Source organism: Limisphaera sp. 4302-co, from assembly GCF_049537155.1.
GTDB lineage: Bacteria > Verrucomicrobiota > Verrucomicrobiia > Limisphaerales > Limisphaeraceae > Limisphaera.
Map to the genome: position 1 here is coordinate 1 of NZ_JBMVQZ010000005.1, position 115343 is coordinate 115343.

Sequence of the window (115343 nt, forward strand, 5' to 3'; positions counted from 1 at the left end):
CTGCAAAAATCAGCCGCGAAATGCACCCTCTGGGTGCACGCCGAAAGGCCATGCCAACCGGGGTCCCTACCTGGGCGGCTTCCAACCGGTTGCACTGCAACGTGTTGGCCCCCCGGCGGTCGGGACCCGACTAAACGCCGAAAGGCAATGGTGACCGGATCCCGCGCCGCGCATACATCCGCGCGGCGGGTGGTCGGGACCCGACTAAACGCCGAAAGGCAATGGTGACGTTGTTGGAGGTCTGTTTTCTTTCATAGCGCGGCCACTAGTCGGGACCCGACTAAACGCCGAAAGGCAATGGTGACGCCCCATTCTGGGGCGAGCGTTGCAGTCGGCTTGGCGCAGTCGGGACCCGACTAAACGCCGAAAGGCAATGGTGACGCGAGGATGCGCGATTTTGTATCACAAGGCCATGACGTCGGGACCCGACTAAACGCCGAAAGGCAATGGTGACGGCTTCCGATAATTCTTTTGGCCGTAGGCGATGATATCGTCGGGACCCGACTAAACGCCGAAAGGCAATGGTGACCTTGCCCCGCCTCGCTGCGGGTTCAGCATCAACCACGTGTAGTCGGGACCCGACTAAACGCCGAAAGGCAATGGTGACGCGACGTCGCCACTGATGGGTTTGCGGAACACGACCACGGTCGGGACCCGACTAAACGCCGAAAGGCAATGGTGACCGGGGTGCCGGCGCGCGGCCCTCGCTCCGCTGGCGCGCAGTCGGGACCCGACTAAACGCCGAAAGGCAATGGTGACCCATAGATGTCCTGGAGGTTGTTCGCCGGAGCCCAGGCCTGTCGGGACCCGACTAAACGCCGAAAGGCAATGGTGACTGGCGAGTTTGTCTGCAAGGACTGTGCACTCTGCTGGAGGTCGGGACCCGACTAAACGCCGAAAGGCAATGGTGACCCCGGTGATCAGCAGCTTGTTCTCGTTAATCATCTTGTCGGGACCCGACTAAACGCCGAAAGGCAATGGTGACGCACGGCATCGAATGTGAGCATGCACACACGCCAGGACGGTCGGGACCCGACTAAACGCCGAAAGGCAATGGTGACCGCCCAGGGCGGGGCGCTTGCCAGTAATGGGGGGGGTGTCGGGACCCGACTAAACGCCGAAAGGCAATGGTGACATGCGCCCCGCTGTCACGGGGCGCTTGCCTGGTGAGGGGTTAGTCGGGACCCGACTAAACGCCGAAAGGCAATGGTGACTTTGGCGGCGCGGTCCTGCTTTATTGCTTCTTCCCTGGTCGGGACCCGACTAAACGCCGAAAGGCAATGGTGACACGCAGAAGTACCAGCAGTTTAACATGAGGTAGTGTGTCGGGACCCGACTAAACGCCGAAAGGCAATGGTGACGAGTGAACGATGCGTGGCCCCTTTGATCATCCGATCAGTCGGGACCCGACTAAACGCCGAAAGGCAATGGTGACCTGTCAAGAGTCTGCGCAGCCAGGCAACGACACTGGCGTCGGGACCCGACTAAACGCCGAAAGGCAATGGTGACCCCACACCGCTTCCTCACCTTGTGGGTAGATGGGCGCTAGTCGGGACCCGACTAAACGCCGAAAGGCAATGGTGACTATGGTCCGATGGGCATGGACGCCAGGGAGGAACTCCGCAAGTCGGGACCCGACTAAACGCCGAAAGGCAATGGTGACGCCGGGCAACCCCACTCGCCCCGGCTCCTTGGGCCGGGTCGGGACCCGACTAAACGCCGAAAGGCAATGGTGACGTGGAGGTGGGGGTGCGCGGGCCTTGCGCCCCGCCCCGGTCGGGACCCGACTAAACGCCGAAAGGCAATGGTGACCAGTGATCTGCCGCCGCGATCATTCGCAAACGATCCGTGGGGTCGGGACCCGACTAAACGCCGAAAGGCAATGGTGACGCCCGGCGCGCCCGACGTCATGTCGAGCGCCTCGCCGGGTCGGGACCCGACTAAACGCCGAAAGGCAATGGTGACAGCGGGCATGCCCTGCACCGTGATCGAGCGGCACCCCGCGTCGGGACCCGACTAAACGCCGAAAGGCAATGGTGACACCACCCGGCCCGCACCGCGTGGAGGTGGGGGGGCTGGTCGGGACCCGACTAAACGCCGAAAGGCAATGGTGACTGCAGGGCATAATATCTGCGGGCCTCTCACCCGCCGACCCGGAGTCGGGACCCGACTAAACGCCGAAAGGCAATGGTGACGGGCCCCGCTCCTTCACGGCCGAACGAGCGGCCAATCCTCTGTCGGGACCCGACTAAACGCCGAAAGGCAATGGTGACGGAACGCTGGACTTCCCTTCTTCCAAGGATAGATTCGCGTCGGGACCCGACTAAACGCCGAAAGGCAATGGTGACGGTGCGGCAGGGAGCCATGGCGCAACATCTTTTGCATGCAGTCGGGACCCGACTAAACGCCGAAAGGCAATGGTGACCAGCGCCTTTGCCAGCTCGTCCGGATCCGGAACCTGGTCGGGACCCGACTAAACGCCGAAAGGCAATGGTGACGTTAATATCGCGCCACTTCAGCCGCACCGCCTCACCCCACGTCGGGACCCGACTAAACGCCGAAAGGCAATGGTGACCAACCGCGTTGAGGACATAATCACGCAGCCACAGATGTCGGGACCCGACTAAACGCCGAAAGGCAATGGTGACGGAACGCTGGACTTCCCTTCTTCCAAGGATAGATTCGCGTCGGGACCCGACTAAACGCCGAAAGGCAATGGTGACGGTGCGGCAGGGAGCCATGGCGCAACATCTTTTGCATGCAGTCGGGACCCGACTAAACGCCGAAAGGCAATGGTGACGACACCCGATAGTAGGTATACCGGGTTCCACCTTGTCGGGACCCGACTAAACGCCGAAAGGCAATGGTGACAATGCGGTCGTGCGACCGCCATACCTCGACAGCGTGGTCGTCGGGACCCGACTAAACGCCGAAAGGCAATGGTGACTGCCCACCCGGCCGCGTAACGGACACCCGCAGGGTAGTGGTCGGGACCCGACTAAACGCCGAAAGGCAATGGTGACTCGACATACTCGGGGGGACACTTGATAGGCGTCCCCCGTCGGGACCCGACTAAACGCCGAAAGGCAATGGTGACTGGTGGTGTAAGTGGTGGTGGGTCAGTACAGCTCGGGTCGGGACCCGACTAAACGCCGAAAGGCAATGGTGACAAGAGCCCCGGCGACATCAACACGATCGCACTGGGCGAGTCGTCGGGACCCGACTAAACGCCGAAAGGCAATGGTGACCAGCGCCGGATCATCTCTATGTTCTTGGTTGGTGCACCCGGTCGGGACCCGACTAAACGCCGAAAGGCAATGGTGACGCCAGGCAGCCACCACATACCGCATCACCGACCCAGAGGTCGGGACCCGACTAAACGCCGAAAGGCAATGGTGACTCAAGGGCTGCGCGTTGTGTCCGGGCCAGTTGGCGGCGTAGTCGGGACCCGACTAAACGCCGAAAGGCAATGGTGACACATCTTCCAGATTGGTGGCCGCCAAGTCTAAAACCTGTCGGGACCCGACTAAACGCCGAAAGGCAATGGTGACTCAAGGGCTGCGCGTTGTGTCCGGGCCAGTTGGCGGCGTAGTCGGGACCCGACTAAACGCCGAAAGGCAATGGTGACCTCAATCCGCTGTTTAAGATGTTGCCGTCTGCACAAACAAGAGTACTTCCACGATGAAAAGAGACACTGACATCAACCCTACTCCAGAAACGCAACAGCACGAGCGACAGTTACCGGAGCGGCTGTTCGATCCTTTGCCCGTGCGGATCCCTGAGGAAGGTGGGGAGCTACCCGGGCCCATACCCGTGCTCCCTGCCGTGGTGCCTTGGGAATTACTTGCTGCTCTGGTCACCGCGCCCCCGGGAGTTGTGGAATACATTGACCGGATCGCCACCGCCCATCTCCAAGAACTGCTGCGTCGCGATCCCTCTTTTGCGGAGATGCTGGATGATCTGCTGTTGCAGACCTGGTCGGTGGTGCTTCCGCCGCCCGTTCTGCCGCGACCTCCACAGGAAAGCGACACTACGCCGACACAAAATAACCCTCCCACCCCGGACAAATCCTGACCGGAGTGGGAGGGTGATGGATTTATTGTTGACGCACGACAGCAACCCGCAAGGTGCGCCGCCCGAACTGGCGCGCGCGGTCATGGTCTGTCATGTAGACGTCCCTTCGCCCGCCATATCTACGGGCGGTTCTGTCTGGTACAATACGCCAGCCCAAGCCTTCTATGTGAACATAAGACCCGACTGCCACACCACGGTCGGAGCCCGACTGAACGCCGGAAGGCAATGGTGACAGGATCGGTGTTACACGAACTACGCCTTCGACACGCCATACTTGCAGCTTTCACAGGGCTGCCCTCGCTCACACCAGCGGTGCACCCTGCCCCCACACCCTGCGAGAAGTCTCCCGTGCACCCGGCTCCCAACAAACGCCGGTTCACCCACCTCCCTGACGCCCCTGGCTCTGCACTTGTCCGTCACCACTCCACCGCAAACACCATGGACCCAACTGCAGACACACAAGGACCACGTGGACACAACTGCGATGAGATAGCATCTCCGTGCATTCTCTGTGTCCTCTGCGCTATGACGCAACCAAAGCCACCGAGAAGAGCCTGTAATAAACCACAGAGACACAGAGGTCACGGAGAAGAAAAAAGGGACATCACATTCTCCGTGGCAATCTCTGTGTGCCCGGTGCCCCAGGTTGAAAGGGACGTTTTTCGGCGTCTCTGTGGTTTCCAAGGACGGGCGGGGAGGCCGGGACTCCAGACGGTCATCGCCGGCCAAGCCGGCCCGCGGGAGAGGCACCGCTACCACCGGCCCGACTTTACAGGCGGGCTCTGTGCCCTACCTGCCTCCAACACCACAAAACACCACGAAAGACTGCTACATAACCACGGACACACGGAGTTCGCAGGGAAAGAAATGAGAAAGACTCCGTGATTCCTCTGTGTCCTCCGTGTCTCAGTGGTGTGAAGGCACAAAAAGACGGAGAAGAGGGTACAATGAACCACAGAGACACAGAGGTCACGGAGGGAACAAAAGGCAAATCAGAGAACGTCACTGTCGTGTCTTCAGGTCCTTGGTTGCTCCGTGGTGAAAGGCGAAAACGCGGCCTGTGTTTGTTGTTCTCTGGGGGTCCGTGGTGGAAATGCTGTAACCCTCCCTCTGCCCGCTGGACAATGCAGGAGTCACTGGTCCATGGAATTGCCACCGGCGCTCCGTTGTTCGCTCACCTCCGTGGTTCTATGGCAGCAACCGGGCGCGATAGAATTTCCCCGGCACAGCCGTGGCGTTGGTATCGAGTACGGTGAACCGGCCGAGGGCGTTGGTAATCAAGGTGAGCAGTTCCCAGGATTGAAGATCCCCCGAGGATTCGACCACGATCGGTTGGCCCGGTGTACCCACGATCTCAAAGCGAAATCCGGCCGGAGCGGATTCGGTGGTGGGTGCCTGCAACATGGGACGGCGGCTGAACCGGGCGCGGACGGTTTTCTGCGTGTCCAGGGTGAGCACGAGGGTGGGATTGTTGCCGGCGGTGTCGCCGGACCAGCCCTCGAAGGTGGCGCCCGGAGCGGGCAGTGCGCGCAGAGTCACCCGGGTACCCGTGGGGTGGACGTTACCGCCGGGATCACGCTGGACCTCTCCCTCCCCTTCCACGATGACCGTGAGGGAGACCTCATTGGTGTTCAGCGGATCAAACCTTGCGATGATCGAGGGATCGGCACGGTCCGGCACAAGTCGTGCGGGGTTGGCGGTTCCGGAGAGGTTGCCGCCCCACAGGGAGAATCGATGGCCGGGAGCGGGGACGGCGGTGAGTCGCACCGGTACACCGTAGGGATACGGCGGAAGGGGCGGGTCGATCACCACCGTGCCCTGGCCGACCAGGTTGACCTGGATGTGTGTGCCGAAAACGGCGCGGACCGTGCGTGGTCGGTCCATTCGGAGCCGCACCTCCGGGGAGGTGCCGGCGGCATCGCCGGACCAGTGCAGGAATTGCCAGCCGGGATCGGCCTCGGCACGGAGTGTGACCTCGGTACCGTGCGCATAGAGGGGGCCGGGCGGGTCCACGGTGACCCGGCCGCCGCCGTCGGTGCCGGCCTGCAGGCTCACCCTGGGCAGGATGCGGATGCGCAAGGGCGGCATTTCCCAGTAGGCAAGAAGCTCGGAGCTGTAAACTCCGGCCCGCAGGACCGCGGAACGACCGATCAGAATCGGCACGCTGCCGGCGGGGTTGTAGGGAATGGCATCGAAGTCAGGTGCCCGGCCGTTGGTGGTGTAAAAGACCTGCGCACCGGCGAGGCTGCATTCCAGGAAAATGGCCACCGGCTCGGCAGAGACCATCTCCGCCTGCGTGATCGGCTGCACGGGAAAATACTGCTGGACGTAAGGATCATAGACACCGAGTTGGGGGATCAACCAGCGGGCGTCCAGTTGGATGGGAGCGCTGGTGATACTGCCGAACGCATTGGAGGCCACCACCTGGTACCAGGTGACGATCGGTTCGGGGAACGGGCCGACCGTGAGGATGGCATCGGTGGCCCCGGGCAGGGGTTGCCCCTCACGGTACCACTGATATCGGATGGGGGCGGCACCCACGGCCAGGGCGGTCCATGTAAGAGCCCGACCGGCTTGAACGATGGAATCGCGCGGCAACAGGCCCCATGCCGGTCCGTCCGCGCATTTGCCGGCCTCACCTGCCGCGTGAATGGCGGCGATCTCCTCCGGTGCGAGCGCCCTTTCGTAGATGGAGAGCTCGTCCAGCAGGCCGGCATAGCGGTCTCCCGAGACGCTGAAGCCGAGATACGTGATCACCCGGGTGTCGTAACCGGGCATGCCGGGGATCGTCACCGTGGTGCCGGCCTCGAGCCGGCCGTTCACGTAGAGTCGGAGGACGCGGCTGGCCGGGTCCCACGTCAGGCCAAAGTGTGTCCATTGCTGCGGTTGAATCCGCCCGGGCTCGGTGCTCAGGCGCCTTTCCTCCACGTGGAAGAAGCGGCCCGATTTGACCCGCAGGCCGAGGTTGGCCTCCAGCGCACCGGTCTCAGTGATGGCGAGGTACACACCGGGCCCCGAATCCGCCATGGGCTCGAACGACCAGAGGAACGGTTGGAAGCGGTTCGTGTCGTCGGGCCGGATCCATCCCTCAATGGTGAACCCCGTGACGTTTCCCGCGGCTTCATAGACCCCCTGTGCCCCGAACCGGACCTCGGCTCTGTTGGTGCGGAACACCCAGGCCCATCCCACCTTGCCGGCTGCATAACCCACGTCGCGGACCGTGTCAGGCGTGACCCAGCCGGTGTAATCCGCCGCGTCCCCTTCGGCGCGAAACCAGGTCATCAACCCCAGCGCGGGCGGGATGCAATCCGAAGCCCGTGCCGATGCGGCAACCACCAGGATCGGCAGAAACACCACCGTCCGGAGGGCAGAAAACACGGGGAACCTGCGGGACGAGATCGCGCAGCTCATGGTACCTCTCCTTCTCGACAGCCGTGGCCCGGAAGGCACACACGGACGGGCGGCCGGTGGTCGCCCCCCGGTCCAGTCCATCGTAGCGCCGGACCGTTTGAGTCACAAGTCACGTTTTTTCGGGCCGGGCCCCGCCCGCCGGGTACAGCTCCTGCCGGTTGCAGACCGGTCGGTCTGCGGGGAGCCGGCACCGGGCGCCGCTCGTGAACCCGAACCGTGGGGTCAGCCCATGGTGCCGGGCACCCGGGTCTCTCTACTGGGGCGACCCTGCTTGAAAGGAGCTGCAACCCGTTCCCGAGCGCCGCGCCAGGTCACTGCCCCACGGACTGATTCGCTAATCGCCACCGGGGTGAACAACAACCGACCCCGGCGATCGACTCGTCCCGCGGTAGAACTTGCCGGAGCCGTCTGGCGAGAGGCTGATCCGTGCCTCATTGTGGACGGGGCCGGCCGCCCCGCGGGTCACCACCGGCACCGGCGCAAGCCGCCAAGGGCCGTTGAGGGAGTCGGCCTCCTCCAACTGGAGGCCTTCGCCCTCCCATTGCAGGATCAGCTCCCGGCCGTCGCGATGGAAGCCGAGTCGCGCAGGTTCGGCACTGCCCGGCCCGGTTGCTTGCAACGGACCGTTTGCAGGTGAACCCAGGACGGGGATGAGGGCGCGGAGGTCCTCATTGGGACCGCCCGGGGCCGACACCGGCCTTTCGAGGAAACGCGAGTCCAGGATCTGTACGCCGCCGATGTAGACGATCCTGGCCAACTTGCTCCCCTTGGCAATGGCGTCGATGAGCTCGGCCTTGTTCATGCGGAGGTTGAAACCGGCGCATTCGTCGTAGCGCCCCTCATGAATGAGCAGGAGCTGGCCATCCAGGTAGAGTTCGTGCCGGACCGTGCCTGCCGGTCGGTACTCGGCCAGCACCGCGAGCCGGTGGGGCTGACGGGGCCGGATCGCGTTGGTGGCCACCCGGCCGAAGAACCGGATGTGTCCACCGGGCAGGACCATCAGGGCGGTGTCGTCATTGGTCTGCCCGGGGCAGTTGTCATGGCAGCAGTTGCGCAGGAGGTAGAACCCATCCTCCAAAGGCTCCTCGACGCCGAGGTCGATCACAGCCAATCTCTGGACGGTCTCGGTCCGGAAGAGCGCATCCGCATCCTGTGTGGGCTCGGCCAACTGGATCCGCAGGGTCCCGTCGTACCACGGATTGATGCGGAGCAGGAGGGAGTCTGCGCCGCCGTGGAATCCGTCGCAATACGGGGACTCCTCCGGCGGCGGCGGGCAGGGCCACATGGCCGGTACGAAGGCCAGCGTGCCCATCTGCGGCTGCCACAGAAACTCGTCGCTGGGGATGAATAGCATCGGCTCGCCCACGTCCGCGGCCAGCGGATCAACGGCGTTGCGGAAGGTCCAGGAGCCGACCACCCCGCCCTTGACGGCCTTGACCAGGACTACCGCCACCTGGCTGGTCACCGCGCCGCAATTGTTGGAGACGACCACGGTGTACTGCCCCTGGTGACCGTAATTCAGCGGGCCGAGGGTGAGGCTGGAGCCGTTGGCACCCGGCAGCGGTGTGCCGTTCTTGTACCATTGGAAGCTCAGAGGCCAGGTGCCGCCGGCCACCACGGTCAGCACCGCCATGCCACCCCACGGCTGGATCTGCGAAGCCGGCTGCTGCGCGATGAAGGGCGGATGGCAGGTGGGCGGGCACGCGGCAAAGTTGACCCACCACTCGACTCTCAGCTTCGAAGGTGTCTGGAGCACAAGCTGGAGAGGAGGCACGAATACGTTGTGATTCGTGACGACGAAATCAATGACGTTGGTTCCGGGAACAAAGCCCGAGGCTATCTGGAAGGGATGCCACTGGGTAAACGGTGTCGGATCAACGGTGGAGTTCATCGTGATGGCGTTGCCGGTGTCCTGTCCGTTGAGAAGAATCCGTCCCTCGTTGTCCACGGCCCAGCGTCCCGTGATGACACACGAAACGTTGGGCGGCACGCCCAGCAAGTACCGGTAAACGTAAACTCCGGCTGGAACGGGGGTCTCGCCTCCCGACGCAGGCGGCAGAGGTGCGATCCAGGCGGAGTTACCCGGTGTGGGGAAGGCGAGCAGCGGGTTTGCGTATGCCTGGCCTCCCGACAAGACCACCGGGCCTTGTACAAGGCCAAAGTGCGGGTCCACACCTCCGGCGGGCAGGACCTGTCCGGAGGCATCCACACCGGTGGATGGCAACGGGCCGGCGAGCGACGGCAGGGGCGGGCCCTGGACCGTAAACGTCGTCGTGCAGGAGGCACTGTTGCCGGAGGCGTCCGTGACGGTCAGCACGATCTGGTGCGTGCCGGGGCCGACGAGCGTTCCCGGCGGCGGCTGTTGGGTGACCGTGAGCTTGGTGTCACAAAAGTCCCCGGCCTGCACCTGGCTGGTCAGATCGGGAATGGCGGCCTGACAGTTGGTCACGATGTAAGCCGGCGGACACTGTTGGATCCACGGTTTGCCGCCCTCCACCACCTTGACCGTTTTCACGCAGGAGGCGCTGTTGCCGGCGGCGTCGGTGACGGTGATCACCACGGTGTGGGTGCCGGGTGAGAGCTGCGTGCCGGCGGGTGGGTTTTGCGTGACCACGAGCTGGCCCTGAGGCGTGCAATTGTCGCTCATGAAATTGGGCAGGAGCGCCGGCAGGATGGCGGTGCAGTTGGTGCCGGCCTTCAGGGTGAGGATGGCGCTCTTGCAATACACCGCCGGCGGGACGGCATCGGCCAGCAGGACCACCGGCACTGCACAGGAGGCACTGCCACCTTGGGGATCCGTGACAAGGACCGTGACCAGGTTGGTCCCCGGCGGGAACTGTCCGGTGAAGTTCACGGTCGTCTGGGTGGGCGCCGGCCCGGCGGGCACCAGGTTGGTTTGCACGGGGAGATTGTTGCCGAGCCACACGACGGTGAGCGGATCACCCTCGGCGTCGCCCACCGTGACGGAGAGGGCGATCTGCGAGCCGGCGGTGCTCACGCAGGAGACGCTGACGGGTGCCGGGCAGAGTACTGCCGGCGGTGTGTTGCTGCCGCAACCCGTGCACAAACGGGCGACCAAGGCATCGTCCAAGCCGGCGCCCGGCAGCGACGTGCCGGGTGGCAACTGAGCCGGGCCGGTCTGGAACGAGCCCGTGACAAACACGCAGCCCGTCAGGTCGCCCAGGGCCACGTCATTGGCACCGTCATCGCCCGGGCCGCCCGCGCCCCAGGCACCGGTGAACTGACCGGCGGCATCGAGTCGGGCCACGAACGCTTCGGAGCCGGGGCCGGTGACCGTTTGTGAGCCGAAGGTGCCGTTCCAAGTGTGGCCTGCGACGTAACTCTCGCCCAGGGCGGTCACGGCGATGGCCCGGGCGAAATCGAAGTAACCACCGCCGGCCTGGGTGGCCCAGAGGAACTGGCCGTTCGGATCGAGTTTGGTGACGAAGATGCTCTGGTTGCCCGTCACGGTCAGGGTGGTGCTCCCGAACTGGGCGTTGTTGGATCCGGCCGCGGGTTTGAAGTCGCCGGTCACGTAGACGTGGCCGGTGCCGTCCACGGCCACACCCATGCCGACGTCGTCGCCCGGGCCCCCGGCGTTGGTGGCCCAGAGCAGGGAACCATTGGGCGCAAGCCGCGCCACGAAGACATCCTGTCCGCCGTAGGTGGTGAGGTTGCCGCCGCCGAAGTTGACCGCATGGGGTGCACCGACGCCGAAGGGGCCGGTCACACACACGTCTCCTGTGGGCGTAAAGGCCACGTCGTGGGCGGCGTCGGTCCCGGCATCGCCGGCGGTCCAGGCCCACAACGGGTTGCCGGCGGTGTCGAGCGCCACCACCAGGGCGTCCGCGCCGCCCGCCGAGGTCAGCGCGCCGACGCCCGGCAGGGTGAAACTGTCCATGAACCAACCGGCGACGACCAGGGTGTTGTTCCGTGCGCGAATCCGGAACAGATCACCGTAGGTGGGGGCGACGGGCTGGACCCACAACCAGTTGCCGGCGCCATCCAGCTTGGCCACGTAACCGAAATAACCCGTGGCCGGGATGGAACCGAACTGGGCATTGCCCGCCACGTAGCCGCAGACGTAGAGGTTGCCGGAACTGTCGGAGGTAATGCCGCGGCCGTAGTCATCGTTCGGACCGCCGGCCCGTACGGCCCACACCAGGGAACCCGCGGAGGTGAAACGGGCCACGAAAATGTCGCGTCCACCGGAACTGGCAAGGCTGGCGGCCCCCACCTGGGCGACGGCGGAGAAATCACCCACCACCGCCACGTCTCCGTTGGGCAGCCGGGTCACGCCGCGGCCCACATCGACGTTCGTGCTTCCCAGGGAGGCGGCCCAGTCCCAGGGCCCGCTCACGGCCGGCACGACCGCCACCATGACGGTGCAGGTGCTGCAATTGCCGGCGCTGTCACATGCGGTCACCGTGACGGGGTGCACGCCCGGAGGCAGGACCGTGCCCGCCGGCGGCGACTGGTTGACGACCACGTTGGTACCGTCGCAGGCGTCCGAGGCTGTGATGTTCAGCGCGGGCAGGACGGCCGAGCAATCCGCGCCTGCGGCCACCGTGACGTTCGTCGGACAAGCCAGAACGGGCGGGGTCAGATCCTGAATCGTCACGGTGGTCTGGCAGATGACCGTGTGACCGCTGGAGTCGCTGACGGTGATGGTCACCGGGTGGGTGCCGGCTCCCAGCAGCGTCCCGGGGGCCGGGGTTTGCACGATGGTCATCAGCGACAGCGGGGTGCAATCATCCGCGATCTCGACCGACAGTTTCGGCATGGGCACTTGGCAGTTGGCGCCGGCTTCCAGGGTGAGCGGTCCGGGACAGGTCACCTGCGGCGGCGTGGGATCCAGCACCACGTAGGGCACCTGACAGGTGGCCAGGTTGCCCTGCGGATCCTGCGCGTAGACGGTGATCCAGTTGGTCCCCACGGGAACCAAGCTGCCGTAGGCCGGCGTCTGCCAGACGACAATGTCGCCCGGAGGCGCGCAGTTGTCCGAGACGGCAACCTCCACGCGCGGCACCTCGGCGAGGCAATCCTTGTTGACCACGTTGGTCAGCAGGGTCGGACACTGCAGCGCGGGCGGCTGATTGTCCAGTGCCACCGTTACGGGAATCGAGCAGTTGCCCCACACCGCCCCGGCACCCACGACCTGTACCGAGACGGCATGGTTCCCGGGGGACAGCCAGGCGTAGTAGGTCAAGTTGCTGCAGCCCGGTGGCGGCAGCGGGGGTACGGTGTTGGTCTCCACCACCGTGCCGTTGACCGACCAGAAGACATCCACGGGTGCGCCCGCGGTGTTGCAAACGGTCACCGTGATCGGGACGACCTCCAGGGGCAACCTCGCACACGGCACCTCGACGGCCTGGGGACAGGTCAAGGTGACGCTTTGCGCCCGTGCCGCGCCCGAGAGTCCCAGGGTGAAGAAGAGAAAGGTGAGCAACCCAAACCGTGCCCGGCATCCGGGCCCGCACAGAGCAGACTTCCGCGACATGTTACCACACTCCGACGCACCGGCGCCGCGTGTCCTGCGCCGAGCCACAGACCGGTGGGCATTTCGGTGGCGGCCGGTCGTGCGGAGAATTCGGCACGGGCCGGACGACAGCGTCATCCCGTTCGGCGTTGCGGCCGTTGGAACTAAACAACAAGGACTCTGATGAGTGCAAGTAGTTTTTGGAAATCCGGCCGGGATCGGCGGCCGGTGACGGGCGGGGGCATCGCAGTCGGTCGGATTCCGTGAAGGTGGGGACACGGCGATCGGCTTGCCGAGGGGCTCATGGGCGCAACGGGCCTTGCGGGACGGTGCCCCGGGAATCCGTACTCTCGAGGCGCCAGACCCGGGTCCAATCATAGGAGGTGGTCCGTTGCTCGGGCGTGCCGGATTCGACGAGGCCGCTTGTTGGGCGGGATGGGATTCCAACTGTGGGTCTCCACGGCCATTTGCAGGTGCATGGGCAGGTCCCGGTCGGTATCCGGCCGGATCGTGTAGGTCTGCCGGGCTTCGAGGAAGAAGAGGGCTTCACGCGGGTTTTTCCAGCAGGCCGGATGGACGTGGAACCGTTCCCTGTTACGGGTGGGCGTGGGCACGGAGTTCTGGAACTGGGCTTTGGGCACGCGGGTTCAGTCGATCAGGTTCGAGTGGAAGATTCGGTCCCAGTGGCGCGCCCAGCGAGCGGTTTGCTCCGTGGTCCGGCCCACGCATTCCCGGATGTCGAGTTCCAACCGTCGCGCGCTGCCGGGCGGCGTCATCAGCCATAAGGTGGACGACATGACGATGGCGTCGGCCCGCGTGCGGCACTCGAAATGCCAGCCCGGCCGGCCCGGATGGAGGGAACGGACAATGGCGCCCTGATGGGTAGAGAGGCGGCCATTCCGGACCACCGGTTGTTCCAGTCGGCCCACGGTGACCTGCATCATGCCGTTTCGGCTGCGCACGTTGGCGGCTCGAAACAACCCCGCGGTGGGCGCCCCTCCCAGCCCCAGCCGCGGGCGAGGGGTCGGTTTGCCACTTCTGCGCATGCGGACCTGCCCCGTCGAATTCGTCCGAGAGTTCCTTCACCCGGACCCAGGCGGTAGGGGGCGGTTTGGGATCCGCCCCCCTCCTGAAACAACGGCCCATCCCGCTCCCGGCGTGCCAAGAGCCAGATGGATCCCTGTGAGAAACAGAACCACTCGTTTCACGGGCAGCCTCGAACGACGGCGACCCGACCCCGCCCGGGCACGGCGCGTACAGGGGATGAGGTTTGCCGACTCTCGATGTCTTCGGCCGGGCTGGTTCGGCGTTCGATTACAACGGGCTGCGGCGATTCGGCGCGGGCGAGCAAAAGGGCGGAATGCCGGGGCCGGTGTGGGAGGCATCGATCCGGAGCTGTCGGCCAGTTGGGCGTTGCGACCGGGGCAGCCGGTGGTTTAACTGGCGTCCAGGGCGATCGGACGCATGGACGGGTGGAGCGAACAATCGGGCAGTCCTCACGAGAAGGCACTGCGCATCAATCTGGACGCACGCTGGTACGGCACGTTTGCCGAGATCGGCGCGGGCCAGGAGGTGGCCCGTTGGTTTTTTCGGGTGGGTGGTGCATCCGGCACGGTGGCCAAGACGATCTCGGCCTACGACATGGCCGTCAGTGACGCGGTATACGGCCCGGCCCAGCGTTACGTGAGCCGCCAGCGGTTGGAGGCCATGCTCGATCACGAGTTCGCTCTGATCGTGGAGCGGCTGGACCGGATCAAGGGCGCGGAACGCAACTTTTTTGCGTTTGCCGACACGGTGGCCACGCGAAGCTACGCCCGGCGCCAGGAAGGTCATGGGTGGATGGGCCTTCGGTTTCAGCACGCACCGCGGCAGCCGCCCTCCGACCTCATTATTCACGTGCGCCTGCTGGACAAGGAGCCGGTGCGGCAACAGGAGGCGCTCGGGATTCTGGGTGTGAACCTGATCTACGGCACCTTCTACCTGCGGGAGCAACCCGAGCAACTCATCCGCTCGCTGCTGGATCATCTGACGTGGGAACGGATCGAGGTGGACCTCATTGATTTCTCCGGCCCGGCCTTCACCCACGTGGACAACCGGCTCATGGCGCTGCAACTGGTCGAGCAGGATCTGACGGAGGCGGCCATGTTCACCGCCTCGGGCGAGCCGGTGCAATGGGCGGAAGTGCTGTACAAGCGGCCGGTGCTGGTGCAGCGCGGCAGTTTCCGTCCCTACACCAATGCCGCGCTCGACGTGCTGGAGCAGGCCCATGCGAAATTCGTGCAGGAACCGGAACTGCAGGGCGAATCCCCGGTTGTGCTGCTGGAAATGACCCTCCGGCATCTCACCACCGGCGACGCGGTGGATCATCGGGACTTTCTGCAGCGCGCCGACATGTTGCGCGTGCTGGGCAAGCCGATTCTCATCTCCAACTTCCGCCGGTTCCACCGTCTGGCCTCCTACCTGGGCCGCTACACGCCCAGGCCGATCGCACTGGCGCTGGGGGCTTCGAAGTTGTTCGAGATCCTCGACGAAAGCTTTTACAATCCGGAAGAGGGCGGTCTGTTGGGCGGCCTGGGGCAGTTGTTCAAAAATCGCGGGCGATTGTACGTCTACCCGGCCCTGCAAAAGGACACCGGGCGCCTGCTCACCGTGGACGACTTTCCCGTGACGGAATCCCTCCGGCACCTGTACGAACATCTGCGCTCGAACCGGTATCTGGTGCCCTTGACGCCGACGGAGCCGGAGTTTGTGCGCATCCGCCGCGCCGAGGTGCTGGCGATGATCCAACGCGGCGATCCCGAATGGGAGGCGTTCGTGCCGCCCCCGATCGCCGCCGTGATCAAGCGGGACCGCCTGTTCGGGTACCGTCCGGTGGAGGAACCCGCCGACTCATCCGCCCGGCCGGCGGGCACGGACGGCGAGCATTCCCCACCCGGCGGCGCCGGCGTTTCGCCGTCCGGCGCGTGAGAAAACCGTCGCGCCCGTCCTCCCGAACGTCACCATGGAACCCGAGGAGCAACCGCCAGCCGTGAGATCGCCGGGCCCCGGATTGACGCCGCTCCGCAGCGGGGCGGCCCTGTTGATTGCGCTGATCGCCGATGCGGTGCAGATCGGTCTCGGGCCGTTGGGCGTCGCCTGGGTGGACGATTTGCTGGACGTGGTCGTGGCGGTGCTGGAAGTGGCGTTGCTGGGGTTTCATCCATTGCTGCTGCCCACCTTTGTGCTGGAGGTGCTGCCGGTGATCGAGTTTCTGCCCACCTGGACCGGCTGCGTCCTGGCGGTCATTGCGATGCGGCGGCAGACGGCCCGGAGGCATCACCCGAAAGGCCCGCGCCCTGTGCGCAACGGCGGCCAGCCGCAAGGGCCGGTCATCGACATCTGAGGGCCGGGGTTTCCGGTTCCCTACTCTCCCTGGCGTGTCTGCGGCGCAAGCTCGCCCGGAAAGCCGAGCTGCCGGAGGGCCTCGAACAGGACCACGGCCACGCAGTTCGCAAGGTTGAGCGAACGCACACCGGGGTGGAACATGGGCAGCCGGATCCAGCGATCGGGATGATCCTGCAGCAGTCGCGGGGGCAGCCCGGCCGTCTCGCGGCCAAAGACGAGATAATCGTCCGGCGCGTAGCGAACCTCGGTGTACCGCCGGGGACCGTGCGCCTCGACGAACCACAGGCGCGCCCCGGCGGGCAGTGCGGCGAGGAAGGTGACCCAGTCCGGCCACAACCGCCAATCCACATGGTCCCAGTAGTCCACCCCGGCCCTGCGCAGGGCCGGTTCATCGAGCCGGAATCCCAGCGGTTCGATGAGGTGGAGCCGGGTGCGCGTGGCTGCGCAGAGCCGGGCCACGTTGCCGGTGTTGGGCGGGATCTCCGGCTGGAACAACACCACGTTCATTCCTCGTCCGAGGCTTCGGCCGCACCGGCGGTGGCGGCCCCGGCGTGCCGGTTGCGGCCCGGGTAGAACACCTTCCACAGGATCAAACCATGCGCCGGGGCGGTCATGCCGCCCAGGCGCCGGTCCGCGGCGGCCAGCATGCGCGGGATGTCGTCCGGTCGGTACTTGCCCAGGCCCACCTGGACCATTGTTCCCACCAGGCCGCGGCACATTTTGTAAAGGAAACCGTCGGCCTCGATGATGCAGGTCAGCAGCGGGCCGCTCCGGCGCCATTCGCATCGCCGCACTGTGCGCACGGTGGAACCCCGGGGGTGGCCCGGGTTGGCCGAGAAGGCGCGGAAATCGTGGGTTCCGATGAAGTGGGCGGCAGCGGCCCGCATGGCGGCGAGGTCCAGCGGCCGCGGGACATGCCAGGCGGTGAACCGGAGCAAGGGATTCATGACCGGCCGGTTCCAGACCTGGTAGCGGTACTGCTTGCCCAGGGCGCTGAACCGGGCATGAAAGCCGGGCGGGGCCCGGTGCACGGACAGCACACGGACGTCCACCGGCAAATGGGCGTTGATGGCCAGCGGAAGTTGCCGCATGGGAATGCGGCATTCGCTGGCGGGGATGTCGAAATGAGCCACCATCCCGAGCGCGTGCACGCCGGTGTCGGTGCGGCTGGAACTGTGTATGCGCGGCCGGCTGGGAAAGAGTGCGGCCAGGGCGGCTTCCACCTTTTCCTGCACGCCCGTGCCGGTGGTTTGGATCTGCCAGCCGTCGTAGCGGGTGCCGTCGTAGGCGATGACCATCTTCAGCCGCACCATGGGCGCGGCGGCGCGTCCGGAAGGCCGGGAAAGGGACGGCTCGGGCGGGTTCACGGTGCGCGATCCAGATAACTCTGCAGGAGCACGGCAGCGGCCGAGCTGTCGATCCGCGCGCGTTGTTTCCGGGTGTTGCGGCCCGCCTCGTGGAGGAGGCGCTGTGCCTGCACGGTGGTCAACCGCTCGTCCCAGGGGACCAGCGGCACGTCCAGCACCTGCCGGAGCTCCTCCATCCACGCGCGCACCTTTTCCGCCGCCGGACCGTAGGTACCGTCCATGTTGCGCGGCACTCCCACGATGATCCGTTGGACGCCCTGTTCCCGGACCAGGCGTCGCAGTTCCTCCAGGAAGCGCTCGCGCGGCTCGGCCGGCAGGTAACCCAACGGACGGGCGAGCATGCCGAGTTCGTCGCTGACCGCCACGCCAACCCGGCGCGTCCCGTAATCGAGAGCCATGATGCGCATGACCGGGGCAGGATGGGCGGCAACAGCCGGCATCCGTCAAGGACCGCCTGCGGTCCGGTCCGCGGCCGCGGTCCGGGCGGCCAGTTCGGCGGCCGTCCAACCGCGGCGTTTCCAGATGGGGACATCCTCCTTGAGCCGGTCCATGAACCGGGCCAGCAGGTCAAAAGCCTCCCGCCGATGCGCGGCGGCGATCCGCACGATGATGGCCGCCTCCCCCACGGGGATGAGCCCGGTGCGATGCAAGACTTGCACGGCCTGGCAGGGGTGATCGCGTTCGAGTTCCCGGAGGATCCGTTCGATTTCGCTTCGCGCCATCGGCTCGTAGGCCTCGTACTCCAGCGCCGCGATTTCCCGCCCCTGCTCGAGGTTGCGGACCAGGCCGCGAAACTCCACCCACGCACCGGTGGGTCCGGCAGTGAAGGCCGGCACCGGGAGCGTCTCGAGCCGCCCGGCGGTGAGTGTCACCTGTACCTGCATCGGAGGAGGGTCATCCGCCGGAGACGGGCGGGATCAGAGCCACCTCGTCGCCCGGCTCGAATCGCGTCCCGGGCGCGGCGTACTGCGCGTTGCGTGCCAGGCGCACGGTCGGCCGGTAGGGTGCCAGTTGAGGGAATCGTTCCAGGAGGGCGGCCCAGAGCCCGTCGGCGTCCACCCCGGCACAATCCAGTTCGGTCTCGCCACAGCCGGTGAGGTCCTTGAGATGAGCAAAAAAGAGCACGCGCATGTGGGGCGGAGGAAGCCGGTCTACACGGTCATGATTTCCTTTTCCTTGTGTTCGAGGTGCCGGTCAATCCGGGCGATGTATTCGTCCGTCAGCTTTTGCAGTTCCTTTTCCGCCTGTTTTTCCTCGTCCTCGGTGATGCCGCTGTCGTGTTTGTGCTTGCGGAGTTCCTCCAGGGCATCGCGGCGGACGTGCCGGATGGCCACCCGGGCGTCCTCGGCCATCTTGCGCACGATGCGGACGAACTCCTGGCGGCGTTCCTGGCTCAGCTCGGGGAAAAACAATCGGACGGTCTTGCCCTGGATGGAAGGTGTGATCCCCAGGTTGGCCTTCTGGATGGCCTTTTCGATGGCGTGCACGAGCGAGGCGTCCCAAGGCTGGATGATCAACACCCGCGGTTCGGGTGTCGTGATGCCCGCCAGCTCGCGGATCCGCATCTGGCCGCCGTAGGCCTCGACCATGATGTTCTCCACCAGGGCCGCCGAGGCCTTGCCCGTGCGCACCCCGGCGAACTCGCGCAGCACGAACTGCTCGGTCTTGGTCATCTTTTCCTCGGCTTCCAGGAGAATCTCGTCGAGCGTCATAGCGGCTGAAACCCTACCAGAAAGCGCCGGCCGTGTATAGGCAACTTGATCACCGCCAGCCGGTGGGCGCGGCCTTCGCCGGGTCCCGCCGCGGGCGAGCCGTGCCGTACGGCCACCCTCAGGGCAGCACGGGCGGGTTGGTCACGGGCGGTTCGAACCGGATGACCGTTTCACCGGGTCGGGCCAGGCCGAGCCTTTCCCGGGCGAGGCGTTCGACGGCCTTGGGGTTCTCCTGCAGGGCGCGGATGGCGGCGTTCATTTCGCGGGCCAGTTCCTCCTCCCGCTGAATCTCCCGGTCCAGCCGCAGGATCTCGCGTCGCATCCGCTCGTTCTGCCGGATCACGGGCCAGTACCACTGGGCGGCCAGCGTGAGCACGCCCAGCACCACCGCCACCCCAAGCAGGGCGGTGGTCAACCGTATCAACCTTTCCCAGAAACCCAGGCCCGCGCTCACGCCGGCCCATTAAACAGGGTCGGCCTGTCGGCGAGAAGCGGAAAAGCCGGATTCACCGCTCGGATCCGGTTGTGGGGCAGCGCATCCGCGGAAGCGGGCTCCCGAGGATCGGCTGTACGGTCCGGGCGGAGGAAACGGCGTCCGGTCAGGCGGGTCGGCGTGCGTAACGCTCGGTCACGAAGTCCCAGTTCACGACGTTCCACCACGCCTGCAGGTAGTCGGCCCTCCGGTTCTGATATTTCAAATAATAGGCGTGTTCCCACACGTCCACGCCAAGCAGAGGATGGGCGCCCTGGGACAGTGGCGTGTCCTGGTTCGGCGTGCTCACGATCTGCAACCGGCCCTCCTGCCAGACCAGCCAGGCCCAGCCGCTGCCGAACACGCCCAGGGCCGCGGCCGTGAATCGCTGGCGAAAACCGTCCACGCTTCCGAAGGCCGATTCCAGCGCGCGGGCCAGCTCTCCTCGTGGCGTTCCCCCCTTGGGACTCATCATCTGCCAGAACAGCGAGTGATTGAAGTGCCCGCCGCCGTTGTTGCGCACGGTGGTCCGGACCGATTCGGGCACGCTCTGCAGGTTGCGCAGCAGCTCCTCCAGCGAACGCCCCCGAAGCGAAGGCTCGGCGGCGATGGCCTTGTTCAGATTGTCCACGTAGCCGGCGTGGTGCCGGTCGTGGTGAATCTCCATGGTGCGCGCGTCAATGTGAGGTTCGAGCGCGTCCACAGCGTACGGCAACGGAGGCAGCGTGAACGGGGTGGTGGACGCCGGACCGGGCGTCTGTGCCCGGGAACGGACCGTCACGGCGGTGCCGAGCACGGCCAGCGTCGTACGTTTGAGGGCTTCACGTCGTGTCAGCATGGCAAACCCTTAGACCGGATGCGGCTTCGGCGCAAGGGCCCGACCGGAGCGGCTGACCATGGCGCGGGCAGCAGGCAGTGGCCGGGGCCCGAGGACGCCACAAACGTTTCGCGCCGGGCTGGGGCAGCCGACGCGCCTTGCCGCCGCGGAGGCTCCGATTGAATTGTGCATGCGCTTCAGCCATGCTGCTCCCGCGTGAGGCTGACACTGTGGGGATGGTCCATGGCCCTGTTGGCTCTTCTGCCCGGGTGGCTGGGGTGCGGCCGGCAACCGGCGGCCTCCGCGCCCTCGCAGGCGCAGGTGGATCCCGAGTACGGGCACCTGCTGCACGCCCAACCGCCCCTGCCCACCGTCCGGCTCTGGCTGGGTCCGGCCGAGGTGGTGGCGGAGGTGGCGCGGCGTCCGGTCGAGATCGCCACCGGCATGATGTTCCGCGAAAGCCTGCCCGACGGGCACGGGATGTTGTTCGTCTTTCCCGGCCCAGGCCGGCGCAGTTTCTGGATGCGCAACTGCCGCGTGCCCCTGTCGGCGGCCTACATGGATCCGGACGGGGTGATCCTGGAAATCGTGGACCTCGAGCCGATGAACGAAACACCGGTCCCGTCGCAATCGGACCGTGTGCAGTTCGTGCTGGAAGTGCCCCGCAGTTGGTTTGCCCGCCACGGGATCGGCCCCGGCACCCTGGTCCGGACCGACCGCGGGAGTCTGCAGGAGGTGTTTTTCGCCCGCCGCTGAGTCCGGCTGCGGCCCTGCGAACATGAAGTTGGTACTGGCTCAACTCAATCCGACCATAGGCGATTTCGACGGCAACGTCCGGCGCCTGCTCGATGTGTACGAGGAGGCAGCCGCCGCGGGCGCCGACCTGGTGGTTTCCTCCGAACTGTACGTCACCGGTTATCCTCCGCGGGATCTCCTGTACGACCGCGGGTTCCTGGCCGGGAACCGCGCCGCCCTGCACCGCCTGGCGGCGGCCACGGGCCAGACCGCCCTGCTGGTGGGTTTCGTGGACGAAAGTGCCACGCGGCCGGGCCGCGGCCTGGCCAACGCAGCCGCCCTGCTCCAAAACGGGCGCATCACCGCCGTCCGACACAAAACCCTGCTGCCCACGTACGACGTGTTCGACGAGGACCGGTACTTCGATCCCGCGGAGCAGAACACGCCCGTGCCCTTCCGGGGCCGCCGGCTGGGCCTGACCATCTGCGAGGACATCTGGAATGACGAAGACTTCTGGCCGCAACGTCGCTACCGAAGCAATCCCCCGGCCGAACTGGCAGCCGCCGGAGCGGACCTGCTCCTCAACATCTCCGCCTCCCCCTGGTGGCTGGGCAAGACCCGCACGCGCTACGAGATGCTCCAGTCCCTGGCCCGCAAATTGCACCGCCCGGTGGTCTTCTGCAACCAGGTCGGCGGCAACGACGAACTGATCTTCGACGGTCACAGCCTGGTGTTCGACGCGGACGGGAACCTGGTGGCCGAGGGACGCCGATTCGCCGAGGACGTCCTGCATGTGGACCTGAACAACGCTGCGCCGCAGCGATTCGTGGACCCTGCCGAGGAACCGATGGTTTGGGAAGCGCTCGTCCTCGGCACGAGGGATTATTTCCGCAAGTGCGGCTTCCAAAAGGCCGTGCTGGGTCTGAGCGGCGGCATCGACTCCGCCCTGACGGCCTGCATCGCCGCCACCGCCCTCGGGCCCGAAAACGTCCACGGGGTTTCCCTGCCCTCCCGCTACTCCTCACCCGGCAGTCTCTCGGACGCGCGCGCACTGGCCTCCCGGCTTGGGATCCGGTACGACGTCCTGCCCATCGAACCGGTGTTCGAAGCCTGCAGACAACAGTTGGCCCCGTTGTTCCGCGGGCTGCCCGAGGACGTCACCGAGGAAAACCTCCAGGCGCGCATCCGGGGGTTGCTGCTGATGGCCCTCTCCAACAAGTTCGGTTCCCTCCTGTTGACCACCGGCAACAAGAGCGAACTGGCCGTCGGCTATTGCACGCTCTACGGCGACATGAACGGGGGCCTGGCCGTCATCAGCGACGTGCCCAAGACCCTGGTCTACCGCATCGCCCGCTGGATCAACCGCGAGCGCGAGATCATCCCGGCCGCGTGCCTCACCAAACCGCCCTCGGCCGAACTGCGCCCGAATCAGACCGATCAGGACACCCTGCCGCCCTACGAAATCCTGGACGCCATTCTCGAGGCTGCCATCGTCCGCGGCCAGACCTTCGACGAGATCGTGCGCGCCGGCCAGGATCCGGAGACGGTCCGGCGCGTCCTGCAGATGATCCACCGCAGCGAGTACAAGCGCCGGCAGGCACCCCCCGGCCTCAAGGTGACGACCAAGGCCTTCGGAATCGGACGCCGCGTGCCCGTGGCGCATCGCTTCGATCCCTTGGCCTCTGTGCAGGCGCCCGGCCGCACCGCCGGCGTCCCGACCGATCCCCGGCCGTCCATCCCCTGAATGTCCCATGGAATACGAAGCCGTCATCGGACTCGAAACGCATGTGCAGCTCAAGACGCGCTCCAAGATGTGGTGCGCCTGTCCCAACCAGTTTGGTGCCCCACCCAACACGCTGGTCTGCCCCGTCTGCCTCGGGTTGCCCGGCGTGCTCCCCGTGCCCAACGAGGAGGCCATCCGTCTGACCCTCCTCACCGGCATGCTTCTGAACTGCGAACTGCCACCCCTGGCCCGGTTCGATCGCAAGAGCTATTTCTACCCCGACATGCCGAAGAATTATCAGATCACCCAGTACGACCTGCCGTCCACCCGCAACGGATATGTGGAATTCGAGTTCGAGGGCGAGGTGCGCCGCGTCCGGATCGCCCGCGCCCACCTCGAGGAGGACGTCGGCAAGAGTTTCCACTTCGACCAGTACAGCGGGGTGGACTTCAACCGGGCCGGTGTCCCGCTGCTGGAAATCGTCTCCGAGCCGGACATCCGCGGGGCCGACATGGCGTATGCGTATCTGACCGCCCTCAAGGAGATCCTCGTCCAGGGCGGCGTCAGCGATTGCGACATGGAAAAGGGCATGGTGCGTTGTGACGTGAACGTGAGCGTCCGCCCCCGGGGCAGCGACCGCCTCGGCGCCAAGATCGAGATCAAGAACATGAACAGCTTCTCCGGCGTCCGGCGCGCCCTGGAGTACGAAATCGCCCGGCAGATCGCCGTGCTCGAATCCGGCGGGACCCTCGTGCAGTCCACCCGCCGCTGGGACGAACTCACCGGCACCACCGAGGAGATGCGGACCAAGGAGGAGGCACACGATTACCGCTACTTCCCTGATCCGGACCTCCTGCCCGTCGCACCCGAACCGGCCTGGCTGGACGAGCTGCGCGCCCGTTGCATCGAACTGCCCCTGGCCCGCAAACACCGGCTGATGCGCCAGTTCGGCCTGCCGGCCCAGGACGCCGAAGTCTTCAAATCGGATCCGGCGCTGGCCCGCTATTTCGAATCCCTCGCCCCGCGCGTGCGCAACCCGAAGCTGCTGGCCAACTGGATCATCAACAACCTGCGTGCCAAACTGGCCGAGCTGCAGGCCGAACAAACCGCCGCCGCGCGCGCAGAGGATCCCCACGCGCCCGCATCGCCACCACCGGGACCCGAATGCCTGCGCTTCCCGCCCGGGGCACTCGTCGAACTGGTCGAGCTGGTGGAAAACCGCACCCTCAGCAGCACCGCCGCCCAACAGGTCTTTGCCGAAATGTTCGCCACCGGACGGCGCCCGGCCGACATCGTGCAGGAAAAGGGACTTGCCCAGGTCAGCGACGCCGGGCAGTTGGAAAAACTGTGCGACGAGGTCCTGGCCGCCCATCCGGGCCCGGCCGAGGACTATCGCAAGGGCAAAACCGCGGCGCTCAACTTTCTGAAGGGCCAGGTCATGAAACTCAGTCGCGGCAAGGCCAACCCGGTCATCGTGGGCGAGATCCTCGAACGCAAACTCCGCGGCTGAAGCCCTCCCCGGCACGTCCCGGGCACGGGGCCGGCCGGTTCATCCGGGCCGCCGACCCGCAGCCCGCAAACCGGTTCAATCTTCCGTTTTGGATTCCCGGGCCAGCAGGTCCTGCACCGTCCGGCGCACATCCTTTCCCTCGTAGAGCATCGCGTACACCTGATCAATGATGGGCGTCTCCACCCGCAGCCGCCGCGCCAGGGCATGAGCGGCCCGCGCCGTGGGATAACCCTCCGCAACGGCGGTCATGCTGTTGAGGATCTGCTCCGCCGTCTCGCCCCGGCCGAGCCGTTCGCCGAACTGCCGGTTCCGGCTCAGGCGCGAAAAGCAGGTCACGATGAGGTCACCGATGCCGCTGAGCCCCGAGAATGTCTCCGCCCGCGCCCCGCAGGCCACGCCCAACCGGCGCATCTCCGCGATGGCGCGCGTCACCAACGCCGCCTTGGAGTTGTCACCAAACCCCAGGCCGTCGCACACGCCGGCACCGATGGCAAACACGTTCTTGAGCGCGCCCCCGAGTTCCACCCCCAGCAGGTCGCTGCTCGTGTAGACGCGGAAGGTCGGACCGTGAAACAGCGCCTGGACCAGTCGGGTGGCTTCCGGGTCTTCACCCGCCGCCACCACGGCCGTGGGCACGCCCCGCGCCACTTCCATGGCCAGCGACGGGCCGGACAACGCCACCACCCGCGCGTGCGGCGCCGTCTGGCGCAGGACACCGGACATGGTCAGGCCCGTCTCGTACTCGATGCCCTTGGTGACCGTCACCACCACGCCGCGGAACCCGGCCAGGCAGGTCGTCACCGAACGAAACGCGCGCGAAACACTGGCCACGACCACCAGTTCGGCGTCCCGAACGGCCCGGCTGGCGTCCGGTTCCAACCGCAGTTCGCGCGGCAGCTCCACGCCCGGCAGGTACCGTTCGTTCCGCCCCGTCCGCGCAATCCCCTTCAGCGTCTCGGGGAAAAAGTCCCACAACGTCACCGCATGACCGCGCCCGGCCAGCATCCGCGCCAGCGCGGTTCCCCATGCACCCGCACCCAGAACCGTCAGTGTCATGAACCGACCTTCCTCCGCCATCGAAATCTGGGCTCCGTCCCCTGCAACAGCCGGCGCAGATTGTCGCGGTGTCGCGCGATGGCGATCACGCCCACACCGGTGGTCATCCACGCCAGCAGTCCCTGGTCCTGCGTCAACCACACCGTCGCCGGCAACAGGACCGCCGCCGTCACCGATGCCAGCGACACATACCGAAACGCCAGCAGCATGGCCAACCACCCGGCCAGCGCCACCGCCACCGCCACCGGTGCCAGCGCCAGAAACACCCCCGCGCTGGTGGCGATGCCCTTGCCACCCCGGAACCCCAGCCAGCAGGTGTACGTGTGGCCCAGCACCGCCCCAAGGCCGGCCCACACGCGCGCCGCACCGGCATCGAACCCCGCCAGATCCCAACGGGGCCACACGGCTGCCACGGCCGCACAGGCCACCGTGGGCGCCAGGTAACCCTTCAACACGTCCACCACCAGCACCACCAGGCCCGGACCGCGTCCCAGCACACGAAACGCGTTGGTCGCACCAATGTTCCCGCTGCCCAGCCGCCGGAGGTCCATGCCCCGCGCCCGTGCCACCAGGTAACCGGTGGGCAGGGACCCGAGGAGATAACCGGCGCACAGGCAGATCGCCAGACCCAACCACGACATGCGCCGCAGTCTAGAAACGGGCCGCAGACGGTAAAGCGGGATTTGTTCCGGCCGGGCCCGCGGGTCGGTTGCCGCACCGGTGGGCCGGCTCGTGGGAGGCCGTTTCAAGCCCTCCGAGCCGGCCGGGGCGCTGCCTCAGGCGCGGCCCTCGTCGCGATCCTCTCGCCGCGTGCTCCTGCTCCGTTTCCGTCGGGCCGGTGCCTGTTCGACCGCCGTGTCGCTCCCGGGCGGCGGCCCCACCCGTTCGATCCGGAACCGCGTCACCCGGCCGCCCTCGCTCTCCAACACCTGGATCCGCCACACACCGCGCGTCACGGTGTCACCCGGCTTCGGGAATCCGCCCAGTTCATGGGTGATCCAACCGCTGGCCGTGGCCAGTCCGGGCACCTGCAACGGTTCGCCCATCAATTCGCCCAGTTCATGCAACGGCAACGTCCCCGCCGCCTCCCACGTGCGATCGTCCAACCGCGTCAGCACGGGTTTTTCCTGGTCGAACTCGTCCTGGATGGGGCCCACCAGCTCCTCGAGGACGTTTTCGAGTGTCACCAGGCCGACGGTCGTGCCGTACTCGTCCACCACAATCGCCATGTGCAGCCGCCGCTCCAGAAAGAGTCGCAGCAACCGTTCCAAGCTGCCCACCTCCGGCACGTAAAGCAGCGGATGCGCCACCGGCAAAAGCTCCGCCGCCGTCCGGACCTTCAGACGCATCGCGTACAGGTCCTTGATGTGGACCACGCCCAGCGTCCGGTCCAGGTCGCCTTCCTCGCAGATCGGAAACCGGGAGTAGCGCGACTGCTCGGCCACTTCCAGACAGGCCTGGATGCCCGCCGTGGTGTCCAGCGCCACAATCTCGTGCCGCGGCCGCATGACCTCGCGCACGATGCGGTGCCGCAGGTCCAGCGCGTTTTGCACCAACTCCCGGCTGAATCGGGAAGCGCCCCACCGGCGTTGGGACGTGGCCAGAACCAGGCGGAGCTCCTCCTCCGAACGGATGCCCTCCCCATCCACCGCGGGCTCGATCCCCACACAGCGCAACAGCCAGAGGGCGCTCTCGTTCAGCAACCAGATGAACGGGTACATCGCCACGTAAAACCAATGCATGGGATAGGCCACCCAGAGACTCACCGGCACCGCCTTGCGAATGGCCAGCGACTTGGGCGCCATTTCCCCCACAACGATGTGGAGAAAGGTGATCACACTGAATCCGACACCAAAGGCGAGCGATTCCTGTGCCGCAAGGCTCTCCACCGCAAACAGCCGGAAGACCGGCTGCAGCAGAAAGGCAAACACCGGCTCGCCGATCCAGCCCAGCCCCAGGCTGGCCAGCGTGATGCCCAACTGACAGGCGCTCAGGTAGGCGTCCAGGTGCCGCAGCAGATGCAGCGCCATGCGTGCCCGGCGCTGGCCGCGCGCCTGCAACGGCAGCAACTGCGTCTGCCGCACCTTGACCAGGGCAAATTCCGTGGCGACGAAAAAGCCGTTGAGCAGCACCAGCCCGGCCACCGCCAGCAACTTCAACACCACCGCTGTCCAACCCCAGGTCTCGTTCACAGACGCAGATCTCCGAAGATGACTCTCAGAATATCCTCCCGATGCAGCGTGCCCAGCGGTTCGCCCCGGGCATCCTGCACCACCGCCAGGGGCCGACCCGACCCCTGCATCCGCCGCAACAACACTTCCAGCCGGTCGTTCTCGTCAGCCAGCAGGGCCGGTTCCCACCACGCCTCCAGCGGTTGCGCCGGATCCGGTTCACCGGCGAACAGGATCCGGTCCACCGACACCAGCCCCACCACCTCGGGCGTCGCACCCGCCGAGCGGACGACCGCGTGGCTCCAACCGCGGTCCCGCGCCTTTTGCAGCAGCTCGCCCACCGTGGCCGTGGCCGGGATCCAGGGCGACTCGTCCCAGCCCCGGGTGAGCGTGCGGGCCGAGAGTGTCGAAAGCTCCAGCACATGCATGATCATCCGGCGCTCGGCCGTGGTGAGCGCGCGCGCAGAATCCAGCATCAGCGCATGCATCTCCTCGCGGTTGCCAAACAGCCGGCCCGTGAACGCGCGCCCGCCGGTCCAACGCAGCAGGGCACGCGACACGCCCTCCAACAAACCCACCACCGGCCGCAACAGCACGTACACCACCCGGAACAACGGTGCACACGCCAGACACAACCGGTTGGGCCGGCTCCGGAACCACATCTTCGGCAACAGATCGAAAAAGGCGTAAAAGAGGTACATCCCCGCCGCGTACAATCCCACCCCTGCCCATCCCAGACCGCCCGTCCACCGGTAGGCCAGCGCAAACATCCAGCCCAGCACCACCACGTTGGCCAGCGTGTTCCCCACCACCACCGTCCAGAGAAAGCTTTCCGGCCGCTCCAGGTGTTCCAACAGCATGCGCGCCGCGCGCCGGCCCTGCCGCGCCTGCACCCGGATCCGGACCCGGTTCAGCGCAAACAACCCGGCCTCCATCCCCGACAGCAGGAACGACAACGCCAGGGCCGGCATCAAACCCAACCACCACCAGCCGCCCTCCATCACGCCCGCCACCTCCTCCCTGCCTGGCTGCAAAGGTCCGACCCGCTCATCGCTTCACCTGCTCCACCAGCACCTGTCGAATCCGGCGCTCATCCACCTCCAGTGCCGTCAGGCGGACACCGCGGAACTCGACCGACTCGCCCCGTGCCGGCACCACGCCCAGCAACCGCAACATCAAGCCGGCCACCGTCTCCACCTCTTCCACACCCGCAAGGGCCGGGCACTCCCGCTGGAAGTCTTCCAGCCGCACCCCGCCGTCCACCCGCCATCGGCCCTTCTCCAGACGTTCCCACCGCATCCGCCGTACCGAGGGCCGCGCCCGGCCGCCCACCACCTCGCTGAGGATGTCCTCCAGCGTCACCAGTCCCGACACCACGCCGAACTCGTCCAGCACGATGGCCATCCCTCGCCGCTGCCGCTGCAGGCTCTGCAACAGTTGCAACAGATTCATCGACTCGGGCACGAAGGCCGGCACTTCGATCACGTCCGCCAGGTCCGCATGCGGATCCAGCAGAAACGCCCGCACGTTCAGAATCCCCACGATGGTGTCCGCCTCCTCGTCGTAGAGCGGCAGGCGCCGGTAACGCAACCGCCGCGCCTCCTGCACCATCACCTCGACGGGCAGATCATCCCGCAACCAGCTCATCTGGGCACGCGGCACCATCACGTCGCGCACCGTCCGCCGGTCCAGCCCGATGATCTGCAGGAGCAGATCCCGCTGGCCCCGCACCAGGCTGCCCTGCTGAAAGGCCAGCTCCACCAACTCCCGGTACTCCTCATCGGACAAGCCCGCAGGGGCCGGGCCCGGCTCGGTACCCCACCAACGCAGCAGGCGCCCGTTGATCCCGTGCGCCAACCCGTGCAACGGGGCGAAAAACCTGTGAATCCAGACCAACGGCCGCACCACCCGCAACGACCAGACACCCGCCTTGCGCACCGCCAGCGTCTTCGGCAAGACCTCGCACCCCAGCAGGGTCACCAGCAGCACCCCGGCCACCGTCGCCGCCCAGGGCCAGCGCCCCGTCAGGGCCATCCAAAAACCCGCTCCCAGCAACACACCGTTGGCCAGCGTGTTGCCCAACACCATCGTCGCCAGCAAAGCCTCCGGTTGCCGCAGGCACTCGCCCAACAACCGGCCCCGAACCGGATCCGTCACAGCCAGCCGACGTGCCTGCCACTGGCTCAGTGAAAAGACCGCCGTCTCGGCCAGCGCGAAAAAAAAGCTCGCTGCGCCCCCCAAGCCGGCCATCACCAGACACCAGACCACCGCGTCGTCCACGCGCCCATTATGCCCGGGACCGGCACCCTTTCCCAAGCAGGATCGGTCGGCTCGGCGCCGCCGGCAGCCCCGGGCCGTCCGGCTCTCGCCATCCAACCCCGGCCCGTGCCATTGACGCCCTGCACCGAATCTGAAATCGTCCGGGACAACGGTTCTCGGCGCCCGTCCGACAGGGACACAAAACGACCGCATGCCACCCATGCCGTTGCAGGATCTGACACCGGAATTGCGAACGCGACTCAACCGGCTGGAGCGGCTGGCCGGCTGGTTCGTACTGGCTGCGTTGGGCCTGTTGCTGCTCGGCTTCGGTTACTACGCCTACCACACCGCCCAGCGAAAAGGTTGGTTTGTCGTCAAGGCCCGGTACTTCACCCTCCTGGACCGTGCCACCGGCCTGCGCGTGGGCGATCCGGTCAAGCTGATGGGATTCGAAGTCGGCCGGATCACCCGGATCGAGGCCCAGCCGCCGGACGACTTCTACTACAACGTCTACGTCGAATTCGAGGTTCGTGTGCCCTACCAGGGTTACCTCTGGACCACCGGGTCCCGCGTGCGCGTCACCCCGGCCGACCTCTGGGGCAAACGCGAACTGGAGGTCACCAAGGGCACCGGCGGCACCCCCACCTACATCTTCCATCCCCTCCGCGATGTCACCCTCCAGGAAGCCGCCCAGCTGCCCCAGCGCGATCAATGGCAACTGGCCGAGGACATCTATGACCCCGAACTGCCGCAGATCCTCGTGCCGGCCCTCACGCCCCTCACAGCCGAAACACTGGCCAAACTGCGCGACCTGGGCCGGCAACAATTCCGCGTCCTCGACACACGCGAGACCCGCCGCTGGATGACCGGCATCTGGAACGACCGTGACGCCCGCTACGATCCCTACACCCCCCGCTCCAAGCCCTACTGGTTGCGCGCCGAGGAAACCCCTGCCCTCACCGAGCGCATGAATCAACTGGTGCACCAGGTCGAGGACGCCCTGCCGGGCATTCTCACCCTCACCAACCAGGTGCGCCAAACCCTCGAAGACCTCTCCCGACTCAGCCGCGAACTCGAATCCCGCGCCGCCGAACTCCGCCAACCGGTTCAGAACTTCACCCAACTCGGCGACCAACTCACCCGGCTCGCCGCCCGGTTACAGGCAGAGGGCGCCCTGGGAGCCTGGCTCCTCGACCCCGATGGACGCACCAACCTCAACCGTGTCCTCGCCTCGGCCCCCGCCGCGTTGAATCAGACCACCCAGTTGCTCGCACGGGTGGACCAGTCCCTCGAACAGCTCACCCTCCAACTCTCCCAATCCCTGGAAAACCTCGCCGCCATCACCGGCAACCTGCGGCAACAGGTCGAAGCCAACACCAACCTCGTCAGCTCCCTCTCCCAGGCCATCGTGGACCTGGACGATTTCGTCCAAGGCCTCAAACGGCACTGGTTGCTCCGCTCCGCCTTCCGCCGGCACGAATCCCCGGCGGCATCCGAACCTCCCCCCACCCCGGCGCCCCCCCTGCGTGCGCCGAACGACCTGCGGGAACGTTGAGCCTCTCCGCAGGCACCCCTGCCGGGCCAACCGCCGCCGGGGTCGCCCGATCCCGCGCGTGCAAGGTGCGCCGGGCAGCGGCTCAAGACGCCCTCCCCGAACCCCGACTTGTTCACCCCCCTTTCCCCGCCATACTGGGGACAAAAAACCGGGCAACCCGATGGACCAGCTTCATCGTCCCCGCATGCGAGACACGCATCCGATCCCGGGCGACAGATCCACCGGTGCCCTGGCGGCGGCCCGGGCTCTCGGCGTGGCCCTGCTGGTAGCGTGCCTCGGTCGCCCTGGTCACGCCACAGGCGCCGTCTTGTGGAGTTTGTCCGGTCCGGTCCTTGTCCGACCCGACCAAAAGGAGACGGTGCTGCTCACCGGTGGTCTGAGCCGCGACGACACCGCGTCGGACACCCTCTACCTCCGCTTCCGCGTCGCGCCGATGGAGGATGCACCCCTTCCCGATGACGAGATCGGGCTCGAGTTGCGCTACGGATCGTCCCTGCGGCTGGGCGTGGGCAAGGCCCGCGGAGCCGTCGGTTACAGCGCCTACCCCGGGCCGACGACGCGGGCGGAACGCGCCACAGCGTCGTTCCTCGACCTGCGCTCGGCACAGCCGGAACCGGACGCCCTGCCCACGGGCAGCCGATTCGAAATGCCCCGCCGCGGTCGCCACCGCACCCTGGTCGTCAAAATCCAGTACATCCCGGGAACAGAAGACCTGGTCACCATCTGGCTCGACCCGGACCTCGGACCAGGGGCCAACGAGGTCCATCAACCGGAAACCCTGCGCACCGAGTTTTACGTGGACGCGTCCTACGACAGGATCGCGCTCCGCTGCGACGGCACCGGCCCCGGGTGGTGGTTCTGCGGCCTGGCACTGGCCACCACCTTCGCCGACTTCGTCGAACCCAGCAGTGTCCCCTTGGAAACGCAGGTTCGACCCCGCCTACACGTCCCTGCCTTCGAAACGCGCACGTGGCATTTTTCCGACCCCACACGGCCCATCGGTGCCCGCGCACTGGCCTTCACCGCCGAAGGTTACCTGTGGATCGCCGGCAGCGGCGGGTTGCTCCGTTTCGACGGCCAGCGGTTCGAACCCGTCCCGCTCCCCGCCGGCACCGGTCCCGACCTCCGCCACCTCGCCACCGACGGCTCAGGCGCCCTCTGGGCCGTCACCTCACACGGAAAAACCCTCCAACTCGACCCCGACGGATGGGCCGATCGAAGCCCGCCCGGACAACCCTCCGCCCCCCACCCGCGCCCCGTCACCGACGCCCGCGGTCATCTCTGGCTGGCCCGCGCCCGCGAACTGTGGAGCCGGGAGGGTCAGGAGTGGAAGCTTTGCACCCGTCCCCAGGGCGCGCCCTCACCGGCAAGCGCGCAACTGTTGGCCGCCGATCCCGCGCAGGGCGTCTGGATCCTCCGGGACGATCAGCTCCTCGAGCAATGGACGGAGAACGGCGAGCTCCATGCACGGTTCGCCGCCCCGGTCACACCACCCGATGAGGCCGCCGTTTCCCTGCTCGTGCAACCGGACGGTGGGCTGTGGCTGGCCACCACGCATCGCATCTGGAAAACCTCCCTCGGATCTGCCCAACCTGCGTGGGAGCCGGTCTGGAGGGCCAGTTCCCAAGAACGGGTGCTCGCCCTTTTCCGCACCCCTTCCGGCCTCCCCGCCGCCGTGTTGAACACCGGAGAATGGCTGGCCGCAGATCCGGACTCCTCCGAGTTCGCGCGCTTCCGCACCCTGCCACCGTGGGATCAGATCAGTGACCTGCTGGCCGACACCGACGGCACCTTGTGGGTCCTGCAGCCGGACAGGCTCTGGCAGCTCCGGCCCCGATGGCGCCGCACCATCCTGCCGCAAACGGGCTCGAACCACTTACCCGTGACCGGATTGGTGGAAGTGGCGCCGGGCACCCTGTGGATGGCCCAACCCGGTGAAGGCATTCTCCGCTGGGCCGAAGGCCAGCTCGCCCGCCTCACCGTCGCCGGGATGCCCTCCCGCGACTCCGGGATCTCTCTGCTGGCCCGCACCAGCGATGGCAGCTGCTGGCTGGCCACCAGCGCCGGGCTCCTCAGGTTCAAAGACCCGCGCGCCGTGGCCGACGAATGCCAAAACGTCGGTCTGCCGGGCAGGACCGTCCGCGCCCTCGCTGAAACCGGACCCGATACGATCTGGGCCGGCACCGCTGAAGGCGAACTCTGGTGCCTCAGCCGCGGCCAATGGCGACAGATCCCGGGATCTTGGGACGGCGCACCGATCACCACCCTCTGCCCGGTTGGGGATCAACTTTGGATCGGAACCGCCGGAGGCGGTCTTTTTCGACTCGATACGCGCCCGGTCCCGCCAGCCGCGCGCACCGCCGCTCTGCCAGCACGACACGTCTTTACCCTCCGTGCTACCGGCGAGGACCCCGGACTCTGGGCGGCCACCGACACCGGTCTGTGGCACGGTCTTTCGAATCGCTGGACCCGCGTGCATCCCGCATCCGACCAACCGCCCGCACCGGTCTGGGCCGTCGTGGAAGACGACCAGGACCGCCTCTGGTGGGTCGGCCCAAACGGCCTCGCGTGTGCACAGGTGATCCGCGACGCAGACCGGCCCGACACCCTCCCCCGCGTCCGGGTCCTGCGCACATGGCCGGGCGTCGGCGCCTCCCCATCCGGTCCGCCCGATTCTCACCCCCCCCGTCCTTTTGCAACGCGATTCAGAGGGTCAAATCTGGCTGGCACACGGGGGGACATTGGAGGTTTTCGACCCGGCCTACGCGCCCGTTCCAGTCCGGCCCCTGCGCGTGGTGATCCAAGCCGTCCGGGTCAACGATCGCCTGGTGGCGCCCGGGCCGGCTTCCGAGGCCCCTTCACACGTTGTCCCGGCCGCACCGGGCCAGCCCTTGGACCTCGGCGCCGGAGCACGCTCCGTCGAAATCGAGTTCGCCGTCCTGAATGCCGAAACCGATGACGTTCGCGTCACCTGCAAACTCGACGGGCTCGACCAAGAATGGCACACGGTCGGGCCCGTCCGGCGGGTCACCTACGGACATCTCCGGCCCGGACGTTACTGCTTTTTGATCCGCGCCAGCGAAGGATCCCATCCCGACCGCACGGCTGAACACGCCCTCCCACTCCGGGTGAGACCGCACCTCTGGCAACGCCCGTGGTTCACCGGCACGCTGCTCCTGGCCACCGTGCTGGCCGGCAGCGCCCTCGCACAAACCCGCGAACGCCGCCGTGCCCGCCGTCGGTTGGTACAGCTCGAACGCGAACACGCCCTGGAACGCGAGCGCGCCCGCATCGCCCGCGATCTCCACGACGAGATGGGCGGCAAACTCTGCCGGATCTCCTTCCTGACGGAACACCTGCGCCGGCAACCCCCCGCCGCCGATCCGGACCGCTCCACGCTGGTCGCCATCGGCGAGACCGCCCGGGAATTGCTGGGCGCTTTGGATGAAATCGTCTGGGCCGTCAATCCCGCCAACGACACTCTCGAACACCTCGCAGCCTATCTCTCGCAGCATGCCCAGGACTTTTTCCAGGGCACACCCATCGAATGCCGCGTGGAACTGCCGGAAACCCTCCCTGCCATTCCCTTGCCCGGTCACATCCGCCATCATCTTTTCCGAGCCGTCCACGAGGCGTTCGCCAACGCGCTCCGACACAGCGGCGCCACCTGCGTCGAATTGCGCCTGACCTGCACCGACCGCACCATGATCTGGACCGTGTGCGACAACGGACATGGATTCGATCCCGCCGCGCCGGGTGGCGGCTCCGGCGGCTGCGGGTTGCACAACCTGCACAGCCGGATGGCCGAACTGGGTGGTGCCTGCACCATCCTCTCCCACCCCGGCCAGGGCACCGTGGTCCGGCTCGAACTCCCTCTCCAACCGGTCGAATCCCAGCCAGAAAGTCGAACATGGAATCGGTGATCTCCGTCGCCATCGTGGATGATGACCGCGCCCTCTGCGCCGCCATCGCCGCCTTCCTGGACGGCACCCCGGGCTTCCGCTGCCTCGGCGTCTATTTCACCGCCGAGTCCGCCCTCGAAGGCATCCCGGCCCGCCCCCCGCACGTCGTCCTGATGGACATCAACATGCCCGGCCGCGACGGCATCGCCTGTGTGCGCGAATTGAAAGCGCGCCTTCCCGAAACCCAGATTGTCATGCTCACCGTGTACGAGGACACCGACAAGATCTTTGCCGCCCTCTCGGCCGGGGCCACCGGTTACCTCCTGAAACGACTCAGCCCCGAAAAACTTCTCGAGGCTATTCGCGAGGTCCACGAGGGTGGATCACCCATGTCCAGCTCCATCGCCCGCAAGGTCGTCGCATCCTTCCGCCGCGGCGGTCCTCCCCCACGCACCCCTCTGCCGCTCTCACCCCGGGAACAGGCCGTGCTCGAAGCCCTCGCCCGGGGCCTCACCTACAAACAGATCGCCGACCAGCTCGAGATCAGCATCGACACCATCCGCACCTACATTCGCCGCATCTACGAGAAGCTCCATGTACAGTCCCGCACCGAAGCCGTTGCCAAATACCTCCGATCCTGACCAGACCGGCCGCCACGGGCGCCCCTTGCCCTGTCTGCGAGTCCTTGCCGCGTGGCTGACCCTGTTGCTGGGCCTGACGCCCGCCCCGCCGGCCGCCGCAAAGAGCATTCTCGCCTACTACCTCGCCTGGTACGCAGCCCCACCGCTCAGCACCAACTGGGGATGGCACTGGACCATGAACCGCTTCCACCCGGACCGCGTCAACGCCCTCGGCGAACCGGAGATCGCCTCATGGTACCAGCCATGGATCGGCCCCTACGACTCGGGCGACCCGGTCGTCCTGGAGTATCACACCCTGCTCATGCGCCTGGCCGGCGTGGACGCCGTGGTGGTGAACTGGTTCGGCCCGGAAGACGTCTTCGACTACGCCCGAATCGAGGAGAATCTCCACCGCCTGCTCCCGTTTCTCGAACGGGCCGGCCTGCAACTGGCCCTCTGCTACGAGGACCGCGCCCTGCAGGCGCCCCCTCCTGCGGAGGACCCGGCAGCCGCCGACCCGGTCAACCGCGCCATCCGGGTCCTGCGTCACGCCGGGAGAGCGTACTTCCGACACCGCAACTACCTGCGCTGGCAGGACCGGCCCGTGCTGCTGGTCTTCGGCCCGCAGGTCCTCAGGAGCGCTGATGCCTGGCAGCAAATCCTCAACGCCCTCGACCCGCGCCCGGCCCTGTTCACCATCAACACCGCCCTGCCCGGCGCGGCGGGAGCCTTTGCCTGGCCGCCCATGTGGCTCAGTCAGGCACCCGGCACGGGCGGTGTGCTTTCCGAAACCGCACTGAACCGTTACCTGGCCGATTTCGAACAGGCCGCCCGCGCATGGCCCGCCGCCATCAGCACCGCCTTCCCCAGGTTCCACGACATCCACCCCCGGGCCGGTACGCGCGAGTACTGGGGCTACCTGGGCGACCGCTCCGGCCTGACCTTCCGCCAAACCCTCCAGCGCGCCCTCACCAACCAGACCGCCATGGCCATGATCGCCACTTGGAACGACTTCGCCGAAGGCACGCAGATCGAGCCCACGCGCGAATTCGGCCTGCGCGACCTCCTCACACTCCAGCAACTGCGCCGCAAACACGTGGACCCGGACTTTCCCGCCAACCCGCGCGGCTTGGAACTGGTCCAACGCCTGTACCGCCACCGCCGCGCCGCCCCGGCCGATCCCGCCAGGCAAAAGCAACTGGACGAGGCCGCCCGTGCCCTCGCCAACTTCAGATTCGACGCCGCGGAAGCCCTCCTGCCGCCCCTCGAGACCAACCATCCGCCGGCACCGCCCGCGCCCACGGAAGCGGCCGCGCCCGCCGACACCCGTGTACCATGAAAAAAACCGCCGATGCACCGGTCCGGTGCACCGGCGGACACACACACCGACCCGGCCGCAACAGCCCGCTTTACCGCGCCCGGGCGGTCAGCTTTTGGGCGATCTCATAGATCTCGGCGGGATGATACTCCGGCGCGAACTCCGCCGGGATCTCCGCCAGATCCGGCAACCGCCCGCCCGCAGGAGGACCGTCCACCACCTCCAGGTCACCATCACCGGCCGGCGACGGACCGTTCCAGATCTTCCCGATCTCCCGGTAATCCTCGGGACTGAACCGGTACAGTTTCCGGTGCACACCCTGCTGCTCGAACTTCCGCGCCTCGGGAAAGACCGAGTTCTCGATCTTCGGGATCGGCAGCATCTTCTTCACGTCCACACCGGTGAGCGTCTCCAGCGCCTTGGCGTAGGCCAGGGCGTGCACGCCACCGCGCACGAACAAGTAGCCCAGCATCTCGCGCGCCGCGGGGTTCCGCGTCATCTCGTAGACGCGCAGCTTCTGCGTGCGCGCACCACATTCGAGGAAGAAGTTGTGCAACAGGTCGAGAATCAGATTGCCGCTGGCGAACACGTAATCCCCGCGCCAGGGCTGGCCCATGGAATTGCCCACCAGCGTGGTCTGCGCCGTGGCGATGAAGTGGTGCGTGTTGCGCACGTCCTTCGCCGATTCCAGCGGCGCACTCACCGGATCGGCCGCCCTCGTCTCCGAGGTGCGTGGCCCGTTCAACAACATGTTCACCGAGGCCGACACCAGCTCGATGTGGCCCAACTCCTCGGTCGCGATGTTGGCGATCAACTCATAGTAGGGCCGCAGCTTTTCGCGTCCCCGGAAGTTGAACGACTGGTACATGTAGTTCATCAGGGTGGACATTTCGCCGAAACGTCCCCCCAGCAGCTCCTGGACGGCCGCCGCCGCGTTCGGGTCGGCCTCCTTCGGTTGGGGCAGCTCGATCTGCAACCTGTCAATACGCAGGAACATACGCCAATCCTCCGTTGACCGTTTCCCGATTTGCGTCCTGACGGTTCCGGGTGGCGCCGGACACCGGTCTCGTCCGGCGATCCGAAACCAACATGACCGTTGCCTGCGGATTGCCCCGGGGCCAGTAGGACGTTACGATGATCGCCATAGGCAAAACCTATGGAACTGCACCAACTCCGCTACTTCGTGGCCGTGGTGGAAGCCGGCGGTTTCTCGCGCGCGGCCGCCCGTCTCCACGTGGCGCAACCGTCCCTGAGCCAGCAGATCGCCAAGCTCGAGCAGGAGCTCGGTCAACCCCTGCTGGATCGCCTCCCCCGCGGCGTGGTCCCCACCGATGCCGGCCGCCGGTTCTATGAACGCGCCCGACGCGTGCTGGCCGAGGTGGCCGATGCCGCCCGCTGCGTGGCCGATTGCCGCGAAACCCTCGAAGGCCGGCTCGTCATCGGCGCCATCCCCACCATCGCCCCCGGTCTGCTGCCCGGTTTGCTCGCCCGCTTCACCGCCGCACATCCGCGCGTGGAAATCGAGGTCGTCGAGGAGGTCACCGAACGACTGCTCCATCGCATGGACGAGGGCCAGATTGATCTGGCCCTGGTCTCCACGGTGGAAGTGCACACGGCCATCCACAGCGAACCGCTCGGGTCCGAACCGCTGGGCGTGCTCGTGGCCGCCACCCATCCACTGGCCCGGCGCCGCCAGTTGCGCTGGCCGGATCTCGACGGTCGGAAGGCCCTTGTCCTGAGCGAGCTTCACTGCCTGGGCCGGCAGGTGGATGAATTCTGCAAAGCCCGGAACGTTCAATGGCAGGTCTGGTTCCACGCCGCCCACCTCGGCACCATTCTGGAAATGGTCGCCCAAGGCATCGGCCTCTCACTGGTTCCCCGAACCTTCGAAACCCTGGCTGCGGCGCGCGGCTGCCGGTGGGTGCCCCTCCGCGATCCGATCCCCAAACGGGACATCAACCTGCTGCTCCACAACCTCCGCTACCGGACCCGCGCCACCCTCGCCTTCGCCGAACTGGCCCGCCAGACAGCAAAGAACCTCGGCTGGATGAACGGCTCGTCAGATTGACCGGGGCTCCCCCTTCTGCACCGGCAGCCCCCGCCCGGAGCAACCTCGTACCAAGCCCATTCACGGCGCCGTTACCCGGTCCCCAACCTCACGCCCCGGCACCTGTGTCATCGGGTCGGACTGGTTTGTGGTCCCGGACCGAACCGCCTCCCGCAACCGCAACCCCACCAATACCGGTACCGGCCGGGGCGCGCCCTCCGAGGGCCGGTTGCACACCCGCCACCGACCGTCTCCGTCCCGCATCAACAACACGCTGCTCCCCCCGCCATCCAGGTTCACCGCCTCGTGACAGCCCCGCCGCCGCATCCAGGACGCCAGCTCCTGTAATGTCATCCCCTCGCTGTAACCCGGCCGCCGGCCGTCCACCACCACCCACCACATCCGCCGCCCCGTCACATCCAGCCCCACCGCCGTGCGTGGATGCCGCGCCCGGCCGTCCACCGGCACCTCCTGCCCAGCCATCACCAGCGCATCAAAACCCGCCACCGCCCAACGCACCGGCCGCCCTTCTCCCACCTGACCCAACCGCACCCGGCCTCCGGTTTCCTGCCAGAAACTCCAGTACGTGCGTTCCGGCGGACTGGCCTGCCGCCGGCCATCGTGTGCCCAACCCAGAATGTCCACGCGCATCCCTTCGCGCCAATGCACCGGCGCCCGCTCACCAGCCCGCCCGTCCGACCAGGCAAACGCATTCGCATTCACGGCCAGGAAGAGCCCGGCGCGCGCAGCCAGCTCGAGCGGCGACATCAACTGCGCCTCCGCCCCTCCGGGCCCATCCGGATCCGGCGCCACCGACGCCGCCGGTTCCCACACCCGCTGGTCCAGGTCCAGCACCACCTCGTGCACCCGAACCGGCCGCGGCTTTTCCAGGACCACCACCCGGAAGGTGACGCCGGGCCACGGGATGTCACGCGCATCGAATCGCACCGCGGCCCCGTGAAGCACCGGCAGGTGCATCCGCCACCCAATCAGCACACCGAACACCGTCAAAACGGCCGCCACGGCCAGCACCGGGGCCGGGCCCACCCAGCGTCCGGACCGAGTCAGGGCCAACCGACTCCCGCCGCTCCCCCGCGGCCACCGCCTCCCACCTTCGCCCCTGCTCATCGAGGTTCAGCAAACCATCCCCGGCACGCCCGCGCCAGTCCCGAACCCCGGCCGCTCATCCGGCCTTTGCCCCGGCACGGCACGATCACCCTTGCCGATTCGCCGGCCGGGCCACGCACGTGGGCTCGCCTTCCCACGCGCCCCTCGGTACCCTCCGGATCGTCATGAGCCACCAAAGTCCTCGCACCGGTACGAACCTGCGCCGACGCCGCCTCCGGCGCACAGCCCGCACCCGTCCGACACTCTCCACGCTGATCCTGGCCCTGGTCGCCTGGGCCCCCGGCCCGTCGAACGCCGGCACGGCCGAGCCGGACCCTCCACCCCACCGGTCCCGACTCGGCATCAACCTCAGCGGCATCGCCGACTGGGGCACCGAACACCCCTTCTGCGACGCCTTCAAAACCGCGCGCCCCTGGATCAGCCAGCGCAACGGAGCACCGTGGGGACAGGGCCCCGCCCTCGACCTCGACGAATTGGGCTGGGTTCGCCGACTCGAGCCCGGCACCTGGGCCGAGACGCTCCTCTTCACCGCCGGCCATGCACCAAAAGGCACGTACACCTGCCTCTACGACGGCGAAGGCACACTGGAAATCCACGGCGGCGGCCGCATCACCCAACGCGCACCCGGACGTCTCGAATTCGAGCTCCTGCCCGAAAAGGGCGCCCTCTTCCTGCAGCTCCGCGCGACCCATCCGGACCGGCCCGTCCGCAACATCCAGGTCCTCATGCCCGATTGCCACGCGGGGTCGGATCCCGGCCCTTTCCGTCCCGCGTTCCTCGACCGCTGGCGCGGCTTCAACACCATCCGGTTCATGGACTGGATGGAGACCAACAATTCCGAACAACGCACATGGTCGGATCGCCCCCGACCGGAGGACGCCACCTGGAGCAGGCGGGGCGTGCCGGTCGAAATCATGATCGAACTCTGCAACCGTCTCGGTGCAAACCCCTGGTTCTGCATGCCGCATCAGGCCGATGACGACTACGTGCGCTCGTTCGCCCGAACGGTCCGGGAACGCCTGCGCCGCGACCTGGTGGTCTACGTCGAGTACTCCAACGAGGTCTGGAACTCGCTCTTCGCCCAGCATCGCTACGCAGCCGGGCAGGGACGCCGGTTGGGCTTTGCCGACACGGACTGGGAAGCCGCCTGGCGTTTCAACGCCTGGCGCGCACGTCAGATCCATGGCATCTGGGAGGAGGTCTTCGGCGGCCGCAGCCGCATCGTCCGCGTCATCGCCTCCCAGGCGGCCAATCCTTACGTCACCGAGCAAACCCTCCGCTTCCGCGACAGCGCCCGCCATTTCGACGCCCTGGCCATCGCGCCGTACTTTTCCCTGAATGTGGCTCCCCAACGCTCGGGGCACGTTCCTCCGGCCGGGGAGGTGGCCTCATGGTCGGTGGAGCAACTTCTCGACCACGTCCGTCGCCATTCGCTTCCCGAGGCCGTCGAACACATGCGCGCGCAGCGTGCCCTGGCGGAGAAACATGGACTGCGCCTCATCGCCTACGAAGCCGGTCAACACCTCGTGGGCATCCAGGGCGCCGAAAACAACGACGCCCTCACCCGCCTCCTGCAGGCGGCCAACCGTCATCCCGCCATGGGCGGGCTCTACCAGCAGTACCTGGACGCGTGGCTGGAGGTGGCCGGCGGCGACCTCTGCTGTCTCTTTTCCTCCTGCGGCGCCTACTCGAAATGGGGCAGTTGGGGCCTGCTCGAAGGTTCCGACCAGACGACCTCCCCCAAATACGACGCCGTCATACGCTGGAACCGTAGCCACCCCATGCCCGCCACGGCCGAAATCAACGCGATGCGCAACCCGACCGCCGCTCGCGACACCGGTCGGCAGCTGCCACCAACCGCCCGCTAACCCCCTCACAGTCACAGTCGCAACGTACCCGGCGCGCTGCTCGACAGGCCCGCTCCAGCAACACTCCACCATCGGGATCTCGTTCCCACCGGCGAAGCCGGCGCAATTCGCACAGCAAAACCCACGCCGACACCCACCGTTGATCAACGTCTCTCCATGGACCGGGGGCTCCACATCGGCAGCCCGGGCGCACCAAGAGCCTTCGGACTGCGGCCGCACGGGCACAATCCCCGGCCGATGAGATCCCGGGAGGCGGCTCTGCTTCAGGCTCAGGACGGTTCCCGCCGCCGGCCCCACCGAGGCCAGCCGTGGCGCGCCTGCGTCCCGGGCACCCAAGGACCGATCCACCATCGGCTCTTCGGAGGGCCCAAAAAATGGGATTGACAACGCCGTACTAGACGGTATGGTTTGGCCGTGATGCGCACGAATCCGCTCGCAAGCCGGCGGTCCAAGGCCCGGAACATGCGCGCGGCCCTGGCCGCGAGCGCCTTCGCGCTGTTTTCTCAAAGGGGTTTTGACGGTGTCAACCTGGACCAAATCGCCGCCCATGCGGGCGTGACCAAGGGAAGTCTTTACTGGCACTTCAGCTCCAAGCAGGAGCTCATCTACGCGGCGTGCACTCACTATTACCGTGCCTACCAGCGGCGCATCAATGAGGCATTGGTGGGGGTGCGTGATCCCAGGGAGCGCTTGCTGAAAACTCTCCGTGTGGCCGTGCGCACGTGTCTCCTGGATGAAGCCAATCGCGTCTTCACCATGGAGATCTTCACCAAATCCGTTCAAGACGCCGGGCTGCGTCGCAGTTGGCAACAGTTCTACGACACGGTCCGGGAGTTCTACATCGGCCTGTTGCGCGCCGCATCCGAAACCGGCGCCGCACAGGTGGACGATCCGGTCCAGGCGGTCAATCTGATGCTGGCCGCCATGGAAGGCATCAAGTTGCGCGCCATGTTCGAACCGGAAATCTGCCACCCGGCCGAGGAGGCGCGCATTCTTGCCGGTCTTCAGGAAATCCTCGGTATCCGCGACACGCGCCGGACGGAAAGCGCCTGAGCAGGCGCATCTCCGCTGACCTGTTGATCCCCACCCCCAGAGAGGACACTCCGAACCGCGACCATACCTGTCGGTATGGTGTTCCCCTGCAGGCCCTATGACATGCGATCTCTCCCCACCCACGTACCCGCCGCCCTGCGGTCGCGGGTTTACCCTGATCGAGCTGCTGGTTGTCCTGGCCATTGTCGCACTGCTGGCTGCCCTGCTCTTGCCGGCCCTGGCAAAAGCGCGAAGTCGCTCCTACCGTACCTACTGCCTCAACCATGCCCGTCAGATGGGATTGGCCTCCGCCCTTTACGCGAACGATTTCAACGACCATATCCCGCGCGTGCTGAATTGGGGCAAGGCCTTGGGACTGCAGTTCCGAATTGGCGAGAAATGGATGCCAGAATTGTTCGAACCCTATCTGGGGCCGAATACCGTCAAGCCCAGGACCTCGGAACGCCCACGGTACGAGCCCACAGCCGGGCTCTACGCGTGTCCCTCGGGCTTGAAAGGGAAGATCGTCGTGCGTGGGTCCAATGACGACGTGTTCGGCCGGGACTTCTTTTTCGACAACGACGGAGTCAGTTATGTCTGGTCGCACATCTACTTCGATCCCTGGCGCGGGGTTCACGCCACGGACCGTCCGATCAGCGGCCGCAAGGCCAGCAACGTCAAGAACCCCTCGAAAGCGGTCCTGATTTGGGAGATTCCGTACCACCGTGCGCTGAACATGCCGCATGAGCGCGGCATGAACGTGGTATTTGCCGACAACAGTGCCCGCCGCATTGTCGGCAACACGAGAGAAACCGACTGGTGGCTGAATCACAGTTATGAGGGATGGGACATCGACCGGCCACCGCCGGACCCGCCTCTCTGACCTTTGCCCAATTCACACAACACCAACCCCCAACGAACATGAAACCATCCAAGAACGATCGAAACCCAGGACGCTGCCCTCTCTGGAGGCGTCTGTTCGCACTGGCCCTCGCCATCGTCGGACTCCACCCGATGGATCGGGCGGGTGCACAGGAAACCTTCATCGCCTATCAAGTCCCGGCCGGAACGGCGGGGAACCAGGCCTTTGGAGGCGTGTTGGGAATGGACTTTGACGTGGAAAATCCCGTCGTGCTCACGCGTTTGGGCGTTTTCGACGATGGTTCCGACGGCTTGAACGCCACGCTGATCGCCCGGTTGTGGGACCGAACCACGGAGACCGAGGTTGCTTCCCTCATTTTCACTCCGGACGACCCCGGCGAATTGGTTGGGGGAAGCAGGTTCAAATCTCTCGAAACCCCGCTGGAGCTGCCCATTGGTTTCCGAGGAACGATCACCGCCGAAGGGTACGGAGAGGAAGAAAAGCTCCGGAACCGTTTCAACGAGGACACCAACATCGTGTGGACCACGAACGACGGAAACGGTTCGATCCGATTCGTGGGATCCAGTCGTTGGGGACTGGTGCCCGGGAGCTATCCCTCGACGGTGGACGAGGGCCCGGCGGCCCGGTATGCGGCCGGCACCTTTGAATTCCGATCCACCCCCATTGTCATGCCGGGGCGGCCTGATCTAACCCTGCGACCTGGTGATGCCCGCGTGGAGATCTTCTGGAACGAAGTCACAAGCCCCCTGCCTGCGGCGGTTTACCTGGTTTTCCGGAGGTTGGCGGCGGCGGAAACCTTTGAGCTCATTGCCGAGCTGCAAACCACTCATTACTTGGATACCAATGTCGAGAATGGTGCGGAATACTGTTACGTCGTTCGGGCACGTGCCTCCAACGGCCGGGAAGGCCCGGATTCGCCCGTGCGATGTACCTCGCCCTACCGGTTACCGGACAATCACGAAATTGCATACTTCACGCCGGCCGCCACCGGGAACCAGGTCTTCAGTGGTTCGCTGGGACTCGACTTCGACATCCAAAGCCCCATCGTGATCAAGGCGCTGGGTGTTTTCGACGACGGCGCGGACGGGCTCACCCGCCCGCTGGCGGCGCGCATCTTCAACCGCGAGACGCAAGAAATCGTTGCCGAAGTCCTGTTTGCCCCGGGCGAGGGCCGACTCATCGAGGGCATGCGCTTCAAGGATCTCGAAAGCCCTCTCCGCCTCGAAGCCGGATTCAAAGGCGTCATGCAGGCCGACGGGTACGGACCGGGAGAGCGACTCCTCAATTCGGACGGCAACACGAATGCCATCGTGTGGACCCTGCACGACGGGAACGGCTCCATCCTTTTTGTGGGGAGCAGCCGCTACGGTTTTGAGCCCGGAACCTTTCCCGAAATCCTGGACCAAGGCCCGGCCGCGCGATTCGCCGCCGGCACTTTCTTGTACGAGGTACTGCCTCCTGAGCGCCCCGGCATCCCTGTCCTCCATGTGGTCGTCCCCTATGAGGACGCCAAAGTCACCCTCTACTGGGATCCCATTACCCGGCCACTGCCGGCGGTGACCTACCGCGTGTTCCGGGCCACCGATCCTGCCGGCCCCTTCGAACTCGTGGCCGAAACCCCCGACACGTCCTACGAGGACACCGGGCTGACCAACGGGGTGGAGGTCTTTTACCGGATCCGCGCGGTGGCGGCCGAGGGCCGGGAAAGCCTCGACTCGAACGTGGTTCGATCCAGGCCCAATCCGCGCGAGCCCGGTGTGGCGTATCTCGTGGCCTTTGGCCTGGCCGGCTCCGGCACCTACAGCGGCTCATTGGGCATGGATTTCGACGTTGCACGGCCGGTGCGGATCACCGAACTCGGCGTGTTCGACTCTTCCGCCGACGGCTTGTTTCTGACGCTGACCGTTGTGCTTTACGACCGCCAAACCCGCGAGGCACTGGCGTCGCTGGAGTTCACGCCCCAAGACCCCGGCACCCTGCGCGACGGCAGCCGCTTCAAGGCGCTGCCACAGCCCGTAGTGCTTCCTGCCGGTTTTCAAGGCGTGATCGCCTGCTGGGGCTATGGCTCGGAAGAGCCCTATTTCGACAACTCGCTCGACGCAGCCGAGCTCCAGGTCTTTGGTGGAGGTTCGCTCCTCTTTGTCGGATCCGGCCGTTTTGGTGCGGCAGGCCAGTTCCCGGCCACCCCGGACAGAGGGCCGGTCAACCGTTACGGCGCCGGCACGTTCTACTTCGAGCCCCTCCCCGCCCTTCCCCAACTTCAAATCACGCGGATGGGCGGGCGAATCCGTCTGACCTGGACGGGCACCGGAGTTCTCGAAAGTGCAACAAACCTTGAAGGACCTTGGACAACTGTTCCCGATGCCGTTTCTGGCATGGAGCTTCCACCGGAAGGCCGGCAACGGTTTTTCCGGGTAAGACCCTGACCACCAGGCCAAGAGCCCGTGCACCGACCGCGGCGCAAGAGGTCGTGATGAAAATCGGTTTCCATACGGACGCATTTAATTCCGCTTGCTGGTCCTTCGACGACTGCCTCCAGTGGGCCAGGCACCACGACCTGCAGTACATCGAATGTGGTCTGACTGACGGCGTCAGTTGGATCCATGGGCTGGGGTATTTCCCCCATGTCGCACTGTACGAGGATCCCGTTCTGTTGCGGCGCAAAATGGAGCGCTACGGGGTCCGGTTCTCGCAGGTGGACGCGGCATTTCCCCTATCCACAGAGGAAGGACCGCTGCGCGGCGTTCCCTATGTGTTGAAAGCGGTGGCTTGGGCGGCGCAGGCGGGTTGCCCATGCGTGGACACCACGGACGGACTCCATCCCCCGGCCGGCCTGACCGTGAAAGAGACCCTGACCATGATGAAGCGCAGTTATCTCCAGATCCTCAAAGTGGCCGAGGCTCACCGAATCGTGGTCAATATCGAGCCTCATGGCTGGTTCACCACCCAACCGGACCTGCTGCAAGAAATGCTCACCTTCACGGACAGTCCCTACCTTCGCTTCAACATGGACACCGGTAACACCTACATCGCCGGGCAGGACCCGGTCAGCTTTCTTAAGAAGTTCCTTTCACGCGTCGCTCATGTGCACCTCAAGGATGTGTCGTCCTCGTTGGCCGAAAGGATGCGCGGCCGGGCAACCGGCGTGGCCATCAGTCACTGCAGTCTGGGCAAAGGGGTCAACGCCGAAAACATCGTCGGATGCATCTCCCTGCTGCACGAAGCGGGATACCGCGGAGTCCTCAGTATCGAGTGTGAAGCAGCGGGAGGACCGCTTCTTGAGGAATCGCTCCTGTGGTTGAGGGCAACATTGGAACGACTGGGCATTGCGGAGACACGATGAAATCCGCAGCAGTGCCGGGGTGGACAACGGCGAAGGGCGCCGCGGCCATGCCCCGCGGCGGACCGGTGGGCCCCCCGCTCCCGGCTCTGCAAGAGGTTCGCTGATGGACCTGCGGCTCCACAGTTGGGAGACTACTCCTCTCCGTCGTGACCGGCGCTTTCCGAGGCACCGGCCCTCCGGCCCCGAAGGGCGTGGCCGCCGGAAAAGATCCGCTGAGCAAGGTGCTTTTCATTGGCAGGTCGGGTCTGACACAAGGCCCGTTCCGGGGCCGAAAGCTCTCCCGAACTTGCACAGGCGTCCCTGTGCCCAATAAATATTCAGCGCGGGATTTTGCCCCGGGCCTTCTGAAGTCGATGCGACCATGAAAACCAAGCGACCCCCCTACGGAGACCGACCCTCTGATGTCCAAGCCGGTTTCGCCCGTGGCGACACGCCCCGCCATGCCTGGAACCGGCGCCATTTCCTCGCCACGTCGGCGGCGGCCACGGCCGGACTGGCCATGCTCGATCTGGCGCGGGTCGCGCATGCCGCCGGCAGTGACAGGCTGCGCGTCGGGCTCATCGGCTGCGGCGGCCGCAACACCGGCGCCGCCGTCCAGGCCCTGCGCGCCGACCCCGGGGCCGTCCTGGTGGCGATGGCCGACATCTTCCTCGAACGGATCCAGAATGCCCGCCGCGTCATCCAAGCCGAACTGGCCCGAGACGGGCGCGACAATCAGGTGCAGGTGCCCGATGAACACGCTTTCACCGGGTTCGACGCCTACCGGCGCGTCATCGAGCAAAGCGACGTGGTCCTCATCGCCAACGCCGCCAAGTTCCACCCCTGGCACATGCTGGCCGCGGTGGAGGCCGGCAAACACGTGTTCGTCGAAAAACCGCACGCCATCGATCCTCATGGCCTGCGCCTGCTCGAACGCGCGGTGGCAACGGGCCGGCAAAAGGGCCTTTGCATGGTCTCCGGCCTGCAGAGCCGCTACCACACGGGTTACCAGGAAACCATCCGGCGCATCCAGGAGGGCGCCATCGGCCGTGTGATCGCCATCGAGGAAAACTTCCTCCGCGGCCCGTACGGGATCCTGGAACGACCACCGGGCCTGACGGAACTGCAGTGGCAGTGCTACGTCCAGTACCGTTTCCGCTGGCTCTCCGGCGACGACGTGGTCCAGTCGCTCATCCACAACCTCGACCGCGCCAGTTGGGTCCTGGGCAACACCGCGCCCCTCCGATGCCACGGCCTCGGCGGCCGTTCCACCCTCACCGAGGCCCGGTACGGGGACGTGTTCGATCACCACTCGGTGGTCTATGAATGGCCGGACGGCATCAAGGTCTACGCCTTCTGCCGCACCACGCCGGGCTGCTATGACGAGAACTCCAGCCTCGTCCACGGCTCCGAAGGCCGCGCCGACCTGCTCCACTGCCGCATCACCGGGGCACGACCCTGGCGCTGGCAGGGAGCGTGCGACCCCTACCAGGAGGAACACAACGCGCTGTTTGCGGCCATCCGCAGCGGCAAACCCCTCGACAACGGCGATTACATGATTCGCAGCACCCAGATCGCTGTCATGGGCCAGTTGTCGTGCTACACCGGCCGCGAAATCACCTGGGAACAGATCCGGAACTCCGATTTTGCCTACCCGCCCAAGCCCGAGGACTGTCGCGACGGCATGGAGCCGCCCACCCAACCGGGTCCGGACGGCACCTACCCGGTGCCGCGCCCCGGACAGACGCGCTTCGAAGGGCTCTGACCTGCGGGCGGATCCCCGCAGCTCGTGCGCAGAGAACCCACTGCGCAAGAAACGGTGCAGCCGGTTTCCGGGGGCGGACCGGGGCCGGAGGCTGCGCTACGCATCCGGGGCGGTCCGGCCGGCACCGCTGTTCCCGGTCGTCAACCGCAGCCCCTGCGCGATGGGTTCCGGTTCGGGCAGGTCCTTGCCCGGCGCGCCACCACCCAACGCCGCCAGTTTTTCCCCCGCCGGTCGGACCCTTGCCTGGAAACTGCCGACCGCATCGTTGTAGGCGGTCACCGCCCGTTCCAACCCTGCACGCAGCTTCTCCAAGTGCTGCGTGAAGGTCACCACCCGCTCGTACAGGTCACGCGCCGCCTGCGCGATGCGCTGGGCGTTCTCCGTCTGGGCGTGCTGCTGCCAGCTCACCGCCACCGAACGCAGCAAGGCGATCAACGAGGCCGGCGTGGCCAGCAGAATCCGCCGTTGCGCCGCCCAGACGATCAACTCACGGTCACCCTCCAGCGCCGCGCTGAACAGCGATTCGGCCGGCAAAAACAGCACCACGTGATCGAGGGCGTTGGGAAACTGCCGGGGATAATCCCTCTCGGCCAGGTCGGTGATCGTCTGCCGCAGTTTCCGCGCATGAGCCGCCAACGCAGCCGCGCGCCGGGCCGGGTCCGCCTCGTCCAGCGCGGACAAAAAGTCCAGGTCCGGAACCTTGGCATCCACCAGGATCACCCGGTTGCCCGGCAGATGCACGATCAGGTCCGGTTTCCCCTCCGCCCCGCTGACCTGCTCCACGAAATCGCAGTGCGCGCTCATCCCCGCGGCCTCCACCACACGCCGCAGGGTTTCCTCGCCCCAGCGACCCCGTGCCGGGTTCGATCGCAGCACCATCCGGAACTGCTGCGTCTCCTGGGCCAGCATCTGGCTCTGTTGCGAGAGGGTTTCCAACTGCTTGCGCAGCTCGCCCAGCACCACCGACTGCTGGCTCTCGGCCTGCTGGAGACGGCGCTGATACGCTTCCAACTGCTCCTTCAACGGTTGCACCAGCGCGCGAATCGCCTCCTGACGCTGGGCCAGATCCCCCTTGGCCGCCTCCTGCAGCCTGCCCAGCATCTGACCCGCCAATTGCAGGAACGCCGGCGCGCTCTCCTTCAACGCCTCGGCGCTCAGAGCCTTGAACGCCTCGCGCACCTCCGCCAGGGCCTTTTCGCGGGCCTCCTGCCACTCGCGCAACGCACGCTCGTACGACTCCCGCTGCTCCCGCAGGGCACGCTCATGCGATTCCTGCTGCTCCCGCAGGGCGCGCTCGTGCAACTGCTGCTGATCCGCCATCAACCTCCGCGTGGCGTCCCGCTCGGCCTCCGCCGCGGCCTTTCCACGACTGAGCTCGGCCATTTCCGCTCGCAGTCGCACCAGTTCCTCCTCCCGGAGGCGCACCTGATCGCGCAACTCGTTCTCCAGGCGCAGATCGCCCGCCTGGGCACGGTTGCGCGCCCACAGCCAGACCGACACCCCGCCGGCGCACGCGCCCAGCACGAAACCGATCAACCACTCCATAAACCAGGTCTCCCTGCTCCCCGCCCACGGGCCCGGCCCCGGCACACCGTTCGCGACCGGCCACGGCGGGTCGTCCGCCCGCCGGCCCGCCCCGACAGATCCCGGTTCAGGACCCGGCCCCGTGGCCGTAACAGGCGATCACCTCGATCTCCACCCGCGCACCTTTGGGCAACGCCGCCACCTGCACCGTCGAACGGGCCGGATGATCGCGCGTGAAAAACCGCCCGTACACCTCGTTCATCGCGGCAAAATCCTGCAGGTCGGTCAGAAACACCGTCGTCTTGACCACATCGTCGAACGTGAGACCCTGATCCTTCAGCACGATCTCCACGTTCCGCAGCACCCGTTCGGTCTGCGCTCGGACGTCGCCCTCGACCAGTTGCCCCGTCGCGGGGTCCACCGGAATCTGTCCCGCACAAAACAACAGGTCGCCCACCCGCACCGCGTGGTTGTAGGGTCCCACGGCCGGGGCCGCTCCCGCAGGTCGAATCACCAACTTCTTCATATCCTCGTTGCTCCTTCGAATGTCAGGCCCGGTCGCATTGGAACCGAGCCTCTGCGTGCCCGACAAGCCCAAAGGCCCGGCAGTCCACGTCTGCCCGGACCGTTGGCAACGGACGGCCCGGCACCATCGCTGCCGGTCGGCCCAACAGCAAAGGAAGCCGATCCCAGACCCGCGTCTTGAGCTGGACGCCGGCACCCACCACCGACAGCGCCACGGCCACCAGCAGAATCAGGTTGAACACCAGCCGGCCCGGCGTCGCCGCAAACCCCGCCCCGCCGCAACTGCGCCGGTTGTACAGCACCAGAAACGTCACGTAGGCGATGGGCAACATCGCAAACGCGATCGCCGACGCCACCACCGGCATCCACAACGGCGTGGACGTCACCACCCCGAGCAACCCCACCACCGGCACCAGCGTGAACATCCGATACCGCTTCTCCGTGTACTCCAGCCCGAACATCTCGCACACGGTGAACCCGCACACCACCATGTGGGCGCTGATCGCCCCGCAGGTCATGGCAATGAACCCCAGATCGAACACGATCCGCCCCACGTTCGCGCCCATCACCGGCACCAGCGCCTGCGCCGCGTCCACCGGCCGCAGGTCCGTCCGCACGATCCCCGCCCGCGCCGGATCGTACACCGTGTTGGCCATGGCAATGATGATCAGCGAGGTCACCGGTACAAACGGCACGAGCATGGACATCACCAAATCCCACCGCGCCAGCGGCCGGTGCACCGGTCCCCAGCCCTTGGCCAGCAGCGAGTACCCGTACAAGAAGGTCATGTTGATCCCCACCGCGGCGCCGATCGCACCCAACACGGTTTGTACCCCGTTGGCCGTGCGCGGGAGCGTGAAACCGAAAAACCCGCGCACCAACGCCCCCCAGTCCACCCCCGTCCAAACCACCACCGTGGCAAACGAGAGGATCACCAGCAGGATCACACCCCGCAAAAACCACTCGTAAACTCGGATCCCCGCACCGCGCCGGCCGTAACTCCAAACCGTGGCCAGCGACACGCCCAGCAACAAAAAACCGGTCCCGAAACTCACCGCGTAACCCGCGCCCGTCAACCGCCGTGCCCCAGCCGCATCCACGGCGTACACCGGCCAGCCGGCCAGCTCCGCCAGGTCCCGCGCCGCGCCGGCCGCCAGGCCGTACTGCGGAAAATGCCAGATCACCGAGGCCACCACCGTGGCCAACGCCCAGAGAAACGCCAGGGAAGGATGCAGCTCCCGCGCCACCAACCGGTACGGGCGTTCACCCGTCATCAACACCACGTGCCCCAATGCCGCCAGCATGCACACCCCCAGCAGCATGGCCACCGGCTGAACCCACAGAAGGTCGTAGCCGAACGACGCCCCCGCCACCACCGACGCCACCGCACTGCCGGCCCCCAGGGTCATGGCGCTCTGCAACAGACCCGGCCCCGTCCGCTTCAAATACCCCAGCGCCTTCCGTGGCCACGGCAACGCCTCCAACGCGCGCAACTCGGCCACCTCACGTTCCAGAGCCTCCCGATCCACCTGCCCGCTCAGGGGCAGCCCCGCCGGCGCCTTGCTGGTCGTGCTCACGATCCGCATCGTGCCGGAGCCGGGCGCTTCCGTTCAACCCCACGTTTGTCCGATCCCCGCGCCCGCACCTTCCTCGAACCCGGCCGCTGAGGCCCCCGCTGAGCCTCCAAGCCCCGGCCGGACCCATGAACTTTCACACCGCCACCCGCAGCGCCCCCGGCGTAAGCCCGAAAGTAACCGGTGTGCGCCCCGCGCGTTCGCCGTCCACTTCGAACGGCACGGGCGATTCGGACGACAATTCCAACCGCTGCGTCCGGCCCCGCCGGACCCACCGCCCGGGCAGTCGGCGCCGCAACAGCACCGACAGACCGCCACACACGGCGATCCCCAAGGTCAACCGCGGCACCACGCAAACATCCAACCAGCCATCCTCCGCAGATGCGCCCGGGAACAACTCGAACGGCCCGCCGTAGAACCGGCCGTTGCCCACCAACACCCACGGACCGCTCATGCACACCTCGGCCAGTCGGGCCGTCACCAGCGGACAACCGGCCTGCAGCGCTTCCCATCCCGCCCACACGTACGCCCAGGGCCCCAACCACCGTTTCCATCCGGCCCGGACCCGTTCAATCGCCAGGGCATCCCAACCCGCCCCCGCCAACTGCACAAAAAACCGGCGCCCGGCCGCACCGCCTTCCTGCCACTCCGCCCAGGGCAGGTCCACACGTCGTTCCCGCCCTTCCCTCAACCTTTCCCACGCCCGCGCCAGATCCAGGTCCAGTCCCCGCTCCCGCGCCCACACGTTGGCCGTCCCGAGCGGCAACACGCCCAGCCGCACGCGTTCGAATCCACCGGGCACGTCACCGATCCCGTTGAGCACTTCGTTGACCGTCCCGTCGCCGCCCGCGGCCACCAACAGATCGAATCCCTCCCGCACCGCGGCGGCTGCCAGCGCCCGGGCCTCTCCTGCGGCGCTCGTCCACCGGATGGCGGTATCCGGTCCGCAAAGCGTTCGCAACCCCTCGCCCCCCACCCGCCGCATTCCCCGGGCCACCGGATTGGCGATCACACAAGGTCGCATCGCATCCGCGCCCTCATCTCAGATACTTCAAGGCCACGAAGCCGCCGATGCCCAGAGCCAGCAGCGCCCAGGCCAGCCAGTCGAAATACTTTTCGATCCACGACTTGACCTGGGGACCCAACAGGTAAACCGCACCGCCCACCAGAAAGAACCGCGCAGGCCGCCCGATGGCCGAGGCGGCAACCAAGGTCCACAAATCCACCCCGCACACACCGGCCGCGACCGTGAAAACCTTGTACGGAATGGGCGTGAAGGCCGCCGACAAGATCGCCAGAAAGGCATTGTCGTTGTACAAGGTGGCCACCCTGTCGAAGGCCGCCTGCGAGAAGATGTACGGGATGAACCAGCCCCGAACCGCTTCCCATGCGTAATGCCCGATCAGGTAGCCGAACATGCCGCCCAACACCGAGCCCACGGAACAAACCAGCGCAAACCACAGGGCCCGACGCGGGGCACCCACACTCAGCGCCAGCAACAACACGTCGGGCGGCACCGGGAAAAACGAGGATTCCATGAAGGCGATGGCAAACAACGCCCAGGTCCCACCGGGTCGCTCGGCCCAGCGCACGGTCCAATCGTACAGGCGGCGCAGCCAGGCGGTGGGACGCCTCGGTTGGTTCCGGGCCTCGTTGGTCATGCGGCTGGCGAGGGAACGACAAAACCGGCCGCTTCGTCAAGCCGGGCGGTCCGGACAGCCGGATGGTTGCCCTGACGCCCTCCGCCGGCTTGTGCGCGTTCGGTCGGCATCAGGCAGGGGATGAGGAACTCGCCGCGGACCGTCGAAGTTCCTCCAGTTTCCGGGCTGCTCGTCCGTCGTCCACGACCTGCTCGGCCAGCAACCAGCCCTGTTCCACCGATCCCGCCGCGCCCGCCACCCAGAGTGCCACGGCCGCGTTGTAAAGAACGGCCTCACGACGCGGACCGCGGTCGCGGCCCTGGAGCAACGCCTCGAGCATCGCGGCGTTGGTCGCCGCGTCGCCACCCTGCAGATCGCCGGGACCTGTGACCAGGCGGGCACGGGCCGGCCGTGGCCAGATGGCCGCGGCCTCTGCACCGCCCGTGCCGAAGACCACAACCGTGGTGGGTCCGGCCGGAGAAAGCTCATCCACCCAGACGCGCGTCTCGGGCCCGCTGCCGGGCAACTCGCCGCACACCACCGCGCCGCGCCGGATCCCGAGCGACTGCAACACCGCCGCCAGGGGGGCACACAGCTCCGGCCGCGCCACGCCCATCAGTTGCGCATCCGGTCGCGCCGGGTTCAACAGCGGGCCGAGGTAGTTGAACAGGGTCCGCTGACCCCGTTCGGCGCACAGCTTCCGCGCAGGGGCGATATGGCGGAAGGCCGGATGATACAGCGGCGCAAAAAAGAAGGCGAAGCCGTGTCGCCGGAGGTTCTCCACGGCCTGTTCCGGTGTGGTCTGAACCGGGATCCCGAGCGCCTCCAGCACGTCCGCGCTGCCGGCCCGGGAGGTGACCGCCCGGTTGCCATGCTTGGCCACCGCCACGCCGGCCGCGGCGCAGATCAGGGCCACGGTCGTCGAAATGTTGAACGTACCCGCACGATCCCCACCCGTGCCCACCACGTCCAGAATCACGCGTCCGCTGCGCCAACCCGGATCCAGTGGAGGCTCCACCGCGCGGCTGCGCAGTTCGTCCGCAAAGGCCGCGATTTCCTCGGGGGTCTCACCCCGGCGGGCCAGAGCGGCGAGAAAATCGGCTTTGGTCTCCACCGCAACACGCTCGTCCACGAGACACTCGACGGCGCCGCGGACCTCCTCGCGGGTCAACACCCCGCCCTCGTTCACCTGGCGGATCAATCGTTCGAGCACGGACCGGAAACTAGGTCGTTCCACCACGCAGACAAGCGCAAAGGACCGCGGCCGGTCCCACCCGTCCCCGGCGGCGGCCCTCCGCCGGGATGGGCGCTGGCAGAGCGTCCACAGCCCGTCGGATCCCAAACGGCCCGCGGCGCAGGCACGGTTTTGCTTTGGCGGGACGGGGCAGCTTCGTAAAGTGACGGACATGGAAAAGGTGCGTCTGGGGATCGTCGGACTGGGTAACATCGGCCGTTACCACGCCGATTACCTGCTGCAGGGCAGGGTCCGGCGATGCGAGCTGGTGGCGGTTTGCAGTCGCGGGAAGGCTGCCGAGCGTTATCCGGGCCTGAAACGGTTCACCGAGCCGGAGGCATTGTTCCGCTCGGGCGAGGTGGACGCCGTCCTCATCGCCACGCCGCACTATCAACACGTCACGCTGGGCATCGCCGCGCTGGCGGCGGGTCTGCACATTCTGGTCGAAAAACCCATAGCGGCCCACAAGGCGGACGCCGAACGCCTCATCGCTGCGGCGCAACAGAGGCCCCGGCAGGTGTTCGCGGCAATGTTCCAGCTCCGGACCGAGCCGCGTTACCAGAAGCTCCGCCGCCTGATCACCAGTGGCGAGCTGGGCGAGATCGTCCGGGTGAACTGGATCAACACCGATTGGTTCCGGCCGGAGCTCTACTTTGCCACCGGGGGCTGGCGCGCCACCTGGAAGGGCGAGGGCGGTGGTGTGCTCATCAACCAGTGCCTGCACAACCTGGACATGTTGCAGTGGCTCTGCGGCATGCCCGCCAGGGTGCGCGGCTTCTGCCAGTTCGGCCGGTACCACGACATCGAGGTGGAAGACAACGTCACCGCCTACCTGGAATGGTCGAACCGTGCCACCGGCGTGTTCCTCGGTTCCACGGGCGAGGCACCGGGCACCAACCGGCTGGAGATCGCCGGCACACGCGGCAAGGCCGTTTTGGAAGACAACCGGCTCCGGTTCATCCGCAACGAGGCGGACATGATCGAGTTCAGTCGCACCGCCGGGAGTCCGTTTGCCAAACCGGAAGTGTGGAACGTGGAAATCCCCTTCACCGACGCCACACTGCCCCACGCCATCATCGTGCAGAACTTCGTCAATGCCATCCTGGACGGCGAACCGTTGATCGCTCCGGGGCCCGAGGGGATTCACTCGGTGGAACTGGCCAATGCGGTGGTCTTCTCCGCGCTGCTGGACCGGACACTGCAGCTGCCCATGGACGGCGCGGCCTGGGAGGCAAAACTGCAGGAGCTGATCGCCAACTCGAAGGTCCGGAAACAGGTCGTGGAGGTGGAACCAACCGATTTTTCGGCTTCGTTCCGGCGTTGAACCCGCGGCGGGGGCCGGCCCGGCGCCGGTCTCCCTGCCGCCGTTTGTCGAGCAGGAGGAAGAACCATGATGCTGATGGGCATAGGCGACGAAGCGGGCGTGCGCATCGAAAGCCAGATCGCCGCCCTGCGCGAACTGGACTGGCGGCACATCGAGCCGCGCACGGTGGAAGTGGCCGGTCATCCCAAGGGCAACTTCCATGACATCCCGGACGCCGCTTTCGACGTGGCGTTGGCCCAACTTGAGAGCGCGGGCATCCAGGTCTACTGCTTCGGCTCCACCATCATGAACTGGGCCAAGACACCGGACACCCCGTGGGAGGTCACACTGGCCGAAGTCCGCCGCGCCATCCCCAGGATGAAACGCGCCGGCGCCCGGTACATCCGCATCATGAGTTTCAAACCCGGCGACGACGAGTACACCATCCCCAGGAAGGTGTTCGAACGCGTACGCGACGTCACCCGCATGTTCCTGGACGAAGGACTCCAGCCCGTCCACGAAAACTGCATGAACTACGGCGGCATGAGCTGGCAACACGCCCTCGAGCTGCTCGACAAATGCCCGGGGCTCAAGTGGGTCTTCGACACCGCCAACCCCATCCTGAACCCCGACCGTTCCAAACCCAAACCATGGCCCCGGCAGGATCCCTGGGAGTTCTGGGAACACATACGCGATCACGTCGTCCACATCCACGTCAAGGACGCCACCTGGGTGCCCGAACGCAACGATGCCAGCTACCACTGGCCCGGCGAGGGCCAGGGCCGTGTCCGCGACATCCTGCGGGACGCCCTGGCCCGCGGCTACGACGCCGGCATCAGCATCGAACCCCACATGGTGGCCGTCTTCCACGACCCGAAACAGGCCGCCGCCAACGACGAGGCGCTGCGCAAGAACTTCGTCGAATACGGCCGGCGCCTGCAAACCATGCTCGATGAACTGCGCCGGGAACTGGCCGGCGCCGAGGCCGGTCGCGCCTGACCCGCCGTCCATCACGCGAATTCAGGCTCGCAGCCGAAAGCTCCGGGCGGTTTCCCGGGTTTCGGGCTGCCCGGTCAAACTCCGGGCGGTCCCTCCAACAAACGTCGGATTTCCTCCACCAGCCGGTGGAGGCATAGTGCGCCCCAGATGCCGAGGCGTCGCCTCTGTTCGATCCGCCCGCCGTCACCATCATCCGGGCGTGGGCGGGCCCTGGCAGCCACGTTGGCCGCCGGCCTGTTGGCTTGGGCCCTGGCCGGCGCAACGGGCGCTTCCGGCCAGTCCGCCGGTTCCCCAACCCAGAGTTCATGGATCCGGGTCTCCCCCGCCGGGGCGGTTTGGAGTCTTTCCGACACGCGCGGCAATCGGATCCCGGATTTCTCGACCGTGGGCTACGCCGGTGGCGAGCGCGAGCCGCCCCTGGTGCCCGTCCGGCAGGTGGTCGTGCCCGGACCGGGCGACGACACCGCGCGCATTCAACAGGCCCTCGACACCGTGGCCGCTCTGCCCATCGACGCGTCAGGGTTCCGCGGGGCGGTCCTTTTGGCACCAGGCGAGTTTCAAATTTCCAACCAGGTCACCATCCGCGCCAGCGGCGTGGTGCTGCGCGGGTCCGGCCGCGGCACCAACGGCACCCTCCTGCGCGCCACCGGACGCACCCGGCGCACCGTCATCCTCGTGGCGGGCGGCGGCGCGCCTGAAACCGTGCCAAACACCACCCATGACATCACGGACCCGTATGTCCCCGTGGGCGCGCACGCACTGACCGTGGAAAGCACCGATGGCCTGGCGGTGGGCGACCGAATCCTCGTCCGCCGCAACGCCAACGACGCCTGGATCCGTGATCTGGGGATGGACCTGCTGTGTTGTCCGCCGGAGGTGAATCCCTGGAAACCCTCCGGCTACCAGATCGACATGGACCGCCGCATCGTCGGGATGGAAGGCAACACCCTTTTCCTCGATGCGCCCGTCGTCTGCGCCATCGAAACACGGTACGGCGGCGGCACGGTGCGACGCTTCACGTGGGAGGGACGAATCCGCAACGTGGGGCTCGAAGATCTCGAGGGCGTATCGGACTTCACCGCGCCGGACGACGAGGACCATGCCTGGACGTTCATCCACCTTCAGGCAGTGGAAGATGCCTGGGTCCGCCGCGTGACGGCACGTCATTTCGGTTTTGCCGCCGTCAGCCTCGGCCGTGGCGCCCGTCACGTGACCGTCAGCGAGTGCGAAGGGTTGGATCCCGTCTCACAAGTCACCGGCGGCAGGCGATACGCCTTCGTCATGGACGATTGCGAACTCTGCCTGGTCCGCGACTGCCGAACCCGCAACGACCGGCACCAGTTCGTCACCCAATCCCTGACCACCGGCCCAAACGTCTTCGTGGACGGACTGAGCGAGAACGCATGGTCGGATGCCGGACCGCACCACCGGTGGGCCACCGGCGCCCTCTGGGACAACGTGGAGGTGCAGGGGCACGACCTCAACGTGCAAAACCGCGGCAATCTCGGCAGTGGCCACGGTTGGGCAGGGGCCAACTGCGTGGTCTGGAACAGCCGCGCCCGCGGATTCGTCGTTCAAAACCCGCCCGGTGCCAGAAACTGGCTGATCGGTTCGGCCGGGACACTGAAGGAGGGCACTGTCTACGTCGGGCCGCACGACCCGGGCACGGTGGACCAGCACGGCGCGCCCGTCTTTCCCCGCAGCCTCTACCACGCCCAGCTCCAGCACCGGCTCCATCTGCCGGGCCTCCAAATCCGCGAGTACCGGACCGGCCTGCCGGACGCGTTCGACCCGCTCAACCCACCCGACGGAGAAACCTCCTTGGACCCTGCCTGGGCCGAACAGGTACGCGCCCGCGCCGGCACCCAACCGGTAGGCCAGTTGGACGAATTCCAGCCCGGTCAATGGGTGCCGTTCACCATTCTCTGGACGCCGGACCCCGGCCTTCGCGTCGCCGCCGCTGCGCTGCAGATTTGTCTGCGCACGGCCTCTTCCCCCGCCAACCCAACCCGCCTCTACCTCGACACCCTCACCAACGGCATCCCCGTGGACAACCTGCCGCACAGCCCCGCCGAACCGGACGGCTCCGTAGTCTACCTTCTGGATCTGGAGGATCGACTCCCGCAGCTCGCCGACGGCAGGCTCGACGTTGCCGTGCACGGCGACGTGGCCGTGGACTGGGCAATGCTCGAGCTGCGCCTGGTTCCCGCCTCCCCGGAGGTGCAAATCCGGATTCAACCCGCAGCCGATACCTGGGTGCGGGAACCCCCGGGAGACGCCGACAACCATGCCGGCGATGCCTTGTTGGCCGTGGGCCGCGACCCCCAACCCGGCAACGAACGCCGGGCCTTCCTGCTCTGGCGAACCGATCGCCTGCCGTCCAACTGGGTCGCGGCCATCCGCTCCGCCCGTGTGGAACTCGCGCCTGTGGCGGCAGGCTCCACCATGGAACAGGCGCTGGCCTGTGCAGCGGGACCGCCCTGGGCAGAAGCGATGACCTGGCTGGAACAGCCCGGACTACCTCCTCCCCTTGCCTCCTGGATTCCCCAGCCGGGGCGCAAGGTCTCCGCGGCCGTCACGCCCCAGCTACGCGCCGCCCTCGAACAGGGATGGCACCTGGTCGTGGGCCTGACCCCATCGCCACGGTCACCGTGGGCCGGGCACGCCACCTACGCAGCCCGCGAATACCCCGCACTTCAGGCCCGGCCCTGGCTCGCGGTTTCTCTGCAGCCCGGGGCGGTTCCCCGGCCGCGCTTTCGCAGCGTCCGCCTGAACGCTTCAGCCCTCGAAGTCGAAGTGGAACAGCACGTGCCCGGAGCCCGATACCGCGCCCTTTTCCATCCCCGGCCGGTGCCACCATTGACCGGGTGGACCACCCTCCGCGAAGATGTCTTTCCGGAAGATCCCGTGGTTCGACTGACCCTGCCCGTTCCGGACACGCACCGGACCGGGTTCTTTGCTCTCGAGCTTTTCTGAGAATCCCACCGTTCGCCCTCGCGCACCCGACCAAGCCGGACCCGGCCGAACGCGCCCCCCACTCATCGGCCGGAAGCGACCCGCGCAGCAGCACGGCGGGCCCGCCACCACCCGCGTCCCCACCCCACGAGCATCGTCAAAAGGAAGCCGGCGATGGCCACACCGTTGCCCGCCGCGCCCCAGGAACGCCCCGCCGCCCAACCCAGACCATCCGCGGCCAGCCGCAACACCAGGGACACCTGCAACGCCGCCCACCAGAAATATACCGCCGGATGAAACACCACCGGCACGCCCAGTATGGCCGGGAAGATCACCGGGGCATGCCCAAAGATCATGGCAAACACGAATCCCACAAAGAAGGCGTGCAACATGCCGTCGTAAGCCACCCCGGCGGTCTGCGGCCAGCTCAACCCCATCCACACGCCCGAGATCAGCAACCAGCCGTACCCGCTGAGCAGGCTGATCGCCATGTAACGCGGCAACCCCGGCGAACGGATCGTGCGCCAGGCCAGATCGAATCGCAGCAACCACACCGCCGTGCCCGCAAGCGCGGCACCCAGCAGGAGATTCCGACCCGGCAGTTGTGCCGCTTCGAAAACCAGTCCCCCCACCAGCACCGCCAGGCATGCCAGCAGCACCCGGGCCGCCCGGGGATCCGGAGGCGCAAACCGCGTCAGCTCGAGCCGTTCACCCGCGATGATCAGGAGGAGGAAGGCCATCCAGGCCGGCACCACCTGCGCCACGGGCCGATCCAAACACCACGCGACATTGCCCGCCAACCACGACCCCGCACCCAGCATCTGCACAATGTTGGCCAGATTCCGCTGGATCATCAGGATCCGGATCGCCACTGCCAGGAACACCGCACTGCCCGCGCTGATGCACAAGCGCGGTCCCCAACCCAGAACACCCGCCTCCGTCAACACGCCTCCGACACCCGCCAGCAGCGGCGCCCACCACGTCCATCCCGCACGCAGACCCACGGCACGTTCCAACCCGATCAGCGTGCCCAGAAACCCGCACACCATCAGCGGCCCGTGAAAGGTGATCCAGTTGGCGTGATGGACCGGCAACGGCAGGTTCCATCCGATGCGCAACAGCCCACCCCAGATGCCGGTCACCAGACCGCTCATGCCCGACAGCAGCAGGCACGCGCGCAACACTCGTTCCCAGCGACCGACAGGGCGGGTGGCCGATGAGGAAAGACCCTGGCTCATGGTGTGGCAGCAGGGCGGATCAACCGACGGCCGGTGGCCTCTTCGGCCGACGCACCGCCCGCAAGGCCGGACAAGGTGGACCACTCACAGCCGGAGACCAGGCCGCGTCGTTCCTCGCCGCCCTCCGGGGCGCACCCGCCCCTCGAGAACAGCCGGCCGGGAAGAAAAGGTCCCATGGTGGACATTCGGCAGGTCGAATCCCGGAAACTCGTGATTCAGAAAAAAGGATTGTGCGCCTTTTCCTCCGCCACCGTGGTCAGCGGCCCGTGCCCGGGACAGATGAGAGTCTCCGGTGGCAGGGTCAGGATCTGGTCGCGCACGGCCTGCCGGGCCAGTTCCCACGACTGGTTCCCCCGGCCCAGCGAGCCGGCAAAGATGGCGTCGCCCACCACCGCCACCGGCGGCGCACCGTTGGGCCAGCCCCGGATCACATACGTCACACCGTCCGGCGCATGGCCGGGCGTCGGCCGGCACCAGATCCGCAACCGGCCCACCGACAGTCCCTCCTCATCCGGCAGGTCGCGCGGCGCCGGCCTCGGATGCGCCCGCACTTCCAGGCCCTCCACCTCACCCTGCAACCTGCCCACACCCGCCACGTGATCCGGGTGCCCGTGCGTCAAGAAAAGGTACTTCAGCTTCAACCCCTGCGCCTCCACCACCTCCAGAATCTCCGAAACATCCCAACCGGTGTCGAACAACGCAGCCTCCAGCGTTTCGGGATCCCAAATCAGATAGGCGTGCACGCAGTTGTCCCCCTCCTGTGTGGTGAACCGGCGCAGGACCTGCCAGGTCTCCAGCGGAGGCACCTTGGGAAGCCAGCCGCGCACGAGCGACTCCAACTTCTCCGGGTTCAACCCCACCCGCTCCGCCAGGGCCTTCCAATCCACCTGGCGCGGCATGCGCCCGCTCTGTTCGAACTCTTCCCACTCCGCCTCCGTCATTCCCAGGGCACGAGCCGCATCTGAGACACGTACCCCGTTCATGGCCCGCGCCTTTCGGACTATGTCGCCCAAGTGGTCTTCCAAGGTCATGGATCCCACACTAAACGCCGGCAGCCACCGTTCAAGCGCGAACCCGAACCGCTCCCAAAGCTCGGACCTGCCACCTCCGGTTGACGTTTCGCCCCGTGTTATGCTCCGAGCTCCGGGGACCGTCACACACATTGCGCCCGCAAGGGATCTTTCGGGTCGCCGCCCGAGCGCGCCGGGAGGCGGTCGTGCAGGGTCAACCCGGCAGGTCCTTGCCGGTGCTGGTCACGGTCAGCTTGCCGTGCTTGACTCCCCGCGCGGCAATGAGCACGTCCGCGATCCTGCGGATCTCCGGCGCAGGTCCACGCATCAACAGCACTTCCAGACAATGATGCGCGTCCAAATGGACGTGCACGGTGGAAATGATGCGGTCGTGATGCCGATGTTGCAGCTCCGTAAGCGTCTCCTGGACGTGACGCGTGTGATGGTCGTAAACCAGCGTCAGCGCCCCCACGACCTCACCCCGGCCCGTCTTCTCCCGGTGCTCCACCAACTCGTCGCGGATCATGTCGGCCACGGCCGACGACCGGTTGCGGTACCCCTTCTCCGCGGACATCCGGTCCAACTCCTTCAGCAATCCCGCAGGTACAGAAACCGTAAACCGGGCCGCCCTGGGTTTTTCGCGCGCCATGCGCGCATGCTGATCCCTTCCCGTGCCGGGTGTCAAATCCATCGCCCTGCCGCGGCCCCCCGCCGGGTCGATACAGACCGCGCCCGGCAAAGCCGGGACCTCCCTCACCGACCCGCCTTTACCAAAAGGGGCCGCGCGCAGCTCCTGTCAAAATCCATATGAAAAATGGCAGCGCCCGTGCCCGCCTCTCGTTGCCCCCGCGCCCGGTATCCGCTATCGGTGAAGACATGAGGTCGTTGCCCATCCGCCCGCGCACACACCGATCGGGCCGGATTCGCTTGGCGTGGCCATACGGAGGGCGGCTGGCGGTTTCGGGCTGGCTCCTGTGCGCCGCCCTGACCGTCGCCGCACCCGACCGGCTCCGTGTGACCGACCTCCGCTGCGAAGGGCGCACCGACCCGTGCGGGGTGGACGCACCCGCCCCGCGCCTGAGCTGGCGCATCGAATCCGAACGCTTTCACGTCCTCCAAACCGCGTATCAGATCCAGGCAGCATCCGACCCGGCGGCCCTGGATCGGAACCAGCCCGACCTGTGGGACACCGGACGCGTCCCCTCGGATCGTTCCCTCTGGATCCCTTACGCCGGCCGTCCGCTCCACTCCCATCAGCAGGTCTGGTGGCGCGTGCGCGTCTGGGACAACCACGACCGCGTCTCCTCGTGGAGTCCACCCGCCACCTGGACCATCGGGATCCTCGACCCTGCCGGGTGGCGCGCAGGCTGGATCGGCAAACCGGGTCGCGAAACCACCAACCGCCTGGACCAGACCTCCTGGATCTGGCACCCCGACGTGCCGGATCCTCTCCACGCGCCCGCAGGCACCAATTGGTTCCGCCTGGTTCTCACCCTGCCGTCCGATCGCCGGATCGTCCGCGCCATCTTCGAGTACACCGGCGACAACGAATGCCGCGGCTGGCTGAACGGACGCGACCTCGGCGCGCGCCGCAACGACCCGCATCGCGTCAAGTGGAATGACATCACCACGCGACTCGAGCCGGGCCAAACCTGCGTGTTCGGCCTCACCGGCACCAACTTCCGCGATGACAAACCCGCCGGTGTCGTGGGCCGCATCTACATCGAATTCGACTCCGGTCCACCCCTGATCATCCCCACCGACGCCCGCTGGAAGGTCCACCCGCAGGAGGAACCCGGCTGGGACCAACCCGACTTCGACGATCGTCACTGGAAACCGGCCCGCGTGATCGGACCCGCCGGCATGGAACCATGGGGCGAAACCCTCACCGCCGAAGACCGGCGCCTGCCGGCCCGTTGGCTCCGCAAAGAGTTCGTGCTGGACCGGCCGGTGCAACGCGCCCTCGTCCACTGGTCCGGACTCGGACTATCCGAACTCCACATCAACGGCCAACGGGTCAGTGACGCCGTCCTCTCCCCCGCCCTCGGTCATTACGACAAGCGTGTCTTTTATCTCTCCCAAGACGTCACATCGCTGCTCCAACCCGGCACCAACGCCCTCGGCGTCGTTCTCGGCAACGGCCGTTTCCACGCCGACCGCAGCCGCGTCTATGCCGGCACCGTCAGCTTCGGTTTCCCCCAATTGATCCTCCACCTCCGCATCGAACACGCCGACGGCTCCGTCACAGAAATCGTCAGCGACGAGTCCTGGCGGATCACCGACCAGGGCCCCATCCGGAGCAACAGCGAATTCGACGGGGAGGAATACGACGCCCGGCTCGAACTCACCGGTTGGGACCGCCCCGGCTACGACGATTCCACATGGGAACCGGCCCAACGAATGCCCGCCCCCGCCGGCAAACTCGCCGCCCAACCCATCGAACCCATCCGCATCACACAGCAACTGCAGCCCGTGGCCATAACCGAACCGCGCCCCGGTGTCTTCATCTATGACTTCGGCCAAAATCTCGTCGGATGGTGCAGGCTCCGCGTCCGCGGGCCCCGTGGCACCACGGTCCAGCTCCGCCACGCCGAACGTCTCCGCCCCAACGGCCTCCTCGACATGGCCAACCTCCGCGGCGCCCGCCAGACCGACCGCTACACCCTGCGCGGCGAGGGTTGGGAAACCTACCAACCCCGCTTCACCTATCACGGATTCCGTTACGTCGAACTGACCGGATATCCGGGCCGACCCGACCGCTCCGCACTCACCGCCTGCGTGGTTCACGACGACCTCGAAAGCGCCGGCGATTTCGCCTCCTCCCACCCGCTGCTCAACCGCATCTATCAGAACGTCCGCTGGGGATTGCGCGGCAACTACCGCAGCATCCCCACCGACTGCCCGCAGCGCGACGAACGCCAGGGCTGGCTCGGCGATCGCTCCGAGGAATGCGCAGGCGAGGCTCACGTGTTCAACGTCGCCAACTTCTACCGCAAATGGCTGCAGGACATCGTGGATTCCCAGCGCCCATCCGGCAGCCTGCCCGACGTCGCACCACCCTACTGGCCCATCTACTCGGACAACGTCACCTGGCCCAGCACCCTCCTCATCGCTCCCGGCGTCCTGTACCGGCAGTACGGCGACCTCCGCTTCCTCGAAGAAACCTACGACGCCGCCGCGCGATGGATCCGGTACATGTCCGGCTTCGTCACCAACGGCCTCATTGCACGCGACAGCTACGGCGATTGGTGCGTGCCACCGGAGGACCCCCAGCTCATCCACTCACGCGATCCGGCCCGGCGCACCGATCCCACCCTCATCGCCACCGCCTATTTCATCCACGACCTCCGGCTCCTCGCCCACTATGCCCGTCTGCTCGGACGGCCCGAGGCCGAGACCGCCGTGTGGGAAAAACAGGCCGACACCATGGCCCGAGCCTTTCACCAGCGCTTCTACGATCCCCAGCACGGCCGCTACGACAACGGCACCCAAACCTCCTGCGTCCTCCCGCTGGCCTTCGACCTGACTCCGGAAAACGAACGGCCCCGCGTGGCCCAGACCCTCGTCCACAACATCGAGGTCCTCAACCGCGGACACCTGGCCACCGGCCTGATCGGCTGCCAGTATCTCATGCGCACCCTCACCCACATCGGCAGGCCCGACCTGGCCTTCCGCATCGCCACCCAGACCAACTACCCCAGCTGGGGTTACATGGTCCGGCAAGGGGCCACCACCATCTGGGAACTCTGGAACGGCGACACCGCCGAACCGGGGATGAACTCGGGCAACCATGTCATGCTGGTCGGCGACCTGCTCCTCTGGTTATACGAATGCCTGGCCGGCATCGCACCCGACAGCAACACCCCCGGCTACAAGCTCATCCACCTGGCGCCCCAACCCGTGCCCGGCCTGGTCTGGGTCAAGGCCAACCGCCTCACCCCGTACGGCGGGGTTCAGAGCGACTGGCGCCGCACAGACACAGGATTCATCTGGGACATCCGCATCCCGCCGAACACCACGGCGCGGGTCGAGCTGCCCGCCGCCCACCCGGAACGCGTGCAAATCAACGGCGTCCCGCCGGACCGTGCGCCGGGTGTCCTTGAGCACCGTATGGACGGGCCACAACCCGTGCTCCTCCTCGGTAGCGGCCGCTATCACATCGTCTGCCCATGAAAACTCTGACCCCGCCCTTTTGTACCTGCACGCCCCCGGAACGCCCCTCCGGCCCTGACAAGAGCCGGCCCGACATCCCACTCCCCGGGCCCACCGAACCTCCCACCACCCGCACAAGCATGCCGGCCGCCCTTTTGTCCAGGCTGCTCGGATCACTGACTCTGTTCGCCATGACATGCACGGGCTCTGAATCAGCCGAAACACCCGGTCTGATCCGCAGCGAGTTCATTTTCGAGACCGCCCCGTTCCCCTCCTGCCACGCCTCCACCCTCGCAGAAACACCCTCGGGCCTCGTCGCCGCCTGGTTCGGCGGCACCCACGAACGCCATCCGGACGTGGGAATCTGGGTCTCCCGACACGTAAACGGTCGCTGGACCGAACCGGTCGAGGTCGCCAACGGCGTCGTCTCCCCAACGGAACGCCACCCCACTTGGAATCCGGTGCTGTTCAAACCCCGGGAAGGCCCCCTGTTGCTCTTCTACAAGGTTGGCCCCAGCCCCAGCACCTGGTGGGGTATGATGATGACCTCCGACGACGACGGCCGGACATGGTCGGAACCACGCCCTCTGCCCGACGGCATCCTCGGTCCCATCAAGAACAAACCGGTCCAACTCCCCAACGGCGACCTCCTGTGCGGTTCCAGCACCGAAGGCCCCGAAGGCTGGCGCGTACACTTCGAACGCACCTCCGACCTGGGCCGCACCTGGACACGCACCCCGCCGCTGAACGACGGCAAAACCATCGCCGCCATCCAACCCAGCATCCTCGTTCACGATCCAAACCGGCTCCAAGCCCTCGGCCGGACCCGGCAGGGGCGGATTTTCGAGATCTGGTCGGACGACGGTGGCCGCACCTGGGGTCCGATGCGGTTGACCCTCCTGCCCAATCCCAGCTCCGGCACCGACGCCCTCACGCTCAAAGACGGCCGTCACCTGCTCGTCTACAACCACGCCGCTCGACCCCGAATGCGCACGCCGCTCAACGTGGCCCTCTCCCCGGACGGCCGCCAATGGTTCGCCGCCCTGGTGCTGGAACATGACCCAGCCGCACCCGCCGGTTTTTCCTACCCGGCCGTCATCCAGACATCCGACGGCCTGGTCCACATCACCTACACTTGGAAACGCCAACGTATCAAACACGTGGTGCTGGATCCCCAACGGCTCCGGCTCACGCCCATGACTGAGACCATCTACCTATGGCCCGAATGATGCCCCATCTCACTCGACCATCCCTGCACCCTTCCGGCCCCATCTGGCGGAGAAGGGCCTGGCTGGCCCTGCTCCTTGCAGGCGCGTCGGCCTCCGCACAATCGCCCCCCGCCACCGATCCAAAGGCCGGCGAAGAACAGGCCTACCGGGTGGCCGTGGCCGAGCGTTGCCGCCGTATCCTCGCACCGCTTCAACTCGATTCCGGCGCACTTTCCAACCGCGTCCACGCCATCCTCATGGAGCAGTACCAGACCCTCCGGCACATCCATGACCGTCGCGACCGCGCCCTCGACGAGCTCGCCGGCCGGCAATCGTCGACCCCGGAGGAGCGGCAGCAACGCCGCCAACAGATCCTCGACGACGTTCGCAAGGAACTCGATCAGGCGCATCGGGCCTTTCTGGACCGGCTCGGCCGCGAACTCCCACCCGAACAGGTGGACCGGATCAAGGACGGCATGACCTACAACCTGGTGGACGTGACCTACCAGGCTTACCTGCGCCTGCTGCCCGAGCTCTCGGACGAACAAAAGCAGCACATTCGCAACCTCCTCCTGGAAGCCCGCGAGCTGGCCATGGACGAAGGCACCGCGCGCGAAAAGCACATGGTTTTCAACCGTTACAAGGGCAGGATCAACAACTACCTCTCGGCCCAGGGCTACGACCTGAAGGCCGCAGAACGGCGCCTGCGCGAATCCATCAGCGCCCAACGCCGCGCCCAACGTTCCGCTCAACAACATTGAACCGCCCATCCCCCGTCCGCGATGAAACCCACATCCCGCTCTCATCGTCATCCCTGCCGCGCCCACGTGACCACGCACGGCCGCCCGGGCATCCTCCTCGCCCTCCTGTTTCTGCCGGCATCGCTCCCGGCCCAGTACCCGCGCATCTCCGAGGAGATGGCAGCAGAGGCCCGCCGGCGCCAGGCCGAGGAAGCCCGGCTGAGCGACGCCGCCTGGGAGAAGGCCCGGCCCCTCGTCGAGGAGTGGGCCCGGAAGGGCCGCCCTTGGCGACCCGACGCAGACGAGCCCGGCGACCTGATCCGCGCGTCCATTCCCGCCTTTCCCGGTGCATGGGGCGGCGGGATGTACACACCCGGCGGTCGCGGCGGACGCGTCTTCGTCGTCACCAACCTGGCCGACCGCGGGCCCGGCACGTTCCGGGAGGCATGCGAAGCCGGCGGCCCCCGCATCGTGGTCTTCAACGTGGCCGGGATCATCCGACTCGAATCGCCCGTGCACATCCGCGCCCCCTACATCACCATCGCCGGCAACACCGCTCCCGGCGACGGCGTCTGCATCGCCGGCGCCACTGTGGCCATTGACACACACGACGTCATCATCCGGCACCTGCGATTCCGCCGCGGACAGGTTTGGGTGGGCAGCCGTGACGATTCCCTGGGTGGCAACCCCGTGGGGAACATCATCATTGACCACGTCTCGGCCAGTTGGGGACTGGACGAAAACATGTCCCTCTACCGGCACATGTACGATCACGACAACGATCCGCGCACCCCGGCGCTCAAGCTGCCAACCGTCAACATCACCATCCAGTACTCCATCTTCAGCGAGGCCTTGAACACCTACAACCACGCCTTCGGCAGCACCCTCGGCGGTCTCAACAGCACCTTTCACCACAACCTCTGGGCCTGTAACTCGGGCCGCAACCCCAGCGTCGGCATGTACGGCGACTTCACCTTCGTCAACAACGTGGTCTTCAACTGGGTGCACCGCACCGTGGACGGCGGCGATCACCGCAGCTTCTTCAACATCATCAACAACTATTACAAACCGGGCCCCGCCACGCCGCGCGACGAACCCGTCGCCTGGCGCATCCTCAAACCCGAATCGGAACGCAGCCGCACCAACCTCGACAACTACGGCCTGGCCTACGTGTCCGGCAACGTCATCGAGGGCAACACGCGCGTCACCGCCGACAACTGGGACGGCGGCGTCCAACCCGAACCCGTCCGCGATCCCCTGCCTGCCGTCCTGGCCAGGATCCGGACACGCGCCCCCTTCCCGCACGCCCCGCTCCGCATCCAATCAGCCGGGGAGGCCTACGAAGAGGTCCTCCAGAACGTCGGAGCATACCTTCCCCGACGCGACCCCGTGGACGAGCGGATCCTCCGCATGGTCCGAACCGGTCAAAGCCACGGGGCCAAACCGTGGTCCGGATTGGATGAACTCCTCCGCAGCGTGGGTTACAACGACAACGTCATCCAACGCATCCGCAGCCTCGTCCCGCTCGGCATCATCACGCACCCCGACGAGGTCGGCGGCTATCCCGAGTACCGCGGCGAACCTTATCCCGACGCCGACAGCGATGGCATGCCCGACGAGTGGGAACGCCGGCATGGCCTGGATCCCCGGAATCCCGCGGACGCTTCCACCGACCTGGATGGCGACGGCTACACCAACATCGAGGCGTTCCTGTACGGACTGGACCCGCGCGGGCCCGCCCGGGATTGGACCGACCTCCGCAACAACGTGGATCCGCTCCTCGAAGCGCGCCGTTGAACGCCCGGCGCAACGCCACGGCTCCTCGCTGCAATGCGGTTCCCCTGTGCGCAGCACCGTCAGCCCGCAAGGGGTCGAAACCCCGCCCTGGTGGTCCAGCCACCCCGTGGCTTGACGAACACCCGTTCCACCCGCTTAATCGGCTCAAAATCAGCACGGGACTCCCGCGCCGGGTCCCTGCCCGAAACCACGCACGCCCATGTACTACGTCATCGGAGCCGACGGGAAGGAATACGGGCCGGCCTCCGCCGCAGACATCCAGACCTGGATCGCCGAGGGCCGTTGCAACGCACAGACTCTGGTCCGCACCGAAGGGACCACGGAATGGCGCCCGCTGAGTCAGTACCCCGACCTGGCGGCATTCCTGGGCGGCACGCAGCCACCGCCGGTACCACCGCCGACTGCTACCCTGCCGGGCACCCTGCCCCTGGCCCCCAACGTCCAGCAACGGCGGGTCCCACTGGATCCCTTCGAATGTTTCCGGCAGGCGTGGCACCTGATCACCGGCCCGGCCGCCGGCCTGATCTTCGGCAGCTGCGTGATCTGGTTGCTGATCCAGTGGAGCCTGGCCGGCGCCGGACAGGTTCCCTTCATCGGCATGGTGATTGGATTGCTCTCCTGGGTGGTCACCGGCCCCCTGACCGGCGGACTTTACTACCTGGTCCTCCGTTGCATCCGGGGTCAGCCGGGCGACCTGGGCGATCTGTTCGCCGGATTTCGTCATCGGTTCCTTCAACTGTTTCTCGGAGTGCTCGTCACCACCCTGCTCCTGTGCCTGATGGCCGCGCCGGGCGCGGTGACGGCCGTGCTCGGCGTCCTCTGTGTGGCGGGCTCCGAACAAGTGAAGGGGTTGGTGTTCCTGGGTGCTTTCCTCATTCTGCTGGGCGCCTGCCTGGCCCTGATTCCCCTGATCTACTTCGGCGTCTGCTGGTGGTTCGTCCTGCCGCTGATCATGGACAAGGGCCTGGATTTCTGGCAGGCGATCACCCTCAGCCGCAGGGTGGTGCACCGTCACTGGTGGAACGTGTTCCTGCTCGCGTCGCTGGCCACCATCCTCAACTTCCTCGGGCTTCTGGCCTGTTGCATCGGCATGATCTTCACCGTGCCGCTGACCTATACCGCGGGCATGTACGCCTACGAACGGTTGTTCACCTGGACAGGGGACTCGCCGGAGCGCCCGACCCCGGCGCCGTCCACCGTTTGAACCGCCGGGCCCACCCGGCCTCCCGCCGGACAGCAGGCGTGGCCATCGCAGGTTGCAGGCCCCGATGAAGGACCCCACTCATCGCCCGTTGACCGGTCGGCCGTCCCGCAAACCGAAGGCGCCGGCGGAGTTTCGCCTGTTCCGGAAAAAAGGTGCAGCGGCCCGGGCGCTGTTGATCCTCATCTTTTGCCCGGCTCTGCGGGCCGGCATCCCCGCCTTTCCCGGCGCCCAGGGTGCCGCGGGAGAAATCAGCGGTGGACGTGGCGGCATCGTTTATCACGTCACCAAGCTCGACCGTAACCACACCCACAACGAACCCGGCACGCTGCGGTACGGCCTGACCGACGCAAACTTCCCGCCCGGGGCGCCCCGCACCATCGTCTTCGATGTGGCGGGAACATTCTGGCTGGGCCGGTACGGAGCCGAACGCGGTCACGACAACGGCTGGGATACACAATCGCGCCTGAACGTCGGCAGCCACCTCACCCTGGCAGGCGAGACCGCACCCGGACCGGTGTGGATCATGGGCGGCGTGGTCAAGGTGGGCGGAACCAACGTCATCCTGCGCAACATCGGAATCGCGCCGGGTTACGGCCTGCGCAATTTCGCCAAACCGGACGAGGGCATCCCGCCCACCCCGGGCGATTTCCCGGACAGCTATGTCTACGACGCCCTGGACATCAGCGGTCGCAACGTCCTCATTGACCACGTCACAGCCCTTTACGCCACCGACGAAACCATCTCTGCCAACGAACAGGCCCACGCAGTCACCATCCAGTATTGCATCATCGCCCAGGGACAAAACTATCCCCAGTGGGACGCGGAAGGCGGCGGTTACACGGGGCATGCTCTCGGATCCCTGTTCCAAGGCGGTTCGGACGCGCCTTTCAGTGTCCTGTACAACCTTTACGCACATCTGAAGGGCAGGCTGCCGCGAGTGGGCAGCGAGGTCGGAACCGGTCCGGTCCACGACTTCCGCAACAACGTTTTCTACAACTGGTTCGGCACCGCCGGCTCCGGCGGCAGCGGCCAGCCGAGCTTCAACAATTTCATCCACAACTTCTACCTGGTCGGCCCCGGCGGCGAGGACCCCGCCGGCGGAACCTCCACCAACCTGGTCTGGCGCACGGGTGGCACCGGCATTTTCAACGGTTTTTCGAGCCTCACCCGCGTGTACGTCGCCGGGAATGTCCGGGACGGCAACCGCGACGGTGACCCGTTCGATACCTCGCCGGCTGACGGCCTCTACAGCTCCGTGGCCATCCAATCGGCCGCTTTCGACCTGAACCAGGGAGTCACACTGGCGGCCACCGGCGCACTTGCCCATGTCCTCCGCTACTGCGGAGCCCGCTGGTGGGAACGGGACGACGATTTCACCCAACCTCAAACCAACGCCGTGGACCGACCGGATGAAAGAATCATCCGCGAAACCTGGACGGGAACCGGCCGGATCCGGGCCTGGGCCGATGACCCCTTCAACGATGATCCAAACGAGGGCACCGAATGGCGCGCCCTGCTCGCGCTCCGGGCCGACCCCGTCACCGGTGCCGCGCCCTTCCAACACCCGCCCGACTGGGACACCGACCAAGACGGCATGCCGGATGCCTGGGAAATCACCCGGGGCCTGAACCCGGCCGAATTCGACGCCAACGAAGACGATGACCAGGACGGCTACACCAACCTCGAAGAATACCTCCACGAACGCGCCGCATGGCCGGCCCCGGGCGTGATCTTCTTCACCGGCCCCGGCTCCCGTTTCGCCGCCATCACCAACTGGAGCGTGTTCGGCCTACCCCTGACCATCGCCCGCCGCGGCACACAGCCGAGCCGCTCCCACTGGCAACCCTCACGGTTCGACACCGCAGTCATTACCAACGCAACCGTCCTGCTGGATGCGCCCGGCCAAACCGCAGGTACACTGCGCCTCGAACAAAACGCCCGACTCCTCGTCCCCTCGGGTTCACTCGAAATCCATGGCGATCTGGTCGTGGACGGCCAGAGTCGTCTCGAGCTCAGCGCCGGCGCGCGCATCCACGTCCGGGGTCGCCTCCTCAACGAAGGCACCCTCCTCCTGGCGGACCGGGCCCTGCTCGAGGTGGATCAAACCTGGACCAACCGCGGACGGCTCGACATCCTCCGCTGGCAAAGGCCCCTTCCCGGGCACTGGCGATCCGAAGGCATGCTCGTGGATCGTTCCGCCTTTCGCATCGAGGGAGTCGGCAGGGAACCGGACGGCACCTGGTCCCTCCAGGTCCGCGCCCCGGCAGGCCATCGCTACCGACTCCAGTCCGCCCCCTCTCCCGCCGGGCCATGGGCCGACCTCACGGCACCCGTGCCGGGTCCGGACGACCTCTTGACTCTGCGCGACACGGTCTCCCCTGCCACCGGGGCAAGATTTTATCGGGTCGTAGCCGGCCCCTGAGCCCTCCTCGCTCACCATGAAAACACCCGTTCCGTCCCATCCGAAATCGAGTCCTGCCTTCCCCCTCGGAAACTGCGACCGCCGGGCTTTTGTCCGACGTCTGATGTGCGCCGCAGCCGGTTCGGCCCTCCTGTTCGATTCCCCCGTTCGCGCTTCGGCACCAGCCGGCCAGACCCCACGGTACAGGATCGGCGTCTGCGACTGGATGATCCTCCAGCGGCAGAAAATCCGTGCCTTCAGCCTGGCCGCCGAGCTCGGCGCCGATGGTGTCGAAGTGGACATGGGTCCGCTGGGCAGCAGGGAAACCTTCGAGAATGCCCTGACCCAACCCGAGGTCCGGGCCCGGTTCCTCGAAGCAGCCCGACAACACAACGTGGCCATCTGCTCGGTCGCCATGTCCGGATTCTATGCCCAATCCTTCGCCCAACGCCCCACCGTGCCGCGCATGATCGAGGACGCCATCCAAACCGCCGTGGGTCTCGGCGTCCGGGTTCTCTTCCTGCCCCTCGGTGTCCCGTCCGATCTCATGCAGCATCCCGAGTTGCGCCCCGCCGTGGTGCAACGGCTCCGGCAGGCCGGCGAACGCGCCGAACAAGCCCGCGTGGTCATCGGAGTGGAGACCTCCCTCCCCGCCGCCGAGGAGGTCCGCCTCCTGCAAGAAATCGGTTCGCCGGCCGTGCGAAGCTACTTCAACTTCGCCCAGGCAGTAAAACACGGCCGGGACATCATCGGGGAACTGCGCACCCTGGGACGGGAACACCTTGTCCAAATCCACGCCACCAATGAAGACGGCCTTCGCCTGCCCGAGGACCCGAAGGTGGACCTGCCAGGAATCCGCAAAACACTCGATGAAATGGGCTGGGGCGGATGGCTGGTCGTGGAACGATCCCGCGATGCCGGAAACCCCCGTGATCTGCGGCACAACTTCGCCACCAACATCGCCTGGCTGAAGAAGGTCTTCGCCCCCACCGATGCCGCCCGGTGAACCACCCACCGGTTACCGCCACTTTTCGTCTGCCACTCTTGTTGGGCCGCAGGTTCCCCGCTACCGTGTGTGCCCGCGCATGGCCAAACCGGAGTGGATCGAACTGCCGGACTGCGAACCGATCCCGATCCTGTATGAGGACCGGTCGGTGCTGGCCGTGGACAAACCGCCCGGTTGGTTGCTCATCCCGGTTCATTGGCAGCGCACCGCCCGCAATCTCCAGGCCGCCCTCGAATCGTCCATCCGGGCCGGTGATTGGTGGGCACGATCGAGAGGGCTGAAATACCTCCGTCACGTCCACCGGCTCGACGGCGAGACCAGCGGCGTCCTGCTCCTGGCCAAAAGCCCCGGCGCCCTGTCCGCATACTCCCGGCTCTTCCAGACAGGCCGCGTGCAGAAGGTTTACCTGGCCGTCGTACGCGGCCAGGTCCGCCGCACACAATGGGTGTGCCGGCTCAAGCTGGCGCCTTCGCCCGACCGCACCGGCCGGATTCGCGTGCACCACGTGCATGGCAAACCCGCCGAAACATTCTTCCGCACCGTGGCAATCGGACAGGACGTCACGCTGGTCGAGTGCCGGCCGCGCACCGGACGCACGCATCAAATCCGCGTGCACCTGGCCGCCGGCGGCCATCCGGTGCTCGGGGATCACCTCTACGGCCGGGCCGAAGACGAACCGACAAACCTGGGGCTGCGGGCGGTTCAACTCGCCTACGTGGATCCTTTCACGCGCAAGCCTGTGGACATTCGGGCGCCTTGGAGCCAGTTTCTTGCCGAACACGGGTTCGAAAAGGTGGTATGGGAACCGGAACGCCAATCCATTCCTTGAATCCACTCCCGCCCGAACCGGCCGGGGGCCCCAACGAGATCGTGGCCCAGACCGAATGGGTGGTCTTCCGACGTTCACCCATTCACGGCATCGGCGGCTTCGCGCGGAAGGACATCCCCGCCGGCACGCGCATCCTCGAATACGTGGGTGAGAAAATCACCAAGGAAGAATCCGCCCGGCGCTGCGAGGCGAACAACCCCTACATCTTCTGCCTCAATGACCGGTACGACATTGACGGAAACGTGCCCTGGAACCCCGCGCGTTTCCTCAACCACAGTTGCCGGCCCAACTGCGAGACCGAACTGGACGAGGCCGGGGAACGAATCTGGATCCTCGCACTCCGGGACATCCGCGCCGGCGAAGAACTCACCTTCAACTACGGTTACGACCTCACCGAGTACAGGGATTACCCGTGCAATTGCGGTGCGCCCGACTGCGTGGGCTACATCGTGGCCGAGGAATTCTTCGACCACGTTCGAAAACAGCGCGAGCTGGAGCGTCAGGCGGCCGCCGCCACCGCATCCCAGCCCGGCCACACCAACCCCGCCGCGGACGACTCGGCCGCACAACCGGACGTTCACTCCCCCCGGTAGACACACCGGGCGGTGCAGGTCTCGGCCACCACCACCTCCGCCAGCTCCGGCAACGCCGGCTTGAGCCGGTCCCAGATCCAGGCGGCCAGAACTTCGCTGGTGGGATTCTCCAAGCCCGGGATCTCGTTCAGGTAGCGGTGATCGAGCTGCTCGTACAACGGCTGGAACCGGCGCGCGATCTCCCCATAGTCCATCAACCAACCCAGCTGCGGATCGCACTCGCCCCGCACCACGATCTCCACCTGAAAACTGTGGCCGTGCAACCGGTGGCACTTGTGCCCGGGCGGCACATGCGGCAACCGATGGGCCGCCTCGAACTGAAACGTCTTCCGCAATTCCACCTTCATAACATCCCGTTCACCAGACGGGCCGGCCACCTCCCGCGGATCGGCCCGGAACGCTGATTCTGCCATCCGGTGCCCGGACCACCAACCGGGAAATCCGTCATCCCGTTCACCGCCTGCCTCAGGTGACAGTCGTTGCCCCGGGCGGTTCCTGTTCCCAGTCGGTCCATACCACCAGATCCCCCACCGACGGGCGCCCGTCGTGATGCCACGTCCAGGGAGGTTGCTGCATCCGCCCGAGGGGACAGATTCGCGGCACCCCCCATCGGGCCAGCTCCTCCACCGCGGCGTGGCAAACCGCCGCAGGCACCGCCAGGCCCACCGTGGAAACGTGGGCCCGCACAGGCTCCGCAGCTTGCAACGCCCGTGCCAGGTTCACCACCGGTTTGACGTAGACGAACCGGTCCAGGCAGGAGAGCTGGAAGTCCGGTTCCTCCTCGTAAACCACCGTCCACGCGGTTGAGCCGGAGCTGGTCCAAAGCCGCGTGTGCCCGGCACAGGCCGCCCGCAAGGCGTACAACTCCCGCCGCGACGTGATCCGCGCCGCCCGCTCCACCGGCACGGGTCCCCGGGGTTGCCGCGTTTCCCTCTCCTCCAATGCACGCGCCAGGGCCTCGGCAAAACGCACCGGAAAGTGCTGGTCCGGACCGGTCTGCACGTAGAACAGGTGTGGCGACAAACACCCGGCCTGGTCCCACGCACTCACATCCGCCGCGGCACGTTCCGCCAGCGTTTCCAGCGACATCTCGTGGGTCACGCCATACCCGATGAAGCCGAAACTCACGCGATGGCCGTACCCGACGAACCGGGTCGTCACCGCCGTCCGAGCCCGCAGCGCCGCCACCGTCTCATCCCGACCCGCCACCGTCACACAGTCGGCCTCCCGCAACAGCACCTCCTCCAGGTCCGCCCGCCCGCCCGGCCAGGCCGCCAGCTCCAGACAGCTCGCCAGCTTCGGGTCCACCGCCCGCAACGAGTGGGCAAACAAACGCGGCAGAAAACTCCCGTCCACGGAACACTTCATGAACTGCGCCGACTTCACCAACAGTCCCAATACCAGCATTTGCAGGGCCGGATCCGGCAGGTTGCCCGGCGCGAAATGCACCAGCAACCCGGGCCCGCGCGCCCGCACCGCCCGATGCGGCTCGCCCACCCTGGCAAACCCGTCCAATACCACCTCGTCACCCAGATCCTGCCGGAGCAGCCGGCGCAGGTCCGACTCGGTCAGCATGCTGAAAAAACTGTCCAACCCACGCTCCAGAGTGGCCCGGCTGAACCCGGTCTGTTCCGGACCCTCCGCCAGTGCCCGTTGCCGGTAGGGATCGTCCGGTCGCAACCAGTTTCTGCCCACCTCCGCAAGCACGCCCATCAACTGGGTCACGGGCCGCTCCGCCAGATACAGCTCGCGGTTCCGCCGCAACGTGCGCGCCGCCTCGGCCACCAGTTGCGGCGTCAACGCGGCTTCCCTCGGCAAATCCGCCAGAAAACATTCCGGTAGGTTCATACGCTCGCGGATCCGGTTCCCTCCGGCACCGGTTCGTCTTCGGCCCACAACGAACACCCACGCGGCCCGGCACCCGCCGCCCGGCCGCGAAACCGAAACCCGTCCCGAACCTTCTCCACCAAATCCTCCGTCTGCACGGCCAGCACCGAACCCACGTTGGCCAGATCGTACACACGCAGCAAGCCCACCTGCCCGTCCGCCACATCCGCGCCGGTCTCCGGATCCACCACCCGGATCCGCACCCAGGGCGGAAACCGGAACCAGGGCCGCACCCGTATCCGCCCCGTATCCCGGGGACCGGCCGCCGATTGCCCGGGACGACCGGACCCCCAACCGCCCCCGGCCCACACACCGTCGTAGGCCTGAGAACTCAACTCGCACATCCCGTACTCGCCCACCACCGCCGCAGCGGGCACACCCAGCCGTTCTTCCAACGCAGCCCGCAGCTCCACCGGACTGAGCTCCCGCGACCGCCCCTTGTACCCGCCCGTCTCCATCACCCGCGAGCCCGGCGGCAGCGCGACCCGTTGCGACTCAAACCCCTTCGCCTCCAACAAATGCACCAGCGTGAATGCCGTGGCCAGGATCATCACCGGCCGCCCGGTAACGGCCCACCGACACAGACTCGACCACGCCGCGCCGGCATCCAACACCCACGCACCGTCGGGACCCGCCCGGGCCACAAACACCTCCGGGCCCCGCCCCAGCCGGCGACGGATGGTTTCGCACATGTATACCAGCGAGGAGTGCGGTGCCCCGGCCGGCGAGGGCATCAGGACCAACAGCTCCAGCGCCCCGGGGGCCGGCCGATCAGGCAACAACGCCCGCTCGAACGCCCACCACAATGCCCGCTCGTACACGCCCAGCGTGGCCCGTCCGTGAAAATGCCGGCTGGGCCGGCCGCGGGTCGTCCCGCTGGAGCAAAAGGTCACCTCGCGCGCCTCCGGCGGTAAACAGGTGAAATCGAATTCGGCAAAGGCCGGTGTGGGCACGGCCGGTATCCCCCGCCAGTCGTCCAGCCGGTCCGGGCGCACCCCGCACGCATCGCACCAGCGCCGGTAGGGCTCGTTGTGACGGTATTGGAGTTCGAACAACCGCAGGGCCTGGACACGGTAGGCCGACTCGTCCCAGGCCTCCGCAGGCCAGCCGTCCGGCCGCACGGCAAACTGCGACCAGTGCGCCTCCCACGCTCGCGCGTACTCGGTCAGGTCCGGTGGCAGCTCCCGGGTGCTCATGGAAACCCCGCACACTTCCGGCGGTCCACGCCGGACACGGCCGCGTCCGGCATCAGGCACGCTCTTCAACCAGTTCCCGCCGTGCCCGCCCCAGCAGCCGCTCGATGAACCCGGTGTCGTAAACCCCCTTCCGGAAGTTCGGATCCTGCAGGATGGCCTGTTGCAGGCCGATGGTCGTCTTGATGCCCGTGATGTAGTATTCCGAAAGCGCACGGATCATGCGGCTGATGGCCTCCGTGCGGTCCCGACCGTGGGTGATCAGCTTGCCGATCATCGAGTCGTAGTGCGGGGGAATCGTGTAGCCCGCGTAAACGTGCGTGTCCACCCGCACGCCCTTCCCGCCCGGCTGGTAATACATCTCCACGCGCCCCGGACTCGGCTTGAAATCATCGAACGGATCTTCCGCGTTGATCCGGCACTCGATCGCGTGCCCGCGGATGTGCACGTCGCTCTGCTTGATCCGCAACGGTTCGCCCATCGCCAGCAGGATCTGCTGCTGAACCAGGTCAATCCCCGTCACCTCCTCGGTGATCGGGTGCTCCACCTGGATGCGCTTGTTCATCTCCAAAAAATAGAAGTTTCCCTGGTTGTCCACGATGAACTCCACCGTCCCCGCGTTGGTGTACCGCGCCACCTCGGCGATCTTGATCGCGGCCCGGCCCATTTTGTCCCGCAGTTTCTTGAACTTCTGCTCGATCAACGGAGACGGCGCCTCCTCGATCACCTTCTGGTTCCGCCGCTGGATCGAACAATCGCGCTCCCCCAGGTGAATGATGTGCCCGTGTCGGTCCGCCAGGATCTGAAATTCGATGTGATGCGGGTTTTCGATGTATTTCTCGATGTAGACGCCGGAGTTGCCAAACGCCTTCTCCGCCTCCGTGCGACAGGTGTGGTACCCCTTCACCAGCGACACGTCATTGTGCGCCACCCGCATGCCGCGGCCGCCGCCCCCGGCCACCGCCTTGATCATCACCGGGTAACCGATCCGCCGCGCCACCTCGATCGCCTCCTGCTCGGTCTCCACCGGCCCATCCGAACCGGGCGGAACCGGCACCCCGGCCTTTTTGGCCAGAGCCCGGCTCACCGCCTTGTCCTCCAGCGCACTCATCGCCTGCGCGCTGGGGCCGATGAACCGGATGTTGCAGCTCTCGCAAACATCCGCAAAGTGCGGGTTCTCCGACAAAAACCCGTACCCGGGATGGATGGCGTCCACATCCGTGATCTCAGCCGCACTGATGATCCGGTCAATCCGCAGATAGCTCTCGCTGGCCGGTGCCGGTCCGATGCACACCGCCTCGTCCGCCAGCTGTACATGCATGGAGTTGGCGTCCGCCTCCGAATAAACCGCCACCGTCCGGATGTTCAGCTCCTTGCAGGCGCGGATGATCCGCACCGCAATCTCGCCGCGATTGGCTATCAGAATCTTCTCAAACATGCTGGAGGTGTTCCGCCCGCTCGCTGCAACCGTCCCGATCCGCCGCTCACAGCGGCCGCACTTTGAACAGCGGCTGGCCAAATTCCACCGGCCGCGCGTTCTCCACCAGCACCGCCGTGATCACACCGCGCACCTCGGCCTTGATCTCGTTCATCACCTTCATCGCCTCGATGATGCAAACCACCGTCTCCGGATGAACCTCCGTGCCCACTTCCACATATGGCGCCGCCTCCGGAGAAGGCGCCCGATAAAACGTACCGATCATCGGTGACTTGATCTCCACCTCCGGCGGCCCGGCAGGCGCGGTCGCCACGCCGGATGCCCCCGCCGGCACGGCCGGGGCCGCCACCCCGGCAGCCGGCACCACCCCCGCCACCGGCACCCCCGCAGGGACCCCGGCCGCCGCCGGCACGACCGCGAGCTCCTCGCCCGCCGTACCCGGCCGCAGGACGGGCTCGCGCTTGAGCCGGATCTTGAAGCCCTCCTTCTCCATCTCGAACTCTGACACGGCGTTCTTCCGCATCAGGTCAATAATGGCCTTGATGTCTTTCAGGTCCACAGCCTACCGCCTTTCCTTTCCCAAAATCCGGAAACACGCCATCCCATGCACGGACCTCGGGCCGTCGAAGAATGCCTGCCGCCAGCCTCGACCCATCGCGCGCAGCGACCCGGCCCCTGACCGGCCCGCGTACACGGACGCCGGCAAGCTTTCCAATGACCTGGGGCTGCCCGTTTCCCGCGCTCATCGGGGTCCGCCGCTTGGGGACAGCAAAAAGGCAGGAGTCGGCACCCGACTCTGCCCCCGTCAGGGCCCGAGCGTAGGGGCCCCACCCGGCCCGGTCAAGGTGATTCCGGACCCGGCTCCGCAGACTTCCCGCCCGCACGTGCTCTGGGCCGTCCACAGGCAGGAAAACCACACTGCCAACCAAGTTTCGCCGGAGCGATAACGCTAACGACCGCCGCCAAACCCAAAACGTATGACCAGGGCCCGAACCCGCTCACCTGCCCAATGCAGACCGGCGCGATCAGCGAGCGATGGCGAAACGGTTCACGCGCGTGCACGTTGGTCAAATGCACCTCCACGACGGGCACGGCAATCGCAGCAATGGCATCCCGCAAGGCCACACTCGTGTGCGTGTACGCCCCGGCGTTCAGAACCACGCCATCGTAATTCCGACCCGCTTCATGCAACCAGTCCACCAACTGGCCCTCGTGGTTGCTCTGCCGAAAGTCCAGCTCGACGCCCCAGACCTCGGCCTGACGCCGCACGCCCGCTTCCACCTCGGCCAGACTCAGCGACCCATACATGCCGGGCTCCCGCTGGCCCAGCAGGTTCAGATTTGGACCGTTCAAAACCAGGACGCGCATCTTTGACGATCTCCCGAACAGGGTTCACTCAGATTATGTCCGGCCGGCGGCCCCTGTCGATCGGTTTTCCACCGCAGCCAGCAACCAGCCCGCCAGGCCAAAGGCCGGCCAGGCCAGCGCCGGGATGTACAAACTGAACTCCACCAGGGACTGCACCGCCCATGCCACCAGCCCCAACCAGATGTAAAACACCTCCCGGTCCGGCCGGCGCCGCACGAGCCGCCCGGTGCGGACCAACAGGCCCACCACCCAAACCGTGTAGAACAATGCACCCGGCCAGCCCGAATCCGACGCCTGTTGCAGATAATCGTTGTGCGCCAGCCGTGCCATTTCCGCCTCCGGCGGTTTGATCTGTTCGTACGGCCGCTGAAAGGTGCCAGGCCCCGTCCCCAACAAGGGATGTTCCCACGCCGTCAGCCAGGCCGCCCGCCAGTAGTCCAGGCGAGCCGCCACGCTCGGGGCACCTCTCTCGAAAAAACCCGCATACCTCACCGCAAAAAGCGCCAGTCCCGAACCCAACACCCACGCCAGCACCCACGCGCGCACCCGCGCAGGCCAGGGACGAACCCAAAACACCAGGAACGCCAAACCAAGCGCCACCAACCAGCCGGCCTTCGACCCCGACCAATACAGACACGCCACCACACCCCCGCCCACCGTCGCCACCGAAAATGCGCGGGCCGCCGGCGTCAACCGGTCCGTCGTCCCCAACGCCCACAACACCACCGGCGAAAACAACAAAAGCGCGGCCGCCAGCGTGTTCGGATAAAACAGCGTGCTGCTGATCCGCAGGCTCTGCGCCTTCTCCAAAAGCTTCGGATGAGCCCGCCAGCCCTCGGGTGTCCGGATCAACGTGCCGGCCTGCTCCCACTTCCGGCGTTCGTCCTCCGGGAAATCCCGCCAGTGCGCGGCCTCGTGCTGCAGAATGAACTCCCGCGTCTCCGGCAGGCCGCGAAACCGCTGGTCCACACCATACAAAACCACCGCCAGCAGGGCCGCCGTCACCCACGCCCACGCCCCCCGCAACGTCGTCCACCGCCCCAGACACACCGCCCCCGCATAAAAGCTGACCACGCAGACCGCGAAATGCGGCAGCGTCAAACGCGTCAGCGCCCCGTCCACCGTCACCAAGGCCGACAAACACTGCCACCCGAACCACAAGGCCGGCAGGGCAAGCAACCACCCGGGACCGGGCCAACGGCCGCCCCTGCCCCTCACCCAGGTCACCCCCAGCACCACCACGGCACACACGTACGCATAGGCAACGGGCCACGGGCTCAAAACCCATTCCAGCCATTCGGATGGCCGTTCCACGAATTTTTCCATGATCACCGGGTTGCCGAACTTCAGCAAACCCAGCCCGAACCACACCCCCCATAACCCGGTGACCCAACCACCCCCGCCCTCCAGCCGCACCCCCCCGACCCGCGCGGATCCGGCTTCCATACCCGCCGAACCGCCATCCTCTCTCGACCGCTTCCCAGACGCTTTCATGCCCGTGCCCGGGCTGTCGGCCGCGGGCTCCCGCCAAGCCGGAGCTGCAGCACCGCCGTCTCCAGGGCCAACAGTTCCTGCACATTCGTGCGGCGCAGCGTGGACTGCAGTCCCTCCCAAACACGCAGGTTGTGCAGCGCATCCGCCACGCTCAAACGCTGCGCCAGGGCCGGCGTCGCCGACAAACCCGGGTAAAACAGCCGCACCTCTCCCGCGCCAAGCCGCGTGATCCACACATCCCGCCACCACTGCAGGACCGCCGAGAGCAACTCTTCCCGCCGCCGCCGATACTCCGCCTCCAGCGCGGCCTTTTCCTCGGCCGGGCTCCGCCCCCCCTCACCGGGTGACTCCGGCCCGGCCTCCTCTTCATCCGCATCCCCGACGACCGCCTTCCCGTTCTCTCGCGACCCTTCCGCCGTGCGGGCGACCTCCCGGCGCGCCTCTTCCCGCGCCGACTCCAGCCGCTCCAACAGCAGACCCACCAGCCGATACCGCTCCAGCACGCCTTCCCCGGCCGAGGCGGCCAGCCCGGCAAATCGTTCCACCCAGGCCAACCGAGCCGGATCCGGCTGCCCCGCCCGCGGGGCGAACCGCACCCGCAGGCACCGCGAAACGATCGTGTCCAGCAACCGACCCGGCTGTGCCGTCAACAGCACCAACACCGATTGCGCCGGCGGTTCCTCGAGCGTCTTCAAAAGCGCGTTGGCCGCCTGCGCGTTCAAACAGTCCGCCTCGACAATCACCCCGACCTTCCACTTCCCCTCGTGCGGCTTCAAAAAAATCTCCCGACTCAACTCCCGCACCTGATCAATGGTGATCACCCGCAGCTTCGATTCCGGTCGGATCCAGTGCACGTCGGGATGCGTCCCGTGCTCGATCCGGCGGCAAGCCGGGCAATCGTTGCAACCGTCCCAGGTCCCCTCCGCCGGCCCGCGCACCGGCCGGTCACACAACAACGCCTGCGCGAAAGCCCGCGCCACACGCTCCAACGGGCCGGGTTCCTCGCCCGTGAACAGGTAGGCATGCCCCACCCGACCCGCCGCCAGCGACCGCTCCAACAGCCGCACGGCGGTGTCCTCGACTCCCAAATCCCGAAACGCCACGACCGTTCTTATAACCTCCCCACCCCACTCCTCGCCATCCCAAACGCCCCCGGAACAAAGGGCCACGCCGGGGCGAAACATCCCCCACGCAGATCAGGTGCGGAGCCGAATCCGATTCTTGGCTTGCCCGGCCACTCCGGTCAGCATCGGACAGGTCTGTAACGAACCACTGAATCCAGGCACGTTCCCCGGCCGCAGCCGGGGGACCCTCGACCAAACCAAGTCCCGAGGTCCATTTCCATGAGAGTCGCCACGAACCAAAGCACCGACACCCGCATGGCCAAGCCCGGCAACTTCCCCGGCGAACCCGCGACCCACCCACCCGTTGGTGAACCGCCTGTCCCCGGTCCGCAACCTGCCGGGTCCAGCCCCCGGCGGCGCCGCGACGGCGGCAGGTTGCGCCTCCTGGTCGCCCCGCTGCTGCTGGCTCTCCTGACCGGGCACGGCTCGGGCGCCGAGGCCGTCACCTCACCTCCACCGCCCCGCGCGGCGGGTCCGTTTCGTCCGCCGCCGCGTTCACCCGAAGTCACCGGCGAACGACGCCTGGTGTTCCGTTTGCAGGCGCCCCGCGCGGGAGAGGTCCGGCTGCAGAGCAGCGATCTCCAAGGAGCCGGAGTGCGCCAACCCATGGAGTTGGACAAGGACACCAACGGAGTCTGGTCCCTGACCGTCGGGCCGGTTCCGCCCGGCGCCTATCGCTATCGCTTCCTCCTCGACGGCCTGCCAGTGGTGGACCCACAGAACCCGGCCGTCAGCGAGTCCAATGACACCGTCTGGAGCCTCGTCCACGTTCCGGGATCGGAATGGTTCGATCTCCGCGAGGTGCCTCATGGAGCCGTGGCCGCCGTGTGGTATCGGTCCGGGACCCTCCAGCGACTCCGCCGCATGCACGTCTACACGCCCCCGGGCTACGAAAAGGGCTCTGAACAGTATCCCGTGCTCTACCTGTTGCACGGAGCGACCGACTCCGACGCTTCCTGGAGCACCGTCGGTCGGGCCGGCGTCATCCTCGACAACCTCATCGCCGCAGGGCGCGCCCGGCCCATGATCGTCGTCATGCCCCACGGGCACACCGGACCGTTCCGGTTCGGCATGCGCTTCACCGACGAGTTCGAACGGGATTTCCTCAACGACCTGTTGCCCGAAGTGGAACGCCGCTACCGGGTCCGGTCCGACCGTGCCCACCGCGCGATTGCCGGACTGTCCATGGGTGGCATGCAAACGCTGAACCTTCTCATGGAGCGGCCTGAGGCGTTCTCCGCCGCCGGTGTGTTCAGCTCCGGTGTGTTCGGCCTGGGCGCCCGGTCCGGGCCGCCCGTGCAAGGGCCGTCCTGGGAAGAGCAGCACCAGCGTTCCCTGACCGATCCCGAACTCCGCAAAGGTTTCCGCACCCTGTGGTTCGCCACCGGCCGGGAGGATTTCCTGCTGGAAACCAGCCGTGCGACCGTGGAACTTTTCAACAAACACGGTTGGCCCGTAACGTACAAGGAAACGGATGGCGGACACACCTGGAACAACTGGCGCGATTACCTCGTGGAATTCGTCCCCCTGCTCTTCCCGTGAAGACATCCCCGACCGCAAAAGGTCTTGTCCCTCGCCCGCGGACGGCCACCTCCGATGGTCCGCGTGGCTGCTGACCCTCCTGTCGGGCGCATCCATCAGCCTGCCCGCCGCGGAAATCTGGGTGCCGGAACGATCCGTCTGGCGATTCCGCGCCGGAACGAATGAGGCTTCCTCGCCCATCTCCGCCTGGCGACAGGTCGCCTTCAGCGACGAAGCAGCCGGATTCCAAAACGCCCCGGCACCGTTCTGGTACGGCGATCCCCAGACCGGAGGAACCATCCTGACGGATATGCGCGGCCGTTACGGCTGCATTTTCCTCCGGCACCCGTTCGTGCTGGCCGAGGTCCCGCCCCTGCAAGCGGTCCGGCTGCGCGCCTTCGTGGACGACGGATGCATCGCCTGGATCAACGGCCGCGAAGTGCTCCGCGTGCGCGTGCCCGGGGGCGAACCAACCGTGAACACCCTCGCGCAGAACGCACCCGAGCCGGTCACCTGGCAAACCTACACGCTCGAACTGCCGGCCGGACTCCTTCGCCCCGGAACCAATGTGCTCGCCGTACAGGTGTTCAACACCTCGCTCAACAGTTCGGACCTCGGATTCGACGCGCAGCTGGAGGCCGTCCTCGTGGACACCAACCCGCCGGTCCTGGCCAGCATCACGCCGCCGCCCGGCTTCCTCACCGAATGGCAAACCGTTCAGGTCGTCTTTTCGGAACCGGTGACCGGTGTGGACGCCGACGACCTGTTGTTGAACGGCGTGCCGGCGCTGGAAATGCAGGGACAGGACGCAGTCTACACCTTTCGCTGGACCCGACCGCCCTACGGCACGTTGAGCTTCACATGGGCGCCCAACCACGGCATCACCGATCGTGCCGAACCGCCCCTGCCTTTCGATGCCCGCGCGCCCGGGGCAACCTGGGAGTACGATTTCCGGGACGTCGAACCGCCGCAAATCCTGCGCCTCCATCCACCGGCGGGCCTGACGGTCCGCCGGTTGGAGGAAATCGAGATCACCTTCAGCGAGCCGGTCTGGGGAGTGGACGCCGCCGACCTGCGGATCAACGGGCAACCGGCCCGGTCGGTGACCACAACCGGAGAAGGACTCTACCGGTTCCGCTTCGATCCACCGCCGGCCGGCACGGTCACCGTTGACTGGGCACCGGAGCACGGGATCACCGACACCGCCGCCCAACCCAACGCGTTTGCCGGCGGGCCCTGGCAATACCAGGTGGACCCCGACGCCTCGGCAACCCCGGTCTGGATCACCGAAATCCTGGCCGGAGCTGTCAGCACCAACGGACTCGTGGATGAGGACGGCGAACCCCAGGACTGGATCGAGCTCTACAATCCCGGGACCGAACCCGTCAACCTGGCCGGCTGGTCGTTGAGCGACGACCCCTCCGCCCCTGCCCGCTGGGTCTTCCCGGAACGCGTCCTCCCGCCGAACGGTTACCTGATCGTGTTCGCCTCGGGCAAGGACCGGCGCCCGTCGGATCCCCCCCGGCCGCTCCACACCAATTTCCAGCTGGCCCTCAGCGGGGAACACCTCGGGTTGTACGCCCCCGGCACCCCGTACGAACGCGTCAGCGGTTTCGGTGAGTACCCCGAACAGCGAAACGATCACAGCTACGGATTGGCACCAGACGGCCAATGGCGCTACTACGACTCGCCCACACCCGGCGCGCCCAACGGGCCCGGCTCCATCGTCGGCGTCTGTGCACCCGTGCAGGTCAACGTCCAACGCGGGCACTTCGAAATCCCGTTCGATCTGATCCTCTCCTGCGAAACGCCGGACGTGGAGTTCCACTACACCACCGACGGGAGCGAACCGACGCGGCAAAGCCCGGTCTTTCCGGGCCGGCTGCGCATTGACCGGACAACCCTTTTCCGCGCAGCGGCATTCAAGGACGGCTACCTGCCCTCACGCACCGTCACGCACAGTTACTTCTTCGGGTTGCCCCCTGCACTGCGTTCGCTCCCCACGCTCTCGCTGGTCACGGCGTCCAATCATCTCTACGGCCCCACGGGTATTCTGGGCATCGAAGGAGGCACCTACGCCGGCGGGCCCTGGCAACCGTTGGCCCCCGGCGACTATCACAACCCTTCCCAACACGGCCTGGCTTGGGAACGTCCCGTGTCGGTGGAGTGGATCGAAAAAGACGGCGGCGGTTTCCAAGCCGACGCCGGCATCCGCGTCCACGGCAGCGACTACCAGCGGCCCCGCCTTCAACCCACCAGCAAGTTCTCCTACCGACTCTATTTCCGGGGCGATTACGGACCGGGCCGGCTCGAGTACCCCCTCTTCCCCACCACCCACGTGCAACGATTCGATCAGCTGGTGCTGCGGGCGGGCTTCAACGAACAGGGCAACCCGTTCGTGCGCGACGAATTGACGCGGCGTTTGTCGGCCGACATGGGACAACCGGCCTCCCACGGCACCCTGGCGATCGTCTTCCTCAACGGCCGCTACTACACCGCCTCACCCTGGTACAACCCCTGCGAACGGGTGCACGAGGAGTTCTTCCAAGAACACCTGGGCGGCAGCCCCGAATGGGATGTCGTCGGCCCCGCCTGGGCGCAATCGGCCGGGCAAGCAGGCGTGGTGGACGGGGACCGCGCCGATTTTCAGGCCTTGGTGAACTACGTCTGGACCCAGTCGCCCGCCGTGCCGACGGTCTACAGCAACATCGCACGCTGGTTGGATCTCACCAACTTTGCCGATTACCTGATCCTCAACACCTGGGCGGCCACGGGCGACTGGCCGGGCAACAACTGGCGCGCCGGCCGGGATCGTGCCGGCGGGCCGTGGCGTTTCGTGGTGTGGGACGCCGAATGGGCCATGGGCTGGGGTAATCGCAGCGTCACCCTCAACACCTTCACCATGAGCGGGTCGGGCCCTTGGGATTCCGGCCTGGCCAGCACCGGCTCGTCCGAAATCGCCCAACTCTATCAACGGCTGCGGCTCAGCGGGGAATTTCGCCTGCTCTGGGCCGATCGGGTGCACAAACATTTTTCACCCGGGGGCGCGTTGGACCTCGATCATATCCTGGCCCGCCTGTCAGAGCTCCGCGAGCAGTTGTCCGAACTGATGCCGGACTTCGACCCGGCCCTCGAGCAATGGATCCGCGCCCGCACCCCGATCTACTTCCAGCAACTGCATCAGCAGGGGCTCTACCACTTCACCAACACCCCGGCGTTCCTCGCACCCGAAGGCCGGGTGCCCGCCGGGTTCGAACTGGTCCTGACCAACGAGGCCGGCACCATTTACTACACCACCAACGGCCTGGATCCGCGCGTGCCATTCACCGGAGCCGTCGCGCCCTGGGCCCTGCCCTGCACGGGCCCCATCCGGATCTCCGGCGAGGTCACCATCCGGGCACGGTCACTCGTCGGCACCACCTGGAGCGCCCTCGCAGAACGTACCTTCCGGGTCGGTCAGCTCGGTTCCACCATCCGCATCACCGAGCTCCATTACAACCCGGCAGCAGGTGGTCAGGAGGAGTTTCTCGAGCTGGCCAACCTCGGCCATACAGCCGTGGACCTGAGCGGCTGCGAGTTCGCAGGGATCTCGTTCCGGTTCCCGGCCGGAAGCGTCATCCCGCCCGGTGCGCACTGGGTCCTGGCTTCCAACACCCACACCAACGCCTGGCTGGCACGCTATCCGGGCGTGCTGCCCGTGGGATGGTACGCCGGCAACCTCGCCAACGGCGGCGAGTCCATCATCCTGCGGGATCCAACCGGCAAAGTCCTGGCCGCCGTCACCTATGACGACGAACCCGGCTGGCCCACCGAACCCGACGGCCGCGGCCCCTCACTGGAAATGGTGGATCCCTGGGCCAACCCGTTCGACCCGATGAACTGGCGGGCCAGCCCCACCCCCGGCGGCAGCCCGGGACAGCCCCCCAACCCCGTGCCCGCACCGCCGGTCCGCATCCACGAGGTCATGGCCGACAATCGCGGGGCTGTCCCCCACGGAGGCGTCTACCCGGACTGGATCGAACTGCACAACTCCGGCCAAACCGCCGTGGACCTTTCCGGCTGGAGCCTCACCGACGATTCAAACCCGCGCAAATTCGTCTTTCCCGGGGGCACGATCCTCCCGCCGGGCGGTTACCTGGTCGTGTGGTGCAACCCGCCCGAGCCCCGGCCCGAAGAAATCCATGCGCCCTTCGGCCTGGACCGGGAAGGTGACGCCGTCTTCCTTTACGACGCCGCAACCAACCGTGTGGATGGCGTGGTCTTCGGCCTCCAAGCACCGGACTTCACACTGGCCCGATGGCAGGGCGACTGGACCCTGGGCCAGCCAACCCCCGGTGCGGCCAACCAGCCGGCGGCCCTGGCCGATCCGGGCATGCTGACCATCAACGAATGGTCGCCCGAAACGGGCCCGGACAACCCGGGCTGGATCGAATGGTTCAACCGCTCCCCCGATCTGCCCGCCTCACTGGAGGGCCTGTACGTCGCAGTCGGCGACACGGTGGCTCGATGGTGGCCGCGCGCCTATCTCGGGCCGTTGGGACACGCTTGGATCCGGCTCGCCACGGAGCCGCGCCCGGATCGGTTGCTGCTGCGAATCCCGCCCTCGGGAGCATTGGTCCTCTACGATGCCGCAGCGGTAAAGCTCGAAGAAATCGAGTATGTCGCCAACCAGGGCAACCTTTCGCTCGGTCGGGTACCGGACGGCAGCGACTTCTGGATGGCCCTGGCGGTGCCCACACCCGGCGCCAGCAACCAATGGGACCTGGCCGCCGGCCCCCGCATCCACGAAATCCTGGCCCGCAACCAATCTCTACTCTTCGACAACCGCCCGGCCGATTTCCTCGAACTCCACAACCCCACCAGCACCACCATGGACCTCTCCGGCTACCGCATCGGGCTCGATACCGACTTCAGCCGCGCCTGGACCTTCGCCACAGGCACCTTCCTCCCACCGTTCGGTTACCTCGTGATCTGGTGCGACCCGGATGCACCGGTCGAACATGGACCCGGCCGCTTCAACCTGGGTCGCCCCCTGCCCGGTGAGGCCGCCACCGTCCGCCTCTGGGACCCCGCCGGCCGGTTGGTGGACAGCGTCTCGTACGGGCCACAGGTCCCGGACCTGTCCATCGGGATCTCAGGTGACCGCTTCACCCTCCTGAGCAGGCCCACACCGGGCGCCCCCAACAGTGCCCCGGCCCCACTCGATTCGCCCGCCCACCTCCGCTTCAACGAATGGATGGCCCGGCCACAGACCGGACCCGACTGGTTCGAGCTCTACAACAGCGGATCCTCTCCGGTTGCTCTCGAGGGCTTGATCTTGACCGACGATCCCTCGCTGGCCGGTCGGGAACGGTTCCGGGTGCCCCCGCTCAGTTTCATCGGCCCGGGCGATTTCGCACGATTCGTGGCCGATGCAGACACCGCCCAGGGCGCCGATCACACCGCCTTCGCCCTGGCCGAAAGCGGCGAAGTGCTGGTCCTCTACCGCATCCAGAACAACGTCTGGCAAGTTCTCGACCAGGTTTCGTTCGGCCCCGCCCGGCCGGGTGCCTCCCAAGGCCGCCTGCCCGACGGTTCCACCAACATCGTCACCTTTGCCCAAACCCCCACTCCCGCCGCCAGCAACTACCTGCCACTCTCAAACGTCGTCATCCACGAGGTCCTTGCCCATACCGACCCGCCCTTCGAGGACGCCGTGGAATTGCACAACCGCAGCGATCAGCCCGTGGACATCAGTGGCTGGGCACTCAGCAACAACCCCCGTAACCGCTGGAAATACCGGTTCCCCGAAGGAACCATTCTCGAACCCGGCGGTTTCCTCGTGGTGTATGAAGCCCAGCTCAACGACCCGCAGGGCGGCGACCGCGCCTTCGCCCTCAGCTCCACCCACGGCGAGGAGCTCTGGCTGACCGAAATCCGGGACGGCCAGGAAACCGGCTACCGCGACCGCGTGGCCTGGGGCGCCTCGTTCAATGGTCAGGCATTCGGACGGATCGTAACCTCGGCCGGAACCGACTTTGCACCCTTGGAGCGACCGACCTTCGGTGTGGATCAGCCGGCCTCGCTCGAACAGTTCCGCACCGGCCGCGGCGCCCCCAACGCACCGCCACGGGTCGGACCCGTCGTCATTCACGAAATCCATTACCACCCCTCGGGTGGACCCGACGGATCCGAGGAATGGATCGAGCTCCAAAACGTGACCTCTGCCGCCGTGCCGTTGTACGACCCGCAGCATCCCACCAACCGCTGGAAATTCGGCGGCGCCGTGTCATTCGACTTCCCCACCGGCACGGTCCTCCCACCGGGCGGATTCATCGTGATCACCGACTTCGATCCCTCCGCCGAGCCCGCCCGCGAAGCGGCCTTCCGCGCGCGATTCAACATGCCCGACACCGTGCCGCTCACCGGCCCGTTCGCCGGTTCACTCGACAACGCAGGTGAAACGCTCCTGCTGCTGGCGCCCGACCGGCCCGAGGGACCCGACAGCCCCGAACCCGGCTTCGTCCCGTACGTTCAGGTGGACCGCGTCAGCTACGACGACCAGCCGCCCTGGCCCGCCGAGGCCGACGGCCAAGGTGCCTCCCTCCAAAAGGTCGAGCCCCGGCTCTACGGAAACGAGCCCCTCCACTGGGCAGGCGGGCCACCCACACCAGGCCGGCCCAACACCCCCAAGCCCACAGATTCCGACGGCGATGGCCTCCCCGACTGGTATGAAAGCCGCCACGGACTCGACCCGCTCAGCCCCGCAGACGGCGCGCAGGACAGCGACGGCGACGGGTTGCCCAACCGACAGGAGTACGCGGCCGGCACGGATCCGCACGATCCCCAAAGCCGGCTCGCCCTCGAGGTGATCCGCGAACCCGGCCCCGGGCCGCTCCGATTGCGCTTCGTGGCACAGCCCTACCGATCCTATGCCGTGCAGGCCACCGCAGAGCTGAACGCAGGCAGTTGGATCACCGTCCAGCTGATCGTCCCCGGTCCGGAACCGCGCACCGTCGAGCTCGCTCCGGAAACGGAAACCCACGCCACCCGGTTCTATCGGGTCGTCACACCGGCACCGCCAGAATAGGCACGCGCCCGGGACGCCTCACGCCGGCCTCAATCCATGGCGAACCACCGGGGCGCAATCAACCACTCCAACGTCGCGCAGCGACCGGCCTGAATCTTGTCCAAATCCAATCGGATCAGGCCGCACTTTTTCAGATCCAGGCCCAGCCCCTCGGGATCGCCCGTGCACAACCATGCCGCCAGACGACTCAACATCGGTTCGTGCCCCACCAGCATCAGCGCGTCCGGCAAGGGCCGCAGCCCCTGCAACTCCGCCACCACCTCGCGAGCGGTCCGATCCGGAGCCAGACAATCCACCACCACCGGCGGCCGGGCCATGCGCAGGCCGCGCGCCATCAGCTCGGCCGTCTGCAACGCGCGCGTCAGCGGACTCGTCCACAACAAATCACACTCGACCTTCCGCTGCCGCAGCGCGTGAGCCAGGCATCTCACCCGGCGTCGCCCCTTCGGCGTCAACGCCCGTTCCGCGTCCGAACCGGAGGCGGTCTCCCGGAAGTCCTCAGCTTCAGCATGACGCAGCAGGTACAGCTTCACACGCCGAGCATGTCACCGGGACCGCGGCCGCGCCAGTCCGGAAGGCCGCCACGAGGCCAGTTGCCGCACCGTAGCCTGACACCGCTGAAGAATCTCAACCTGACGTTCCTGAAGCTTCCGCAGCAACGCCCGATGCACCGTCCCGGGTAAACCCGCCTTCGCCGCGTCCCGCCGCACCGCCCCCCGCAGCACCGCATGATCCTGCAAATCCCCCATCAGCCCGTGAAACTCAAGCATCGCAGCAAGGACGGCATCAGAAAGACCGGACAGGAAGGGCCGCAACATCTCGCAGGCGTAACGGTACTTCTTGAACGCCACCCGCAAACGGTGAACCCCGGCCGGTGTCCGAACCAACCGAGACCGCCGCTGAACCTCCGCGAACAGGGGCTCCAACACTCCCGCCACCGCGCCCCGGACCGGTTCCTCCCCCTCGGCCCGAGCGGCCCGCCCCAGCACTTTTTCCAACTTCTTCAAGCGCTTCTCCCCTTCCTTCAAAGACCGGCCGGAAAGCCTCCGCGCCACCGACCGGGCCATCTTCTCCTCCCGCTTCGCCCACAACGTCGCCAGGGGTTCGACCTCCCCGGGCGCGTCCGCCACCTCCCGAAGGCGCTGCCGACAGATGTGCAGATCGCGCACCTCGTCGAATGCGTCCAATTGCCGTTTCAACGCCTTCCGCAACTTGCGCGTTTTCCGGGTCAGTCCGGCCGCACGGACCAGGTCCACCAGCGCCAGGGCCCGCCGCGTCTCCACGCGCAACTGATGGACACCCTCCGGATCAGGATCGCGCCGGACCCGCTCCAAACGCTTGCGCAGCCGGCGGCGCAACAAGCGCACCGCCTCCCCCAGATGCCCGGCCAGCGCCGGATGAATACTCACTTCCATACGCTAACATACCACTTCCCTCTTCAACCGCCCGCCTGCCCCTCCCCGTCGTGCGCCCGAGGTGACGAGCCATACGGCCGCGACAGCCCGCCCGTCAACGAAGTATGGTATCCGTTCGGGCCCGTCCCGATCCCTCGCGGTCTTCTTGCCACCGGTCCATCGCCCCCAACATCTCCAAACCTCCGCCGGAGCCCGGCCCGGCTTCGCCGCGCAACCCCTGAACCATCCGATCCACCAAAAGGCCGCAACCCTCCGTGCACGGAGACAAGCCGTTCCCATAACCCGTGTGCCCCGGGTTGCCCCCGACTGCCCTTGCGACCACCCTCAAGAACGGGCGCTCAGTCCACACCTGCCAACCCCACGCTGATCAGGACCCGCCCGCCGGGGACATCCGCAATTCGCCGGCTCTCCATGCCCCTCGCCATCTGCGCCTCCGCTTTCCGGGTCCGATCCGCGTCCAGCTCGTGCGCACGCCCCAGGACCTCGCCTCCACGCATCCGTTCACCCACCTTCACCAGCCGCTCCACACACACACATTCCCTCGTGCGCCCGCCCGGCCGCCACCGCCTAAAAAACACCGCGTCGCTCGCTTGCCCACAACCGCCGTGTCCTCCTCGCCGGCTTGTTTTCTCCTCACACTCCCGGAGGCTCCCACCCCGGCATCACATCCCGTGGGACGGGCCCAGGAGCGACGGTCGGAGATCCTGTAATACTGCCCCCTGAGGCAGCAGAGACCGAACAACCCACATGTCATGGGTCTCCGTCCGATGAACGCATTCGTAAGTATCCCGCACCCATGCCAAAAGCGCCGGGTCCGCAAGATCACGTCGCGAGAGAATCAAGACTTCAGGCCTGGAAGATTGTATCAATTCCCTGTAACGCCGGGCATCCAGCGTCCCACTGGCCAGGCGTTTGCCCGACACCACCAACAACTCCGGCGGCGGACATACACCGGCCAGAAACCGCTCACCGCCCGTCTCCGGCGAGCCGTACACCCACCGAACCTTCGGTGCAAACAGCCGTAACAGCTCGAGACGACCCGGATTCACCAGCCACGTCATCTCCCGCATCCTCGGCAGTCCCAGCCCTATCTCGGCCGCACCCGGCCCGATCCATAGAGCAGCCAGGGTGGGCAACGCCAACACCTTCACGAATCCCGAGGCCAACCACCGGGTATCCACCGGCCTTCCCACACCCGCCGGTCCCCCCCGAACTGCCACCACCGCGACGTCGCGCAAGTTCCACCACGCCTGCTGAACGGCCAGACCACCAAGGACGGCCATCGGGATCTGAAACTGCAGTTGGTACATGGGCCACCAGGGACGTGCGATCCCCAGAAATGCAAGCGCCCCGCAAAGCATCCCCACCGCCCACCATCCGATGGCTGGATCTCGCCGCCTCAACACGATCCATAGTCCCGCGAGACCCGCCACTCCCGTCGGCAGCCATCCGGACCGCAAGAAAAGGCCCCACATCTCGACGTCGAGAACCTCGACGGTGAGCGTGTGTCGTGCTTCCCAGTGCACACCCAGCAACCAACCCCAATGAAAGTTCGGGGATATGAATGCGAAAAGTCCGAAGGCAGGTAGAAACCCCGCCATCCACGGCAGGAGCATTCTGATGCCGGCCATCCATCCATACTGGGACGCCACCAGCGCCACCAGGCCCGGAGCGGCAACTGCCGCGGTCAGCTTCATGTGTGCAGCCGCGGCCATCACCACGCCCGACAAAACCACCTGCCAATGGCGAGGCAACCCCCCGGGCCGATACAAACACGCCGCCGACACACACGCCCAGGCCAGGGCCGCCGGCTCCAACATCACACTGAACCACAACGGCACGGTCTCCTGATTGCTCAGCATGAGGACAGCCGCCCCCAGCAGGCCTGCAACACCGAGCTGCCGCTGCCCCAGCCACCCCACGGCCATCCAAAAAGCAGACACTGAGAACATCTGAAACAATCGCGGCCATAGAACCTCCTCGCCCAACCAACGCATCAATCGGGCATTGATCAGCGTGTGAAGCCAGGGCTGATCATTGTAAGCTGCCCTCGCCAGATCAGGATGTCGGGCCAAAAAAAGCATCTTGGGCAGCTCAAAACAATCATCCACCCCCACCAGCACCTCCCGATACGCACCCGTCCACCAGAACAAGCTCCAGAACAGGAACAGGACCATCCCAAGACCCGGAACAACCTCCCGTGCGACAGGTTTCCGACACCGTTCCCGGCCCATCCACAGGACGAACATGCACGCCAAACCCGCCATCAAAAACCACGCAGCAAGGGCGCGCATCCAGGGGTCCCAGCTCTGCGCAGTGAATCCGAGCCGCTGCCGCAGTCCCGCCAAACAGGGACATGGAGCCCCAGCCTCCAAAAACCATCCGCGCCATCCCAGCAGGACCGCTCCGGTGCCGGTCAGCACTCCCATCCCTATAGCAGGCGGCGCCAAAGCCACCACCGCGCCCGCAGCCATCTCCGCCCAGCCCACCCACTGCAAATGTGGCACCCCAATACTCTCTCCACCAGATTCCGCGCCGGTCGGGCCGTTCGCGGGCTCGACGAGCGACAACAGCCCCGCCACAAAAAGGACCCCACCAGCCATCCGCAATACCGCAGTTACGATCCCGCTCACACCCGTCCTTGAAGCATCTGGAATCCTCAGGCGACTCATCTGCCACCTCAAGCGCCAACACACGCACCAATTCCCACCGGCCCCGGCCATACGCAGCTTCCCACCACAAAACCTCACACCCTGCCGGATGAACTCTCACCGGGATCCGGCCGGTCAGCCTCTTAAGACGTCAAACCACCGCGACACCCGGGCCCCGACCTCCCCGGGACATCGAACCCTTCTCAGGACGGCGCCGACTTGCCAGACCGATCTGTGGCGACTCTTCTGAAACGCCACCACATCCAACCAGCCGCCAGCAGCCCCAGCATGACAACCCCAAAAAGTAAATTGCGAAGGAACCTGGAAGATACTTCCTCGGGAAGAGGTTCATAGGCCGGGGTCGGCGCCTCTATCCACTGGCCGTCTCGGGTGATTTCGTACCGGGTGAGGTTGGACCACACGAGGAGCCGGCTGAGCGGAACTCGCGTTGAACGAAACTGCTCCGGATAATAGCCTCGAGGAGCCTGCGGGTCCAAGCCCACGACCAGTTCGTCAATATAATTCGTGTGGACTACCAACCCCTCTCCCGGAACCTCCTCAAACACCAGGATTCCGTGGGGAGGAAACCGCACACCCTCCTTGTAAGAATAAAGAACGCGAACCGGCGGCGTATCGGGTGCGCTGCCGCGCACCTGGTATACCACCTCCAGCGGCCGGCCCAGCTCGTCAAGCCGCACAATCTCACCGCGTCCACCAGGGTTCGGCCACTTGTAAACGCCGGTGAGCACGCTCGGTTCCACTGTGAAACGACGCTCGTCCTGCCAGGCCAGCCGGCCCAGCCCCATGAGATCCAACCCCAGGCGCAGCATCCGACGTAGCTGCGATTCATAATAGGCGTGCACAACCCCCATGGAACCCACGTGCCCCGGCCGGCCCGGCAGAGGATCGATCGTCACAACCGCATGCCGGGGAGAAATCCGCCACTGGTATTCCTCATTGGCGCCGATGACATATTCCAGACCGGGTTCCGGCACGTTGGTAAAGAGCCAGCCTTCCTTGGCGCTGTACAAAGGATAAAGAATGTCCATGAAACACCGCAGGTACCAGCCTTTCGGTTGCCACGCCCCTTCGTACTCACCGAGCACATGGAGTCGCGGCAACAGCTCTTCGGGCGCCCCGGGTCTGTCAGCCGCGCGGACCCGCTCATAGCTCAGCGACCTGCGGTAGACGACATGCCGTATCCAGGGCGTTTCCGCCAAAAATTCACGGAAACTGATGCCTTCATCTGCCGCGTAGCCCGGCCCCCGACCGACCGTAACTGTCCCGCAAACACTCAGAAGTAAGAGGAACAGCCTCGGCACCCGGCTGACAGCGTGCCACATGATCAATCGGCAGAAGCGCCATGCCGCGGAGATGGGAGCACAAGGCGACATCATGGGCTTGAGAGACCTTTTACACGCACACTGCCCTGGTCGGGCGAAACCGCAGGCCATCCGGAAGGTGCGCCGGACGGACACAGCCCCCTCCCTGCCTCGTGCGCGAGGCAGGGTGCCGATCAGCCCGCCCGATGGAAACGCTCCCCCGCTTGTGGCGGTGCTCGGCTCGGTATTGATCCGCAGTCCCCTGAGCCTTTCCCACTTTACGGTCCTGGCGGGCAATACACCCGATTCCCGGTGGGATATGCACCTGTGAAGAAGTGCTGGGCGCCGTGAGTAGGGCACAGGTAGGTACAATGCTTCTCCTGATCGCCGTAGTAGCTCGTGTATGCCCAGGTACCATACGCCCGAGTCACCCACGGGAAGGTATCGGTTTCGTCCAGAAGCCAGCACAGCTCTCCCCCGTAATAAATCGGGTTCGGACAATCCTTGTCGAAGCCGAGCCAACAAGCCATGGCAGAAACACCACTCGCCAGCAGGATGGTCGCAGCGGCGCGAGCCATGCGAGGATTCCTGGTGAAGCGAAACGGAAGTGAGGACCATGTTGTTTTCCTACCCTTTAGTGTACATGTACAAAAAAAAAAAAGTGTCAAGGCCCGGAGTTGCAGAAAACCCACGAGCCGTTTCTCCCGGTGATTGCCCCGCCCTGTGGCACCCGGAACAAGCAATCAACGGCTGACTGTCACCCCCACTTCCCACAGTATCGGCCCGGCAGGGTGAAGCCGGGACGTGCCGATCCGAAAGGCCTTTTCCAGACGCGCTGCCGCTGCCCGGGTTCGCTCCGCATCCGGCCCGTGCACCCGGGCCAGCAGATCGCCGCGGTGCACCTTTTCGCCAACCTTCACCAGCCGATCCACTCCCACGCGCGCGTCCACGGAGTCCTCCGCCTTCCGCCGCCCGCCTCCGAGATCACGCACGATTTCGCCCACGATCCGGGCGTCACAATCCGTGACCCAGCCGTCCTCAACGGCATGCACTTCCCGGACACACGGTGCCAGTGTGTCGCGGCCCAGTGCACGCTCAAAGGCATCAAGGTCCGCACCCTGGGTGGCCAGCATCCGCCGCCAGACCCGCAATGGTTCGGGCGAATACAGACAGGCTCGCACCTGCTCCCGCGCCTCGTCCATCCCGCCCGCACGTCCGGTGAGCCTCAACAGATGAGCCGCGCATTCCACCACGAGCCGCTCCAGATCGTTCCACCCGGCTGTCCGGTCGGAGCCGGGCCGACTTTCCGCACAAGCGACAAGGAACTCGTGGGTGTCTTTGACCTCGAGCCAGTTGCCCGCCGCCCGGCCAATGGGGTGATCCATTGCGGTGACCAGGGCGGTGGTTCGCACCCCGCACGCGGTGGCCAGTCGGAGCATCGAATGGGCCAGCGCCCCGGCCGAATCCAGGTCCCGCATGAACGCGGCCCGGCCGCACTTGACGTCCAGGACAAGGGCTTCAATGCCTTCGGCCAGTTTCTTGGAGAGAATCGAGCTGGTGATCAGCGGCACGCTGGGAACGGTCCCGGTCGCGTCGCGCAAAGCGTAGAGTTTCCGGTCGGCGGGCACGAGGTCCTCGGTCTGTCCCACAATGGCGCAGCCCACCTCCTGGACCTGCGCCTGAAAGGCCTCCGGCGGAAGGCGGGTGCGGCAACCCGGGATGGACTCCAGTTTGTCGAGCGTGCCTCCGGTGATGCCGAGGCTGCGCCCGGAGATCATGGGCACGCGAAACCCGAGCGCCGCCAGCAGCGGCGCCAGCGGCAGCGACACTTTGTCGCCCACGCCGCCGGTGGAATGTTTGTCCACGACAGGCCGCGAGTCGCCCGGCCAGGTGAACGTCCGGCCCGAATCGCGCATGGCCAGGGTGAGCGCGGCGGTCTCCGCCTCGCTCAGGCCGCGGAAGTACACTGCCATGAGCAGTGCGCTGATCTGGTAGTCCGGAACGGTCCCCTCCACCACGGCCCGGACGAACGCGCGCCAGTCGGCGTCCGACAGGACGCCCCCGTCGCGCTTCGTTTCGATCCAGGCCAGCGCGTTCATGCCGGCAGCGCGGGCCGGATCCGCCCGGACCGTGCCCGCGGGTGTTTCAACCCTCGAATCGTTTCGCCGCTATGCTGGCGTTGTGCCCGCCGAAGCCGAAGGAGTTGTTGATGAAAGCGTGGATTTTGAGCTCCCGGGCCGTGTTCGGCACATAGTCCAGATCGCATTCGGGATCCGGCACCTCGTAGTTGATGGTGGGCGGCACCACGCCATGCCACAGCGCCAGGACCGAGGCAGCCATCTCCACCGCACCGGCCGCACCCAGCATGTGGCCCACGGCGCCCTTGATGGAACTGACCGCCAGCCGCCGCGCGTGCTCGCCGAACACGGCCTTGATCGCCTGGGTCTCAGCCACGTCACCCGCGGGAGTGGAGGTCCCGTGCGCGTTGATGTAGGTGACGTCCTCCGGATTCAACCGGCCGTTGCGCAGCGCCATCCGCATGCAACGGGCCGCCCCCTCACCGCCCGGCGAAGGAGCGGTCAGGTGGTGGGCGTCCGCCGTGTTGCCATAGCCGACCACCTCGCAGTAGATGCGCGCGCCGCGCCGCTTGGCGTGTTCCAGCTCCTCCAACACGATCACGCCCGCGCCCTCCCCCATCACAAAGCCGTCGCGTTCGCGATCGAAAGGCCGGGAGGCCCGCTGGGGATCGTCGTTCCGGGTGCTCATGGCGCGCATGGCACAAAAGCCGCCAATGCCGATGGGCACAATGGTCGCCTCGGCGCCACCGGCGAACATCATGACCGCGTCGCCCGCCTTGATCGTGCGCCATGCCTCGCCGATGGCATGGTTGGCAGTGGCACAGGCCGAGCAGGTGGCGTAGTTCGGGCCCTTCAGGCCGTAGTACATCGAGAACATGCCCGAGGCCATGTTGCTGATCAGCATCGGGATCATGAACGCCGACAGCCGGTTGGGCCCCCGCTCCAGCAGGACCTGGTGCTGCTGCGTCGTGGTTTCCAAACCACCGATACCCGAACCGATGATCACCCCGATCTCCTCCCGGTTCAGCTTGTCCAGGTCGGCACCCGAGTCCTTCAAAGCCGCCCAGGCGGCGTAGATGCCGAACTGGGCGAACCGGTCGGTGCGCCGAAGTTCCTTGGCCGAGGGAAAGGCCGGGGAAGGATCAAAATCCCGGACCTCGGCCGCGATCTGGGTGGCGAACGGTGATGGATCGAACCGGCTGATCCGATGGATCCCGCAGCGCCCGGCGATCAGGTTCTCCCAGAACGTCTCCAGGGTGGTACCCAGCGGGGTGACCACGCCCAGCCCGGTCACCACCACACGGCGCTCGCAGAAACTTCCTCCCATAAACTCAAAAGGGGCAGCGCGCGCGGCCGGACCGCCGCCCTGCCCCGCTCCATCCGTTTCGGCCCCTATTCCGCTTCCAATTCCTCGATGTATTTGATGATGTCCCCGACGGTCTGCATTTTTTCCGCCTGTTCGTCGGGGATGTCATGGCCAAATTCCTCCTCCAGGGCCATGATCAGCTCCACCGCGTCGAGCGAGTCGGCCCCCAGATCATCGATCAACCGTGCTTCCGGCGTGACCTGATCCGGGTTCACGTCCAACTGCTCGACAATGATCTTTTTGACTCTCTGTTCGATGCTGTTTTCAGCCATGGGTCTCTCCAGTTGCTCGGTCTTTGTTGCTCTGTGTCTATGGAACCCCTCCCGGGGCGTCAAGCCCCGAAAAACCGTCTCCGGCGCCGTCCGCGCCGCCCTTTACATGACCAGTCCGCCGTCCACCGTCAAGACCTGCCCGGTGATGTATCGCGACTCCGGCAACGCCAGAAACCACACCACATGCGCCACGTCCTCCGGCCGGCCCAGGCAACCCATCGGCACCCGCGACAGAATCGCCTGCCGCTGTTCCTCGTTCAGCACCGCGGTCATGTCCGTCTCGATGAACCCCGGCGCCACCGCGTTGACCGTCACGCCACGCGAAGCGAACTCCCGGGCACACGATTTGGTGAACCCGATCAGACCGGCCTTGCTGGCGGCATAATTCGTCTGCCCGGCATTCCCCATCAGCCCGATCACCGAACTGATGTTGATGATCCGACCCGCCCGCTGCTTCAACATCGAGCGCGCAAAAGCCCGCGTGAACAAAAAGGCGCCCTTCAAATTCGTGTCCAGGACGGCGTCCCAATCGGCCTCGCTCATCCGGATCAGCAAACCATCCCGCGTAATGCCCGCGTTGTTGACCAGGATGTCCACCCGGCCGGCCTCGCGCAGGATGGCCTCCGCTGCCGCCTCCACGCTGGCCGCCTGCGACACGTCCGCCGCAAACGCCCAGGCACGGCGCCCCAGGCGGCGCACTTCTTCAACAGTGGCCATACATGCCTCCACGGACCGTGCCACCACCGCCACGTCTGCCCCGGCGGACGCCAGCCGCAAGGCCACGGCACGGCCAATGCCGCGGCTGCCGCCGGTCACAACCGCCACCTGTTGTTCCAAACCTTTCATGGCGGCCGGATTCTTAACCAAGCCGGGTCCCAAGACAAACAGCAAAATCCCGTAGCCAACAACGGGGCTCCCATCCACCCTCTACCCGTGGGCTCCGCGGGCAGCACTCAAACCGGGCCCAACCGGCCGGGTGCACAAGCCGGTCCGCCCGCCATTCCCACGCCCGCCCCCGGCGCCACCGATCCGAACCAGGAGGACAACTCCTCCACCGTCAGTTCGTCCAAGCGGTGCACCACCCGGTCGCATCCCACCAACTTTTCGGCCGGATGCGTACCCGCCACCCCGACCACACGCATGCCCGCACGCCGCGCTGCCTCGATCCCAACCGGTGCATCCTCAAAAACCACACACCGTTCCGGCGGCACCCCCAGCCGTTCCGCCGCCCGCAAAAAGACCTCGGGATCCGGCTTGCCTTTCTGAACGTCTTCACCTGTAACGATCGCGCGGAACATCAGGCGCAGTCCCAACCCGTCAATCACGCATTCGATGTTGGCCCGGGGTGTCGAGGACCCCACCGCACAGGAAACGCCCGCCGTTTGCAGCCGCTCCAAAAAGGCCCGGACTCCCGGCAGCGGCTGTAATGGATTCTCCCGAATCTCCTCCCGGAACAACTCCTCCTTCCGCAGACCCAACCGGGCCAGTTCCGCCGGATCAGCCGTCCACCCCAGGAGTTCCCGGATCACACGTTCATTTTTCATGCCGAAACTCCGAAGGAAAAACCCGGGAAAGAGGGGGCGGCCCACCTCCGCCGACAGCCGTTCCCACGCGCGCTCATGCGCGCGAGAGGAGTCCACGATCACCCCGTCCCAATCGAAAATGGCAGCCCAACAAGACATGCCCTTGTGGTTACGGCAGGTTTCCCGCACCGGCAAGCCCGAGCAGCCATCGCAAACGGGAGCCACCCCGCGCGCATCCTGACCGGCCGGACAGCAGGCGCCTCCCGATATCCTCCAGTGCCCGATCCCGGGCCCGCAACCGTTCCGTTGGTTGGCCTTTCTTTCAGGAAAGCCTCCCGGCACCATCACGATCCTTGCGGGGAACACGCCCTGAATCGGATGGGACACACTCTTGGACGGCACGATTCCCTGCACTCCACCTTCCGCTCGCCACGAACGACCTGCTGGTCCCAACCCCGGGAGCACCTGGATGTCTTGAAACAGGACGCTGGTGACCGCGTGGTGCCCCATCCCAAGGCTGTCCAACGTTGCAAACAAGGGGGTCGATGACAGGCACGCGACCTGCTGCCCGGCCAACCGGCGAATCCGATGGGGTTGGGCCGTATGAAACGCGTACGGGCTTGTCGAAATCAGCCTGCCAATCAAGGGTACACCCTGACGGAAGTACTGGTGGCCCTGGCCGTCGCCGGGCTACTCTACGGTTCTGTCCTCACCGGTTACCTGATCACGACCCAAAGGGCGGAATGGACCGCGTACTGGCTCTCGGCCCAGGCGCTGGCCACGGCGCGTCTGGAACAGGCCCGCGCGGCCAAGTGGGATACACAGGCCTCGCCACCGGTGGACCAGCTCGTTCCGACCAACTTCCCTCCGCGGGTCGAGGTGTTGGACATCCCCGCCGGCGGCAGCAACATCCCCTACGCCACCTCCATCGTCAGCATCGTGGTGGTGTCCACCAACCCGCCATTGAAACTCATCCGCGCCGAAACGATCTGGGACTTCAAGCACCGCGGCCTTTTTACAAACTCGGTCACCACCTACCGCGGTCCGGACCAATGAAGCGGCCTCCTTCCAACCTGCCCCGCACCCATGCGCCGCAGGGTGCGGCATACACCCTGCCCGAGGTCATGGTGACCTCGGCCCTCCTGACCCTGGTCATCGCCGGGCTGATCTCCTTCCATCTGTTGGGGCTGCGGCTCGACAGAATCGGAAGGGCCAAGCTGGGCGCCACGGACGAAGCCAGGAGGTCCCTCAGCCTCTTGGAGAAGGAGGTCCGGGAGGCCGGATGGGTCCAGGTGGGTTGGGGGGACGAATCCACGTTCGTTCCGGTGTCGCCCGGTCAACCCCAGACAGGCAACGCGCTGCAGATCTACACGGACAAGGCCGACACCAACCGGTTCGTCCGCTATTTCCTCGACGCGGCCAACCAACAGCTCGTCCGCTTTGATCCGGAAAACGGCGTCCATCAAACACTGGCCCGTTTTGTCACCAACCAACTCGCCTTCGTCGCCGAAGATCTGTCCGGGACCGTCCAAACCAACCCATACAACAACCGCGTCATCGCCCTGACCCTGCAATTCAACCAACTACTCTTCCCCAGTATGGCGGTGGGTCCGGGCGGACTCTATGACTTCTACCAGGTCCGCACGCGAATCACCCGAAGGGCGCTGGAGTAGGAATCCCATATGAAAACTGCGCCTTTGAGACCCGGCACACGCCATGGTTCGGCACTGCTCCAGGTCGTTCTCTTCGGCGGGGTGGCGGTGGCCATTCTGACAGCCGCCATGTCCTGGACCGCCCACACCGCCCAACTGACCCGGCGCAACCTGGACTATCAGAAAACCGTTTACGCAGCCGAAGCCGCCACCGAAAAGGTCCTGAGCGAGATCATCCACGACTACAACCGCCAGGGGGTTGCCGCCGTTGTGGCCAAATTGCCCGTCTACCGGACCCGGATCCCCACGGAAGAAGAAAACCCGGAATGGGCAGCCTACGAATTCGAAGCCGCGCCCGGAGAACCGGGCGGGATCTTGGTCGAACAGGCCACCCCATGGTCGCTCACCAACCTCCAGTCGCAGTACCGCGGCCTCTCGGGTTACGCAGCCACCTTCAGCATCGCCGCCCGTGCCAGAGACCTGACCCACACCCACCCGGTGGCTGCGGGCGTCCAACAGGACGTGCAGTTGGCCGTGATCCCCATCTTCCAGTTTGCCATCTTTTACAACCTGGACCTGGAAATCAATCCGGGGGCGCCCATGACGATAGGCGGCCGCGTACACGGCAATCGCAACATTTATTGCAATCCCAGCTCGGGAGTCACCCTCACCTTCCTGGACGATGTCACAACAGCCGGCTCGCTCCACCTCCACAAACACCCGGACGATCCGTTGAGCCGCGGCAACGGCACCACCGTTTTCCAAGGGCGCACCGACAGCGGCGTGATGACCCTCAACGTGCCCATCGGTGGGCCCGGCGATCCCGATGCCGTTCGCGCCATCGTGGAACCCCCGCCGCCGGGCGAACTCCCCACCTCGGAATCGGGCCGCGCCCGCTTCTACAACTCAGCCGACCTGCGCCTGATCCTCCGCGACACCGGCTTGGAAGTCCGGGGCGGCACCCTCACGACCGCGGCCTCCGTCAGCCTGCCTTGGACGGCCGTCACCAATTTCGTCCGGACCAACGTCTCCTTCACCGATCAACGCGAAGGCAAGACTGTCCGGGCAGTCGAACTGGACGTTGCGAAGTTCAGCACCTGGGCCTCCTCCGCCACCAACCCCGTCCGGGCCCTTCTGGGGCGCCCCATCAATTCCCTCTACGTGGCCGACCTGCGTGCCGCCCCTTCATCGGTCCTGCCGGCCGTCCGTCTCGTCAACGGGGCCACGTTACCCGCCAACGGATTGACCGTCGCCACACCCAACCCTCTCTACGTCCTGGGCCACTACAACGCCCCGGCCGCCCACAGGGGCACCACCAACACCACGCAAACAAAGCCAGCGGCCCTCATCGCCGACGCCATCACCATCCTCTCAGGCAACTGGAATGACGCCCACAGTCACCGGTCGTTGTCCTATCGCAGTGCGACCGACACCACCGTCAACGCCGCCTTCCTGGCCGGCATCGTCCCCACCGCGCCGGGTGCCTACAGCGGCGGCGTGGAAAACTTTCCGCGATTCCTGGAAAACTGGAGCGGCCGCACCCTCACCTACAACGGCTCCATGATCGTCCTCTACCCGAGCCGGGTGGCAACCAATCGGTGGCCGGGCACAGGCAGCGTGTACAACCCACCCCGGCGCAACTGGCATTTCGACCTCAACTTCCTCAATCCCGACAAACTCCCACCCCTCTGCCCCTCCGTTCGGGCCGTCATCCGGGGACGTTGGCAAACCTTCGCCGCCAATTGAACCAGCCCGGGGTCAAAGTCCGATCCGGACCACACACACCTCCGCCGGCGCGGCCTGCCCGGCAGTGTGTCGGATCATAACGCGGCCCCACTTACCGGGTGGCAAACCGTAATACACTCAGCGACCAGGCAGGCAACTCCAGGGCAAACGGTGTGCTCACCTCCACGGTCCGGACTTGCGGCCGGATCCGGTCGGGTGCACCGAACTCGTTCTCAGCCAGCGGATCCGCATGCGTCAGGACCGTCAAGGTCCCGCTCCGCCTGTCCGTCAACCCCGGCAACTCGAGGGTCAACCACCGGGGCCGACCACTCCCGTTGACCAGTTTCACGATCGCGTCGCCCGTGGACCGATCTCGAACGGCCGACCAGGCAAAGTCCGGCCGCGGCACAAAACCGTCATCTTCCAGTTGCTGCACCAGCTCTCCGTCCAGGAGGCAACGCACCTTCGGCCCGTCCACCTCCACCCGGATCTGGTACCACCGGCCCGTCTCGATTCGTCCGGGCCGGGATCGGCCGATCTCCTGCTTGGCCCCGTCCACCGCCTTCTCGAACGCGTGCCGGCTGTTGCCCCAACCGCCAAGGTTCCACCAGTAATAATCATCCGCACTGCGGTACCGGAACCCGATCAGGAAACCCTCGCTGCCTCCGGTCTTGCGGGCACGCAGCGTCAGCGTGAACCGCGTGGACCCGGGAGGCGCGGTGAACAGGCAACGCGCCGGCGTGGCATCGTCAAGCTGCCGCAACACACCATCCTGCGCCAACCACCGGCCGCTCAACGACCGCCACGCGCCTTCCGGCCGCGAGAAATCCTCCAACCAGACCGTGCGCCCGTCCACCTCCACACACACGTCGTCAAACTCGGCCTGCGTGTCCCACGTCCCCACAAACACACAGTCGTCCGGCCGGAGCGCCTCCCCGGCCGGGCCTGCGGGATCCTCGAACACCCCCTCCAAATACACATCGCCACTGTTCAAACTGAACAGTTGTTGCACGTAATAGTTCGCGGTCCGCAACACACGCCTGTTGGTGAAATAAATCAGGTCCGGCCGCCACTGCGTGCGGCCCTCCTTGCCCAACAATGGAGCATAGGAGGCCATGATCACCACGTCTCCGTTCCGTTCCAGCGCCGTCAGATACGCCGCCTCCGCCAGGGCGGATCGCAGCGTGTTCCGCCGTCCCACATCGTGCGCGGCGTATTCGCCCAAATAAACCTTGGAACGACCCCGATCGTAGCGGTCATACCGTTGAAGATTCTCCCAGAACCAGGCGGGGGAGACGTAGTAATGCTCGTCCACGACGGGGAGCTTCAGCTCATCCGCAAATCGCCAGCCCTCGTCGTAGTCGGGCCCGCTGTGAAACGGTCCCACCGTGCCAATGACGGTGATTTCCGGGTGTTTCCTCCGGACGGCCTCGTAAATCATGCGGAACCGTTCCTTAAAAACCGGGGTGATATGTTCCTCGTTTCCCACTCCGATGTACTTCAGGTGGAACGGCTCGGGGTGCCCGGCCGCAGCCCGGAGCGACCCCCACTTGGAATCGGGCGGGCCGTTGGCCCATTCGATCAGGTCCAGAACCTCCTGCACATACGCCGGCATCTCCTCCAGGGGCAGGCCACGCTGGCCCGTCCCTCCCTGATAATCGGCATTCTGGCAGCACACCCCCGCCGGCACCACCGGAACCGGCTCGGCCCCGATGTCCTCACAGAATTGGAAATACTCGTAGTAGCCGAGGCCCATGCTCTGGTGATAGCCCCAGAGATTGGGCTGGTTCCTGCGTTGTTCGACCGGGCCGATGGTCTGCGGCCACCGGTACAGATTGTTCAACCCGTACCCGTGAACCAGACAACCGCCCGGGAAACGCACGAACCGGGGTTTCAAATCCGCAATCGCCTGCGCCAGATCCGCCCGCAGCCCGTTCGGACGTCCCTTGAACGTGTCCCGCGGGAACAGGGAAATCATGTCCAGCGCCACACCACCGCGAGTCCGCGAAAGCACGACCAGACCCGCGCGCTCCTCGGTTCGTGCGGGTACCAGCGTGGCCGTCACCTTCTGCCAGTCCCGACCGGCCACGCTCACCCGGTTGGAAGCCAGCACCGTCCCATCCGGCGCCTCCAGTTCCACCGAGAACTCTGCCGGCCCCTCCAGCACGCCACTGCCACCCCAGCGATTCCCGGTAAACAACTGCCGGCCGAACATCGAGAAGTCATAGGTTCTGCCCGCCTCCACGGCAATGCCGTCAAACCCACCGTTGCGCAAACCGAAGCCCCGCCCGACAACGCGCGTCTCCAACACCACGTAATGCGGATTGTTGGGATGGATCGGGAACGCATCCGCAACGACCACAGCACCCTCCGCTCCGCCCCGCCGCACCGTCTCCCACGCCGTCAACGCCGTCCAGTCCGGCCGGGCCGTGGGCTGGTACTCGAACGACCGGTTTTGAACCAGTTCCGCATACAACCCGCCATCGGCGGCGTAGTTGATGTCCTCGAAAAACACTCCGATCAGGTTCGTGCTGATCGGCCTGCCCTCTTGTCGCACATCCACCCGGAGCACCGCGGAGGCACCCGGTGGCCCCGCTTGACCCGTCGCACCCGCGGCCGCCACACCGGTCAAGCCCAGGACAGCAATCGCCGCCGCCCACGGACTCAAGCATCTCGCCGATACCTTGAATTCGATTGCGTTCATGACTCGAGCGTTCCCTGCCAGCAGCATGAGAAGGTCACGTCCCTCCCCACCAAAAACCGGAGAGAGGCGGAGGTCCCTCCTGTCTGCAAGACTCCGTACCCAGACCGGTTCCACAGCCCGGGGCCGTGCAACCGAGCATCCTATTCCCGACGGGGTTGCACCACGGGCCAACCCTCCGCGTCCCATTCCAAGGGCAGGATGTCCAGCGCACTGCGTCCACCCTGGTTCGCATCGTAAAAGTGGTAACTCACCCACCAACGGCCGTCGGCCTCGAAAAAGGCAGCATGGCCGGGCCCGATGAACCGACCCGAGCTGCCCAGAAACAGACTGCCGCCGCCCTGCCGAAGGTCGCGGCCCTCCCGGTCAAGGTACGGGCCCGTGACCGTGTGGCTCCGGCCCACACGGATCTCGTAGGTGCTGTTGGTCCCCCGACAACACTGTCCCCAGTTCACAAACAGGAAGTAACTGTCTCCATGCCGCAAAAGGGCAGCCGCCTCTATCGCCTCCTTCCAGGCCAGTGACACCAACGGCGCGGCAGGATCCCTGCGCAGCCCCGTGGCAGGATCCAACTCCACCAACTTGATTCCCGACCAATAAGAGCCGAAGACCAACCACAGCCGGCCGTCCCGGTCCGGGAACGCAGCCGGATCGATGGCGTTGTAATCGTTCTCCGGCGTGGTCCGGATGACCGGACCGGCATCCTCCCAACCCCCTTCGGCTGCTTCCGGGTCCAAGGTTCTGGCCCGTGCCAGCCCGATCGCCGATTGCCTCGACCCCCAGGTAGAGACCGAGTAGTAGAGGTAAAAGCGGTCCCCCATGCGAATCACATCCGGCGCCCAGTACCGAAACCGATGCCCGGGCACCCATGCCGTGGCCCAACCCGGCGCCTCGCGGAAGACCGATGGGCCTTCGTGCCAATCCAACCGGTTGGTGGACCATCGAGAGACGATCCCGCGGCCGGTCCCGAACACCCACCAGCGCGGCCCATCTCGAGTGACGGTGGACGGATCATGAATCCGAGTGTCACCACGCGGCACCGGCGGCTCCCCACCAAGCACCCGGTCCACACCGCACACACCCAGCCCGAGGAACAGGCCGGCCGCGAACCCAGCGAGCCCGCCAGGCAGCCTCCTCCGGCTACGGCCCTGCCGGTCCTCTGCCCGAACACAAGGCGCGCGTCCCATGGGAAATTCGAACCACAATGAAAGGGCTGCACGAAGGGGACCGGGAACGCCCTCCGTGCAGCCCGTGTCAATCATGGACTCGGAACGGGACCCGACAGACTACTTCTGCAGCCGGAAGTACCGCTGCGAAGCCCCCGCCAGCGGAACCGCCTGCTCGTAGTGATCGCCGACCAGCGTGGGCGTGCCCTCCACGGCCGACCAGCTCGCGCCGGGCCCGAGCACGGGCGTCGCGTACAGGGCGAAACCAGCCGCGCTGCTGGGCCAGCTCAGGATCAGCTGGCTGCCCTCGATCCGGGCCGACAGTGACGGCGCTTCGGCCGGCGGGTTTGGACCCGTGGCGTAGTTGGCCAGGATCTGCGCCTCGGTCAGCAGACCCGAGTAGATCCGGAACTCGTCGTAAGCGGCCTGCAGGTAGGGATCCCGCCACGGCGTCGGCATCGGCTCGGAGTACAGCGACCGACCCAGCCAGTTGTTGGTGTCGTTGATCTGGCTGAGCGACAGGTTCAGCGCACCCGGCTGGCTCATGGCCACCAACACACCGTTGCGGTAGTACTTCACCTGGCGCTCCTGCTCGTTGAAGAGCACCACCAGATGCAACTTCGTGCTGGTGGGCAGGGCGCCGCCGCTGATGTTGCCGTACACCCAGTTGAACTGCCCGTTGAGCGAGAGGAAGATGTTCGGTTCAGCCGTCCAATCCGGCCCGCCCGGCAGACTGCCGAAATCGAACACGCGCGACCAACCGTCCGAGTTGTAGATCGTGACCCACACCTCGAAGGTCGCGTTGTTGGTCAGGCGGGAGATGATCCCGTCGGGCAGGTCGATGTACGTGTCCGTGGCGCCCAGGGCGGCGTTGGTGTTGATCACCAGTTCACCTGCGCCGGTCCAGTAGGCGTTGGTGACGCCGAGTGTGTTGATGCCGACGGTGATGTACCCGTGCGCACCTCCCACCACATCGGCCACCTGGATCCCTTCGGTCTCATTGAAGGTCCACCGGTGGACGAGCGTGGCGCTCGGAGCCACCACCTGAACCTCCTTGGTCGCTTCGAGCCCCTGATAACGGATACGGAGTGTGGCCGTCCCTGGAGCCACGGCCGTCAGCAAACCCCCGGATCCCACAGTCAACACGTCCGGACGATCCGAGGTGAGCTGCAGATCCGGATCGGTGAGCAGATCCACATTCGGTGCGTTCTGCCAGTTGCCAATGACGCGGGCCCGTGCCTGGAAGCCCGCAGTGATCTGGGCCGGCGCATCCACATCGATGTTGATGAACTGGCCCGGAGAATTGTTGGTGTTGTTGGGACCGGCCCGGTAACTGGCCACGATCTGCTGCGCGCTGAGCGCACCGTCCCAGATCCGGAATTCGTCGATCAACCCGTTCAGATACGGATCCGCGCCGTAAAGCGACCGCCCCAGATAGCTGTAGTTGTTGATGATGGCACTCAGCTCCCGCGTCATGGCCGTGTTCAAACCGGCCAGACGGCCATTCGTGTAAACGGCCATGAGGTCCCGACCAAAGTCCACCACAGCCACGATGTGGACATTGGTCCAGTTGTCCATGGTTCCCGGAATGAACACGCCCTGTTCCCCGTTGCCGCTCCAGCCGGGTTGCGTGTTCGAGATGATGAAACGCGTATCACCGCCGCCGGAATGCGGGCAGAAAAAGATGTAGTTGCCGCCGTCCGACCCCACGGTGTTGCCGAAGTCGAACAGACGAGCCCAGTTGGCGTTCGGGCCAAAGGTGGCCCACGCCTCAAAGGTGATGGCATTGCGAGTGATGGTGCTCGGCGTGATCAAATTCGCCGGCAATTCCACGTACGAAAGCGCGGTGCCGTACAGAACGGCCTGACCACCCCGCTGTTCCGCGGCGATTTGAATGGTGCCATGCGCACCGCCCACGCTGTCCGTGGCCGTGAAACTTCCGTCCTCGTTGAAGCTGTACCGATGCAACAGCCTGGGCTCGAGATTGACCACTGTGACATCTTTCTGGGCGGTTCGGGTCACGCCATCGAGCGTGAATTCAACCGTGATGGTAGCGCTACCCAACCCAACGGCGGTCACGCGGCCACGCGCGTCCACGACCACCACATTGGTGTTCGAAGACCGATAGCTCAGACCCGGCACCCCCGTCACGTCCACCGCAAAAGGGATACGTGCTGTTCGTGCCAGGACCTTCGCATTGGCGCTCGATGCCCTGAGAAGCGTGGCCGGCAGATCAAGCTCCACCGAGGTGACGGCTCCGGGGTTCAGGTCCACCGTGTCCGGTCCCGAAACATACGACGCCGCAACCTCCAGCGGGTTCAGTGCACCGTCCCAGATGCGGAACTCGTTGTAGCTCATGTTGGCGTAAGGATCGGCACCCCACTGAGACCGGCCCAGCCAGTTGTTGGTGGTCTCGCCAATCATGGCCGGGGTGTTGGTAAACCCGAGCGTCTCGCCAGCGAGCTGCCCGTTGACGTAAATGCGCGCCACGCCGGTGTTCGCATCCGACGTCCACACCAGGTGTGTCTCGGAACCGGTGGTAATCACCGGCCCGGGGACCTGCTGCGTGTTTCGTGCGGGTACCATGATGGTGATGTCGCCCAGCACACCACCATTGGCATCGCCGGTCCGCATGAAGAAGTACGAAGTGGACGCCCCACTGTTGTTCAGGCTGTTACCGAAGTCCCAAACGCGGCTCCAGAAGGCCGTGACGAACGGGGTGTACCAGACCTCGATCGTGATGGCCGTGTAACCGGTAATGATGTTCGGCGGCAAGGCCACGTAGTCGCCGCTCGGGTCGCTCGACGGCAGCGTGGGGGTGTTCAACCAGACGGAT

The 115343-nt window shown here is 66.3% G+C and carries 83 protein-coding genes, 2 pseudogenes and 1 CRISPR repeat array (1 of these 86 running past the window's edge); of the genes and pseudogenes, 35 read left to right on the forward strand and 50 right to left on the reverse strand.

The window, feature by feature from the left end:
• The first annotated feature begins 118 nt into the window (after positions 1-118).
• Positions 119-3628: direct repeats of the CRISPR family, unit length 37 nt; unit sequence GTCGGGACCCGACTAAACGCCGAAAGGCAATGGTGAC.
• Between the two features lie 53 nt (positions 3629-3681).
• Positions 3682-4074: a hypothetical protein gene (locus ACPDIX_RS06770; protein ID WP_423431020.1), complete on the forward strand. Its 393-nt coding sequence runs from the start codon at positions 3682-3684 to the stop codon at positions 4072-4074.
• Between the two features lie 1188 nt (positions 4075-5262).
• Here ACPDIX_RS06770 and ACPDIX_RS06775 read toward each other — a convergent pair.
• The 4 genes from ACPDIX_RS06775 to ACPDIX_RS06790 form a co-directional block, all read right to left on the reverse strand.
• On the reverse strand, positions 5263-7485 hold the full coding sequence (locus ACPDIX_RS06775; RefSeq protein ID WP_423431021.1) for an InlB B-repeat-containing protein: 2223 nt from the start codon (positions 7483-7485) through the stop codon (positions 5263-5265).
• Between the two features lie 334 nt (positions 7486-7819).
• Positions 7820-12985 (reverse strand): HYR domain-containing protein, encoded by a 5166-nt coding sequence (locus ACPDIX_RS06780; RefSeq protein WP_423431022.1) that lies wholly within the window; start codon positions 12983-12985, stop codon positions 7820-7822.
• A 353-nt stretch (positions 12986-13338) separates the two neighbouring features.
• The gene (locus tag ACPDIX_RS06785; protein WP_423431023.1) at positions 13339-13605 is read right to left on the reverse strand and encodes a hypothetical protein; all 267 of its coding nucleotides are present in this window, start codon (positions 13603-13605) and stop codon (positions 13339-13341) included.
• A 6-nt stretch (positions 13606-13611) separates the two neighbouring features.
• Positions 13612-13908, reverse strand: coding sequence for a hypothetical protein (locus tag ACPDIX_RS06790; RefSeq protein ID WP_423431024.1), 297 nt, complete (start codon positions 13906-13908; stop codon positions 13612-13614).
• 520 nt (positions 13909-14428) lie between these two features.
• Between ACPDIX_RS06790 and ACPDIX_RS06795 the strand changes: the two genes are divergently transcribed.
• Positions 14429-15931, forward strand: a complete 1503-nt coding sequence (locus tag ACPDIX_RS06795) for a TonB-dependent receptor (RefSeq protein ID WP_423431025.1) — start codon at positions 14429-14431, stop codon at positions 15929-15931.
• Positions 15932-15992: 61 nt separating this feature from the next.
• Entirely contained in the window at positions 15993-16346 is a 354-nt protein-coding gene (locus ACPDIX_RS06800) for a hypothetical protein (RefSeq protein ID WP_423431026.1), read from the forward strand.
• Between the two features lie 20 nt (positions 16347-16366).
• Here the strand turns inward: ACPDIX_RS06800 and ACPDIX_RS06805 are convergent, their stop codons facing one another.
• From ACPDIX_RS06805 to ACPDIX_RS06840, 8 genes are all read right to left on the reverse strand, one after another.
• Positions 16367-16855: a tRNA (cytidine(34)-2'-O)-methyltransferase gene (locus ACPDIX_RS06805; RefSeq protein ID WP_423431027.1), complete on the reverse strand. Its 489-nt coding sequence runs from the start codon at positions 16853-16855 to the stop codon at positions 16367-16369.
• Positions 16852-17715, reverse strand: a complete 864-nt coding sequence (gene truA / locus ACPDIX_RS06810; RefSeq protein ID WP_423431028.1) for a tRNA pseudouridine(38-40) synthase TruA — start codon at positions 17713-17715, stop codon at positions 16852-16854. Before truA ends, ACPDIX_RS06805 begins: the two co-directional genes overlap by 4 nt.
• The gene (ruvX, locus tag ACPDIX_RS06815) at positions 17712-18122 is read right to left on the reverse strand and encodes a Holliday junction resolvase RuvX (RefSeq protein WP_423431029.1); all 411 of its coding nucleotides are present in this window, start codon (positions 18120-18122) and stop codon (positions 17712-17714) included. The genes truA and ruvX overlap by 4 nt, the downstream gene beginning before the upstream one ends.
• Positions 18123-18158: 36 nt before the next feature.
• A complete protein-coding gene (locus ACPDIX_RS06820; RefSeq protein ID WP_423431030.1) occupies positions 18159-18599 on the reverse strand; it encodes a molybdopterin synthase catalytic subunit in 441 nt (146 codons plus the stop codon).
• A gap of 10 nt (positions 18600-18609) precedes the next feature.
• Positions 18610-18846: a MoaD/ThiS family protein gene (locus ACPDIX_RS06825; protein ID WP_423431031.1), complete on the reverse strand. Its 237-nt coding sequence runs from the start codon at positions 18844-18846 to the stop codon at positions 18610-18612.
• A gap of 20 nt (positions 18847-18866) precedes the next feature.
• Positions 18867-19427 carry a ribosome recycling factor gene (gene frr, locus ACPDIX_RS06830; protein WP_423431032.1) on the reverse strand — a complete coding sequence of 187 codons (561 nt, stop codon included), beginning with the start codon at positions 19425-19427 and terminating at the stop codon, positions 18867-18869.
• A 118-nt stretch (positions 19428-19545) separates the two neighbouring features.
• Positions 19546-19881, reverse strand: coding sequence for an FtsB family cell division protein (locus ACPDIX_RS06835; RefSeq protein ID WP_423431033.1), 336 nt, complete (start codon positions 19879-19881; stop codon positions 19546-19548).
• A gap of 145 nt (positions 19882-20026) precedes the next feature.
• Positions 20027-20737, reverse strand: a complete 711-nt coding sequence (locus ACPDIX_RS06840) for a superoxide dismutase (protein ID WP_423431034.1) — start codon at positions 20735-20737, stop codon at positions 20027-20029.
• A gap of 195 nt (positions 20738-20932) precedes the next feature.
• On the opposite strand from ACPDIX_RS06840, the gene ACPDIX_RS06845 reads away from it, so the two are divergent.
• From ACPDIX_RS06845 to gatB, 3 genes are read left to right on the forward strand one after another with little or no spacing between them, the layout of a single operon-like run.
• On the forward strand, positions 20933-21472 hold the full coding sequence (locus ACPDIX_RS06845) for a DUF192 domain-containing protein (RefSeq protein ID WP_423431035.1): 540 nt from the start codon (positions 20933-20935) through the stop codon (positions 21470-21472).
• A gap of 22 nt (positions 21473-21494) precedes the next feature.
• Positions 21495-23195 carry an NAD+ synthase gene (locus ACPDIX_RS06850; protein ID WP_423431036.1) on the forward strand — a complete coding sequence of 567 codons (1701 nt, stop codon included), beginning with the start codon at positions 21495-21497 and terminating at the stop codon, positions 23193-23195.
• Positions 23196-23202: 7 nt separating this feature from the next.
• Positions 23203-24684, forward strand: a complete 1482-nt coding sequence (gene gatB, locus ACPDIX_RS06855; protein ID WP_423431037.1) for an Asp-tRNA(Asn)/Glu-tRNA(Gln) amidotransferase subunit GatB — start codon at positions 23203-23205, stop codon at positions 24682-24684.
• Between the two features lie 75 nt (positions 24685-24759).
• Here gatB and ACPDIX_RS06860 read toward each other — a convergent pair whose 3' ends face one another.
• The 5 genes from ACPDIX_RS06860 to ACPDIX_RS06880 form a co-directional block, all read right to left on the reverse strand.
• A complete protein-coding gene (locus tag ACPDIX_RS06860; RefSeq protein WP_423431038.1) occupies positions 24760-25740 on the reverse strand; it encodes an NAD(P)H-dependent glycerol-3-phosphate dehydrogenase in 981 nt (326 codons plus the stop codon).
• Positions 25737-26381 carry a glycerol-3-phosphate 1-O-acyltransferase PlsY gene (gene plsY / locus ACPDIX_RS06865; protein WP_423431039.1) on the reverse strand — a complete coding sequence of 215 codons (645 nt, stop codon included), beginning with the start codon at positions 26379-26381 and terminating at the stop codon, positions 25737-25739. The genes ACPDIX_RS06860 and plsY overlap by 4 nt, the downstream gene beginning before the upstream one ends.
• 135 nt (positions 26382-26516) lie before the next feature.
• Complete coding sequence (locus ACPDIX_RS06870; protein WP_423431040.1) at positions 26517-27932, reverse strand: hemolysin family protein; 1416 nt, start codon at positions 27930-27932, stop codon at positions 26517-26519.
• Positions 27929-28945: a CNNM domain-containing protein gene (locus ACPDIX_RS06875; RefSeq protein ID WP_423431041.1), complete on the reverse strand. Its 1017-nt coding sequence runs from the start codon at positions 28943-28945 to the stop codon at positions 27929-27931. Before ACPDIX_RS06875 ends, ACPDIX_RS06870 begins: the two co-directional genes overlap by 4 nt.
• A gap of 13 nt (positions 28946-28958) precedes the next feature.
• On the reverse strand, positions 28959-30191 hold the full coding sequence (locus ACPDIX_RS06880; protein ID WP_423431042.1) for a hemolysin family protein: 1233 nt from the start codon (positions 30189-30191) through the stop codon (positions 28959-28961).
• A gap of 199 nt (positions 30192-30390) precedes the next feature.
• On the opposite strand from ACPDIX_RS06880, the gene ACPDIX_RS06885 reads away from it, so the two are divergent.
• From ACPDIX_RS06885 to ACPDIX_RS06905, 5 genes are all read left to right on the forward strand, one after another.
• Positions 30391-31725, forward strand: a complete 1335-nt coding sequence (locus tag ACPDIX_RS06885) for an MlaD family protein (protein WP_423431043.1) — start codon at positions 30391-30393, stop codon at positions 31723-31725.
• Between the two features lie 184 nt (positions 31726-31909).
• Positions 31910-34684, forward strand: a complete 2775-nt coding sequence (locus ACPDIX_RS06890; RefSeq protein WP_423431044.1) for a hypothetical protein — start codon at positions 31910-31912, stop codon at positions 34682-34684.
• Positions 34617-35648 carry an ATP-binding protein gene (locus ACPDIX_RS06895; RefSeq protein ID WP_423431045.1) on the forward strand — a complete coding sequence of 344 codons (1032 nt, stop codon included), beginning with the start codon at positions 34617-34619 and terminating at the stop codon, positions 35646-35648. Before ACPDIX_RS06890 ends, ACPDIX_RS06895 begins: the two co-directional genes overlap by 68 nt.
• Positions 35636-36268, forward strand: coding sequence for a response regulator transcription factor (locus tag ACPDIX_RS06900; RefSeq protein ID WP_423431046.1), 633 nt, complete (start codon positions 35636-35638; stop codon positions 36266-36268). The genes ACPDIX_RS06895 and ACPDIX_RS06900 overlap by 13 nt, the downstream gene beginning before the upstream one ends.
• A gap of 25 nt (positions 36269-36293) precedes the next feature.
• Positions 36294-37586 carry a glycoside hydrolase family 71/99-like protein gene (locus ACPDIX_RS06905; RefSeq protein ID WP_423431047.1) on the forward strand — a complete coding sequence of 431 codons (1293 nt, stop codon included), beginning with the start codon at positions 36294-36296 and terminating at the stop codon, positions 37584-37586.
• Positions 37587-37656: 70 nt separating this feature from the next.
• On the opposite strand, the gene ACPDIX_RS06910 is transcribed toward ACPDIX_RS06905, so the two are convergent.
• Complete coding sequence (locus ACPDIX_RS06910; RefSeq protein ID WP_423431048.1) at positions 37657-38562, reverse strand: manganese catalase family protein; 906 nt, start codon at positions 38560-38562, stop codon at positions 37657-37659.
• A 159-nt stretch (positions 38563-38721) separates the two neighbouring features.
• Between ACPDIX_RS06910 and ACPDIX_RS06915 the strand changes: the two genes are divergently transcribed.
• Positions 38722-39633, forward strand: a complete 912-nt coding sequence (locus tag ACPDIX_RS06915) for a LysR family transcriptional regulator (protein ID WP_423431049.1) — start codon at positions 38722-38724, stop codon at positions 39631-39633.
• 60 nt (positions 39634-39693) lie between these two features.
• On the opposite strand, the gene ACPDIX_RS06920 is transcribed toward ACPDIX_RS06915, so the two are convergent.
• Positions 39694-40635: a phosphodiester glycosidase family protein gene (locus ACPDIX_RS06920; RefSeq protein ID WP_423431050.1), complete on the reverse strand. Its 942-nt coding sequence runs from the start codon at positions 40633-40635 to the stop codon at positions 39694-39696.
• 269 nt (positions 40636-40904) lie between these two features.
• Here ACPDIX_RS06920 and ACPDIX_RS06925 point away from each other — a divergent pair, with 269 nt between their 5' ends.
• From ACPDIX_RS06925 to ACPDIX_RS06950, 6 genes are all read left to right on the forward strand, one after another.
• Complete coding sequence (locus ACPDIX_RS06925) at positions 40905-42608, forward strand: hypothetical protein (protein ID WP_423431051.1); 1704 nt, start codon at positions 40905-40907, stop codon at positions 42606-42608.
• A 462-nt stretch (positions 42609-43070) separates the two neighbouring features.
• The gene (locus tag ACPDIX_RS06930; protein WP_423431052.1) at positions 43071-43661 is read left to right on the forward strand and encodes a TetR/AcrR family transcriptional regulator; all 591 of its coding nucleotides are present in this window, start codon (positions 43071-43073) and stop codon (positions 43659-43661) included.
• 97 nt (positions 43662-43758) lie between these two features.
• On the forward strand, positions 43759-44523 hold the full coding sequence (locus tag ACPDIX_RS06935) for a prepilin-type N-terminal cleavage/methylation domain-containing protein (RefSeq protein WP_423431053.1): 765 nt from the start codon (positions 43759-43761) through the stop codon (positions 44521-44523).
• A gap of 38 nt (positions 44524-44561) precedes the next feature.
• Positions 44562-46949, forward strand: coding sequence for a hypothetical protein (locus tag ACPDIX_RS06940; protein ID WP_423431054.1), 2388 nt, complete (start codon positions 44562-44564; stop codon positions 46947-46949).
• A gap of 47 nt (positions 46950-46996) precedes the next feature.
• Positions 46997-47866 (forward strand): sugar phosphate isomerase/epimerase family protein, encoded by an 870-nt coding sequence (locus ACPDIX_RS06945; protein WP_423431055.1) that lies wholly within the window; start codon positions 46997-46999, stop codon positions 47864-47866.
• A gap of 361 nt (positions 47867-48227) precedes the next feature.
• Complete coding sequence (locus ACPDIX_RS06950; protein ID WP_423431056.1) at positions 48228-49610, forward strand: Gfo/Idh/MocA family protein; 1383 nt, start codon at positions 48228-48230, stop codon at positions 49608-49610.
• Positions 49611-49706: 96 nt separating this feature from the next.
• Here ACPDIX_RS06950 and rmuC read toward each other — a convergent pair whose 3' ends face one another.
• The 6 genes from rmuC to trpD form a co-directional block, all read right to left on the reverse strand.
• A complete protein-coding gene (gene rmuC / locus ACPDIX_RS06955) occupies positions 49707-51155 on the reverse strand; it encodes a DNA recombination protein RmuC (protein ID WP_423431057.1) in 1449 nt (482 codons plus the stop codon).
• A gap of 106 nt (positions 51156-51261) precedes the next feature.
• Entirely contained in the window at positions 51262-51660 is a 399-nt protein-coding gene (locus ACPDIX_RS06960) for a RidA family protein (protein WP_423431058.1), read from the reverse strand.
• A gap of 22 nt (positions 51661-51682) precedes the next feature.
• Complete coding sequence (locus ACPDIX_RS06965) at positions 51683-53236, reverse strand: divalent metal cation transporter (RefSeq protein ID WP_423431059.1); 1554 nt, start codon at positions 53234-53236, stop codon at positions 51683-51685.
• 133 nt (positions 53237-53369) lie between these two features.
• Entirely contained in the window at positions 53370-54257 is an 888-nt protein-coding gene (locus tag ACPDIX_RS06970) for a diacylglycerol/lipid kinase family protein (RefSeq protein ID WP_423431060.1), read from the reverse strand.
• A gap of 13 nt (positions 54258-54270) precedes the next feature.
• Positions 54271-54894 (reverse strand): YqaA family protein, encoded by a 624-nt coding sequence (locus ACPDIX_RS06975; protein WP_423431061.1) that lies wholly within the window; start codon positions 54892-54894, stop codon positions 54271-54273.
• Between the two features lie 109 nt (positions 54895-55003).
• Positions 55004-56086, reverse strand: coding sequence for an anthranilate phosphoribosyltransferase (gene trpD, locus ACPDIX_RS06980; protein WP_423431062.1), 1083 nt, complete (start codon positions 56084-56086; stop codon positions 55004-55006).
• 193 nt (positions 56087-56279) lie between these two features.
• Here trpD and ACPDIX_RS06985 point away from each other — a divergent pair, with 193 nt between their 5' ends.
• The 3 genes from ACPDIX_RS06985 (at position 56280) to ACPDIX_RS06995 (ending at position 61385) form a co-directional block, all read left to right on the forward strand.
• A complete protein-coding gene (locus tag ACPDIX_RS06985) occupies positions 56280-57431 on the forward strand; it encodes a Gfo/Idh/MocA family protein (RefSeq protein ID WP_423431063.1) in 1152 nt (383 codons plus the stop codon).
• A gap of 66 nt (positions 57432-57497) precedes the next feature.
• Positions 57498-58409 (forward strand): sugar phosphate isomerase/epimerase family protein, encoded by a 912-nt coding sequence (locus tag ACPDIX_RS06990; protein ID WP_423431064.1) that lies wholly within the window; start codon positions 57498-57500, stop codon positions 58407-58409.
• Between the two features lie 384 nt (positions 58410-58793).
• On the forward strand, positions 58794-61385 hold the full coding sequence (locus ACPDIX_RS06995) for a hypothetical protein (protein WP_423431065.1): 2592 nt from the start codon (positions 58794-58796) through the stop codon (positions 61383-61385).
• Positions 61386-61447: 62 nt separating this feature from the next.
• On the opposite strand, the gene ACPDIX_RS07000 is transcribed toward ACPDIX_RS06995, so the two are convergent.
• The 3 genes from ACPDIX_RS07000 to nikR form a co-directional block, all read right to left on the reverse strand.
• Positions 61448-62518, reverse strand: a complete 1071-nt coding sequence (locus tag ACPDIX_RS07000; protein WP_423431066.1) for a hypothetical protein — start codon at positions 62516-62518, stop codon at positions 61448-61450.
• Between the two features lie 299 nt (positions 62519-62817).
• Entirely contained in the window at positions 62818-63765 is a 948-nt protein-coding gene (locus ACPDIX_RS07005) for an MBL fold metallo-hydrolase (protein ID WP_423431067.1), read from the reverse strand.
• A 61-nt stretch (positions 63766-63826) separates the two neighbouring features.
• Positions 63827-64261: a nickel-responsive transcriptional regulator NikR gene (nikR, locus tag ACPDIX_RS07010; RefSeq protein ID WP_423431068.1), complete on the reverse strand. Its 435-nt coding sequence runs from the start codon at positions 64259-64261 to the stop codon at positions 63827-63829.
• Between the two features lie 227 nt (positions 64262-64488).
• Between nikR and ACPDIX_RS07015 the strand changes: the two genes are divergently transcribed.
• The 9 genes from ACPDIX_RS07015 to ACPDIX_RS07055 all read left to right on the forward strand — a co-directional run bounded on the left by ACPDIX_RS07015 (position 64489) and on the right by ACPDIX_RS07055 (position 77542).
• Positions 64489-67785: a family 78 glycoside hydrolase catalytic domain gene (locus ACPDIX_RS07015; protein ID WP_423431069.1), complete on the forward strand. Its 3297-nt coding sequence runs from the start codon at positions 64489-64491 to the stop codon at positions 67783-67785.
• 170 nt (positions 67786-67955) lie between these two features.
• The gene (locus tag ACPDIX_RS07020) at positions 67956-68993 is read left to right on the forward strand and encodes a sialidase family protein (protein ID WP_423431070.1); all 1038 of its coding nucleotides are present in this window, start codon (positions 67956-67958) and stop codon (positions 68991-68993) included.
• Positions 68990-69733 carry a DUF3826 domain-containing protein gene (locus ACPDIX_RS07025; protein ID WP_423431071.1) on the forward strand — a complete coding sequence of 248 codons (744 nt, stop codon included), beginning with the start codon at positions 68990-68992 and terminating at the stop codon, positions 69731-69733. Before ACPDIX_RS07020 ends, ACPDIX_RS07025 begins: the two co-directional genes overlap by 4 nt.
• A 156-nt stretch (positions 69734-69889) precedes the next feature.
• Positions 69890-71509, forward strand: a complete 1620-nt coding sequence (locus ACPDIX_RS07030; protein WP_423431177.1) for a pectate lyase family protein — start codon at positions 69890-69892, stop codon at positions 71507-71509.
• Positions 71510-71708: 199 nt separating this feature from the next.
• Positions 71709-72713 carry a GYF domain-containing protein gene (locus tag ACPDIX_RS07035; protein WP_423431072.1) on the forward strand — a complete coding sequence of 335 codons (1005 nt, stop codon included), beginning with the start codon at positions 71709-71711 and terminating at the stop codon, positions 72711-72713.
• 64 nt (positions 72714-72777) lie between these two features.
• Positions 72778-75135 (forward strand): hypothetical protein, encoded by a 2358-nt coding sequence (locus tag ACPDIX_RS07040; RefSeq protein WP_423431073.1) that lies wholly within the window; start codon positions 72778-72780, stop codon positions 75133-75135.
• Positions 75136-75151: 16 nt separating this feature from the next.
• Positions 75152-76120 carry a sugar phosphate isomerase/epimerase family protein gene (locus ACPDIX_RS07045; RefSeq protein ID WP_423431074.1) on the forward strand — a complete coding sequence of 323 codons (969 nt, stop codon included), beginning with the start codon at positions 75152-75154 and terminating at the stop codon, positions 76118-76120.
• Positions 76121-76199: 79 nt separating this feature from the next.
• Positions 76200-76949 (forward strand): RluA family pseudouridine synthase, encoded by a 750-nt coding sequence (locus ACPDIX_RS07050; RefSeq protein ID WP_423431075.1) that lies wholly within the window; start codon positions 76200-76202, stop codon positions 76947-76949.
• Positions 76946-77542 carry an SET domain-containing protein gene (locus ACPDIX_RS07055; protein WP_423431076.1) on the forward strand — a complete coding sequence of 199 codons (597 nt, stop codon included), beginning with the start codon at positions 76946-76948 and terminating at the stop codon, positions 77540-77542. Before ACPDIX_RS07050 ends, ACPDIX_RS07055 begins: the two co-directional genes overlap by 4 nt.
• On the opposite strand, the gene queD is transcribed toward ACPDIX_RS07055, so the two are convergent.
• The 8 genes and pseudogenes from queD to ACPDIX_RS07095 form a co-directional block, all read right to left on the reverse strand.
• On the reverse strand, positions 77527-77889 hold the full coding sequence (queD, locus tag ACPDIX_RS07060; RefSeq protein ID WP_423431077.1) for a 6-carboxytetrahydropterin synthase QueD: 363 nt from the start codon (positions 77887-77889) through the stop codon (positions 77527-77529). The genes ACPDIX_RS07055 and queD overlap by 16 nt on opposite strands.
• Before the next feature lie 118 nt (positions 77890-78007).
• Positions 78008-79390, reverse strand: a complete 1383-nt coding sequence (locus ACPDIX_RS07065; protein ID WP_423431078.1) for an acyl-CoA reductase — start codon at positions 79388-79390, stop codon at positions 78008-78010.
• Positions 79387-80625, reverse strand: coding sequence for an acyl-protein synthetase (locus ACPDIX_RS07070; protein WP_423431079.1), 1239 nt, complete (start codon positions 80623-80625; stop codon positions 79387-79389). Before ACPDIX_RS07070 ends, ACPDIX_RS07065 begins: the two co-directional genes overlap by 4 nt.
• Positions 80626-80677: 52 nt before the next feature.
• A complete protein-coding gene (gene accC, locus ACPDIX_RS07075) occupies positions 80678-82060 on the reverse strand; it encodes an acetyl-CoA carboxylase biotin carboxylase subunit (RefSeq protein ID WP_423431080.1) in 1383 nt (460 codons plus the stop codon).
• A 46-nt stretch (positions 82061-82106) separates the two neighbouring features.
• Positions 82107-82619: an acetyl-CoA carboxylase biotin carboxyl carrier protein gene (gene accB, locus ACPDIX_RS07080; protein WP_423431081.1), complete on the reverse strand. Its 513-nt coding sequence runs from the start codon at positions 82617-82619 to the stop codon at positions 82107-82109.
• A 380-nt stretch (positions 82620-82999) separates the two neighbouring features.
• Positions 83000-83428: pseudogene (aroQ, locus tag ACPDIX_RS07085) on the reverse strand (type II 3-dehydroquinate dehydratase); the annotation flags it as partial.
• Positions 83429-83461: 33 nt separating this feature from the next.
• Entirely contained in the window at positions 83462-84874 is a 1413-nt protein-coding gene (locus ACPDIX_RS07090; protein WP_423431082.1) for an O-antigen ligase family protein, read from the reverse strand.
• 44 nt (positions 84875-84918) lie between these two features.
• A complete protein-coding gene (locus ACPDIX_RS07095) occupies positions 84919-86106 on the reverse strand; it encodes an ATP-binding protein (RefSeq protein WP_423431083.1) in 1188 nt (395 codons plus the stop codon).
• A gap of 159 nt (positions 86107-86265) precedes the next feature.
• Between ACPDIX_RS07095 and ACPDIX_RS07100 the strand changes: the two genes are divergently transcribed.
• Positions 86266-87588 carry an alpha/beta hydrolase-fold protein gene (locus ACPDIX_RS07100; RefSeq protein WP_423431084.1) on the forward strand — a complete coding sequence of 441 codons (1323 nt, stop codon included), beginning with the start codon at positions 86266-86268 and terminating at the stop codon, positions 87586-87588.
• Positions 87589-87709: 121 nt separating this feature from the next.
• Positions 87710-94636 carry a lamin tail domain-containing protein gene (locus tag ACPDIX_RS07105; protein WP_423431085.1) on the forward strand — a complete coding sequence of 2309 codons (6927 nt, stop codon included), beginning with the start codon at positions 87710-87712 and terminating at the stop codon, positions 94634-94636.
• Positions 94637-94665: 29 nt separating this feature from the next.
• Here the strand turns inward: ACPDIX_RS07105 and sixA are convergent, their stop codons facing one another.
• The 10 genes from sixA to ACPDIX_RS07155 form a co-directional block, all read right to left on the reverse strand.
• A complete protein-coding gene (gene sixA, locus ACPDIX_RS07110; RefSeq protein ID WP_423431086.1) occupies positions 94666-95169 on the reverse strand; it encodes a phosphohistidine phosphatase SixA in 504 nt (167 codons plus the stop codon).
• Between the two features lie 12 nt (positions 95170-95181).
• Positions 95182-96051: a CHAD domain-containing protein gene (locus tag ACPDIX_RS07115; protein WP_423431087.1), complete on the reverse strand. Its 870-nt coding sequence runs from the start codon at positions 96049-96051 to the stop codon at positions 95182-95184.
• Positions 96052-96389: 338 nt separating this feature from the next.
• Positions 96390-96584, reverse strand: coding sequence for a hypothetical protein (locus tag ACPDIX_RS07120; protein ID WP_423431088.1), 195 nt, complete (start codon positions 96582-96584; stop codon positions 96390-96392).
• Between the two features lie 129 nt (positions 96585-96713).
• A complete protein-coding gene (locus tag ACPDIX_RS07125) occupies positions 96714-98558 on the reverse strand; it encodes a hypothetical protein (protein ID WP_423431089.1) in 1845 nt (614 codons plus the stop codon).
• Between the two features lie 347 nt (positions 98559-98905).
• Complete coding sequence (locus ACPDIX_RS07130) at positions 98906-99922, reverse strand: hypothetical protein (RefSeq protein ID WP_423431090.1); 1017 nt, start codon at positions 99920-99922, stop codon at positions 98906-98908.
• An 845-nt stretch (positions 99923-100767) separates the two neighbouring features.
• Positions 100768-102123: a thymidine phosphorylase gene (locus ACPDIX_RS07135; protein WP_423431091.1), complete on the reverse strand. Its 1356-nt coding sequence runs from the start codon at positions 102121-102123 to the stop codon at positions 100768-100770.
• 46 nt (positions 102124-102169) lie between these two features.
• Positions 102170-103429 carry a beta-ketoacyl-ACP synthase II gene (fabF, locus tag ACPDIX_RS07140; protein ID WP_423431092.1) on the reverse strand — a complete coding sequence of 420 codons (1260 nt, stop codon included), beginning with the start codon at positions 103427-103429 and terminating at the stop codon, positions 102170-102172.
• Between the two features lie 65 nt (positions 103430-103494).
• Entirely contained in the window at positions 103495-103740 is a 246-nt protein-coding gene (locus ACPDIX_RS07145; protein ID WP_423431093.1) for an acyl carrier protein, read from the reverse strand.
• Positions 103741-103842: 102 nt separating this feature from the next.
• Positions 103843-104586 (reverse strand): 3-oxoacyl-[acyl-carrier-protein] reductase, encoded by a 744-nt coding sequence (gene fabG, locus ACPDIX_RS07150; RefSeq protein ID WP_423431094.1) that lies wholly within the window; start codon positions 104584-104586, stop codon positions 103843-103845.
• A 107-nt stretch (positions 104587-104693) separates the two neighbouring features.
• Complete coding sequence (locus tag ACPDIX_RS07155) at positions 104694-105773, reverse strand: HAD family hydrolase (protein ID WP_423431095.1); 1080 nt, start codon at positions 105771-105773, stop codon at positions 104694-104696.
• Positions 105774-105866: 93 nt separating this feature from the next.
• Between ACPDIX_RS07155 and ACPDIX_RS07160 the strand changes: the two genes are divergently transcribed.
• Genes ACPDIX_RS07160 through ACPDIX_RS07170 form a run of 3 tightly spaced genes read left to right on the forward strand, consistent with a single transcriptional unit; the run spans position 105867 to position 108661 of the window.
• Complete coding sequence (locus tag ACPDIX_RS07160) at positions 105867-106319, forward strand: type IV pilus modification PilV family protein (RefSeq protein WP_423431096.1); 453 nt, start codon at positions 105867-105869, stop codon at positions 106317-106319.
• Positions 106316-106936 carry a PulJ/GspJ family protein gene (locus ACPDIX_RS07165; protein ID WP_423431097.1) on the forward strand — a complete coding sequence of 207 codons (621 nt, stop codon included), beginning with the start codon at positions 106316-106318 and terminating at the stop codon, positions 106934-106936. The genes ACPDIX_RS07160 and ACPDIX_RS07165 overlap by 4 nt, the downstream gene beginning before the upstream one ends.
• A gap of 9 nt (positions 106937-106945) precedes the next feature.
• Complete coding sequence (locus ACPDIX_RS07170; protein WP_423431098.1) at positions 106946-108661, forward strand: hypothetical protein; 1716 nt, start codon at positions 106946-106948, stop codon at positions 108659-108661.
• A 91-nt stretch (positions 108662-108752) separates the two neighbouring features.
• Here ACPDIX_RS07170 and ACPDIX_RS07175 read toward each other — a convergent pair whose 3' ends face one another.
• The 4 genes and pseudogenes from ACPDIX_RS07175 to ACPDIX_RS07190 form a co-directional block, all read right to left on the reverse strand.
• Complete coding sequence (locus ACPDIX_RS07175; RefSeq protein WP_423431099.1) at positions 108753-111344, reverse strand: alpha-L-arabinofuranosidase C-terminal domain-containing protein; 2592 nt, start codon at positions 111342-111344, stop codon at positions 108753-108755.
• A gap of 140 nt (positions 111345-111484) precedes the next feature.
• The gene (locus tag ACPDIX_RS07180; protein ID WP_423431100.1) at positions 111485-112411 is read right to left on the reverse strand and encodes an arabinan endo-1,5-alpha-L-arabinosidase; all 927 of its coding nucleotides are present in this window, start codon (positions 112409-112411) and stop codon (positions 111485-111487) included.
• Between the two features lie 216 nt (positions 112412-112627).
• Complete coding sequence (locus ACPDIX_RS07185; protein WP_423431178.1) at positions 112628-114781, reverse strand: LamG-like jellyroll fold domain-containing protein; 2154 nt, start codon at positions 114779-114781, stop codon at positions 112628-112630.
• Between the two features lie 39 nt (positions 114782-114820).
• Positions 114821-115343, reverse strand: a pseudogene (locus ACPDIX_RS07190) (LamG domain-containing protein) (its annotated part continues 185 nt past the right edge of the window); the annotation flags it as partial.

Excerpts from the sequence above, each read along its gene's own strand:
- ACPDIX_RS07095 (WP_423431083.1), bottom strand. The coding sequence starts at position 86,106 with ATGTTTCGCCCCGGCGTGGCCCTTTGTTCCGGGGGCGTTTGGGATGGC.
- ACPDIX_RS06890 (WP_423431044.1), top strand. The coding sequence starts at position 31,910 with ATGCGAGACACGCATCCGATCCCGGGCGACAGATCCACCGGTGCCCTG.
- ACPDIX_RS07160 (WP_423431096.1), top strand. The coding sequence starts at position 105,867 with ATGAAACGCGTACGGGCTTGTCGAAATCAGCCTGCCAATCAAGGGTAC.
- ACPDIX_RS06885 (WP_423431043.1), top strand. The coding sequence starts at position 30,391 with ATGCCGTTGCAGGATCTGACACCGGAATTGCGAACGCGACTCAACCGG.
- ACPDIX_RS06945 (WP_423431055.1), top strand. The coding sequence starts at position 46,997 with ATGAAAATCGGTTTCCATACGGACGCATTTAATTCCGCTTGCTGGTCC.
- accC (WP_423431080.1), bottom strand. The coding sequence starts at position 82,060 with ATGTTTGAGAAGATTCTGATAGCCAATCGCGGCGAGATTGCGGTGCGG.
- ACPDIX_RS06780 (WP_423431022.1), bottom strand. The coding sequence starts at position 12,985 with ATGTCGCGGAAGTCTGCTCTGTGCGGGCCCGGATGCCGGGCACGGTTT.
- ACPDIX_RS07065 (WP_423431078.1), bottom strand. The coding sequence starts at position 79,390 with ATGAACCTACCGGAATGTTTTCTGGCGGATTTGCCGAGGGAAGCCGCG.
- ACPDIX_RS07070 (WP_423431079.1), bottom strand. The coding sequence starts at position 80,625 with ATGAGCACCCGGGAGCTGCCACCGGACCTGACCGAGTACGCGCGAGCG.
- ACPDIX_RS07035 (WP_423431072.1), top strand. The coding sequence starts at position 71,709 with ATGTACTACGTCATCGGAGCCGACGGGAAGGAATACGGGCCGGCCTCC.
- ACPDIX_RS07170 (WP_423431098.1), top strand. The coding sequence starts at position 106,946 with ATGAAAACTGCGCCTTTGAGACCCGGCACACGCCATGGTTCGGCACTG.
- fabG (WP_423431094.1), bottom strand. The coding sequence starts at position 104,586 with ATGAAAGGTTTGGAACAACAGGTGGCGGTTGTGACCGGCGGCAGCCGC.
- ACPDIX_RS06940 (WP_423431054.1), top strand. The coding sequence starts at position 44,562 with ATGAAACCATCCAAGAACGATCGAAACCCAGGACGCTGCCCTCTCTGG.
- ACPDIX_RS07115 (WP_423431087.1), bottom strand. The coding sequence starts at position 96,051 with ATGGAAGTGAGTATTCATCCGGCGCTGGCCGGGCATCTGGGGGAGGCG.
- ACPDIX_RS07025 (WP_423431071.1), top strand. The coding sequence starts at position 68,990 with ATGATGCCCCATCTCACTCGACCATCCCTGCACCCTTCCGGCCCCATC.
- fabF (WP_423431092.1), bottom strand. The coding sequence starts at position 103,429 with ATGGGAGGAAGTTTCTGCGAGCGCCGTGTGGTGGTGACCGGGCTGGGC.
- ACPDIX_RS07000 (WP_423431066.1), bottom strand. The coding sequence starts at position 62,518 with ATGAGCGGTCTGGTGACCGGCATCTGGGGTGGGCTGTTGCGCATCGGA.
- ACPDIX_RS06790 (WP_423431024.1), bottom strand. The coding sequence starts at position 13,908 with ATGATGCAGGTCACCGTGGGCCGACTGGAACAACCGGTGGTCCGGAAT.
- ACPDIX_RS06960 (WP_423431058.1), bottom strand. The coding sequence starts at position 51,660 with ATGAAGAAGTTGGTGATTCGACCTGCGGGAGCGGCCCCGGCCGTGGGA.
- queD (WP_423431077.1), bottom strand. The coding sequence starts at position 77,889 with ATGAAGGTGGAATTGCGGAAGACGTTTCAGTTCGAGGCGGCCCATCGG.
- ACPDIX_RS06915 (WP_423431049.1), top strand. The coding sequence starts at position 38,722 with ATGGAACTGCACCAACTCCGCTACTTCGTGGCCGTGGTGGAAGCCGGC.
- ACPDIX_RS07050 (WP_423431075.1), top strand. The coding sequence starts at position 76,200 with ATGGCCAAACCGGAGTGGATCGAACTGCCGGACTGCGAACCGATCCCG.
- ACPDIX_RS07090 (WP_423431082.1), bottom strand. The coding sequence starts at position 84,874 with ATGGAAGCCGGATCCGCGCGGGTCGGGGGGGTGCGGCTGGAGGGCGGG.
- ACPDIX_RS06775 (WP_423431021.1), bottom strand. The coding sequence starts at position 7,485 with ATGAGCTGCGCGATCTCGTCCCGCAGGTTCCCCGTGTTTTCTGCCCTC.
- ACPDIX_RS07135 (WP_423431091.1), bottom strand. The coding sequence starts at position 102,123 with ATGAACGCGCTGGCCTGGATCGAAACGAAGCGCGACGGGGGCGTCCTG.
- ACPDIX_RS06795 (WP_423431025.1), top strand. The coding sequence starts at position 14,429 with ATGGACGGGTGGAGCGAACAATCGGGCAGTCCTCACGAGAAGGCACTG.
- ACPDIX_RS07155 (WP_423431095.1), bottom strand. The coding sequence starts at position 105,773 with ATGGGGCACCACGCGGTCACCAGCGTCCTGTTTCAAGACATCCAGGTG.
- ruvX (WP_423431029.1), bottom strand. The coding sequence starts at position 18,122 with ATGCGCATCATGGCTCTCGATTACGGGACGCGCCGGGTTGGCGTGGCG.
- ACPDIX_RS07145 (WP_423431093.1), bottom strand. The coding sequence starts at position 103,740 with ATGGCTGAAAACAGCATCGAACAGAGAGTCAAAAAGATCATTGTCGAG.
- ACPDIX_RS07165 (WP_423431097.1), top strand. The coding sequence starts at position 106,316 with ATGAAGCGGCCTCCTTCCAACCTGCCCCGCACCCATGCGCCGCAGGGT.
- ACPDIX_RS06910 (WP_423431048.1), bottom strand. The coding sequence starts at position 38,562 with ATGTTCCTGCGTATTGACAGGTTGCAGATCGAGCTGCCCCAACCGAAG.
- ACPDIX_RS06935 (WP_423431053.1), top strand. The coding sequence starts at position 43,759 with ATGACATGCGATCTCTCCCCACCCACGTACCCGCCGCCCTGCGGTCGC.
- ACPDIX_RS07005 (WP_423431067.1), bottom strand. The coding sequence starts at position 63,765 with ATGTGTGTGACGGTCCCCGGAGCTCGGAGCATAACACGGGGCGAAACG.
- plsY (WP_423431039.1), bottom strand. The coding sequence starts at position 26,381 with ATGTCGTGGTTGGGTCTGGCGATCTGCCTGTGCGCCGGTTATCTCCTC.
- ACPDIX_RS07040 (WP_423431073.1), top strand. The coding sequence starts at position 72,778 with ATGAAGGACCCCACTCATCGCCCGTTGACCGGTCGGCCGTCCCGCAAA.
- frr (WP_423431032.1), bottom strand. The coding sequence starts at position 19,427 with ATGACGCTCGACGAGATTCTCCTGGAAGCCGAGGAAAAGATGACCAAG.
- ACPDIX_RS06990 (WP_423431064.1), top strand. The coding sequence starts at position 57,498 with ATGATGCTGATGGGCATAGGCGACGAAGCGGGCGTGCGCATCGAAAGC.
- ACPDIX_RS06950 (WP_423431056.1), top strand. The coding sequence starts at position 48,228 with ATGAAAACCAAGCGACCCCCCTACGGAGACCGACCCTCTGATGTCCAA.
- ACPDIX_RS06840 (WP_423431034.1), bottom strand. The coding sequence starts at position 20,737 with ATGCTGACACGACGTGAAGCCCTCAAACGTACGACGCTGGCCGTGCTC.
- ACPDIX_RS07015 (WP_423431069.1), top strand. The coding sequence starts at position 64,489 with ATGAGGTCGTTGCCCATCCGCCCGCGCACACACCGATCGGGCCGGATT.
- ACPDIX_RS06975 (WP_423431061.1), bottom strand. The coding sequence starts at position 54,894 with ATGACCAACGAGGCCCGGAACCAACCGAGGCGTCCCACCGCCTGGCTG.
- nikR (WP_423431068.1), bottom strand. The coding sequence starts at position 64,261 with ATGGCGCGCGAAAAACCCAGGGCGGCCCGGTTTACGGTTTCTGTACCT.
- ACPDIX_RS06770 (WP_423431020.1), top strand. The coding sequence starts at position 3,682 with ATGAAAAGAGACACTGACATCAACCCTACTCCAGAAACGCAACAGCAC.
- ACPDIX_RS07175 (WP_423431099.1), bottom strand. The coding sequence starts at position 111,344 with ATGAACGCAATCGAATTCAAGGTATCGGCGAGATGCTTGAGTCCGTGG.
- ACPDIX_RS06970 (WP_423431060.1), bottom strand. The coding sequence starts at position 54,257 with ATGCGACCTTGTGTGATCGCCAATCCGGTGGCCCGGGGAATGCGGCGG.
- ACPDIX_RS06850 (WP_423431036.1), top strand. The coding sequence starts at position 21,495 with ATGAAGTTGGTACTGGCTCAACTCAATCCGACCATAGGCGATTTCGAC.
- ACPDIX_RS06820 (WP_423431030.1), bottom strand. The coding sequence starts at position 18,599 with ATGCAGGTACAGGTGACACTCACCGCCGGGCGGCTCGAGACGCTCCCG.
- ACPDIX_RS06925 (WP_423431051.1), top strand. The coding sequence starts at position 40,905 with ATGAGCCACCAAAGTCCTCGCACCGGTACGAACCTGCGCCGACGCCGC.
- ACPDIX_RS06860 (WP_423431038.1), bottom strand. The coding sequence starts at position 25,740 with ATGACACTGACGGTTCTGGGTGCGGGTGCATGGGGAACCGCGCTGGCG.
- ACPDIX_RS07030 (WP_423431177.1), top strand. The coding sequence starts at position 69,890 with ATGGCAGCAGAGGCCCGCCGGCGCCAGGCCGAGGAAGCCCGGCTGAGC.
- ACPDIX_RS06900 (WP_423431046.1), top strand. The coding sequence starts at position 35,636 with ATGGAATCGGTGATCTCCGTCGCCATCGTGGATGATGACCGCGCCCTC.
- ACPDIX_RS07020 (WP_423431070.1), top strand. The coding sequence starts at position 67,956 with ATGACATGCACGGGCTCTGAATCAGCCGAAACACCCGGTCTGATCCGC.
- ACPDIX_RS07100 (WP_423431084.1), top strand. The coding sequence starts at position 86,266 with ATGAGAGTCGCCACGAACCAAAGCACCGACACCCGCATGGCCAAGCCC.
- ACPDIX_RS07045 (WP_423431074.1), top strand. The coding sequence starts at position 75,152 with ATGAAAACACCCGTTCCGTCCCATCCGAAATCGAGTCCTGCCTTCCCC.
- ACPDIX_RS06825 (WP_423431031.1), bottom strand. The coding sequence starts at position 18,846 with ATGCGCGTGCTCTTTTTTGCTCATCTCAAGGACCTCACCGGCTGTGGC.
- ACPDIX_RS06805 (WP_423431027.1), bottom strand. The coding sequence starts at position 16,855 with ATGAACGTGGTGTTGTTCCAGCCGGAGATCCCGCCCAACACCGGCAAC.
- rmuC (WP_423431057.1), bottom strand. The coding sequence starts at position 51,155 with ATGGAGTGGTTGATCGGTTTCGTGCTGGGCGCGTGCGCCGGCGGGGTG.
- ACPDIX_RS06985 (WP_423431063.1), top strand. The coding sequence starts at position 56,280 with ATGGAAAAGGTGCGTCTGGGGATCGTCGGACTGGGTAACATCGGCCGT.
- ACPDIX_RS06930 (WP_423431052.1), top strand. The coding sequence starts at position 43,071 with ATGCGCGCGGCCCTGGCCGCGAGCGCCTTCGCGCTGTTTTCTCAAAGG.
- gatB (WP_423431037.1), top strand. The coding sequence starts at position 23,203 with ATGGAATACGAAGCCGTCATCGGACTCGAAACGCATGTGCAGCTCAAG.